112 protein-coding genes and 2 tRNA genes (1 of these 114 running past the window's edge) are annotated in these 115343 nt (G+C 31.2%); 73 read left to right on the top strand and 41 right to left on the bottom strand.

Translation table 11 applies throughout. From position 1 onward, the window contains the following. Positions 1–196: 196 nt before the first annotated feature. The gene (locus Q0049_RS10910) at positions 197–778 is read right to left on the bottom strand and encodes a tRNA-(ms[2]io[6]A)-hydroxylase (protein WP_298119633.1); all 582 of its coding nucleotides are present in this window, start codon (positions 776–778) and stop codon (positions 197–199) included. 61 nt (positions 779–839) lie between these two features. On the opposite strand from Q0049_RS10910, the gene Q0049_RS10915 reads away from it, so the two are divergent. Next, complete coding sequence (locus Q0049_RS10915) at positions 840–2075, top strand: glycosyltransferase family 4 protein (RefSeq protein ID WP_298119635.1); 1236 nt, start codon at positions 840–842, stop codon at positions 2073–2075. Positions 2076–2243: 168 nt separating this feature from the next. Here the strand turns inward: Q0049_RS10915 and Q0049_RS10920 are convergent, their stop codons facing one another. The 5 genes from Q0049_RS10920 to porU form a co-directional block, all read right to left on the bottom strand. Then, positions 2244–3851, bottom strand: a complete 1608-nt coding sequence (locus tag Q0049_RS10920; RefSeq protein WP_298119637.1) for a pyruvate dehydrogenase complex dihydrolipoamide acetyltransferase — start codon at positions 3849–3851, stop codon at positions 2244–2246. A gap of 2 nt (positions 3852–3853) precedes the next feature. Then, positions 3854–4852 carry a pyruvate dehydrogenase (acetyl-transferring) E1 component subunit alpha gene (gene pdhA / locus Q0049_RS10925; protein WP_298119638.1) on the bottom strand — a complete coding sequence of 333 codons (999 nt, stop codon included), beginning with the start codon at positions 4850–4852 and terminating at the stop codon, positions 3854–3856. Positions 4853–5036: 184 nt separating this feature from the next. Further along, the gene (gene cdd, locus Q0049_RS10930) at positions 5037–5519 is read right to left on the bottom strand and encodes a cytidine deaminase (RefSeq protein ID WP_298119640.1); all 483 of its coding nucleotides are present in this window, start codon (positions 5517–5519) and stop codon (positions 5037–5039) included. A 67-nt stretch (positions 5520–5586) separates the two neighbouring features. Continuing rightward, entirely contained in the window at positions 5587–6756 is a 1170-nt protein-coding gene (gene porV / locus Q0049_RS10935; protein ID WP_298119642.1) for a type IX secretion system outer membrane channel protein PorV, read from the bottom strand. Positions 6757–6800: 44 nt separating this feature from the next. Next, positions 6801–10631: a type IX secretion system sortase PorU gene (gene porU, locus Q0049_RS10940; RefSeq protein WP_298119643.1), complete on the bottom strand. Its 3831-nt coding sequence runs from the start codon at positions 10629–10631 to the stop codon at positions 6801–6803. A 210-nt stretch (positions 10632–10841) separates the two neighbouring features. Here porU and gldJ point away from each other — a divergent pair, with 210 nt between their 5' ends. Together gldJ and murF are read left to right on the top strand one after the other, a co-directional pair. Continuing rightward, positions 10842–12563, top strand: a complete 1722-nt coding sequence (gene gldJ, locus Q0049_RS10945) for a gliding motility lipoprotein GldJ (protein WP_298119645.1) — start codon at positions 10842–10844, stop codon at positions 12561–12563. Positions 12564–12629: 66 nt separating this feature from the next. After that, entirely contained in the window at positions 12630–13913 is a 1284-nt protein-coding gene (gene murF, locus Q0049_RS10950; protein ID WP_298119647.1) for a UDP-N-acetylmuramoyl-tripeptide--D-alanyl-D-alanine ligase, read from the top strand. Positions 13914–13948: 35 nt separating this feature from the next. On the opposite strand, the gene Q0049_RS10955 is transcribed toward murF, so the two are convergent. The 3 genes from Q0049_RS10955 to Q0049_RS10965 all read right to left on the bottom strand — a co-directional run bounded on the left by Q0049_RS10955 (position 13949) and on the right by Q0049_RS10965 (position 15431). Then, positions 13949–14023 (bottom strand) — tRNA-Val (locus Q0049_RS10955). A 37-nt stretch (positions 14024–14060) separates the two neighbouring features. After that, positions 14061–14138: transfer RNA gene (locus Q0049_RS10960), tRNA-Val, on the bottom strand. 72 nt (positions 14139–14210) lie between these two features. Further along, positions 14211–15431: a folylpolyglutamate synthase/dihydrofolate synthase family protein gene (locus Q0049_RS10965; RefSeq protein WP_298119649.1), complete on the bottom strand. Its 1221-nt coding sequence runs from the start codon at positions 15429–15431 to the stop codon at positions 14211–14213. 130 nt (positions 15432–15561) lie between these two features. On the opposite strand from Q0049_RS10965, the gene Q0049_RS10970 reads away from it, so the two are divergent. Both Q0049_RS10970 and Q0049_RS10975 read left to right on the top strand, forming a co-directional pair. Then, complete coding sequence (locus tag Q0049_RS10970) at positions 15562–16269, top strand: MotA/TolQ/ExbB proton channel family protein (protein WP_298120285.1); 708 nt, start codon at positions 15562–15564, stop codon at positions 16267–16269. Next, on the top strand, positions 16253–16648 hold the full coding sequence (locus Q0049_RS10975; protein ID WP_298119651.1) for a biopolymer transporter ExbD: 396 nt from the start codon (positions 16253–16255) through the stop codon (positions 16646–16648). Before Q0049_RS10970 ends, Q0049_RS10975 begins: the two co-directional genes overlap by 17 nt. A 153-nt stretch (positions 16649–16801) precedes the next feature. Here Q0049_RS10975 and Q0049_RS10980 read toward each other — a convergent pair whose 3' ends face one another. From Q0049_RS10980 to Q0049_RS10995, 4 genes are all read right to left on the bottom strand, one after another. Next, positions 16802–17722, bottom strand: a complete 921-nt coding sequence (locus Q0049_RS10980; RefSeq protein WP_298119653.1) for an energy transducer TonB — start codon at positions 17720–17722, stop codon at positions 16802–16804. Between the two features lie 51 nt (positions 17723–17773). Then, a complete protein-coding gene (gene nhaA / locus Q0049_RS10985) occupies positions 17774–18922 on the bottom strand; it encodes a Na+/H+ antiporter NhaA (RefSeq protein ID WP_298119655.1) in 1149 nt (382 codons plus the stop codon). Between the two features lies 1 nt (position 18923). Next, positions 18924–20150, bottom strand: coding sequence for a Glu/Leu/Phe/Val dehydrogenase dimerization domain-containing protein (locus Q0049_RS10990; RefSeq protein ID WP_298119658.1), 1227 nt, complete (start codon positions 20148–20150; stop codon positions 18924–18926). A 107-nt stretch (positions 20151–20257) separates the two neighbouring features. Then, positions 20258–21319, bottom strand: coding sequence for an anhydro-N-acetylmuramic acid kinase (locus Q0049_RS10995; protein ID WP_298119659.1), 1062 nt, complete (start codon positions 21317–21319; stop codon positions 20258–20260). Between the two features lie 95 nt (positions 21320–21414). Here Q0049_RS10995 and Q0049_RS11000 point away from each other — a divergent pair, with 95 nt between their 5' ends. The 9 genes from Q0049_RS11000 to Q0049_RS11040 all read left to right on the top strand — a co-directional run bounded on the left by Q0049_RS11000 (position 21415) and on the right by Q0049_RS11040 (position 27947). After that, positions 21415–22551 (top strand): acyl-CoA dehydrogenase family protein, encoded by a 1137-nt coding sequence (locus Q0049_RS11000; protein WP_298119661.1) that lies wholly within the window; start codon positions 21415–21417, stop codon positions 22549–22551. Positions 22552–22680: 129 nt separating this feature from the next. Beyond that, the gene (locus tag Q0049_RS11005; RefSeq protein ID WP_298119663.1) at positions 22681–23298 is read left to right on the top strand and encodes a Crp/Fnr family transcriptional regulator; all 618 of its coding nucleotides are present in this window, start codon (positions 22681–22683) and stop codon (positions 23296–23298) included. Between the two features lie 86 nt (positions 23299–23384). Then, positions 23385–23846, top strand: coding sequence for a YHS domain-containing (seleno)protein (locus tag Q0049_RS11010; protein ID WP_298119665.1), 462 nt, complete (start codon positions 23385–23387; stop codon positions 23844–23846). Between the two features lie 6 nt (positions 23847–23852). After that, a complete protein-coding gene (locus tag Q0049_RS11015; protein ID WP_298119667.1) occupies positions 23853–24242 on the top strand; it encodes a DoxX family protein in 390 nt (129 codons plus the stop codon). 60 nt (positions 24243–24302) lie between these two features. Further along, positions 24303–24791 (top strand): DinB family protein, encoded by a 489-nt coding sequence (locus Q0049_RS11020; protein ID WP_298119669.1) that lies wholly within the window; start codon positions 24303–24305, stop codon positions 24789–24791. Beyond that, positions 24779–25486 (top strand): NRDE family protein, encoded by a 708-nt coding sequence (locus Q0049_RS11025; protein WP_298119671.1) that lies wholly within the window; start codon positions 24779–24781, stop codon positions 25484–25486. Before Q0049_RS11020 ends, Q0049_RS11025 begins: the two co-directional genes overlap by 13 nt. A 157-nt stretch (positions 25487–25643) precedes the next feature. Then, on the top strand, positions 25644–26522 hold the full coding sequence (locus Q0049_RS11030; protein WP_367178983.1) for a D-alanine--D-alanine ligase: 879 nt from the start codon (positions 25644–25646) through the stop codon (positions 26520–26522). Continuing rightward, positions 26522–27160, top strand: a complete 639-nt coding sequence (locus tag Q0049_RS11035; RefSeq protein WP_298119674.1) for a hypothetical protein — start codon at positions 26522–26524, stop codon at positions 27158–27160. Before Q0049_RS11030 ends, Q0049_RS11035 begins: the two co-directional genes overlap by 1 nt. Positions 27161–27263: 103 nt before the next feature. Beyond that, positions 27264–27947, top strand: coding sequence for an SDR family oxidoreductase (locus tag Q0049_RS11040; protein ID WP_298120288.1), 684 nt, complete (start codon positions 27264–27266; stop codon positions 27945–27947). Here Q0049_RS11040 and Q0049_RS11045 read toward each other — a convergent pair. Both Q0049_RS11045 and Q0049_RS11050 read right to left on the bottom strand, forming a co-directional pair. Then, positions 27931–28635 carry a VanW family protein gene (locus Q0049_RS11045; RefSeq protein ID WP_298119676.1) on the bottom strand — a complete coding sequence of 235 codons (705 nt, stop codon included), beginning with the start codon at positions 28633–28635 and terminating at the stop codon, positions 27931–27933. The two genes, Q0049_RS11040 and Q0049_RS11045, sit on opposite strands and share 17 nt — an antisense overlap. Then, complete coding sequence (locus tag Q0049_RS11050; protein ID WP_298119678.1) at positions 28626–29324, bottom strand: class I SAM-dependent methyltransferase; 699 nt, start codon at positions 29322–29324, stop codon at positions 28626–28628. The genes Q0049_RS11045 and Q0049_RS11050 overlap by 10 nt, the downstream gene beginning before the upstream one ends. A 29-nt stretch (positions 29325–29353) precedes the next feature. On the opposite strand from Q0049_RS11050, the gene Q0049_RS11055 reads away from it, so the two are divergent. From Q0049_RS11055 to Q0049_RS11065, 3 genes are all read left to right on the top strand, one after another. Further along, the gene (locus Q0049_RS11055) at positions 29354–29956 is read left to right on the top strand and encodes a SprT-like domain-containing protein (RefSeq protein WP_298119679.1); all 603 of its coding nucleotides are present in this window, start codon (positions 29354–29356) and stop codon (positions 29954–29956) included. 450 nt (positions 29957–30406) lie between these two features. After that, on the top strand, positions 30407–31498 hold the full coding sequence (locus Q0049_RS11060; RefSeq protein WP_298119681.1) for a mannose-1-phosphate guanylyltransferase: 1092 nt from the start codon (positions 30407–30409) through the stop codon (positions 31496–31498). A 65-nt stretch (positions 31499–31563) separates the two neighbouring features. Continuing rightward, complete coding sequence (locus Q0049_RS11065; protein WP_298119683.1) at positions 31564–35070, top strand: gliding motility-associated C-terminal domain-containing protein; 3507 nt, start codon at positions 31564–31566, stop codon at positions 35068–35070. Position 35071: 1 nt separating this feature from the next. Here the strand turns inward: Q0049_RS11065 and Q0049_RS11070 are convergent, their stop codons facing one another. The 6 genes from Q0049_RS11070 to Q0049_RS11095 form a co-directional block, all read right to left on the bottom strand. Next, a complete protein-coding gene (locus Q0049_RS11070) occupies positions 35072–35836 on the bottom strand; it encodes an ABC transporter ATP-binding protein (RefSeq protein ID WP_298119684.1) in 765 nt (254 codons plus the stop codon). Continuing rightward, positions 35833–36582 carry an ABC transporter permease gene (locus Q0049_RS11075; RefSeq protein ID WP_298119686.1) on the bottom strand — a complete coding sequence of 250 codons (750 nt, stop codon included), beginning with the start codon at positions 36580–36582 and terminating at the stop codon, positions 35833–35835. The genes Q0049_RS11070 and Q0049_RS11075 overlap by 4 nt, the downstream gene beginning before the upstream one ends. Before the next feature lie 112 nt (positions 36583–36694). Next, positions 36695–37543, bottom strand: coding sequence for a glycosyltransferase family 2 protein (locus Q0049_RS11080; RefSeq protein ID WP_298119687.1), 849 nt, complete (start codon positions 37541–37543; stop codon positions 36695–36697). Between the two features lie 30 nt (positions 37544–37573). Further along, positions 37574–38095: a methyltransferase gene (locus Q0049_RS11085; RefSeq protein ID WP_298119689.1), complete on the bottom strand. Its 522-nt coding sequence runs from the start codon at positions 38093–38095 to the stop codon at positions 37574–37576. A 30-nt stretch (positions 38096–38125) separates the two neighbouring features. Next, a complete protein-coding gene (locus Q0049_RS11090) occupies positions 38126–39946 on the bottom strand; it encodes a sensor histidine kinase (RefSeq protein WP_298119691.1) in 1821 nt (606 codons plus the stop codon). A gap of 30 nt (positions 39947–39976) precedes the next feature. Continuing rightward, a complete protein-coding gene (locus Q0049_RS11095; RefSeq protein ID WP_298119693.1) occupies positions 39977–40723 on the bottom strand; it encodes a LytTR family DNA-binding domain-containing protein in 747 nt (248 codons plus the stop codon). 245 nt (positions 40724–40968) lie between these two features. On the opposite strand from Q0049_RS11095, the gene Q0049_RS11100 reads away from it, so the two are divergent. Further along, entirely contained in the window at positions 40969–43752 is a 2784-nt protein-coding gene (locus tag Q0049_RS11100) for a LamG-like jellyroll fold domain-containing protein (protein WP_298119695.1), read from the top strand. Between the two features lie 132 nt (positions 43753–43884). Here the strand turns inward: Q0049_RS11100 and Q0049_RS11105 are convergent, their stop codons facing one another. From Q0049_RS11105 to gcvP, 3 genes are all read right to left on the bottom strand, one after another. Continuing rightward, entirely contained in the window at positions 43885–44946 is a 1062-nt protein-coding gene (locus Q0049_RS11105) for a 3-oxoacyl-ACP synthase III family protein (RefSeq protein ID WP_298119697.1), read from the bottom strand. 121 nt (positions 44947–45067) lie between these two features. Further along, positions 45068–45448 (bottom strand): group III truncated hemoglobin, encoded by a 381-nt coding sequence (locus Q0049_RS11110; RefSeq protein ID WP_298119698.1) that lies wholly within the window; start codon positions 45446–45448, stop codon positions 45068–45070. A 144-nt stretch (positions 45449–45592) separates the two neighbouring features. Beyond that, positions 45593–48436, bottom strand: coding sequence for an aminomethyl-transferring glycine dehydrogenase (gcvP, locus tag Q0049_RS11115; protein ID WP_298119700.1), 2844 nt, complete (start codon positions 48434–48436; stop codon positions 45593–45595). Positions 48437–48587: 151 nt separating this feature from the next. Between gcvP and Q0049_RS11120 the strand changes: the two genes are divergently transcribed. Further along, a complete protein-coding gene (locus tag Q0049_RS11120; RefSeq protein WP_298119702.1) occupies positions 48588–49421 on the top strand; it encodes a hypothetical protein in 834 nt (277 codons plus the stop codon). Between the two features lie 286 nt (positions 49422–49707). Here the strand turns inward: Q0049_RS11120 and Q0049_RS11125 are convergent, their stop codons facing one another. From Q0049_RS11125 to Q0049_RS11175, 11 genes are all read right to left on the bottom strand, one after another. Continuing rightward, on the bottom strand, positions 49708–50175 hold the full coding sequence (locus Q0049_RS11125; protein WP_298119704.1) for an SRPBCC family protein: 468 nt from the start codon (positions 50173–50175) through the stop codon (positions 49708–49710). 388 nt (positions 50176–50563) lie between these two features. Continuing rightward, positions 50564–51346: a fatty acid desaturase gene (locus Q0049_RS11130; RefSeq protein ID WP_298119706.1), complete on the bottom strand. Its 783-nt coding sequence runs from the start codon at positions 51344–51346 to the stop codon at positions 50564–50566. 12 nt (positions 51347–51358) lie between these two features. Next, positions 51359–51799, bottom strand: a complete 441-nt coding sequence (locus Q0049_RS11135; protein ID WP_298119707.1) for a hypothetical protein — start codon at positions 51797–51799, stop codon at positions 51359–51361. Continuing rightward, a complete protein-coding gene (locus Q0049_RS11140) occupies positions 51796–52158 on the bottom strand; it encodes a hypothetical protein (protein ID WP_298119709.1) in 363 nt (120 codons plus the stop codon). The genes Q0049_RS11135 and Q0049_RS11140 overlap by 4 nt, the downstream gene beginning before the upstream one ends. Continuing rightward, positions 52155–52865 carry a DUF2071 domain-containing protein gene (locus tag Q0049_RS11145; protein WP_298119711.1) on the bottom strand — a complete coding sequence of 237 codons (711 nt, stop codon included), beginning with the start codon at positions 52863–52865 and terminating at the stop codon, positions 52155–52157. Before Q0049_RS11145 ends, Q0049_RS11140 begins: the two co-directional genes overlap by 4 nt. Positions 52866–53262: 397 nt before the next feature. Further along, positions 53263–53766, bottom strand: a complete 504-nt coding sequence (locus tag Q0049_RS11150; protein WP_298119712.1) for a MarR family transcriptional regulator — start codon at positions 53764–53766, stop codon at positions 53263–53265. 108 nt (positions 53767–53874) lie between these two features. Further along, positions 53875–54546: an ElyC/SanA/YdcF family protein gene (locus tag Q0049_RS11155; protein ID WP_298119714.1), complete on the bottom strand. Its 672-nt coding sequence runs from the start codon at positions 54544–54546 to the stop codon at positions 53875–53877. Between the two features lie 11 nt (positions 54547–54557). Beyond that, complete coding sequence (locus Q0049_RS11160; protein ID WP_298119716.1) at positions 54558–56582, bottom strand: M3 family metallopeptidase; 2025 nt, start codon at positions 56580–56582, stop codon at positions 54558–54560. A 63-nt stretch (positions 56583–56645) separates the two neighbouring features. Then, positions 56646–57131 carry a 5-(carboxyamino)imidazole ribonucleotide mutase gene (gene purE / locus Q0049_RS11165; protein WP_298119717.1) on the bottom strand — a complete coding sequence of 162 codons (486 nt, stop codon included), beginning with the start codon at positions 57129–57131 and terminating at the stop codon, positions 56646–56648. 73 nt (positions 57132–57204) lie between these two features. Beyond that, positions 57205–58365, bottom strand: coding sequence for a 5-(carboxyamino)imidazole ribonucleotide synthase (locus Q0049_RS11170; RefSeq protein WP_298119719.1), 1161 nt, complete (start codon positions 58363–58365; stop codon positions 57205–57207). A 90-nt stretch (positions 58366–58455) separates the two neighbouring features. Beyond that, a complete protein-coding gene (locus Q0049_RS11175; RefSeq protein WP_298119721.1) occupies positions 58456–58989 on the bottom strand; it encodes a hypothetical protein in 534 nt (177 codons plus the stop codon). Positions 58990–59162: 173 nt separating this feature from the next. On the opposite strand from Q0049_RS11175, the gene hpt reads away from it, so the two are divergent. The 5 genes from hpt to Q0049_RS11200 all read left to right on the top strand — a co-directional run bounded on the left by hpt (position 59163) and on the right by Q0049_RS11200 (position 65339). Further along, positions 59163–59693 (top strand): hypoxanthine phosphoribosyltransferase, encoded by a 531-nt coding sequence (gene hpt / locus Q0049_RS11180; protein ID WP_298119722.1) that lies wholly within the window; start codon positions 59163–59165, stop codon positions 59691–59693. A 62-nt stretch (positions 59694–59755) separates the two neighbouring features. After that, positions 59756–60328, top strand: a complete 573-nt coding sequence (locus Q0049_RS11185) for an adenylate kinase (protein WP_298119723.1) — start codon at positions 59756–59758, stop codon at positions 60326–60328. Between the two features lie 120 nt (positions 60329–60448). Next, positions 60449–61729 (top strand): hemolysin family protein, encoded by a 1281-nt coding sequence (locus Q0049_RS11190; RefSeq protein ID WP_298119724.1) that lies wholly within the window; start codon positions 60449–60451, stop codon positions 61727–61729. Positions 61730–61913: 184 nt separating this feature from the next. After that, positions 61914–62948, top strand: a complete 1035-nt coding sequence (gene obgE, locus Q0049_RS11195) for a GTPase ObgE (protein WP_298119726.1) — start codon at positions 61914–61916, stop codon at positions 62946–62948. Positions 62949–63188: 240 nt separating this feature from the next. Beyond that, the gene (locus tag Q0049_RS11200; RefSeq protein WP_298119728.1) at positions 63189–65339 is read left to right on the top strand and encodes a S46 family peptidase; all 2151 of its coding nucleotides are present in this window, start codon (positions 63189–63191) and stop codon (positions 65337–65339) included. A gap of 259 nt (positions 65340–65598) precedes the next feature. On the opposite strand, the gene Q0049_RS11205 is transcribed toward Q0049_RS11200, so the two are convergent. Beyond that, positions 65599–72111 carry an MG2 domain-containing protein gene (locus Q0049_RS11205; protein WP_298119730.1) on the bottom strand — a complete coding sequence of 2171 codons (6513 nt, stop codon included), beginning with the start codon at positions 72109–72111 and terminating at the stop codon, positions 65599–65601. A 133-nt stretch (positions 72112–72244) separates the two neighbouring features. On the opposite strand from Q0049_RS11205, the gene Q0049_RS11210 reads away from it, so the two are divergent. The 3 genes from Q0049_RS11210 to Q0049_RS11220 all read left to right on the top strand — a co-directional run bounded on the left by Q0049_RS11210 (position 72245) and on the right by Q0049_RS11220 (position 74797). Continuing rightward, on the top strand, positions 72245–72934 hold the full coding sequence (locus tag Q0049_RS11210; protein WP_298119731.1) for a tetratricopeptide repeat protein: 690 nt from the start codon (positions 72245–72247) through the stop codon (positions 72932–72934). 95 nt (positions 72935–73029) lie between these two features. Next, entirely contained in the window at positions 73030–74385 is a 1356-nt protein-coding gene (murC, locus tag Q0049_RS11215) for a Mur ligase family protein (protein WP_298119733.1), read from the top strand. 100 nt (positions 74386–74485) lie between these two features. Continuing rightward, positions 74486–74797, top strand: a complete 312-nt coding sequence (locus tag Q0049_RS11220) for a GIY-YIG nuclease family protein (RefSeq protein WP_298119735.1) — start codon at positions 74486–74488, stop codon at positions 74795–74797. 96 nt (positions 74798–74893) lie between these two features. Here the strand turns inward: Q0049_RS11220 and Q0049_RS11225 are convergent, their stop codons facing one another. After that, complete coding sequence (locus Q0049_RS11225) at positions 74894–75523, bottom strand: DUF1287 domain-containing protein (protein WP_298119736.1); 630 nt, start codon at positions 75521–75523, stop codon at positions 74894–74896. A gap of 95 nt (positions 75524–75618) precedes the next feature. Here Q0049_RS11225 and radC point away from each other — a divergent pair, with 95 nt between their 5' ends. Genes radC through Q0049_RS11255 form a run of 6 tightly spaced genes read left to right on the top strand, consistent with a single transcriptional unit; the run spans position 75619 to position 80162 of the window. Continuing rightward, positions 75619–76302 (top strand): DNA repair protein RadC, encoded by a 684-nt coding sequence (gene radC, locus Q0049_RS11230; protein ID WP_298119738.1) that lies wholly within the window; start codon positions 75619–75621, stop codon positions 76300–76302. Between the two features lie 56 nt (positions 76303–76358). Then, the gene (locus Q0049_RS11235; RefSeq protein ID WP_298119740.1) at positions 76359–76991 is read left to right on the top strand and encodes an ABC transporter ATP-binding protein; all 633 of its coding nucleotides are present in this window, start codon (positions 76359–76361) and stop codon (positions 76989–76991) included. Between the two features lies 1 nt (position 76992). Next, a complete protein-coding gene (locus Q0049_RS11240) occupies positions 76993–78252 on the top strand; it encodes an FtsX-like permease family protein (RefSeq protein WP_298119741.1) in 1260 nt (419 codons plus the stop codon). After that, positions 78245–78727, top strand: a complete 483-nt coding sequence (locus Q0049_RS11245; RefSeq protein ID WP_298119743.1) for a hypothetical protein — start codon at positions 78245–78247, stop codon at positions 78725–78727. The genes Q0049_RS11240 and Q0049_RS11245 overlap by 8 nt, the downstream gene beginning before the upstream one ends. Continuing rightward, the gene (locus tag Q0049_RS11250) at positions 78728–79417 is read left to right on the top strand and encodes a YjjG family noncanonical pyrimidine nucleotidase (protein ID WP_298119745.1); all 690 of its coding nucleotides are present in this window, start codon (positions 78728–78730) and stop codon (positions 79415–79417) included. 1 nt (position 79418) lies between these two features. Beyond that, positions 79419–80162: a hypothetical protein gene (locus Q0049_RS11255; protein ID WP_298119747.1), complete on the top strand. Its 744-nt coding sequence runs from the start codon at positions 79419–79421 to the stop codon at positions 80160–80162. A 15-nt stretch (positions 80163–80177) separates the two neighbouring features. On the opposite strand, the gene Q0049_RS11260 is transcribed toward Q0049_RS11255, so the two are convergent. Next, complete coding sequence (locus Q0049_RS11260) at positions 80178–81455, bottom strand: replication-associated recombination protein A (protein ID WP_298119748.1); 1278 nt, start codon at positions 81453–81455, stop codon at positions 80178–80180. A gap of 273 nt (positions 81456–81728) precedes the next feature. Here Q0049_RS11260 and Q0049_RS11265 point away from each other — a divergent pair, with 273 nt between their 5' ends. Then, positions 81729–82514, top strand: coding sequence for a rhomboid family intramembrane serine protease (locus tag Q0049_RS11265; RefSeq protein WP_298119750.1), 786 nt, complete (start codon positions 81729–81731; stop codon positions 82512–82514). Positions 82515–82651: 137 nt separating this feature from the next. On the opposite strand, the gene rlmB is transcribed toward Q0049_RS11265, so the two are convergent. Next, the gene (rlmB, locus tag Q0049_RS11270) at positions 82652–83386 is read right to left on the bottom strand and encodes a 23S rRNA (guanosine(2251)-2'-O)-methyltransferase RlmB (RefSeq protein ID WP_298119752.1); all 735 of its coding nucleotides are present in this window, start codon (positions 83384–83386) and stop codon (positions 82652–82654) included. A gap of 88 nt (positions 83387–83474) precedes the next feature. Then, positions 83475–85079 (bottom strand): hypothetical protein, encoded by a 1605-nt coding sequence (locus Q0049_RS11275; protein WP_298119754.1) that lies wholly within the window; start codon positions 85077–85079, stop codon positions 83475–83477. Between the two features lie 378 nt (positions 85080–85457). Here Q0049_RS11275 and rpsL point away from each other — a divergent pair, with 378 nt between their 5' ends. The 33 genes from rpsL to carA all read left to right on the top strand — a co-directional run bounded on the left by rpsL (position 85458) and on the right by carA (position 104095). Then, positions 85458–85841, top strand: coding sequence for a 30S ribosomal protein S12 (rpsL, locus tag Q0049_RS11280; RefSeq protein ID WP_007136570.1), 384 nt, complete (start codon positions 85458–85460; stop codon positions 85839–85841). Between the two features lie 29 nt (positions 85842–85870). After that, entirely contained in the window at positions 85871–86347 is a 477-nt protein-coding gene (gene rpsG / locus Q0049_RS11285; RefSeq protein WP_298119756.1) for a 30S ribosomal protein S7, read from the top strand. A 10-nt stretch (positions 86348–86357) separates the two neighbouring features. After that, positions 86358–88514 (top strand): elongation factor G, encoded by a 2157-nt coding sequence (fusA, locus tag Q0049_RS11290; RefSeq protein WP_298119758.1) that lies wholly within the window; start codon positions 86358–86360, stop codon positions 88512–88514. A gap of 11 nt (positions 88515–88525) precedes the next feature. Continuing rightward, positions 88526–88831 carry a 30S ribosomal protein S10 gene (gene rpsJ / locus Q0049_RS11295; protein WP_274782155.1) on the top strand — a complete coding sequence of 102 codons (306 nt, stop codon included), beginning with the start codon at positions 88526–88528 and terminating at the stop codon, positions 88829–88831. Between the two features lie 166 nt (positions 88832–88997). Beyond that, positions 88998–89615 (top strand): 50S ribosomal protein L3, encoded by a 618-nt coding sequence (gene rplC, locus Q0049_RS11300; RefSeq protein ID WP_298119762.1) that lies wholly within the window; start codon positions 88998–89000, stop codon positions 89613–89615. Beyond that, a complete protein-coding gene (gene rplD / locus Q0049_RS11305) occupies positions 89615–90244 on the top strand; it encodes a 50S ribosomal protein L4 (protein WP_298119763.1) in 630 nt (209 codons plus the stop codon). The genes rplC and rplD overlap by 1 nt, the downstream gene beginning before the upstream one ends. Before the next feature lie 6 nt (positions 90245–90250). Further along, positions 90251–90541 carry a 50S ribosomal protein L23 gene (gene rplW, locus Q0049_RS11310; RefSeq protein ID WP_298119765.1) on the top strand — a complete coding sequence of 97 codons (291 nt, stop codon included), beginning with the start codon at positions 90251–90253 and terminating at the stop codon, positions 90539–90541. Positions 90542–90550: 9 nt separating this feature from the next. Further along, a complete protein-coding gene (gene rplB, locus Q0049_RS11315; RefSeq protein WP_298119767.1) occupies positions 90551–91375 on the top strand; it encodes a 50S ribosomal protein L2 in 825 nt (274 codons plus the stop codon). A 10-nt stretch (positions 91376–91385) separates the two neighbouring features. Further along, positions 91386–91664, top strand: a complete 279-nt coding sequence (rpsS, locus tag Q0049_RS11320; RefSeq protein ID WP_007136562.1) for a 30S ribosomal protein S19 — start codon at positions 91386–91388, stop codon at positions 91662–91664. A gap of 6 nt (positions 91665–91670) precedes the next feature. Continuing rightward, complete coding sequence (gene rplV, locus Q0049_RS11325; RefSeq protein ID WP_298119769.1) at positions 91671–92081, top strand: 50S ribosomal protein L22; 411 nt, start codon at positions 91671–91673, stop codon at positions 92079–92081. Between the two features lie 5 nt (positions 92082–92086). After that, positions 92087–92842, top strand: a complete 756-nt coding sequence (gene rpsC, locus Q0049_RS11330; RefSeq protein WP_298119771.1) for a 30S ribosomal protein S3 — start codon at positions 92087–92089, stop codon at positions 92840–92842. Between the two features lie 19 nt (positions 92843–92861). Further along, positions 92862–93287, top strand: a complete 426-nt coding sequence (rplP, locus tag Q0049_RS11335; protein WP_298119772.1) for a 50S ribosomal protein L16 — start codon at positions 92862–92864, stop codon at positions 93285–93287. A gap of 12 nt (positions 93288–93299) precedes the next feature. Beyond that, positions 93300–93488, top strand: coding sequence for a 50S ribosomal protein L29 (gene rpmC, locus Q0049_RS11340; RefSeq protein ID WP_298119774.1), 189 nt, complete (start codon positions 93300–93302; stop codon positions 93486–93488). An 11-nt stretch (positions 93489–93499) separates the two neighbouring features. Then, positions 93500–93760 (top strand): 30S ribosomal protein S17, encoded by a 261-nt coding sequence (gene rpsQ, locus Q0049_RS11345; protein WP_298119776.1) that lies wholly within the window; start codon positions 93500–93502, stop codon positions 93758–93760. A 2-nt stretch (positions 93761–93762) separates the two neighbouring features. Next, positions 93763–94131, top strand: coding sequence for a 50S ribosomal protein L14 (gene rplN, locus Q0049_RS11350; RefSeq protein ID WP_007803649.1), 369 nt, complete (start codon positions 93763–93765; stop codon positions 94129–94131). Positions 94132–94142: 11 nt separating this feature from the next. After that, a complete protein-coding gene (gene rplX / locus Q0049_RS11355; protein WP_298119778.1) occupies positions 94143–94457 on the top strand; it encodes a 50S ribosomal protein L24 in 315 nt (104 codons plus the stop codon). Positions 94458–94459: 2 nt separating this feature from the next. Next, positions 94460–95011 (top strand): 50S ribosomal protein L5, encoded by a 552-nt coding sequence (gene rplE, locus Q0049_RS11360; protein ID WP_298119780.1) that lies wholly within the window; start codon positions 94460–94462, stop codon positions 95009–95011. A 3-nt stretch (positions 95012–95014) separates the two neighbouring features. Continuing rightward, entirely contained in the window at positions 95015–95284 is a 270-nt protein-coding gene (gene rpsN / locus Q0049_RS11365; RefSeq protein WP_014085011.1) for a 30S ribosomal protein S14, read from the top strand. A 140-nt stretch (positions 95285–95424) separates the two neighbouring features. Further along, positions 95425–95823, top strand: a complete 399-nt coding sequence (rpsH, locus tag Q0049_RS11370; protein WP_298119783.1) for a 30S ribosomal protein S8 — start codon at positions 95425–95427, stop codon at positions 95821–95823. 17 nt (positions 95824–95840) lie between these two features. Beyond that, entirely contained in the window at positions 95841–96383 is a 543-nt protein-coding gene (gene rplF, locus Q0049_RS11375; RefSeq protein ID WP_298119785.1) for a 50S ribosomal protein L6, read from the top strand. 11 nt (positions 96384–96394) lie between these two features. Beyond that, on the top strand, positions 96395–96748 hold the full coding sequence (gene rplR / locus Q0049_RS11380; RefSeq protein ID WP_298119786.1) for a 50S ribosomal protein L18: 354 nt from the start codon (positions 96395–96397) through the stop codon (positions 96746–96748). A gap of 6 nt (positions 96749–96754) precedes the next feature. After that, complete coding sequence (gene rpsE, locus Q0049_RS11385) at positions 96755–97279, top strand: 30S ribosomal protein S5 (RefSeq protein ID WP_298119788.1); 525 nt, start codon at positions 96755–96757, stop codon at positions 97277–97279. A 12-nt stretch (positions 97280–97291) separates the two neighbouring features. Then, on the top strand, positions 97292–97474 hold the full coding sequence (rpmD, locus tag Q0049_RS11390) for a 50S ribosomal protein L30 (protein WP_298119790.1): 183 nt from the start codon (positions 97292–97294) through the stop codon (positions 97472–97474). A gap of 11 nt (positions 97475–97485) precedes the next feature. Beyond that, a complete protein-coding gene (rplO, locus tag Q0049_RS11395; protein ID WP_298119792.1) occupies positions 97486–97938 on the top strand; it encodes a 50S ribosomal protein L15 in 453 nt (150 codons plus the stop codon). Positions 97939–97948: 10 nt separating this feature from the next. Beyond that, complete coding sequence (gene secY, locus Q0049_RS11400) at positions 97949–99292, top strand: preprotein translocase subunit SecY (protein ID WP_298119793.1); 1344 nt, start codon at positions 97949–97951, stop codon at positions 99290–99292. A 5-nt stretch (positions 99293–99297) separates the two neighbouring features. Beyond that, positions 99298–99513, top strand: a complete 216-nt coding sequence (gene infA / locus Q0049_RS11405; RefSeq protein ID WP_007136545.1) for a translation initiation factor IF-1 — start codon at positions 99298–99300, stop codon at positions 99511–99513. An 11-nt stretch (positions 99514–99524) separates the two neighbouring features. Beyond that, on the top strand, positions 99525–99641 hold the full coding sequence (ykgO, locus tag Q0049_RS11410; RefSeq protein ID WP_081932050.1) for a type B 50S ribosomal protein L36: 117 nt from the start codon (positions 99525–99527) through the stop codon (positions 99639–99641). 2 nt (positions 99642–99643) lie between these two features. Continuing rightward, a complete protein-coding gene (gene rpsM / locus Q0049_RS11415) occupies positions 99644–100018 on the top strand; it encodes a 30S ribosomal protein S13 (protein WP_298119798.1) in 375 nt (124 codons plus the stop codon). Positions 100019–100026: 8 nt separating this feature from the next. After that, positions 100027–100410 (top strand): 30S ribosomal protein S11, encoded by a 384-nt coding sequence (rpsK, locus tag Q0049_RS11420; RefSeq protein WP_035125668.1) that lies wholly within the window; start codon positions 100027–100029, stop codon positions 100408–100410. Between the two features lie 111 nt (positions 100411–100521). Then, a complete protein-coding gene (gene rpsD, locus Q0049_RS11425) occupies positions 100522–101127 on the top strand; it encodes a 30S ribosomal protein S4 (protein WP_298119799.1) in 606 nt (201 codons plus the stop codon). Positions 101128–101150: 23 nt separating this feature from the next. Next, the gene (locus tag Q0049_RS11430) at positions 101151–102143 is read left to right on the top strand and encodes a DNA-directed RNA polymerase subunit alpha (RefSeq protein ID WP_298119801.1); all 993 of its coding nucleotides are present in this window, start codon (positions 101151–101153) and stop codon (positions 102141–102143) included. A gap of 30 nt (positions 102144–102173) precedes the next feature. Continuing rightward, complete coding sequence (gene rplQ / locus Q0049_RS11435; RefSeq protein WP_298119803.1) at positions 102174–102680, top strand: 50S ribosomal protein L17; 507 nt, start codon at positions 102174–102176, stop codon at positions 102678–102680. A gap of 293 nt (positions 102681–102973) precedes the next feature. Continuing rightward, positions 102974–104095, top strand: coding sequence for a glutamine-hydrolyzing carbamoyl-phosphate synthase small subunit (gene carA / locus Q0049_RS11440; RefSeq protein ID WP_298119804.1), 1122 nt, complete (start codon positions 102974–102976; stop codon positions 104093–104095). A 34-nt stretch (positions 104096–104129) separates the two neighbouring features. Here the strand turns inward: carA and Q0049_RS11445 are convergent, their stop codons facing one another. Beyond that, on the bottom strand, positions 104130–105173 hold the full coding sequence (locus Q0049_RS11445) for a hypothetical protein (protein WP_298119806.1): 1044 nt from the start codon (positions 105171–105173) through the stop codon (positions 104130–104132). 299 nt (positions 105174–105472) lie between these two features. Between Q0049_RS11445 and eno the strand changes: the two genes are divergently transcribed. The 6 genes from eno to Q0049_RS11475 form a co-directional block, all read left to right on the top strand. After that, on the top strand, positions 105473–106765 hold the full coding sequence (eno, locus tag Q0049_RS11450; RefSeq protein WP_298119808.1) for a phosphopyruvate hydratase: 1293 nt from the start codon (positions 105473–105475) through the stop codon (positions 106763–106765). Between the two features lie 145 nt (positions 106766–106910). Beyond that, positions 106911–108857: a tetratricopeptide repeat protein gene (locus tag Q0049_RS11455; protein WP_298119810.1), complete on the top strand. Its 1947-nt coding sequence runs from the start codon at positions 106911–106913 to the stop codon at positions 108855–108857. Positions 108858–108916: 59 nt separating this feature from the next. After that, complete coding sequence (locus Q0049_RS11460; protein WP_298119811.1) at positions 108917–109687, top strand: LytTR family DNA-binding domain-containing protein; 771 nt, start codon at positions 108917–108919, stop codon at positions 109685–109687. Between the two features lie 12 nt (positions 109688–109699). Continuing rightward, the gene (locus Q0049_RS11465) at positions 109700–112045 is read left to right on the top strand and encodes a T9SS type A sorting domain-containing protein (protein WP_298119813.1); all 2346 of its coding nucleotides are present in this window, start codon (positions 109700–109702) and stop codon (positions 112043–112045) included. 230 nt (positions 112046–112275) lie between these two features. Beyond that, positions 112276–113559, top strand: a complete 1284-nt coding sequence (locus Q0049_RS11470) for a citrate synthase (protein WP_298119816.1) — start codon at positions 112276–112278, stop codon at positions 113557–113559. A 152-nt stretch (positions 113560–113711) separates the two neighbouring features. After that, a protein-coding gene (locus Q0049_RS11475; RefSeq protein ID WP_298119818.1) for a hypothetical protein crosses the window boundary here: on the top strand, positions 113712–115343 show its 5' portion. It continues 30 nt past the right edge of the window; only the first 1632 of its 1662 coding nucleotides appear in the window; its start codon is at positions 113712–113714; its stop codon lies beyond the right edge, outside the window.

The following is a 115343-nucleotide window of genomic DNA, read 5'->3' on the forward strand; positions in this document are numbered from 1 at the left end:
CCCATTCCGAACAGAGAAGTTAAGCCCGATTGCGCAGATGGTACTGCATAACTGTGGGAGAGTATGTCGCCGCCTTCTTTTTTAAAAACCCTATCCAATATGGATAGGGTTTTTTGTTTGTTGTAGAAAATATATCAAAAAAGAATATCTCTAAATGTTGATATTGCTTCTGTATAATTTTTGAAATGCTAATAACCTATCCATGAACGGTTTCAGATTTTCCGTAATTAGAGATTAACTCTCCTTCGAATTCCAACCATTCAGCCCAGCGTTTATCTACATCTACCTTTTCAGAATATTTTCTAGCAAACTTTAAAAAGGTTGTGTAATGACCTGCTTCACTAATCATTAATTCTCTGTAGAATTCAGCTAATTTTTTATCTTCAATATTTTGAGATAATACTTTAAATCTCTCACAGCTTCTTGCTTCAATCATTGCCGAAAACAATAATCTATCAATAAAAGAGTCATTTCGGCTACCATCTTTTTTCATGAACTTGAAAAGTTCATTCACATAATGGTCTTTTCTTTCTCTGCCTAATTTTAATCCGCGCTCCTTAATTATGTTGTGAACCATTTGGAAGTGTTCTATTTCTTCTTTGGCTATTTCTAATAAATCAGTTACTAATTCTTCATGCTCTGAATTATAGGTTATTATTGTTATAATGTTGGTGGCTGCTTTTTGCTCACACCAAGCATGATCTGTTAGAATTTCTTCAATGTTTGATTCAACTATTGTTACCCATCTTGGGTCGGTTTTTAATTTTAGACCTAACATTTTTGTATAATTTTAATTTCTTGTAAAATTAAATCTTTTCTTTGTAATTGTATTTGATATTATGCTAAAATCTAAAATTTTATTAATTATTGGCTTTGTTTTGCCTGAACCTAAATCTTCAGCAGCAGGTAGTAGAATGATGCAATTAATTCATCTATTCAAGAAAAATGGTTATGCAATAACTTTTGCCACTACGGCACAAAATTTTGAATTTTCAGAAGATATTTTATCTTTAGGAGTTTTGGTAAGAACTATTGAATTGAATTCTTCAAGTTTTGATGAATTTGTAAAAGAATTAAATCCAGATATTGTTTTATTTGATCGTTTTATGGTGGAAGAGCAGTTTGGATGGAGAGTTTCTGAAAGTTGTCCTGACGCAATGAAAATACTTGATACTGAGGATTTGCATTGTTTAAGACAAGCAAGACAATTAGCTGTTAAAGAAAATAGGGAATTCACTTTAGATGATTTATTTGCTGATGTTGCTAAAAGAGAAATTGCTAGTATTTTACGTTGTGATTTATCGTTGATGGTTTCGGAATTTGAAATGGAATTACTTCAAAATCAGTTTAAGGTTTCAAAAGATTTATTGTTTTATATGCCAATTTTTGTAGAGCGGTTATATGAAATTCCACCTTTTACAGAAAGAAATGATTTTGTTTTTATTGGAAATTTTCTTCACGAACCGAATTGGGATTGTGTGAAGTACTTGTCGGAAATCATTTGGCCTTTACTAAACAAGAGATTACCTGAAGTTAAAATGTTAATTTATGGTGCTTATCCTTCACAAAAAGTTTTGGAGTTAAATAGACCAAAACAAAATTTCTATATTAATGGTAGAGCTGATAATGCTTTAGAAGTGATAAAAAATGCTAAAGTAGTTTTGTCTCCAATTCGTTTTGGAGCAGGAATAAAAGGTAAATTACTCGAAGCAATGCAATGTGGAACTCCAAGTATAACTTCATCTATTGGTGCTGAGGCTATGGCTGGAAATTTTGATTGGAATGGTTTTGTGAAAGATAATCCGGTTGATTTTGTAGATGCGGCTGTTCAACTTTATGAAAATGAAAAATTGTGGCAACAATTTCAAGAAAATGGATTTGAAATAATAGAAAAACGTTTTAAAAAAGAATATTTTGAAAAAGATTTTGTCATTAAAATTAATTTGATTTCTGGAAATTTAAAACTACATAGAAATAATAATTTTATTGGTTCTATTTTACAACATCATTTGCTTTCTAGTACTAAATATATGAGTAAATGGATTGAAGAAAAGAATAAGAAAGGTAGTTCTTAGTAGTCTTATATTTATTCAATATAAATCCTATCTAGCCCTGATTGCAGTGGAAATCCTCGAAGAGATTGTAACGAAAAGCAGGAATTACCATCCCTAAAATGCCCAAACCTTTCGCTCAAAAAAAAACCTGCTCATTTCTGAACAGGTTTGTTAATATAGTTTTTGTTATTATGCTAACATTGTAACTGGATTTTCTAAGTAAGTTCTTAACGTTTGTAAGAATTGCGCACCTGTTGCTCCATCAACTGTTCTGTGATCGCAAGCAAGGGTAACTTTCATAGTGTTTCCTACTACAATTTGTCCGTTTCTTACTACAGGTTTTTCAACAATTGCTCCTACAGAAAGTATAGCTGAATTTGGTTGATTTATAATTGATGTAAATTCAGTTATTCCAAACATTCCTAAATTAGAAACTGTAAAAGTACTTCCTTCCATTTCTGCAGGTTGTAGTTTTTTGTTTTTTGCTCTTCCAGCAACATCTTTTACAGTAGAACCGATTTGAGATAAACTCATTTGATCTGCAAATTTTAAAACAGGAACTACCAAACCATCTTCAACAGCAACAGCAACTCCAATATTTACATGGTGATGAATCGTTATTGCGTCATCAGCCCATTGTGAATTTACTTTTGGATGTTTTTTTAATGCCATAGCACAAGCTTTGATAACCATATCATTGAATGAAACTTTGGTATCTGGAACTGTATTTATAGTAGCACGAGATTTCATAGCTTCGTCCATTGCTACTTCAATTGTTAAGTAGAAATGTGGTGCTGTGAAAATCGATTCCGAAAGACGTTTTGCGATAACTTTTCGCATAGTAGAATTCGGTATTTTTTCTGAATAATTTTCTCCTGCTGGAACAAATGGTTTTACTGGAGTTGTAGTTGAAACTTCTGGTTGTGAAGTCGATTGTGAAGTAACTGATGCCGAAGCTGTAAAGTTCTCTACATCGCTTTTTATAATTCTACCATTTTCTCCCGAACCTTTTACTTGAGAAAGATTAATTCCTTTATCTTTTGCAATTTGCTTTGCTAATGGAGAAGCAAAAACTCTTCCATTATCTGAACTCGTTGCTTCTTGAGTTGGTTGAGATGGAGCAACTGGAGCAGTAGTTTCAGTTTTTGGAACAACTGTTTCACCACCTTTTGAATAGTTTTCAGCTATTCCTGTAATATCAGTTCCTTCTGGACCAATAATTGCTAAAACGCTATCAACTGGTGCAGATTCACCTTCTTGAATTCCGATAAATAATAAAGTTCCTGCATTGAATGATTCAAATTCCATAGTTGCTTTATCAGTTTCGATTTCAGCAAGCATATCTCCTTCTTTTACTGAATCACCTACTTTTTTCAACCAAGTTGCAACTGTTCCAGTAGTCATTGTGTCACTTAAACGTGGCATTGTGATAACTTTTACACCTGCAGGAATTGCTACTGCTACTTGAGGAGCAGAAGCTATTGGAGTTTCATTAACAGGAGTAGTTTCAGCTTTTGGAGTAGAAGAACCACCTGATAACAAAGCAGAAATATCTTCGCCTTCTTTTCCAATGATGGCTAATAATGAATCTACAGGTGCTGTTTGACCAGCTTCAATTCCAATATGTAATAAAACACCAGAATTGAATGATTCAAATTCCATTGTAGCTTTATCCGTTTCGATTTCAGCTAAAATATCACCTTCTTTAATTGTATCACCTACTTTTTTAAGCCATGTTGCAACAGTTCCTTCTGTCATAGTATCGCTCAAACGAGGCATTGTTATTATTGTTGCCATAATTATAATCTATGAGGAATGAAAGGATAATTTTCTTGTTCGTAAACCACATCGTATAATTGTGGTGCTTCTGGGAAAGGAGATTCTTCAGCAAATTTTTCGCATTCATCTACTAAGTTTTTAACTCTTTCGTCCATTGCTTCAATTTCTGCATCAGTTGCATATCCTTTTTCTTTGATAATATCAAGTACTTGAGTAATTGGGTCGATTTTTTTGTATTCTTCAACTTCTTCTTTAGTTCTGTATAGTTGAGCATCTGACATAGAGTGACCTCTATAACGGTACGTTTTCATTTCTAAAAAAGTTGGTCCGTCACCACGACGAGCTCTGTCAATTGCTTCTTGCATAGCTTCAGCAACTTTTACAGGATTCATTCCGTCAACTGGTCCACAAGGCATTTCGTATCCTAAACCAAGTTTCCAAATATCAGTATGATTTGCTGTTCTTTCAACTGAAGTTCCCATTGCATATCCATTATTTTCACAAATGAATACCACCGGAAGTTTCCAATTCATAGCCATGTTAAAAGCTTCGTGAAGTGAACCTTGACGTGCAGCACCATCACCAAAATAAGTTAAGGTAACTCCACCAGTTTCAAAATATTTATCAGCAAATGCCATTCCAGCACCTACTGGAATTTGAGCGCCCACAATACCATGACCACCATAAAATCCATGCTCTTTTGAGAAGATATGCATAGAACCACCCATTCCTTTTGAAGTTCCTGTTACTTTACCGTAAAGCTCTGCCATTACTTTTTTAGGATCAACTCCCATTGCTATTGGCTGAACGTGATTACGATAAGCTGTAATCATTTTGTCTTTAGATAAGTCCATGGCATGAATTGCTCCAGCTAGAACTGCTTCTTGACCATTATATAAATGTAAAAATCCTCTAACTTTTTGTTGAATATATACAGCGGCTAATTTGTCTTCAAATTTTCTCCAAAACTGCATTTCTTCATACCATTGAAGGTAAGTTTCTTTTGTAATTGGTTTCATTTTTTAATGAATTACGTTGATTAAATATATTGTAATCGTATCACAATTGCTAATTATCAAATTAGTGTTCCGACACTTCGGAAGCAAAAGTAAGATATTGATAGTAGATGTAAAAATAATTCAGAATTAAAATAGCATTTTTTAATAACTGTTTATTCTTAAATGTCAACTATATCGTTATAGCTTACAAGGATGTTTTGTCAAATGAAAGTGGCAATAAATTATTTATTGAATTTGACTTATATACTTCGCCTGATTCACCCATAAAATAGATTTCAATAGGTGTGTCTTGTTTAAATTCATACTCAGCAATGGATTGTCGGCATGCGCCACAAGGTGGAATAGGTGATAAGGTTGGGTTTGTGTCCGATGCTGCTGTGATTGCTAATTTGATAATTTTGGCATTTGGATAAATTGCTCCTGCTTGAAAAATAGCAACTCGCTCAGCACATAAGCCAGATGGATATGCTGCATTTTCTTGATTGGAACCTAAAACAATTTTACCATTATCTAACAATATTGCTGCTCCAACTCTAAATTTTGAATAAGGTGCGTATGCATTTTTTCTAGTTTCAATGGCTTGATTCATTAAAGATTGAATTTCACTCGGTAATTCATTAATCCCATTGAAAACTGAAATTGTAGTGTTAATGTTTATTTCTTTCATTATATATAGAGGAAAAAAAATCCAAATTCCTTTAAGAAATTTGGATTGTTATTTAATTTATAAAATTCTAATATTCGTCATACTTATCACCAAAATTAAATGTAAGTGAAAAACGTAATGTGTTTTCTAATGGGTTTTTAACTTTTGAAGCTGAAAATAAATAAGAAACATCAACTTTAACCACATTGTATTTAAAACCTGCTCCAAGTGAGAAAAATTTTCTTGCTCCTTTTAAAGGACTTTCGTTGAAATAACCTAAACGCATTGCAAACGAATCTTGATATGAATATTCAGCTCCAACAGAGTAAGTAAATTCTTTTAACTCTTCTGAAAAACCATCTGGCGCATCTCCAAATGATTTGAAAATTCCTGAAACCCAACTAATTTTTCTGTAGTTTTCATTATTTTCATTTCTTTCTTCTGTTGTAATTGTACCATCTCCATCTAAATCTGGATCTTGTGGCGTTGGTACCAATAATTTAGTAAATTCAACGCTTGTTGATACTTTATTATATTCATCTAAAATAAAATCAAAACCTCCACCTAAACGCATATTTGCTGGTAGGAAGTTTGTACTAAATTCATCGTTGTCATAACTAATTTTAGGTCCTAAATTTTGAAAATTAAATCCTAAACGGTATTTACCATTAAATTCATTGAAAGCAATTTCTTCAGATTGAAAGAAACCTGCAATATCCACAGCAAAAGTACTTCCTGGTTTTGCATCAGTACTTGCATCAGCAATTTTTAAATTGGAACGAACATATCTTCCTGCAACAGCCATAGCAAATCGCTCACTTAATTGAAGTGAGTACGAACCATCTAAAGCTAATTCATTTGGTTTTACAATATTTGGTACATCGTCAAAATTTTCTCTAAGTTCAATTTCTCCCAAACCAAAATAACGTAAACTAACACCAAAAGCACTTCTTCCTTCAGCACCAAATCTGTTATAATAATTTACTTGACCTAATGAAATGTCATTTACAAGTTGAGTTAAATATGGAGTATAACTTACTGAAAACCCTTGTTTGTCTAATGCAAATGCATATTTTGCAGGATTCCATTGTTGCGAATAATTATCAGCTGATGTTGCTACACCTTGATCTGCTAAACCTGCAGCTCGTGCATCAGCAGCTACAAGAAGAAACGGAACACCTGTAGTTATTACTCTATCTTGGGCTTTTACAATTTGAGTTGTTACTAATAAAAGTAACGCTATTGAAATCTTTTTCATTCTTAATTTTTTTCAAAAAATAATTAAACAAATATAGTATTTTATTAGAGGATTACAAGTTTTTCAATTTTTTCTGATTTTTTATTTGTCAGAGTTGATTTTACTGTAAGCTTATAAATATATACACCTTTACCAATTTTATCACCAAAATCGTCTTTTCCATCCCAAGTAATTTCTCTAGAAAGAAATCCTTCTGTAATAACAGATTGGTTTATTGTTTTTACAATTTTACCGGTAATAGTCAATATTTGCACTTGAACGTCTAAGGGTTCAAATGGACGATTATGAGTAAACCAAAATTGGGTATAACTTACAAACGGATTAGGATAATTTAAAACATTTTTCAATGTCAATGACTCGTCACCAACAACCATAAATTTAATTTCTGCTGAGATGAAGTTGTTATAAACATCCCAACATTTGAACGTAATTGTATGCAAACCAACTGATAAATTTCTAAATGGGAATCTAATTTTTCCTTTTGTGAAATCATCTAATTCTGTTTCGTAATAATCATTTAAGATGTAGGGATTACTTTCGTCACCATCTAAAATGGCTACAATATCGTGACCAATTCCACTTGCAGTATTAATTCCGTGTTCATCTTCAACAAATGCTAGGAAAAAAGGAGATTGATTTGTAATTCCTCCATCAATAAATGTTTCGTCATTCATGTATAAACGAACTTTTGGTGGAGTGTTATCTGCTACTGCTGAAGTATTTATTCCGCCAATTTTTATATCAGTGTTGTAACCAGTTTTGTCTAGTAAAATTTCATTTCGTTTTGCATAAAAGCTAATTCTACCATTTCCAACAGGAATTTTTATGTCTTTTGGAACTACAAATCCAAATTCAAATTTTCCATTATTTACGGAAGCGTTACCTCTAAAAATAGTTTCTCCAAGATTTGTAAAGTTCATAGAGGGACTATTTCCATCATTATTGAAAGTTGATTTAGAATAGTTTTTGTCAAAAATGTTAACAGCTAATTCGCCATTGTATGTTGGTATTAAATTCCCTAGTTCATCACGAACTTCGCCCGATAGTTTTACATAAGCAAGTGCTTGAAAATCTACTATTGGATCAGAAATAGCAACATCATTTACTTTTGTTAAAACTACTCTTGGTCTTGGGATAGCAAGCATTAAAGCTGGATCGCCTAAAAGTAAAACTACTCTTGAGGATGAATTATTAAAACTTGCATTTTTTGATAATCGTAATGCCTCTCCAATTGATGGATAAACATCTGATCCGTAAGAAAATAATTCTTGGGCTATTTTGTCGTTTAAAATTTCTGCGGAACCTTGACCTATAGAGCGTATAGTTGTTAACATGGCAATTGCTCCACCTGTTGGATTCCAAAAAGTATATTCTCCTGCTGTAGGTCGTAAAGGGTTGTCAAATCTTGAAAACTCACAAGTTATGGTAATAAATAATGGATATTTATATTGATTGTTAAAGTTTGAACCATCAAATTTATCCCAAATACGTTCTCCAGTTAGTCCGTCCTCACCACCATGACCAAGATAATTAAAAACTAAAGCTCCTTTTTCAAAGGCGTTTTTGATATCTTCTTTTGCTTCAGGATATCTACTTCCACCAGCAGTGGTCATTTGTTGATAAGAGTCTAAAAATATTTTTTTGTAATTAATAAATGGTTTTTGTGTATGAATTACATTAGTAAGATTATCCTGTTTAGATTGTAATGTAACATCAGAAGATTTATCAGAATCATCGGAAATAGAAACATAATTGTTTCTCCAGTTTCCATAAGATTTCAAATCATGATATTCAATTACTTTATTAACCATTTCTTCAGCTTGCTGAGTCGACGAAACAATCATTCTTCCTACAGCAATATCGACATCGCCATTTGTCAGTTCAACATCACCTTCGTTGTCATTCATTAAACCAAAAAAATCATCAGATGCAAATGACGCTTCACCCGATGTATAACTGTTAGTTGCATGATAGATAGGAACATTGTTTGTGTTTCCTGATATTCTGTCTTTAAAGTCGTAAGAAGCATCTCCAAACAGATTCAAATATTTTACTCTTTTGCTTGGTTGAGACGCATTTTGATAAACATATTTAACAAAATTTCTGATGGCTCCAATGTCTTGTTTTCCTGAAGAAAATTCTTGATAAATATTTTCAAGATTAACAACTTTTACATTTAATTGAGAATAATTTCTGTGGAAAGTAGCAAGTTTTTCTGCTTGTGAGTTAAATTCTGTTGGAGTAATAATTAAGTAATCAATATCTTTAAAACTAGAAGAACCATCATTAAAAATTGTTCCTTTTAAATTTTGATTTGCTACAGATGATTTGGATTCCTTTAAAGGTGTATAAAAATCACTAGGGTCAACTGCTATAAATTTGCGAATTTCACCTAAGGTTGTTTTAAATGAGAAATTGCTTGCGCCAGAATTTGTATATTTTCCAACATTATAAATATCAGTAATATCCCAAATTTGACTGATACTTGCAGCATTTGAAATAGAATATTCACCAATGCCGGTCAATGAACTTGCATCATTATATTGAAATCTAAATTGTTTGTTATATCCTGTTAGATTTCTTTTAGCTCTAATAATTATGTAGTCTAAATATGCTTTTGATGCTGGAACGCCATTATTGTCGTATGTAATTTTAACATTATAATCTTCGGATGCATTAATATTTGAAAATAAATAATTGTGATTTGCTTCAATTCCAGAGTTTTCAGCAATTCCAGTTATTGAAATTGGACTTAGAGATTGTCCGTTTATATTAACTGCAAAATTTGTATCGACAAAGGAAATTCCGCCTACATGAATTTCAACACTTGCTTGAGAAGATGTTATAGCATTTTCAAAAGTAAATTCAAACTCTTGTTCGTTTTCTGAACTGAAAGATTCGCCAAACCAAACTCTACCAAGTTTCCCCATATTGTTTAGGTCTTTTTCGTGGAATTGCAAATCATCAAAACTAGTTATCGTTGTAGATGAAGTTCCTGTAGGTTGTGAGATTTCAGAAATTCTTTTACCATCAAGTCCATCTACATTAATGTAATAATAGGATTTGTTACTGTATAGGTTTAAGTTAGTTTTGTTTTCTGGACTCCAATTATCAACTCCTTCGCCATAAAATAAAATATAGTCAGAAGAGTCAAATTTTGCATCATCTTCACCAACAACAACAATGGCATTTTCAGTTAAATCAATAGGGTAATCTGCACTATTACTCAACGGAACCATTCTTCCTCCATTTCCATAAACCTTAATTTTTTTTGGATCTAATGAAGAAGTTTTAATTCCTAAATTTTCAAGAAAAGATTTTGATATCTTGTAAACGCCTGATTTTTCAATATAAAAACGATACCATTTTCCTGTACTTAAAACAGAATTTTCTATGGCGGCTATACTACTTGTAGAATCAAAACTCCTCAAGTTATTTGTCAAAGAATAACTGTAGCTAAAGGATTTAATTTTTTTGTAATTATTTCCGTCTTTAATTATTGGAGATAAAGTTAAAAGAATAGAAATTTTATCTCTTGCAATTTGATTTTTTAATGTAGCTCTTACAGAAGTTGGTATTGAAGTTCGTGAAATTGAACCCAAACTATATTCGTCAATGGATTCGTAAATAACATCACTTATAACTAGTGATTTTTCATCTATTAACGATGGTGATGTTTTTTTTAATTTAAAAAAAAGTTCTTTATTGTAGTTGTCAAAAAATATATTAGCCGCATTAAACTGTGGAATATTAACAGAGTATGATCCAAAAGAATATTCTCTCTTTTCATTCCAGTCAACAACAATGCGTTCCTTTTCTTGTCCATAAGAAAGGAAATTAACTAACAATATAATTAAAATAGCAATTTTTTTCATTAATAGTGTATAACGTAATATTTTAATAAATATTACAAAGTTTGTAAAATTAATTATTATTACACAATTGTACAATAAATAAAACAATGATACGTTATTATGACTTAATAAACCTGTTAAATGGTTTTTTGGAAAAAATTAATAAAAGATGTTGCAAATTAATAGTTAATTGCTATATTGCGCCTCGAAAATTTATTACCTACTAAGAGTATGAAAGTAAACAAATTTATGACAATCAGAGTGTTACTAGTGTTAGTAATTATGGTTGGTTTTGCAAGTTGTAGCAAAAAGTCAAGTTCGAAAGGCGGTTCTCAAGCTACAGGATGGAAAATTAATGACAAAAAAGGCGGTTTTCAGTATGCTTCTAAGTTCAAAAAGCAAGAAACTGGTCCTGGATTAGTATTAGTTGAAGGTGGAACTTTTACAATGGGAAAAGTTCAAGATGATCCAATGCATGATTGGAATAACACGCCAAATCAACAACACGTTCAATCTTTTTACATGGATGAAACTGAAGTAACTAATATGATGTACATGGAGTACTTGGATTGGTTGAAAAGAGTTTTTCCTCCAGAAGAAGAAAATTATAGAAACATTTATGAAGGAGCGTCTCCAGATACTTTAGTGTGGAGAAATCGTTTAGGATATAATGAAACAATGACTAACAACTATTTAAGACATCCAGCTTATTCTGAATATCCTGTAGTTGGAGTTAATTGGATTCAAGCTACGGAATTCTCAAAATGGAGAACTGACCGTGTAAATGAGTCTGTACTTGAAAGAGAAGGTTATTTGAAAAAAGATGCAAAAGTTACTGATGTAAAAGCTGATGCTACTTTTAGTACTGAAACATATGTTGCTGCTCCATCAAAAACTTATGGTGGTAGTGAAGAAATTGTTTTAAAAGGACAAAGAAATTCTAAAGGAAAAGGAAAAGGTGGTGTAAAAAATGCCAAAGGAGAAACTCAAGAGCCAAAAAATCTTTATGCTCAAAGATCTTCTGGACTTATCTTACCTGAATACAGATTACCAACTGAAGCAGAATGGGAATATGCTGCTGCGGCAGACGTTGGTCAAAGAGAATATAATATTTACAAAGGACAAAAGAAATATCCTTGGTCAGGAAGTTACACTCGTGCTGGTAAAAGACAAATCAAAGGCGATCAGTTAGCTAACTTCAAGCAAGGTAAAGGTGATTACGGTGGAATTGCTGGTTGGTCAGATGATGGCGCAGATATTACTAATAAAGTAAAATCTTATGCTCCAAATGATTTTGGTTTGTATGATATGGCAGGAAACGTTGCAGAATGGGTAGCGGATGTTTACAGACCTATTGTTGATGATGAAGCTAATGATTTCAACTATTTTAGAGGAAATGTTTACATGAAAAATAAAATTGGTGAAGATGGAAAAGTTGAGCTGGTAACAGCAGAAACTCAACTTTTTGATACTTTACCAAATGGAAAAGTTGTTGCAAGAAACTTCCCAGGTCAAATTTCTCAAGTTCCTGTTGATGATAATGAAACTTATTTGAGACAAAATTTTGATAAGAGTGACCATAGAAATTACAGAGATGGTGATAAACAATCTACAAGATATTTTGATTTTGGTTCTTCAGAAGAAGGTGACGGAAAATTAAAAGATGAGCAAAGAATGTATGATTCTCCAAAGCATAATGTTTCAACAGATAGTATTGGAAACATGGTTCGTGCTTATGATAAATCTAGTAAGAGAACAACTTTAGTTAATGATGATGTTAGAGTATATAAAGGTGGATCTTGGAGAGATAGAGCATATTGGTTAGATCCAGCTCAAAGAAGATATTTTCCACAAGATATGGCTACTGATTATATCGGATTCAGATGCGCAATGTCAAGAGTTGGTCCTAAATCTGATTTCAAAAAATCTGCAAGAAATAAAGTTAGAAAGTAATTAATACATAAAACTTCAATAAAAGCCCTTTAGTTAGGGCTTTTATTGTTTTATAATTAGAGTAAAATGACAATTCAAGACATTCACAAACTTTTCATCAAGTGTAATTCTGTTTCTATTGATACAAGAAATATTCAAGAAAATTCTTTTTTTGTTGCGATAAAAGGAGAACGATTTGATGCTAATACATTTGCTCAAGAAGCAATTAACAAAGGAGCTTCTTATGTAATTATTGACAATAAAGATTATTTTATTGATGAAAGAACTATCTTAGTTGAGAATAGTTTAGTTGTATTACAAGAATTAGCTACATTTCATAGGAATTTTTTAAAGTTGCCTATTATTGGATTAACAGGAAGTAATGGTAAGACAACTACTAAGGAATTGATAAATGTTGTGTTGTCAAAAAAATATAATGTTAAGGCAACTATTGGTAATCTAAATAACCATATTGGAGTTCCTTTAACAATACTTTCTTTTAATGAAAATACTGAAATTGGTATTGTTGAAATGGGAGCAAATCATCAAAAAGAGATTGAGTTTTTGTGTAAAATAGCTCAACCTGATTTTGGATATATCACAAATTTTGGTAAAGCTCATTTGGAGGGTTTTGGCGGAGTTGAAGGAGTTATAAAAGGTAAAAGCGAAATGTATTCTTATTTAAGACTTAACAATAAAAAAGTATTTATTAATTTAGATGATAATATTCAAGTTGAAAAGTCAACAGAGATTGAAAAAATAACATTTAGTAATACAGATGCTAATGCAACAATTTTTATTAAAAATCTTGAAGCTAATCCTTTTGTGTCTGTTGCGTTCAATAATGTGATTGTTAATTCTCATTTAATAGGTTTGTATAATGCAAATAATATAAATGCTGCTATCGTTATTGGAAACTATTTTGGTGTTTCAGATTTGAACATTAAAGAGGCTATTGAGGCTTACATTCCAGAAAATAATCGTTCGCAATTAATTAAAAAAGGTTCAAATGAAATTATATTAGATGCTTATAATGCAAATCCAAGTAGTATGAAAGTTGCTTTAGAAAACTTCATCCAACTTCACAAGGATAATAAAGTTATTATAATTGGTGATATGTTTGAGCTTGGTGATGAGAGTATGATAGAGCATGAAAATATTGTTAAGATGTTAATTTCTCAAAATAGTATAACAATATTTTTTGTTGGGGACTATTTTTTTAGGAATAAGATTGTGAAATCTAATTTTAATTTTTATAAAAATTTTGAAGATTTTTCAAACGATTTTAAAGTTATAAAATTTGAAAATTCAATTTTATTAATAAAGGGTTCTAGAGGAATGGCATTAGAAAGAACTTTAGAATTATTATAAAAAAAACTCCTTAGATTATCTAAGGAGTTTTTTTGTGGGCGATGAGGGGTTCGAACCCCCGACCCCCTCGGTGTAAACGAGGTGCTCTGAACCAGCTGAGCTAATCGCCCGATAATGCTGTTGTATTATCAGTAAAATTGATAAAAGTGGTGGGCGATGAGGGGTTCGAACCCCCGACCCCCTCGGTGTAAACGAGGTGCTCTGAACCAGCTGAGCTAATCGCCCTTTTATCATGATTATGATTTCTCTTAATCAGGGTGCAAATATAAAGCTTATTTTTAATTCTGCAAACATTTTTTATAAAACTTCTGCTACTACAAACGTACTTCCGCCTATGTAAATAAAGTCTTTTTCCATGGATGATTTCAAAGCATCTTGATAAGCATTTGAAACAGAATTATATACTTTTCCTTCTAATTGAAAATTCAGTCCTTTTTTTTGTAAAATTTCAGCATTTAATCCTCTAGGAATATTTGGTTTGCAGAAATAATATTTCGCGTTTTTAGGAAATAAAGGCAAAATTTCATTCAAATCTTTGTCGTTTACTACTCCTAATACAATATGTAGTTGTTCAAATTTTTCATTTTTGATTTGATTTAGAACTATTTTTAGACCATGCGAATTATGAGCTGTATCGCAAATTACTTTCGGGCTTTGTTTTAACTGTTGCCATCTTCCTTTTAACCCAGTATTTCTAATTACTTTTTGTAATCCATTTGTAATGTGTAATTCTGTTACATTAAATTGTTTTTGACTTTGTATAACTTTAATAGTTTGAATAACGGTTTTTTTATTATGGATTTGGTAGTCACCCAATAATTCTGATGGATATACTTCTTCAATTAAATCTGATGCGAAAAAAATTTCTGTATTTGTTTCTTTTGCTTTATTCAAAAATACAGTTTTTGTCTCTTTTGTATATTCTCCTACTACAACAGGTATCTCTTTTTTAATTATTCCTGCTTTTTCTGATGCAATTGCTTCTAGTGTATTTCCTAGAAATTGTGTGTGATCAAATCCAATGTTTGTGATTACAGAAACTAATGGTTTTATGATATTGGTTGAATCTAATCTTCCACCCATACCAACTTCAATTATATTAATATCGGTTTTCTCTTTTCTAAAATATTCAAAGGCTAATCCAACCGTCATTTCGAAGAAACTTAATTGATTATCTTCGAAAAAGCTTTTATTGGAATTTATAAATTCACATACAAATTCTTCTGATATTTCTTCACCATTAATTTTAATTCGCTCTCTATAATCTTTAAGATGTGGAGATGTGTAAAGCCCAACTTTATAGCCTGCTTCTTGTAACACTGATGCTATTAAGTGCGAAGTCGAACCTTTTCCATTTGTTCCTGCTACATGAATACATTTTAAATCTTTTTCAGGATGATTAAGATGCTTAGAAAGCAATAGAGTATTAGTTAAATCTTTTTTATAAGCAGAAGCACCTTGCGTTTGATACATAGGTAGTTGGCTAAACATCCAGTCTATAGTTTCTTGATAGTTCATTTCTTTTTAATAAAATAATCTTAAAACAAAATATTTTCCCAATTTTGTAGTTTAATATTGTATTAGAATTTATCTTTAGTGCAAATTTGAGATTATTTTTAACAACTAAATCAAAAATCTAATTTATATGATTAATTTTTTTCTTCAAGTCCAAAATGATACCATCGCTCAAGCTACAGGAGCAGTAATTGAAGGCACCGTAAAAACTACAGAAATTTCCGTTTTAGGATTTATTTTAAAAGGAGGTTTTTTTCTTATTCCAATCGCTCTTTTGCTTTTTTATACTTTTTATATAATTATTGAACGTTATTTATATATTCATAAACGTGCCGTGATTGATCCAAATTTAATTCGTGATATTCGCGATAATTTGAATGCTGGAAATATTGATATGGCAGTTTCTGTTGCCGATAGAAGTAATACGGCATCAGGTTACGTACTTAGAGAAGGAATTCTAACAATTGGAAGACCAATTTCTGAGATTGAATCAAATATGGAACGTGCTGCTAATATTGAAGTTGGCGAAATGGAAAAGAAACTTGGTCAATTAGGACTTATAGCAGGTATTGCACCAACATTTGGATTTATTGGAACCATTTCTGGAGTTATTAAAATTTTCTATAGTATTTCTCAAACGGAAGATATCAGCATCGGAAACATTTCTGGAGGTTTGTATGAAAAAATGATTAGTTCAGGAGCAGGATTAGTTGTCGGTATTATTGCTTATTCAGCTTACCACTTATATAATGGTAGAATTGATAGTTTCACACTTGCAATTCAAAAACAAGTATTAGATTTTGTTAACATAATTCAACGTCCAAATGGTAAAACGAAATAAACGATTTCATGCAGAAGTCGCTACATCATCTTTGAGCGACATCATGTTTTTCTTGTTATTGTTTTTCTTAATCATTTCCACATTAGCAAATCCTAATGTGATAAAAATGACGTTGCCAAAATCAAAAACAAGCGAAAAGACAAACAAGCAACTTATAAGTTTATCAGTAACCGAAGACAAACGTTTTTATCTTGATAAGCAAGAAGTAGCTTTCGATCAACTTGAAGCTTCTTTGTTAGCTCAAATGGGCGATGCTAAAGACCAAACAGTTGTAGTTAGAATTCCATTCAATCTTCAAGTGCAAGATTTGGTAGATGTATTACAAATAGGCGTAAAGAACAAATTGAAGTTTGTTATAGCAACTAATAATTCTAAGTAAGTCATATTAGCACAGTCAAAATGAGGAGCGAATGGTTCGGGATTTATCAGTAATCCATTTTCCTGCTTTCGTTACAATCTCGTCCCAAAAAGACGAGATTTTCTCTACAATCAGGGCTAGATTGAAATTGTATTGATTGTTTGTTAAACAATATTATTCATAGCTAAAATTATAAGTTATAGTTCCTACTTGTTTTTCTGCACCTGTAGGACTTGGAGACCATTTCGTATTCAATGCAGCTCTTTTTGCCTCAGCCATTAAACAGCTACTTACACTTGCTCCCGATACACCTCTTTTTCTTTCTGCACTAATTACTTTTCCATTCTTATCAACCGTTACTTCCACTACAATTTTACCAGCTTCATTACAATTATTTGATGGATCTGGTTTTTCTAATGCTTTTCTACCATTTAAAGCATATCCAGAACCATTCCCTAAACCATTACCACTTCCGTTTCCGCCACCACTTCCAGAACCGCTTCCTGGTCCAGTTCCTGTGCCATTGCCACTTCCGTTTCCTCCACCACTTCCTCCTCCAGAACCACCAGTTCCTGAGTAACCGCTAGAGTTGATGTCGCCATTAGAACGTCCTTGATTTCCTGACGTACCACTATTTCCATCACCACCTTTTTTATTTCCTTTTAAGATATTAGCTAAAGCATCATCAACTTTTTTAACAGGTTTTTTTACTTCAACAGGTTTCTTAATTTCAGGTTTTACAATTGGTTTTGGGTTTTTTACAGGTTTTGTTTTCGGAATTACCGCATCCGTTTTATCGGCATCCGAATCCTCAGAAATGATATCCTCATCAGGAGTTGGTTGTACTTCATTGTTTTTTGAAATTTCTTTAACATCTAACTCTTTACTTTGATAGTCTGCACCAGAACCAAAGTCAGTATCTCCAAAGTTAACAGTGACGCCACCGCCACCACCGCCACCAGCCATTGTTAACAATTCAGCATCTGATGGAGGCCAAAAACGTATGAAAAACATAATCAATAGCAATACAGCATAGATAAGTGTCGCAATTATTAGCGATTTTCTTTTGTCAGCAGGTGTAGAATCTAAACTCATTAGTACTGTTTTATATGTTTTAACGTCGAAATATACTAAAAATTGTTATTCTTATTGTAAGGAATTAACATTTGATAAACTTTTCTTTAGCCAAATAAAACCAATTAAGCCAGAAATTAAAGAACCAATCAATATCATAAACTTCGAATTTGTAATTATTTGATGGTCTTCAAAAGCTAAAAGCGTAACAAAAATAGACATTGTAAATCCTATTCCGCCAAGAAACCCGACTCCAATAATTTTCTTCCAACTCAAGTCTTCGGGTAAATGGGTAAATTTTAGTTTTACTGATAAATAAGTAAAAAGAAAAATTCCAATTGGTTTTCCAAGAACTAATCCAAAAATAATGCCTAATGAATACGATTCAGAAAAATTGTGAATCCAATCCTTACTAATTACAATGGCTGTATTGCTCAAGGCAAATATTGGAATAATGATAAAAGCAACAGGATGATGCAACCAATGTTGTAATTGAGACGAAATAGTTTTTGAACTTCCATTTCCAAAAGGTAAAGCGAAGGCTAATAAAACTCCGGTAATGGTAGCATGAACTCCAGAATTCAACATGAAATACCACATAAAAATTCCTCCAACAAGATATAAAATCAAGTTAGTTACTTTCAATAGATTCATTATCAGAAGCACTCCAAAAATAGAAAGAGAAATAATTAGATTGGTAAAATAAATCGTTTTGGTATAAAAAAGTGCGATTAAAATTATAGCACCTAAATCGTCGATAACAGCAAGTGCGGTAAGAAAAACCTTCAGAGAAACTGGAACTCTATCTCCTAATAAGGATAAAATTCCAATGGCAAAAGCAATATCTGTAGCCATAGGAATTCCAATCCCATGTTCTGTAGATGTTCCAATATTGAAAGCAAAATAAATTAAGGCCGGAATCAACATTCCACCTAAAGCACCTGAAATAGGTAAAATAGCATCTTTTATTTTGGATAATTCACCTTTATAAACTTCTCGTTCTAATTCTAATCCAATTAATAAAAAGAAAATAGTCATTAAACCATCATTTATCCAATGCTCGGCACTATGACTACCAATTTGGTAATGCCACATGGAGATATAATCTTCTGAGATGGAAGAATTAGCCAAGACCAGCGAAATAACCGTACAGATTATTAAAACCAATCCACCAGCTTTTTCACTTTCAAAAAATGATTGGAATAATCCTTTTGGTTTCATTTTATACCAATTGTTTTAAAGCAATTTCAAATGCTGTTGCGCTAATATTTACTTTTGAATTATTTAAATTGTGTGTTTTTTCGATTGCTTTTTTGATAATTTCAGAGATGTCATAAAAAACAGCTTCGTCAGTCATTTGAACTTTTTTCTCCATGAAGTAAGCAAAAACTCTTGCCATTCCACAGTTGGAAATAAAATCAGGAATCAAACTCACTTTGCTGTCAGTTTCTTCCATAATAGGTCCAAAGAAAATTTCCTTATCGGCAAACGGAACATTTGCACCACAAGAAATCACTTCTAATCCTGAGCTAATTAAATTATCCAATTGGTCTTTAGTAACTAATCTTGAAGCTGCACATGGAGCAAAAATGTCTGCGCCAATCGTCCATATTTTTTGATTGATTTCTTCAAACGGAATCATGTTTTCGGCAACTAATTTATTTCCATCTTTATTCAAGAATAATCGTCTGATTTCTTCAAATGAAAATCCATTTTCGTTTATAATTCCGCCATCGCGATCGATAATTCCTATAACTTTCACACCCATTTCTGCAAGATAAAATGCCGTAGCCGAACCTACATTTCCAAACCCTTGAACGATTGCCTTTTTATCTTTAAAATCTCCACCATAAGTGTTGTAATAATGACGAACTGCTTCAGCCACGCCATAACCTGTAATCATATCTGCAACAGTATATTTTCTTAAAACGTCGGGTGAGAATTTCGGGTTTTCAATTACTTTGATAACGCCTTGACGCAATTGCCCAATTCTATTGATTTTATCAGCTTCTGTTGGTTTGAAATGTCCGTTAAAAACACCTTCTTGCGGATGCCAAACACCACATTCTTCTGTGTAGGGAATTACTTCGTGAATTTCGTCAACATTCAAATCGCCACCAGTTCCGTAATAACTTTTTAATAGAGGAGAAACTGCTTTGTACCAACGTTGTAAAACACCTTTTTTACGAGGATCGTTAGGGTCAAAATTAATTCCCGATTTTGCACCACCAATTGCTGGACCAGAAACCGAAAATTTCACTTCCATTGTTTTTGCCAATGATAAAACTTCGTTCATGTCTAATCCTTTTCTCATACGAGTTCCACCACCAGCTGCGCCACCACGAAGTGAGTTTATTACGGTCCAACCTTCGGCTTCGGTTTCGCTATCTTTCCAGTTGAATACTATTTCGGGTTGTTTGTTTTCAAATTTTTTAAGTAAATCTTTCATTGTATTTAATCTGAATTTGTTTCAGATGTTGCTTTTAGTTAGTTAATTTGTTTGTGTTGCAAATATAGTTTTTTTAAAATTGTTAGATTTTTAAAAAATGATACTATTTAGTAAATAATTCCACTACTATGATCCATCTTCGCACCAGTGACACTGCTCAAGACATTGATTTCATTTCGTAATTTTAAAACGCCTAAAAGTGCAAAAATTAACGCTTCTTTAAATTCCAGTGTCTTGTTATCAGGAATTATGATTTGGATATTTGGTAAGTGAAATTGCATACGTTCAATTAAAAAATCATTGTATGCTCCGCCACCAGTTATTAGGATTTTTCCGGTTTTGTTTGGTAAAGCAATTGAAGTTTGCAAAGCAATGTGTTCTGTAAACGTGTGCATTTTATCTTCAATTGAAATCGTGTATCTTTCAATTAATGGTAACACAATTTCTTTAACAAATTCAAATCCGAGCGATTTTGGAAACGATTTTTTGTAATAATCTAAAGCATTTAATTCATTTAATAAATCATGATTTACTTTTCCCGAACGAGCAATTTTTCCTTTGTCATCATAGTCAAATCCTAATTTATTGGCATAAAAATTTAGAACCGTATTTACTGGCGAAATATCAAAAGCAATTCGTTTTGAATTTTCTTCAAATGAGATATTTGAAAATCCACCAAGATTTAAACAATAATCATATTCTGAAAATAAAATTCTATCGCCAATCGGCACCAATGGTGCACCTTGACCACCAAGCTGAACGTCTTGCACACGAAAATCACAAACAACTTTTTCCTGAATTATTTTAGCAATTTTTGGAAGATTTCCTATTTGAAGTGTAAAACCATTTTGAGGTTGGTGTAAAATAGTGTGTCCGTGAGAACAAACGGCATCGATATTTTTTAATTGATGTTTGTCAATAAATGATTTAATGATAGTTCCTATAAGTTCGGTATACTCTTCATTTAATTCAATCAATTTTTCTTCTGAAAAACTTACAGCAACCTTCAATTTGTTTAACCAATCTTGAGAATATGAAATGGTTTCAGATTCCAAAATTTGGTAACTCCATTTGTTGTCTTTTATGGTAAAATTGATATATGCTAAATCGATTCCGTCAAGCGAAGTGCCTGACATTACTCCTATAATTTTGTAAGTTTCTTTAAACATTGGCTAAAATTACGAAAACGTTTTAGAAATTGATGAAAATGTGCTATTTTTGGACACTAAAATTATCGATTTACTAAATAAACTAATACAAAAATATGGATTTTAATCTTACCGAAGAGCATTTGATGATTCAGCAAGCTGCGAGAGATTTTGCTCAAGCCGAACTATTACCTGGAGTAATTGAAAGAGACGAACATTCTAAATTTCCAACTGAGCAAGTCAAAATGATGGCTGAGCTAGGTTTTATGGGAATGATGGTTGATCCTAAATATGGTGGTGCCGGTTTAGATAGCGTTTCGTACGTTTTGGCAATGACCGAAATTGCAAAAGTAGATGCTTCTGCAGCAGTAATTATGTCGGTAAACAATTCATTAGTTTGTGCCGGAATGGAAAAATATTGTTCGGAAGAGCAAAAAATGAAATATTTGGTTCCACTTGCAAAAGGTGAAGTTATCGGTGCTTTTTGTTTGTCAGAACCTGAAGCAGGAAGTGATGCAACTTCTCAAAAAACTACAGCTATTGATAAAGGTGATTATTATTTGCTAAACGGTACAAAAAACTGGATTACAAATGGTTCGACTGCTTCAACTTATTTAGTAATTGCCCAAACTGACGTTGAAAAAGGTCATAAAGGAATCAACGCTTTTATTGTAGAAAAAGGTTGGGAAGGTTTTGATATTGGTCCGAAAGAGAAAAAAATGGGAATTCGCGGAAGTGATACACATTCGTTATTATTTAATGATGTGAAAGTACCAAAAGAAAATAGAATCGGTGCAGACGGTTTCGGATTTGCTTTTGCAATGAATGTTTTAAACGGAGGAAGAATCGGAATTGCATCGCAAGCATTAGGAATTGCAACTGGAGCTTATGAAATTGCTTTAAAATATTCGAAAGAAAGAAAAGCATTCGGAAAAGAAATTTTTAATCACCAAGCTATTGCGTTTAAATTGGCTGATATGTATGTGAAAGTTACAGCAGCTAAATTATTAGTAATGAAAGCAGCATGCGAAAAAGATGAAGGAAAAGATATTGCACATTCTGGAGCAATGGCAAAATTATACGCTTCTGAAATTGCTTTAGAAGTTGCTAATGAAGCTGTTCAAATTCACGGTGGAAACGGTTATGTTGCTGAATATCATGTTGAAAGAATGATGCGTGATTCTAAGATTACTCAAATTTATGAAGGTACTTCTGAAATTCAACGTATTGTAATTTCTAGAGGATTAGTTTAATTATCAATTTACCATATTTTTAAACCCTTTAAGTATTATTCTTAAAGGGTTTTTTCATATTTTTACATTATGTATGAGGAATTAAAATACTGGTATTTGCGAGATCACAAGCTGTTTTGGACATTGAATATGTCACAAATAAAGCAATTGTGTATCATTACAGGTTTTAAAAAAGCAAAAAAAGGAGATATTATTTATTTTTCTTCTACAGACGTTCCTAGAATTTTTCTTCTCAAAAAAGGAAATATAAAAATTGTTTCAATTGATGATGAAGGAAATGAAACTATAAAAGAGATTCTTCAGAAAGGAGATTTATTTGGAGAACTTTCACTAGAGCAAGATTCTGATGTAAACGAATATGCAAAAGCTTTGACCGATGAGGTTTCAATTTGTAGTTTTTTATTGTCAGATTTTGAAGATTTATTAGTTCGGAATCCTTCATTGGCTCTGTCTTATACAAAATTTGTAGGATTGAAAATGAAACGGTTTAAGAATAATTATTCTAACTTAGTTACTAAAGATGCAAAAACGCGACTGGCTTCTTTTTTGAAAGATTGGGCAGAAAAAGAAGGTAAGCAAGAAGGCAATAAATATATAATTGAAAATTATTTAACTCAAAATGATATTGCCCAAATCATTTGTACTTCAAGACAAACAGCTACTTTATTACTAAATGAACTGGAAGAAAAAAACCTTATTTACTACAATAGAAAAGAAATTATAATAGACGATATAAATAAACTTTAAGTTTTTTTCACTCAAATGTAAACTAGCCGACAAATAGATTTTTTATGGCAATGTATTTTTGCTTCAGAAATTTAAAATCTTTAAAAATGAAAAAAACATCAATTATTTTAGTTGTCTTATTGTTATCAATAACAACATTCGCTCAAAACTCAGCCAAAAGAGTAAAAGAATTCAATTTAGAAAATAAAGTAGCCATTCAAGGTTATGATCCAGTTGCTTATTTTACTCAGAAAAAAGCCGTTAAAGGAAAATCAACATTTACTTCAACTTATGAAGGTGTAACCTATAATTTTTCATCGCAAGCAAACAAGGATTTGTTTTTGAAAAAACCAGCAAGTTATGAACCACAATATGGCGGTTGGTGCGCCTATGCAATGGGACAGAATAATGAAAAAGTCGAAGTCAATCCCGAAACGTTCAAAATTATTGAAGGAAAATTATATCTTTTTTATAATGCCTATTTCAATAACACGCTAAAAAGTTGGAACAAAGATGAAACCAATTTGAAGAAAAAAGCAGATAGTAACTGGAAAAAAATCTTTAATTAATTCAAAATGAAAGACACAACTTTTATTTGGATTGTTAAACTTGTAGCAGTTGCAATCCTTGTCCAAACATTATATTTCAAGTTTACTGGAGCAGAAGAATCAGTTTATATTTTCACAACTTTAGGTGTTGAACCTTTGGGGCGAATTGGCTCAGGAATTGTCGAACTTATTGCTTCAATTTTAATCTTAATTCCCAGAACAACGTTAATTGGTGCATTATTAGGATTAGGAACAATGGCAGGTGCAATTTTTTCACATTTATTTATTTTAGGAATAGAAGTAAAAAACGATGGAGGAACACTTTTTATTTTGGCAATAATTACGTTTCTTTGTTGCTTAGTATTAATATACAATCAAAAAGATAAAATTTCAAGTTTGTTGAAATTTAGAATTTGATTAATGTTAAAAACTATTTTTGTAATAACATCGTAAATCTCAAGAAAATAATTTGCTCCTATGCTAATTCCATCTATTCAAAAAACACTAACTGAATTATCAGATTTACTATCTCAGTTGACTACTGATGATTATACTTGTCAATGTCATGGTTTGAGTAATGCCACAATTGGTGAGCATACACGTCATATTATTGAACTTTTTCAATGTTTAGAAAATCAATATGAAAGTGGCGTAGTAAATTATGATAGTAGAAAAAGAGATTATGCTATTCAAACCTGCACAGAAACTGCAAAAGCTGCTATTGAAGCAATAAAAGGTAATCTTGAAAAACCAAATAAAAATTTGATTTTGCACCAAGTTATTGATGGGGAAACTTTAGAAATTGAAAGTAATTATAATCGTGAAATGCTTTATAATTTAGAACATTGCATTCATCATCAAGCCTTGATAAAAGTAGCTGTTTTGCAAAATGATGCCATTACTATTGATGAAAATTTTGGTGTGGCTCGCTCTACAATTGAATATAGAAATCAATGTGCACAGTAAGTTTTGTTTTTTCTAACGGAAAAGCAATTTTAACACACAATCGTGATGAAAAAGTAGCTCGTCCAAGTGCCATTGAACCTCAAAAATATACAGTAAATAATAAAAATATCTATTTTCCAAAAGATCAAAAAGCTGGTGGAACATGGTATGCAGTTGCTGAAAACGGAGCTGTTTTAGTGTTGCTGAATGGTGCTGATGAAAAACACCAACTTAAACCTTCTTACAGAAAAAGTCGCGGATTAATAGTTCTTGATTTGATAAGTTCAAACTCACCAATTGAAGCATGGAATTCAATCGATTTGACAGATATTGAACCTTTTACAATTGTGTTATTTCAGGACAAAAAATTGTATCAACTGCGTTGGAATGAAGTTAAAAAAACTACTTTAGATTTAGATGTAAACCAACCTCATATTTGGTCTTCATCAACTTTATATCCCAAAGAAATTCGCGATCATAGAGCTGAAATATTTCAAAATTTTATTATTTCGAATGATGTTTCTGCTGAAAAACTATTTCATTTTCATAGATATGCAAAAGAAGATGATCAAGAAAACGGATTGATTATCAATAGAAATAACGAAATGAAAACGTTGAGTATTACACAAACTATTATTCAAGAAAATAAAATTGTACTTTCGTACCACGATTTACAAAATCAGGAGGAATTTACTAATTCAATTACAATACAATAAGTTGAAACTTTTTTTTCATAAACTTTTTCGTTGGGAATATTGGCCATTTCAAATCGTCTATATTCCTATTTATTTTTTGTGGGCTTTTTATGCCTTAAAAGCTCGATCGATTTTCTTTTTTAACGCAAGTAATCCGAAGATAAAAAATGGCGGATTTATGGCTGAAAGCAAAAAAGAAATTTATGATTTGATTCCGCAGCAATATTACCCAAAAACCGAACTTATTCAAGAAAATAACGATTTTGAAAAAGTAGTTTCCGTTTTTCAAAAATCCTCAATTCAATTTCCATTTATTGCAAAACCTGATATTGGTTTACGCGGTTCGGCAGTGAAAAAAATTCATGATTTGGAAGAATTGAAAGTTTATAATTCTAATGCAAATTTTGACTATTTAATTCAAGATTTAATTCCATATCAAAATGAAGTTGGAATTTTCTATGTTCGTTTTCCTAATAAGAAGAAAGGGAAAGTAACCGGAATTGTAGCTAAAGAATATGTGATTATTGAAGGCGATGGAAATGCAACAATGGAGCAATTGATTAGAGCAAATCCGAGATATGAATTACAAATTGAAAATATTAAGAAAGAATTTGGTGCTCAATTTAATGAAGTTTTAGAAAAAGGCAAAAAAATAAATCTTGTGCCTTATGGTAATCATGCTCGTGGTGCAAAATTTATTGATGCAAGTAATTTAATAACAGATAAATTAAATGAAACTATCGATGCAATGTGTCAAGAAATTTCTGAATTTTATTTTGGAAGATTAGACATTATGTATGATTCTTGGACCGATTTAGAACAAGGAAAAAACTTTGCTATTGTCGAAATAAATGGCGCAGGAAGTGAACCAACACATATTTACGATCCAAAACATTCGCTCTTTTTTGCATGGAAAGAATTAGCGAGACACATTACTTATATGTATAAAATAAGTGTTCAAAATCATGAAAGAGGATTTCCTTACTTGGAGCATAAAGAGGGAATGCGTCAATATAAATTACATTTAGAACAAAGTAATAAGATTGTGAATTTTTAATGCAAATTCTAAAAAATATATTCGTCGGATTTTTAGTCAGTTTTATTGGCTCAATTCCGCTTGGTTATCTTAATATTGTTGGTTATGAAGTTTATAAAAGTTTCGGATTAAACGAAACTGTTTTCTATTTATTGGGAGTGATTTCAATTGAGTTTTTCGTAATTTATTTCACATTATTGTTTGCAAATAAGTTAATTGAAAATAAAAAATTAATAAAATTTATTGAAGGTTTCTCCATTGTTTTTATGTTTCTTCTGGCTTATATCTTTTATTCGAGTGCTTCAAAAGAGGCTTCTTCACAAACAGTTTTAGAAAAATATGTCGATTATTCTCCATTTGTTGTTGGAATAATTCTGAGTTGTTTGAACTTTATTCAAATTCCGTTTTGGACAAGTTGGAATTTGTACCTTCTAAATGGAAATTATATTAAAGTGTCCAAATCACTCAACTATTTCTACGTTTTCGGAACTATTTTCGGAACCTTTTCGGGAATGTTGGTTTTAATTTTATCTTTAGATTATGTAACCAATCAAACCGATTTTTTAGCAAAATATTTAATGAAAGTAATCATTCCATTAGTATTTATAATTTTGGGATTGGTACAAGGATTTAAGTTTTATAAAAAGTATTCTAAATAGTTTTTTTATCTTTACCATCAAGTAAAGAAACAAATGAAATCGAAGATTATTTCATCTGTTCGCTTTTCAAGCTCGAGTCACGAACACCAAAAAACAATTTTAAATTGTGAGTAAAAATATTATTATTACAGGAACTTCACGAGGCATTGGTTACGAATTGGCATTACAATTTGCAAATGAAGGCCATCAAGTCTTAGCCATTTCAAGGAAAACACCTCAAGAATTAATTGACAATCAAAATATCACTTGTCTTTCTATTGATATTGCTGTAGAAGATGATATGCAGGAAGTTGATAAATTTATTTCTTCTACTTGGAAAAAAGTAGATGTTTTAATCAATAATGCAGGATGTTTAGTCAATAAACCGTTTTCACAATTAACGCAATCCGATTTTGAAAGAGTTTACAAAGTAAATGTTTTTGGCGTTGCTAATTTAATCAAGACTTGCTTACCATATATGCAAAAAGGAAGTCATGTGGTTTCCATAAGTTCAATGGGTGGAATTCAAGGAAGTATGAAATTCCCCGGATTGGCGGCTTATTCTTCAAGTAAAGGCGCAGTAATTACTCTATCAGAATTATTGGCTGAAGAATTTAAAGAACAAGGAATTGCTTTTAATGTTTTGGCACTTGGAGCAGTCAATACCGAAATGTTGCAAGAAGCATTTCCGGGTTATGAAGCACCAATTTCACCAAAAGAAATGGCTGATTATATTTTCAATTTTGCTTTGACAGGAAATAAATTTTATAACGGTAAAGTGTTACAAGTTTCTAGTTCAACTCCATAACTTTGTAAGTTGAAACGCAATGTTGTTTTGAATTAATTGTTGTAACAACTTCAATATGATTTTCTTTATAATTTCTTGAGAAATCTATAGAGGATTCTTCAATTTTTTCCTCACTTTTTAGTTTGCAAATGATTTTGTTTTCTTCAAATGAAAGTAAAAATTGGATAGGAAAGTTATAGTTGTTTTTGATTCTCAAATCTTTGTATCCATATACCACAGTGGCATCTGAACCTATTGGTGTAAAACGTTCATTTTCTCTATAAATATCTACCGAATGATTGTAACGTTCTACTATTTCTAAATTTCCTTTCAAACTGGTAAAATAAATGATACTTGAAAGCTGACATAATCCTCCACCAATTTCTTCTGAAACTTTACCTTTTATAATATTTCTTCCAGTTTTAAATCCATTTTTTTCTGATGGTGTACCAATAACTTTCCAAAAAGAAAAAATTTCATTCGGATTGATAATTATTGTTTCTACTTTGCGTGAAGCAATTTTTAAGTTGTGAACTTTATTTTCATAAAATGCTCCTTGTTTAATTTCTTGAATGGTAGAAATCGAATTTAAAAGAGATGTTTTTTCGTTATTAGCTTTAGCAAAATCAACATTGATATCAGATAAAAAACGTTTTATCAAACGAAATTTCAGCTTTAAATGATTCGGAATTATAGATTTTAAATACATTTTTTTTCTAATTCAACGATTATATAAGAAGCATATTCTTTTAAAAATGAATTGCAAAGAAAATTGTCAATCTTACCAAAAAAGGGTCTTATCCAAGTTGGAAATCTATGAATCGGAAAGAAAAGGATTCCTTTGTAGTTTTTCAATTTCCAATTGTTTTCCGTCATTTTTTGAATTTCTGCTAAAGAAAAATCATTAGCTGCATGCCAATTTGTTGATTTATAGTTAATCAATTTTCGTCTTTTTTTAGATGGAAAATCAAAAATTAGTTTGCCGTTTAAATTTAGTTTTTTGTGTGATTCAACTAAAAATTCTTCTGTTATTTTAATGTCTAAATGCATGATTACATGAAGAGAATAAATCAAATCAAAATAATTTTCGGGATAAGGAATATTAGAAACAGAACCCTCTTTAATTACTACGTCTGGAAATTTAGATTGTGCAATTTCAATCATTTTCGGACTGATATCTACTCCGTGATTTGCAAATTCTAAGAATCTTCCTGTTCCACAACCTAAATCTAATTTTTTTTTGAATGAGTTTTTCTCCAGAATTGCCCTTAAAAAAATACGTTCTTGTTGGTCAATATATTTTCCATACGAATTTTCAAATCGATTGCTATCGTATGTTGGAGCTAAATTGTCATAATATTTTTTAATTGCATCAATCATCTCATAAATGTATGGCATTTCTAACAAAAATAAATAAATTTGTAACAATGAGCGAAGTCCTATCAAAATACCTTCCAGAACATGCAGTTGAATTGTGTTTTGAATTAATCAAAACGAATTCTGTACACTTAAAAATCGTTAATGAGCGACAAACACGCCATGGTGATTATCGAAAAGGACTTTCTGGCAAACATGAAATTACAGTAAATGCTAATTTGAATAAATACCGATTTTTAATCACCTTAGTCCATGAAATTGCTCATTTAGTAGCTTTTGAAAAATACGGAAGAAAAATTTTACCTCATGGAGTAGAGTGGAAGATGACATTTCAAAGATTAATGGTTCCGTTTATTCGACCTGAAATTTTTCCACATTCGGTTTTACCTTTAGTTGCTAATCATTTTAGAAATCCAACTGCTAGTAGTGATACCGATGCTAAATTAGCTTTTGCTTTGAAACAATTTGACGAAAGAAAACCCGATGTTCATTACATTCATGAAGTACCAAGTGGCAGTTTGTTCAGAATAAAAAACGGAAGAATTTTTCAAAAAAAAGGACTTCGAGTAAAACGATATGAATGTATAGAAGTAAACACAGGAAGAACTTTTTTGTTTAACGCCAACGCTGAGGTTGAGATAATTCCCGGATAAAATGATGAAATTTAAAACTTATTATTTGTTGTTGATTGCATCATTGATTTTGTTGCTATTGAGTTTGTTTGAAAATGAATACATTTATGACTATAACATTCATGATACATATTTTGTAATTGCAAGTAATCATTTATATTGGTTTGTTTCAGTATTGTTAATTTGCTTTTTTATAATTTATTTATTTTTTGATTTTGGTAAAGTTAGTTTAATAGAAATTCTTTCAAAGCTTCACGTTTTTGGTTCAATTTTTTTTCTTTTAATTATTATTTTTCCTTATTCAAGAGTTTTTAATCAATCAGAGTTTGAACTTTACGATGAATTTATTTGGATTAATATTTCCATTATAATAAGTTTTTTAATCTTATTATTTCTTCAACTCCTATTAATTATAAATATATTTGTATCTCTAATTAAAAAATTGAAGTCGATTCGTACTTCTAAATAAATATGAACAGTAATTATTACGCAATATTGATGGCTGGTGGTGTTGGTTCACGATTTTGGCCAGTTTCTACCACAGAATTTCCTAAACAATTTCACGACATGTTGGGTTCTGGACATACTTTGATTCAGAAAACCTTCAGTCGTTTGTCAAAATTAATTCCTGCAGAAAATATTTTTATTTTGACGAATGAATTATACAATGATTTGGTTTTAGAACAATTGCCAATGGTTAAACAAGAGCAAGTTTTGTTAGAACCAGCCATGCGAAACACCGCACCATGTATTTTGTATGCTTCTTTAAAAATTCAAAAGTTGAATCCCGATGCCTTAATGGTTGTCGCACCAAGCGATCACTGGATTGAAGATGAAGATGAGTTTGCAAAGAATTTAAAACAATGTTTTGATTTTTGTGAAAATGAAGATGCTTTAATGACTTTAGGAATTCAACCAACATTCCCAAATACTGGTTTTGGTTATATTGAATTTGAAACTCGAGGCGAAGCCGAACTGAGCGTAGCTAAATCTGATGAAAATCCAATAAAAAAAGTAAATCAGTTTAGAGAAAAACCCGATTATGAAACGGCTAAATCGTTTCTTGAAGCAGGAAATTTCCTTTGGAATGGCGGAATCTTTATTTGGAGTGCTAAATCAATAACTTCAGCTTTTGAAAAATTTCAACCTCAAATGAATAGTTTGTTTAGACAAGGCATAGAAAGTTATAATACAACATCTGAAAAAGATTTTATTTTAAAAAACTATGCATCTTCAGAAAATGTCTCCATTGATTATGCCATAATGGAGAATGCCACAAATGTATATGTTTTGCCAGCTACTTTCGATTGGAACGATTTAGGAACTTGGGGACAATTGCATGAAAAAATTGAAAAAGATGAAAATAATAATGGAGTAATCAATGCTAAAGTTATTTTAGAAAATGCATCCAATAATATCATTCGTTCTGATGCGGATAAGATTATAGTTATTGATGGTTTGCATGATTATATTATTGTAGATAAGGAAGGTGTTTTAATGATTTATCCAAAATCTAAAGAACAAGATATAAAGCGAATAACTGGTTTAGCAAATAAATTGTAAGATTTTTATTTTATAAACGCAACCATTTGCAAAAAAAATCATCTTACTTTATAAAACCTCACATTATGAAATGTTCAAAAAATAATAAATCTCTTTTTTTAAATTTTTTCATATTATTTTTTGTTCAGTTTTCATTTGGGCAATTATCATCATTTACACTAAATGTGGTGCCAACACATGAAACTTGTACTGGAAATGGAGCATTAAATTTTAATGTTTCAGGAACGGTTTCAGGATCAACAATGGATTTTGCGGTTTATTTATTACCTAATTTAACAACTCCTTTAGCAACGGTAACAGCAACTAGTTTAACAGGTTTAAATTCTGGAAATTATAGAGTTGTAGCAACGCAATCTCTTGGTGGAAGTTCAGCTTCAAAGCAACAAGACGTAACAATTAATAACGCTGTTTTACCTCTAAGTTATACGTTGTCAGGTATTAAAGTCAAATGTGGAAATGATGGTCTAATTCAAGTAAATGTTTCTGCTGGTAGCCCAGTTTCCTATCAGATTTTATCTGGACCAGTTACAACTTCTCAGCAAAGTTCTAATGTTTTTAATGGTTTACCTGCCGGTATTTATCAAATTAGAGTTTTTGATTCTTGTGGAGAAGCGGTTGTTCAAACTTATACATTGTTGCAAGAATCTGTTTCTTTGATTATTGATCCTGTTGTTATTCAAAATAATTTTTTACTTACATGTAATACAATTTCAGTAACTAATTATTTTGGAGTTCTTTCGGGTTCTGTTATTGCATTTCCATTAACTTTTAACTATGTCGTTTATCCACCAACTGGAAGTCCAATTTCGTATTCGCAAACTATAAACTCAGGTTCGATAGCTTCACTGGAAATTCCTTTTTTTAACAATCAATCTTATTACTACAATTTACAAGTTATTGATGCCTGCGGAAATGTTTATAATAGAAATAACAATATAATTAATAGAAAATTCGATTTTACTACAAATATTGATAAGTTAAATTGTACAGATATTTCTTTACTAATAACTCCTGAATTTTTTATAGCTCCATATACTATTAACTTCCTAACTTTTCCAGCTGGATTTAATCCTGCAACATTTAATTCTGTTCATCCTGGACCATTTTCAAGTACTTCTGTAATTTATGGTGGAATCGGAAACAGTTTTCCTCTAGGTAATTACACAATTCAAGTAACCGATAGTTGTGGTAGAACATTAACAAAAAATGTTACAGTAACCTCACAAAATCCAACACCAACAATTGTAGGATCAAATAATGGTTGTGGTCAAATATCAATTTTACTTGAAGGAAACTTTATGGTTTCTGTTGTGATGACAAATGCGCCAAGTACATACACACAACCTTTGCCTCAAAACGTTTCTACTTTGTTGAATACAAATGGTTCGCAGTTGTTTATTTCTAATTTACCTGTAGGAACTTATACTTTTCAAGTAACTGATAACTGTGGAATTGTAACTACACTCAACGGAACAGTTTCGCCTTATTTACCAACACCGCTAAGTATTATAAAAAGACCAGGATGCGAAGTTGGATTTGGTTCAATTGTTGTCAATGATACAAACTCTATTTCTTCTGCAGTTTTAATTGCTGCACCTTCATCTTTTACAGGAACTTTGCCATTAAATTTATCTACAAATATTGTTTTTGGGACTTTCTATTTTGGATCTGTTCCAGAAGGTAGTTATACTTTTCAATTTACAAGTTCTTGTGGCGGAATAAGAACGAGTACAATAGTTGTTGAAGGCTATCAGGTTACAACTAATACTGTAAACATTACTGAAAATTGTGGTTCTTTTAATTTATATCTTCAGCATTTGAGTAATGGTATTTTTTCTCAAACCTATTGGCTACAAAAATTTAATCCTGTAACTGGTCAATGGACACATCCTGGAACGGGTTCTGTTTATGTTGATGGAACAGATTTAACTTCAATAAATGCAAGACTTTTAACAAACAATATCAATAATATTAATTTAGCTTATACAGGACAATTTAGAGTTGTAAAAATGTATAGAACACTTGTAAACACTACTTATATCAGTTGTATTTCAGTAATAAATGAGTTTGAATTTACTGGCGGACCTAAAATTACTAATGTTTATGCTTTTTTATGTTCTGCAAATAATAACGAGGTAGTTGTTGAAGCCACAGGACTTCCTCCATTGCAATATAGTATAACTACTAAAAATGGAGTTCCTTTTGTAGTAAACAATGGTAGTAATAATTCATTTACGAATCTTGAATCAGCTATTTATAATTTCCAAGTGCAAGATGTTTGTGGGAATATTGTAAACAGTGTTTTTGACGTAACTACATTAGTACCTTTTGTAGTGGAAGCAACTCCTTTTTGTAATGGTCAGGTTGGTTCGCTTTCGGTTCCATTATTTTCTTTTTTAACTTATGAATGGTGGAAAGGAACTGCAACGACTACAATTTTAAGTACATCAAATAGTTTAACTTTTTCACCATTTAATGCTGCGACTGATTTTGGGACATATCATGTTAGAATTACTAATACAAACAATTCATCATCATGTGTTGACACAGTTTTAGATTATGTAATTCCAAATAATACAAGCACACCAAATGCAGGAATTGATGGAACAATTTCCTATTGTGGTAATCAAGGTTCTATCGATTTGTTTTCTGTTTTATCTGGAACTTTTGACAATACAGGAACATGGAGTGAAATTACAGGCTCTGGAACTTTAGTAAATAATATATGGAATTCGAGTGCTGTTGTACCTGGAAATTATCAGTTTAAATACAGAGTTGATGGTTTGTGTGATGCTTTTGATGAATCTTTTGTGAATATAACAATTAATGAAATTCCGCAATCGCCAATTCCTACTGTTGATGCAGTCATTTGTGACGGATCAAATTTACAGCTTTATGCTACAACAATTCCTGGTGTCACTTATGAATGGGTTGGACCAAATGGTTTTGCCTCAAATGTTCAAAACCCAATAATTAATAACGTTTCAACACTGTATAATGGAACTTATTTTGTGAAAGCGCTTACTGCAAATTGCGAATCTACAGTTTCATCTGTTGAGGTTTTAATTTCAACCTTGCCACAATTTTCTTTAGATTTTGATTGTATTGAAAATATCGCAACTTTATCGGCTACAACCCTTAATAATTCTTTTGATGCGTTAACTTCAGTCTATAATTGGACTAATGCAGATGGTTTTTCAAGTTCTGAAAATCCAATAAATATAACAGGTAAAGAAAAAGGAATTTATACTTTAACAGTTACTAATGCGTTAGGATGTTCTGCAACTGAAACGATTGAAGTTAAAACCACTTTGTGCAAAATACCAAAAGGAATTTCTCCTAATACTGATGGTGATAATGATGAATTTGATTTATCAGGTTTTGATGGTGTTCAAAAAGTGAAAATTTTTAACCGATATGGAATGACTGTTTTTGAGCAAGATAATTACGTCAATCAATGGAAAGGACAAGATAAAAATGGAAACCTTTTGCCTTCAGGAACTTACTATTATCTTGTGTCTTTTGCTAATGGAGAACCAAAAACGGGTTGGGTTTATTTATCTAAAGATTAATTTATTCTTCTTTATTTTGGGCCTTTCTAATTTTTTTGAACAAATTTGAAGAATAAACAAAATCTACAATAGCTTCATTATCTGTTTTAAAAATGTCTTTTTTAGTTCCTTCCCATGCTAAAATACCATTTTTTAAAAAGATAATTTTTTCTCCAATTTCCATTACAGAATTCATGTCGTGTGTATTTATAACCGTTGTAATATTGTATTCTACTGTAATTTCATGAATCAAATTATCGATTACAATAGCAGTTTTTGGATCTAATCCAGAATTTGGTTCATCACAAAAAAGATATTTTGGATTGTTTACAATTGCTCTTGCTATTGCAACTCGCTTTTGCATTCCTCCTGAAATTTCTGATGGTTTTTTTTGATTGGCATTGATTAAATTAACACGGTCAATTACTGTATTTACACGTTCTCTTATTTCTTCAGGAGATTTAGTGGTAAACATTTTCAAAGGAAAACCAATATTTTCCTCAACGGTCATACTGTCAAATAATGCACTTCCTTGAAAAACCATTCCAATTTCTGTTCGTAATGCACGTTTTTCATCTGCGGAAAGTTCAGAATAAATTCTTCCATCAAAAGAAATTGTTCCAATTTCAGGTGTAAAAATTCCTAATAATGATTTAAGTAAAACCGTTTTACCCGAACCACTTTGACCAATGATTAAGTTAGTTTTTCCTGTTTCAAAAACAGTGGAAACACCTTTTAATACTTTTGAATCGCCAAACGATTTTTCAACATTTTTAACTTCTATCATTTTGTCAAAAGTAATTGTGTTAATATATAATTTACCAAAATAATAACTACAGAAGTCCAAACAAATGCTACTGTACTCGCTTTACCCACTTCAAGTGCGCCACCTTTCATATAATAACCATGAAATGAAGGAATTGTAGCTAAAATCAGAGCAAAAACCGTAGTTTTTATAAATGCGTAAGTAATATGAAATGGTATAAAATCGGTTTGTAAACCAGTTATGAATTCACTACTAGCAGTAAATCCGCCATAAACTCCTGCCATCCATCCACCAAGAATTCCTAAAAACATCGCTATTCCAATTACGAATGGATAGAGTAGAAGTGCAATTATTTTTGGAAAAACTAAATAGTTCAAAGAGTTTACACCCATAACTTCTAATGCATCAATTTGTTCAGTAACACGCATTGTTCCAATACTTGATGTGATAAACGAACCCATTTTTCCCGCCATAATAATGGAAATGAAAGTAGGTGCAAATTCTAATATAATAGATTGTCTGGTTGCAAAACCAATAAGCTCTTTCGGAATTAAAGGATTAGTTAAATTCAATGCTGTTTGTATGGAAACAACTCCTCCAACGAAAAAAGAAATAAACGCAACAATTCCAAGAGAATCAATGATTAAGTCATCAATTTCTTTGAAAATTAGTCCTCGCATCACCGACCACTTTGTAGGTTTATTGAAGATTTCTTTTAACATCAAGAAATACCTACCAATTTGCGTTAAATAACGAATTAACATCATAGTTTTAAAATATGGTCAAAAATAGTGAGAAGTTATGACCCGAGAAAAAATAAACCCTTTTATTTTTTGAATTGGTAAAGCAGTTTTGAGTTATCAATTATAAGATTTTAACTTAAAATAGTTTCTCTTTCATCTTTTGAAGACGGTAATTGCGGATAAATTTTGCTTGCTCTTCTGTAACCAAAAGTGGTTTTTTTGAAGATTTTGCTTTCCAAAAACCTTTTATATAATCTAAAAAAAGTAATGGTTTTTTCTTCATCATTGCTAATTTCAAGGAAGCAATAGCAGTTATCAAAAATCCATAACCTAAAGAATAGAACGCTTCGCCTTGTTTATAACGAGCCGTTTTGTTGTAGTTGGCTCCAGTTGGTTTTAAGTGTTTTACATGTAAACTTTTATCAGTAACGACTTTCCAATTGTAGAATTTACATAGTAATTCATCAACGGTATCCCAACCCATTTCTGGTTTTAATCCGCCAATTTGCTTGAAAGTTTCTTTTCGATATGCTTTTAAAGCTCCGCGAATATGATCTTTATCCGTTAGATTTTCTAAAACCCATTCGCCATTTTTTTCGATATAACAAAATCCACCAGCCATTCCAATTCGCTCATCTGATTCGAAATGTTTGATTATGGTTTCAAAATAATTGTTTGGAAAAATCAAATCGGCATCAGCTTTTACAATAAAATCATAGTTTTCATCCAAAGTTTCTAAACCTTTTTGAAACGCTTGAATAACTTTACTTCCTGGTAAATGAATAGCATCCGAAGTTTTATTTACTAGAGAAATAAAAGAATATTTTGAAACAAATGAATTGACTACATCTTCTGTTTTATCCGTAGAATTATCATTCACCACTACAATTTTAGTTGGTAAGACACTTTGCTCAACCAAAGATTGAAGTGTCAAAGAAATCAAAGATTCTTCGTTGTGCGATGGAATGACGATGTAATATTTCATAGACTGAAAACTGAAAACTGTGACTGAAAACTATTTTCTCTCTGCAAAAACAATATAATATCTGGGAGTAAAATACCTTAACAATGGTCTGAAACCAAGTTTTTTAACTGGATGTGTAAATTTTTTGCGAGCAGTGATTTTCCAACCTGTTTTTTCAAGAAGCCAATCCAATTGCCAATCTTCAAATTCGTGATAATGTCTGTCCCACATATCCGTTTTACTACGGTAAGCAGGCGAAAACCATAAACGTAGTGGAATTGAAATCAACAATTTATCACATTTTACATTTTGTAAAACAGTATACGGATTCAATAAATGTTCAAATATTTCAAAAGCTGTAAAAACAGTATAATTTTCGTTTTGTAAAGCCGTTTGGTCGTTGTCTAAATCTTCACCTTTGGTGTTTTTTACGGTATAACCATTCTCTTCCATAATTTTAGAAAATGGATTCGGAACACCTAAATCAAAGATGGTTTCTGAAGTAGCAACGTGCTTTTGTAAAAATTCTAATGTGTGCTTAAAGCGTTTATTGGGAAATGTTTTTTCGTACATTTAAGATAAAATCAAGTTTAGAGTCCAAATTTACAAATAAATTTTAACTATGACTCGCGTACCAATACCATTTCCATTTTCATCCTTTAAATCTTCATAAATAACATTATCATCATTGTTATTTAGTAATTGTAATCTTTGTGCAATTGATTCGGTCGAAAATGAATTATGTTTATTATTAGTTTTTATTTCTTGCGATTTTTTTCTTCCTATTCCGTTATCTTCTACAGTACAAATAATATAATCTTCCTTATCACTCAATTTAAAATCAATACTTACCTTTTTCAAACCATTTTTGTGCAATAAACCGTGTTTAATACTATTTTCTACAAAAGGTTGAATAAGCATTGGAGGAATTTCATGGTAATCTTCGTCTATAGTAGTACCAATAGTTATTATATAATCAAAGTCGGTTTTAAAGCGCATTTTTTCTAGCTCAAGGTATTTCGATAAAATATCAATTTCTGTTGAAAGTAGAATTTGTTTTTTGCCTGATACATTTAATATTTGTCTTGTTAATTGAGTAAAGTTACCCATTTGTTCATTAGCTATTACTTTATCACCATACATAAATTGGTCTTGAATACTTGATAAGGCATTAAAAATAAAATGTGGATTCATCTGACTTTTAAGTGCTTTTAGTTCACTTTCAGTTGCTTTTTTCTCTGCTTCAATAGTTTTTTCAGCTTCTATTAGTTGAGCTTTTAAAAGTTCGTTTTGTTTTTTGATTTTATAGCGATTGAATACAAAATAAGTTGTTATTAGTAATGAAATTATAGCAATCGTTAAAATTATAGCAATCGTTTTTTGGCGTTGTGATTCTAAGTTTGCAATTTTTTTTTGTTGAGATAATGCCTTTATTTGAGCTTCTTTTTTTTCAGTTTCGTATTTGAATTCGGCTTTTAAGAGTTCGTTTTTGTTTTGATCTTTATTTAATTTTTTTTCTGCATTTAACGATTCTTCTAAGAATTTTAATGCAAGCTTATATTGACTTTTATCATTGTATACGTTATATAATTTCAAAGAGGATTCTTTAATAATTTCTAGGTTCTTAGATTCATTACCTAATTTGTTGGATAATAATAGATAATCAAGTGCTTTTATGCTTTCTTTTTTTAAAAGATATAAATTCCCCAGGTTTAAATAATTATCAGATAATTGCTTTGTATCATTTGCTTTTAAACTAAATTTCTCTGCTCCTTTAAAATTTTTTTCAGCATCAGATAATTGATTCATAGCTAAATAATTCTCTCCAATGTTATTTAAAGTGTAACCAATTTTACTGATATCGTTCAATTTTCTTCTAATTTCTAAACTTTTGAAATTATACTTTAAACTATTATTATAGTTTTTATTTTTATAATTAATAGTTCCAATATGAGCATAGATATAACCTAAAGCAGCTTTTTCTTTATTGTATTTTGCCAATATTTCAGATTCTTTGTAATATTTCAGAGCTTTATCATATTCCTCTAAACATAAAAAATTAAAAGCAATAGCCATTTTAGCAAAACACGCAAAGGAATTATTTTTTATTTTATTAGATTCTTTTAATGCATATAGATTTATCGAAATTGATTTTTTATAGTTTGCTTTAACTTGTTCAAAGTAGGCTTGACTTAAAGAGGCACTTATCAATGCTAGTTGATAATATTTTTTTGCTTTTGGATTTACAGTTTTTAAGTTTATTCTAGCTTTTATTGTTGATAAAAGATATTCATTAAGTTTTTCGCTTTTTTGCAAATTAGTTTCTTCATAGATACTCTTTCCAAAATTATTTACAGAAAGTGTATCATTTACATCACTTGATATTTTATTCTGAGAATAGTTGTATATCGAGTTGAATAACATAAAAATAATTAAAAACAGATTCTTCATGCCCTAAACACTAATATCACCAATATATCCATCAAACTCATTTTTCTTTTCTCGTGCGACAGGAATTACTTTGTTATTTTCAAAGACTAAAGTTGCACCATCTTTTTTACTGTATTTTTTTATTTGTTGAATGTTAATCAAGAAGGAGCGATGCACTCTAAAGAAGCGAGAATCATTGGTAAGCAGCTCATGAAATTCTTTTATTTTTTTACAAACCAAGTATTTTTCTTTAGTTGTTATTACGTGAGTGTATGAGCCATCGGCTTCAAAGTAAAGAATATCATCAATTTTAATGAATAATAATCCGTCTGAAAGTGGTAGCGCAATTTTTTGTAATTGCTTGACCGATAAATTATCTCTTAGTGTGGATACGCTTTGTAAAATCTGATTTTGTCCTTTTATTTTTATCGCTTTTTCAATCGCTTCTTGCAGTTTACTTATAGTTACTGGTTTTAATAAATAATCTACTGCAGAAACTTCAAATGCTTGTAATGCATATTCAGAATAAGCGGTGCAAAAAATGGTTACAAAATTTGGTTTGTCAAAATATTCAAAAAGAGCAAAACCATTTTCGTTCGGCATCTCTATATCTAAAAAAACCAAGTCAATATTATTTTTATTGATTATTTTCACTGCTTCTTTTACGTTTTCCGCTTCGGCAATAATTTCAATACCTTTAAGATGTTCGTTAATTGTGTTCGACAATAAAGAACGGGCGTGAGATTCGTCATCAACAATCAAAGCTTTCATAGAATTGTATTTAGTGTTTTTCAAAAATAACATTTATTTTTTGAATTAATTCTATAATAAAGTACAGTTTATGAAGCAAGAATGACTGTTCATGAAATATTTTTTTCTAATTGTATTCATAAACTGATAAAGTCTTAATAGAAATTGATTTCATTTCATGAAGTCAAACCCACAGATTGTGAAGTAATTTATTAGTTAGTTAGAGATGGAAACTACTTTTGAATCGAAATTTAAAATTTATCATTATGAAAAAACTATTACTTTTTATATTGTTTTCAATGCAGTGTGCATTTGGACAAACAATAACCTCGAGTAGCAGCCAAAACACTACCTACAATTCTACAGGTTTACCTTTTTTTGTTGATCCTCAAGGTCAGCCTTCAAATGCTAGACTTTATTATGCAGTAGCTCCAGCAAATGCTACAACAGGAACTTTAGTAAACTATTCTGCTAATCCTGTACAGTCAACTCAAAATCCAACTTCTGCTTTGTCTTTTACTCTTTCAGGATTAACACAAACCACAACTTACAATTATGCAATTCAATTGACTAATCCAACTAGTGGTGCCGTTTTGAGTACTTCTACTGGTTCATTTACTACTTTAACACTTCCTGTTTTGAGCGGTGTTACATCGAGTAATATAACTTCTAATAGTGCCACAATAAATTACACTATTGATCCAAACGGAAGTTCAACTACTGCAATTTTGAATTATGGTTTAACAACAAATTTAGGTCAAACTGTAAATAATGCTGCTGTTTCAGGTACAAATCCAATAGCGGGAACATTTAGTTTAACAGGTTTGGTTCCTGGAGCAACTTACTTTTATACAGTTACGGGAAGTAGTCAAGCTGGTACTACAAGTGCTTCTGCTGTTCAATCTTTTGTAGCAACACCGCCAACTCCCGCACTTATTTATCATTGGGAGTTTAATAATAATTTAGCTGCAACTGTAGGAAGCGTGCCTTTTACTACAACAAGTCCGTCAGTAAATTTTGCCTCAAATGGCACCAGTGTAAATAGCGCTTATGCTGTTGAAGTTACAGCTCCAAATTATGGATTTGCTGCAAATGCTAATCTACCGCTTTTACCACAAGCAAATGCACCACGAACTATTATTTTAAGAATCAATCAACTAACCAATAGTTCATCAATTAAATATTTATATGCCTATGGTACTGGTTCAAATACACAAATAAATGGACAATCTTTTGCTTTAGAATCAACCGATACATCAATGACAGTTAGTGGTTGGGGTTCACAAGCTGCCGGCTATTCAAGAACTTTTAATTATTCAAATCCTAGTAACACATGGAATACTTATGCAATTGTTTATGATGGATTAAATGCTTTGATATATGTAAATGGAACTCTATTGTCATCCGCTTCAAGTATTCAAAATCTAAATACTACTGGTACACTTTTTAGATTAGGAACTACAATGAATAATGTTTTCGGAACAGGAATTTTCAATATCGATGATTTAAAAATTTATAATTATGCCTTGACTGCTTCACAAATTTCAGCTTTAGGAACACCGGTTCCTTTGATTAGTGCTGTATCATCAAGTAATATAAATTCAAATGCTGCTACAATTAATTACAGTATTAACTCAAATGGTATTGTAGCAACACCTGTTATAAAATATGGATTAAGTGCCAGTAATCTAAATTTAACTCAAAATTGTCCGACGGTGACAAGTTCAACTGCAACAGTACAAAGTCAAGTTCTTTCTGGTCTTACATCAAATACAAACTATTTTTACAGAGTGGAAGCATCGAGTGCATCAGGAAATGCTACTCCGAGTACAACCCTTTCATTTACAACACCAGGCACAGCAACAGTTCCTGCAATTTCAGGTGTAGGTGTTAGTTCAGGTACAATTACTAATACAGGAGTAACTATTAGTTATACATTGAATCCTGGTGGCGCAACTACCACTCCAATTATTGAATATGGAACTAGTGCAAGTAATTTAAATTTATCTCAAACAGGAAATACGTATAGTGGAACTTTAAATTATGCACCATTACAAACTTTGTCAGGTCTTACACCTGGAACACAATATTTTTATAGAGTTACCGCAAGTAACAGTGTAGGAAATGCTATTCCATCTTCAATTTTAAATTTTACAACAACTGGAACTGCGCCTTTGACTTCTCAATTATTATATCACTTCCCTTTTAATGGAAACACAAGTTCAGTAACAGTCAATCCTGGTACTTTTATTAATGGTTCTGGAACAATAACTTATGCTAATGATGATTTAGGAAATACTTCAGGTGCTTTACAAGTTGCAGTCAGTAATGATGATACTTCAAGAAATTTAAATTCTTTAGTTGCTAATTTACCATTACTTCCACAAGGAAATTCCTCTAGATCTGTGGCGTTTAGAATTAAATATTTAAATACATCAATAACTAACTTTGTGGTTAGTTGGGGCGCAGGTACAACATATCAATCTTATGGATTTGAAAAAGCACCAACAACAGCATCTAGTGCAATTTGGGGAAATAATATAAACTTTGCAAATACTATTGCTGCAAATGTTTGGAGAAATATTGTAATAACTTACAATGCAAATACGGGTCTTGCAGAATTCTATGATGGCGGTTCTCTTACCGGTAGTAATACCCATGCTAGTTTTTTAAATAACAATACTAATGGAACAAATATAGTTATGGGAAGATCTATGTTACCTACTTTTGGACAAGGTAACTTTATAATTGATGACTTAAAAATATACAACTATGTTTTAACGCCAAGTGAAGTGTCTGCTCTATCAACTCAAGATTTTCAGGAAAATAAGTTATTGTTTACGATGTTTCCTAATCCTGCTAATGATGTGGTTTTAGTTTCTATGGAAAATGAATTGAAATCTGTTGAGGTTTATTCTCTTCAAGGACAAAAAGTTTTAAATTCATCTCAAAAGGAATTCAATATTTCTCAATTAAATACAGGAATATATTTAGTAAAAATTGAAGATATAAATGGAAATGTTGCTAGCCAAAAATTGATCAAAAAATAATGAATATTTTCATCAAATATCGTTTAGAACTTACATTAACAATTTTGTATTCTCTGATAATACTAGTAATAATAAGTTTAGTTTAGTAAGTAGTTTTTAAACCCAATCTTGTTTAATAATAGATTGGGTTTTTTACATCTTATACACAATTGCGTTAATGTTCATTCCTGCACCAACAGATGCGAACAGAATCACATCGCCTTTATGGATTTCTTGATTTTCGATTTTACCTTTAATTAATGAATCGTATAATGTTGGTACTGTGGCAACGCTAGAGTTTCCTAGTTTATGAATGCTCATTGGCATAATTCCTTCAGGTGGCGTTTGTCCGTATAATTTATAAAAACGTTGAATAATAGCTTCATCCATTTTTTCGTTGGCTTGATGAATCAATACTTTTTTCACTTGATTGATTTCAATTCCGCTATTGTCTAGACATTCTTTCATGGCTTTTGGAACATTGCTCAAGGCAAATTCATAAATTTTTCTACCATGCATTTTGATATATCGAACGTCTGGATCGTGGTCTTTATTGAAAGAATTCCCAAAGAATAAATAATTGGCTTCATCATAAGCATAAGTAGCCGATTCATGAGCTAGAATTCCTTCGTTTTCACCGTCAACTGATTCAATAATTGTTGCGCCAGCACCATCAGAGTAAATCATGGAATCTCTATCGTGCGGATCAGTAACTCTTGATAAGGTTTCAGCACCAATAACCAAACATTTTTTTGCCATTCCGGCTTTGATAAACGCAGTGGCTTGAATAACGCCTTCCACCCAACCTGGGCAACCAAAAAGCATGTCGTAAGCCACACATTTTGGATTTTTTATACGTAAATCGTGTTTTACACGAGTGGCCAAACTTGGAAGTAAATCGGCTTGAATAGCTCCTTTTTTCTGATTTCCAAAATTGTGGGCAAAAATGATATAATCTAAAGTTTCAGGATCAATTTTTGAGTCTTCAATGGCTTTTTTCGCCGCAATAAATGCTATGTCAGAAGTTAGTAAATCATCAGAAGCGTAACGACGCTCTTCAATTCCTGTAATACCGTAGAATTTCTCTGTAATAACTTCATTCGGAAGCGGAAAAGGAGTTCCATCTTCGTTTAAGAAAACATGATTTGAAAAGTCTTTATTGGTTACTATTTCTGTTGGAATATAACTTCCAGAACCGGTTATTTTTATGTTCATTTTTTACAAATTATAGAACTAAATTATTAATAAAAACCTTTGCTTGTATAGAAACGATTGTTAATGTGGAATAAATTATGAATTAAACAAAGAATGATACGGAAAATTATTGATGTCGTAATTATTCTGCGCTCTGTTGTGCGATTTTTATTTGCATAATCGATGAAAGATTGTGTGCCATATTCTTCATGCGTTCGCAATTAAAGCCTTCAAAATTTTCGTTGATGGCAGCTTCGAAGTGTGCTAACCAAATTTCAAACAATTCTTTTGATAAATACGATTTCATATTTACATCCAAATGAATTTGAGTCAAATTATTGAAATAACCACCCGTTCCAAAAATAGCTTGCGACCAAAAAGTCACTAAAATAGGCAAGTGTTCTTCCAATTTTATTTTGACAACATCAGTAAAAATATAACTGATTTTAGCATCAGCTAATAATCTTTTGTAAAAATCTTCTACAATGATATATAAGTCGTCTTGATTTTGAACGTCATTCATTTCTAAAAAAATTAAAGTACAAAGTTACATGATTCAAATTTCAATAGAATGACTTATGTCATTTTTATAAAAGAAAAAGGTTTCAAAAATTAATTTGAAACCTTTAAACTTCGTATTTCTAACTTCGTACTTCGTACTTAAAGATTACATATACGCCTCAATAGGAGCACAGCTGCATACTAAATTTCTATCGCCATAAGCATCATCAACACGACGAACGCTTGGCCAAAATTTATTTTCAGCAATGTAATCTAATGGGTAAGCTGCTTGTTCTCTGGTGTATGGGAAAACCCAAGTATCTGCAGTTAACATATTTAATGTATGCGGAGCATTGTGCAACACATTGTTAGTTTCCTCTTTAGTTGCTGCTTCAATTTCTTTTCTGATAGAAATCATCGCATCACAAAAACGATCCAATTCAGCTAAATCTTCTGATTCTGTTGGTTCAATCATCAACGTTCCTGCCACTGGGAAAGAAACAGTTGGTGCATGGAAACCATAATCCATCAAACGTTTAGCAATATCGGTAACTTCAATTCCTTTTTCTTTGAACGCTCTACAATCTAAAATCATTTCGTGTGCCGCTCTTCCCATTTCACCAGAATATAAAACTGGATAGTGATCTTCTAAGCGTGCCTTCATATAATTAGCATTCAAAATAGCATATTTTGTAGCATTAGTAACACCTTCTGAACCTAACATAGATATATATCCATAAGAAATTAAGCAAACTAATGCCGAACCATAAGGCGCAGCAGAAATAGCTGTAATGGCTTGATCGCCACCAGTAGGAACGATTGGGTTAGTTGGTAAAAACGGTACTAATTTTTCGTTTACACAAATTGGTCCAACACCTGGTCCACCGCCACCATGAGGAATTGCGAATGTTTTGTGTAAGTTTAAGTGACAAACATCGGCACCAATAGTAGCAGGATTTGTCAATCCTACTTGTGCATTCATGTTGGCACCATCCATATAAACCAAACCTCCATTTTCGTGGATAAGTTCTGTTATTTCGCAAATAGCGCTTTCAAAAACACCATGCGTTGAAGGATAAGTTACCATTAATGCTGATAAATTATCTCTATGTTCGATGGCTTTTGCTCTTAAATCTTCAACATCAATATTACCGTTTTCCATAGTTTTGGTTACGATAATAGTCATTCCTGCCATCGCTGCTGAAGCCGGATTAGTTCCGTGTGCCGATGATGGAATCAAACATACATTTCTATGATGATCACCACGAGATAAATGATAGGCACGAATTGCCATCAAACCAGCATATTCTCCTTGCGCACCAGAATTAGGTTGCAAAGTAGTTCCTGCAAAACCAGTTACTACATTCAATTGATGCTCTAATTTTTTAAGCATAATTTGGTAGCCTTCTGCTTGCTCTACTGGAGCAAATGGGTGAATACTGTTCCAATTTGCCATTGATAACGGAAGCATTTCGGCAGCAGCATTTAATTTCATGGTACAAGAACCTAACGAAATCATCGAATGATTTAACGATAAATCTTTACGTTCTAATTTTTTGATATAACGCATCAACTGACTTTCAGAATGATGGCTGTTGAAAACATCATGCGTCAAGAACGTAGAAGTTCTTTCTAATGATGATGGGATGTTATTAGTTGTAGATAATTCAGAAACTTTAAAACTTTCTTTACCTGTAGCTTCTGCAAAAATGGTAATGATTTGATTCAAATCTGCTACTGAAGTTGTTTCGTTCAATGAAATTGAGATAGTTTCGCCATCAACATAAAAGAAATTTACTTCGTGTTTTTCGGCAACAGCTTTCACTTTAGAAGCATCTGCTTTTACAGCAATAGTATCAAAGAAAGACGTGTTTATATTATAAACGCCCAATTTATTCAAAGCATCCGATAAAGTTACTGCTGAAGCATGTACTTTATTAGCAATATATTTCAAACCTTTTGGTCCGTGAAAAACAGCGTACATTCCAGCCATAACAGCCAATAAAACTTGGGCTGTACAAATATTAGAAGTTGCTTTTTCACGTTTGATGTGTTGCTCACGAGTTCCTAAAGCCATTCTCAAAGCACGATTTCCGTTAGCATCAATTGTTACACCGATGATTCTTCCTGGCATCGAACGTTTGTGTTCTTCTTTAGTGGCAAAGAACGCTGCATGTGGTCCACCATAACCCATTGGGATTCCAAAACGTTGTGTTGTTCCAACTACTACATCGGCACCAAATTCTCCAGGAGGAGTTAATTTTACTAAAGATAAAATATCAGAAGCAACGGCTACTTTTATTTCGTTTTCGTGTGCTTTTGCAATAAAACCTGCATAGTCGTTTACTTGACCAAATTTTCCAGGATATTGTAAAATTGCTCCGAAGAAATCAGTAGAAAAATCAAAAGTTTCATGATTTCCAACTACTAATTCAATTCCTTTTGGAGTAGAACGTGTTTGTAAAACTGATAACGTTTGAGGTAAAATTTCTTCAGAAACGAAGAATTTATTAGCATTGTTTTTCTTTTGATCACGTGTACGAACGTCAAATAATAACGCCATAGCTTCAGCAGCTGACGTTCCTTCGTCAAGAAGTGAGGCATTCGCAATTTCCATTCCTGTAAGTTCGATGATGGTAGTTTGAAAATTCAAAATAGCTTCTAAACGACCTTGTGCAATTTCAGCTTGGTAAGGTGTGTAAGCTGTGTACCAACCTGGATTTTCAAAAATATTTCTTTGAATTACCGCAGGAACAATTGCAGGATGATATCCTAAACCGATGTACGATTTGTAAACTTTGTTTTTATTACCTAATTCTTGAATGTGTGTTAGGTATTCATATTCTGTCATTGGAGCGTCAAGATCTAAGTCTTTTTTTAGACGGATATTGTCGGGCACAGTTTCATAAATTAACTGGTCAAGGCTTTCAACTCCAATGGTTTTAAACATATGTTGTAGGTCGTTCTCACGTGGACCTATGTGGCGTAATGCAAAAGCGTCTGTTCTCATTTTGTGAAAATAAATATAAAGTTTGTGTGTGTTGTTTTAAGAGAACAAAAGTAATTATTAAACTTTTATTTTTAAGTTAAACAAAGGGTAATATTTTGAGAAATTGTTAACTAAAAACGAGGTTTATTAACATAATGATTAGTTTTGTAGCATGCGTTTTTTTAGAAAACTTTTCGGTTTTTACATCAATTCAAGCATTCATGTGGCTTTGTCTGTTTATGCTTTGGTGCAATTGACGCAAATTTTGTTTAGCATTTCTAATGATTTTGCTACTTCATACTTCGCTTTTTTTGGAACAATTGTGGGTTATAATTTTGTAAAATATGATGCTTTAGCAAGAACAAAAAAGGTACAAATGTCATTTCAATTAAAAGGAATTGCCTTTTTGAGTTTTCTTTCTTTGATAGCTACAGGATATTATTTTTTGCAATTAGAAAAAACTACACAAATCATTGGTTTTGTATTTCTCGCCATAACCTTATTGTATACGTTACCGTTCTTTCCCAACAAAAAAAATGCCCGAAATTGGGCTGGATTTAAAATTTATATTGTGGCTTTGTGTTGGGTAGGCGTGACGCTTTTTTTACCCATAATTAATAATCATTTGCCTTTTACAAGTTATGTGTTCTTGGTTGCAGCACAACGTTTTATATTGATTTTTGTATTGATATTAATTTTTGAAATCATCGATTTAAGATTAGATGATCCGCATTTAAAAACCGTTCCGCAGCAAATTGGAGTTTCAAAAACCAAACGAGTAGGAGTTGCATTGATGGTTTTATTCGTGTTATTAGAATTTTTATCTGCTGATTTTAGAATAGCGTTTTTTGCTTTGAAATCGGCTTTGGCAATAACAACGATTTTGTTTTTGTTGTTTTCAAATGAAAAGCGGTCACGATACTATGCTTCTTTTTGGGTGGAGAGTATTCCTGTTTTTTGGTGGATTTTAATTTTGTTTCTCAATTGTGTGTATGATATATGTTAGATAGAAACACAATAGTACAGGTAAAATCCAAAAAGGATAATTGAAAACATCATCAAGTCTAAAATCTCTAAAAAGAAAAAAGATTATGAAAAATGCTATTGAGAATAAAAAATAAAATGGGATTAATAGATTTTTTTTAAATTTCAACCATAAAATTAGTGCTAATAAAGTTTGTACTGCACCAGTAAAAATCATTGATATTGGTGCGTATAGAAAAAATTCACCATCTAAAAGCCCTATAAAAAGCAGTAAAAATGGAGTTGCTATTGCAATACTATTTGCTATTTTAATTGATTTCATACGGTTTGCTTTCTGCTAAATTTTTAATAAAATAATTTCTTTCGATTATAAAATTAGTCAAATAATTTCTTAAAATTAATTTATCAAATAGTTTTCCAAAAATACCAAAAGGTGTTTGATACTGAATTTTGTCAATCATCATTACAAATCCGTTTTCTTCGATAAAAGAATGCTCGTGTTTAAAGGATTTGAATTTCCCTTCGACCATTTCATCCACAAAATAACTTGGAATTTCCATTGCAGAAATTATACTCTTATGAGTTAAATAGAATCCAAAATGTTTGCCACGCCAAGTAACGGTTTCACCTTTATTGATTAAGCCAGAAGTAACACCGTCAATAGCGGTTTCGTTTGATTTTGCTGTGGATAATTTATGTATATCAATATTTCTTGATAAGTCAAAAATGATTTGTTTAGATGCTTTAATTTTAGTTGTAAGGTTTATTGTGGTCATTTTTGAAATTTAATTTGAATATTATTCCTAACATTATAGAAGTAATTATATATGCAAAACTTGTGTATAATTCTCTAGCATTAAAAACGATGTGAAAAGTAATCAAAATAGATAAAGAAGTGAATAATATTAAAATTGTTTTCGAATATTTTATTGCGATTTCTTTTTTGGATAAGTAAAAATATATAATTCCATAAAGTATATATGTTGGGGCGGAAAAAATTAAACTAAAAATAAATGTAATCGGATATACTTCTATTAATCCTACAACACTATTTGATTTTTCACTTATAATACAAAATAACTCAAATACGAATGGTGCAAATAATAATGTTCCGATCCAATGTTTAAATAAATAACTCCAACTCATAATTTGTTTAAATAATTTTTAGAAAGTATTTTTCTTTTCTATCTCGGGTAATACATTATCAATTCTCATTGCTAATTCTGGCAGTTTGATTGTTGGAACAGCAGGAAATAAATGATGTTCTAAATGATAAAACATACTAAAGGTTATTCTGTTTTTCCATTTGCCTCTTTGTGTTCTAGCTATTTCAGGATTTTCTTCGGTATCGTGATGTACTGTCCACACTGCAAAAAAAGCCATTAGAAATTCGGCAATAATCATGATACTAATGTGATAAATTAAAAAGTTAATTTTAAAATAGAATGCTATAAATACAAATATTGTAATGGAACTTAACTCTAAAATCATGTTTTTTATGTAATTTTTGTTTCCAAGTTTGAAAGTAACTTTATGAATTAAAAACATATGAATTGGTCCATAAAGAATAGCTTCATACCAAGTCATTTTTGCTGATTTACCTTCATAATCTTCATCAGATAAACAATATTTATGATGTCTAATATGATTGAATTTCACAGCATGTATGGAAACCATCAAAAGAATGCTATTTGAATAAAGAGTAAACCAAGTTAAAAATTTATTGGTTCCTAGTGAGTTGTGAAAACCATTATGAACTTGTCTCAAACCTGTTAAAAAGAAAAAGGCAGAAAACGGTAACGCTAAAAGATAATATTCAAAATAGGCTAATGTTATTGAAATAACAAACCAAGGAATAGTTAGATTATTTTCAATTAATATTTCTTTGAATGTCAGATTTTTTAAATCTTTCCACTCCACTTTTTTTAGAATTTCTTGATGTGTCATTCTTTTAATATTTTACAATTTATAATATCCAATTAAATTATGAATAAAAAGTAGTGTATTCACAACAGCAAAAAGAACAAAAAGTGTATTCATAAAATAACTTCCAATTTTAAATAATTTCCTTTTCGGAATGTCATACATTGGATAATAGGCAATTTGTGTAGCAACTTTTCCAACCCAATATGCAGCAATTAATCCAGTTAGTGCAACTGCTAATGCTGATTGTTCTTTTAATTCATTTGTAAATAGAATGGCTATCAATCCAAAAGAAAAGTTCAATCCTTGAATATATCTTCCGTAAGTTTTAGCAATTTCTTGATTTAAAGGTTTGAGTTGTTTTACATCATTATACCAATCAAAAACTTGATGACGGATGTAAGGATAAATCAAAGCAGTAAATATTTGACCAATACCACTTGTGATGATTAGCCAATTTGGGATAATGAAGTTCATAAGTTTATTTTTTTAAGTTCGTATTCGCTTGTGATTTTTCTCATAATTATAAAAAAATATATTGCAATTGCCATTGGAAAGAATACCATTAAAGTAAATTCAATATAGTCGTTACTTGATTGATAATGATAGTGTTCTAAATAGAATGAATAGAGTTCTGTTAGCGTAAGAATCCAATATATTGTAAGGTGTTTTTTTGCATAATTTGATTTCAGATAAACATTATAACTGAGAATAATTGCAGATATCACTTGAATAATCCCAAGCGGAATTTGTGCTAACATCCCAAGATATACTGTTGTAAATAAAATTAATGTAGTATAAAATGCAATATTGTTTATTCTTCTTAAAGTTTTCATCGTATCGTTTTTTTACCTTCAATCGTGATTTTTGAACCTATTGCTAGAAATTCAGATGTTGGTTTTAATTCTTGTAAAAACTTAAAATTCTTGCCGTAAATGCTTTCAAAATCAACATCAATCTTTGATTCAATTACTTTTAGTTGTTCCCACCTTGGATGCGAAACAGCATATTCAATGGATTTATTTTTATTGTAATTGGTATAACCAAAATAATGTTCAGTGATGAATTCGGCTTCTGAATTTATTTCAATTGGAATAGCATTTTTTTCTGTTGTCATTGCAATCGAATTCCATTTAGCATCTTTAAACCATTCGTATTTAAAAGATTTTGATGTTTCGTTTTCAGTTCTTGAATGTCGCATTTTCATGGTTTGATAATGCTCATTATATAAGGTATTGGCGACAATTGAAATAGCATGTTTTGGAACAATTTCTTTCACGAAAACAACGCCTCGTTTCCAAATTCCGTTTTCAAATCTTTTTACATAGAATCGTAAATTAACTTCCTCAAAATTTATATGAAACGGAACTTTGATACCTAAAACTTTTACGTTTTCAAACATAAATCCAATTAAACTGATGTAACATTTACCGTTCCATAAGTCGAGTTCGGTACCTTTCGGAACATGATTTTCTAAGATTTTCGGATCGATTTTGTAGTTGAACATTGCTAAATCGTTCCATTCTGCGGTTAAGAAGCTCATACTTTTATAATATTAAATTTAGAATTAGAAAAGCTACAATAGTTTACATATAAATTGTAAAATGCTATGAGAAGACACATATAAAAAATGTCTTTTATGAAAAACTTAAAAAATAAGACTACAATAAACCAATAAATTATTAGAAGAATAAGCAGTAGTCTATTATTTGCAAGAGCATAAAATGTTAAAATAAAAGATGTGAAAACCTGAAAAAATCCAAGGAGAACTAAAAATCCAACACTATCAATATCATAGTTAATTACATTATCAATGAATACTCCTATCAAAGCTACAATTGTAAGAATTAAGTTGAGGTAAAATGCAAACTGTTTCATGGTTATCTATTATTTTAAACTTTCAGAAAAAAATGAAAGTTTTGATTAAATTTTTTTTACTCTTATTTCATAATTTTAACAACTAGTTTTGCTAACCAATTGTCTTTGTATTCGGTCATTTTGTCTAGCATATTATCAGCTTTTAGAACAAAGTCATACAATTTAGATGTTTGATCAACAAAATGTTTTTCTTCAGCTGTATTGTCTGATGTTATTGAGGAAACTTCTTTTAAAACTTTCAGTGCAGGTTTGATTTCTCTTTTGCTTCGTTCTCTTGAAATTTTTACGGCTAGTTCATCTAAATCTTTTTCAGCTGTGAAAAACTCACGTCGTTCACCAGCTTTGTATTCTTTGTAAACTATTCCCCAATCCATTAATGCTCTTAAATTCATAGAAGCATTTCCACGAGAAATTTGTAGTTCTTCCATAATGTCTTCCATCGAAACTGCTTCGTGAGAAACCATCAATAGCGCATGAATTTGTGCCATGGTTTTGTTAATTCCCCATTGACTACCCAGTGCACCCCAAGTTTGAACGAATTTATTTTTTGCTTCTTTGAATTCCATTTTGATGGTTATTTCATTTTGATAGGACAAAGATATATAAAAGTTTTTAAAGTTTCAAAAAAAAATGAAAGTTTGTTTTGAAAAAGAAACCGAAGTGCTAAACTTCGGTTATCTTTTATCGTCTTTTGAATAATTTGAACTTCCATTAATATTGATTTCTGTTCCTAAAAAGCGAGGTTTTCGATTTCTAATTATGTCACTTACAGATTTACAAATTGAAAAATATTCTCTCAAACACACATAATTATAATTTCTGTATTCACCTTCATTTGCAGAAAATCCAATAGATTCTATACCAAGATTATTTCCAATATATATAGCTCTATTCAAATGATATTCTTGAGTAATTAATATTGCCTTATCAATTTTAAAGATATTTTTTGCACGATACATTGTTGAATACGTATCAAATCCTGCATAATCAATGTAGATTTTTGTAGTATCAATTCCTTTTTCAAAACAGTAAGTTTTCATAACGGTTAATTCGTCATGTGCATCGTTTCCGTTATCTCCTGAAAGTAAAATTTTATTAATTTTTTTAGATTCGAATAACTTTATTCCTGCGTCTAATCGGTCTTTTAGATACTTACTGGGTTTATTTCCATTGATGCCTGCGCCAAATATAATTCCAACATTTGTTGTAGGAATATCATTTTCGGAAGAAAAAATTAGTGAGTTAGTTTTAGATTTTACATAAAAGTTAATTCCAAAAATTAGGATTAGTCCAATAATTGAAATATGAAGTAGTTTCTTAAAATGTTTTTTAATGAAATTTTTCAAATTAAATAATTTTATATCAAACCAGCACGTTTCAGCAATGCATCTGCTTTCGGTTCTTGACCTCTAAAACGTTTATACAATTCCATAGGTAATTCTGTTCCACCTTTTGAAAGTACGTTATCTTTAAATTTAGTAGCCACTTCTTTATTGAAAATACCTTTTTCTTGAAAATAAGCAAACGCATCAGCATCTAAAACTTCGGCCCATTTGTAACTGTAATATCCAGATGAATAACCGCCTTGAAAAATATGTGAGAACGATGTACTCATACAATTTTCTTCCACATCAGGATATAAACTTGTGCCTTCCATAGCTTGTTTTTCAAAAGCTTTTACATCAGCAATAGTTTGTGATTTTCCATGATACGTCATGTCTAATATTCCAAAACTCAATTGGCGTAAAGTTGCCATTCCTTCTAAAAAGCTTGCACTTTCTTTGATTTTTTCTACATATTCTTGCGGAATGATTTCTCCAGTTTCATAATGTTTTGCAAACAAAGCCAAAGCTTCTGGCTCGTAACACCAGTTTTCCATCACTTGACTTGGCAATTCCACAAAATCCCAATAAACCGAAGTTCCAGATAAACTTGGATAAGTCGTGTTGGCTAACATTCCGTGTAACGCGTGACCAAATTCATGAAACAAAGTTGTTACTTCATTGAAGGTTAGGAGTGAAGGTTTCGTTTCTGTTGGTGGTGTGAAATTGCAAACGATAGAAACGTGAGGTCTTTCATTGATTCCATTTTTAACCGCTTGCGATTTATAAGATGTCATCCAAGCGCCGTTTCGTTTTCCTTTTCTTGGGAAAAAATCGGAGTAGAAAATCGCAACTAAATTGTTGTTTTCATCCAAAACTTCAAAGGTTTGCACATCTTCGTGGTATTTATCAATATCAAATACTTCTTTGAATGTGATTCCGTATAATTTTTCAGCAATAGTAAATGCTCCATTTTGCACATTTTCCAATTTGAAATATGGTTTTAAAATCTCATCATCAAAGTTGAATAATTTTTGTTTCAATTTTTCAGAATAATAAGCGCCATCCCATTTTTCTAGTTGGTCAATTCCGTCTAATTCTTTTGCGAAAGCAGTTAGTTGAGCAAATTCTTTTTTGGAAGCTGGTTTTGCTTTTTCTAATAAATCATTCAAAAAAGAAAGTACTTTTTCAGGATTTTGAGCCATTCGTTCTTCCAAAACAAAATCAGAATGCGATTTATATCCTAATAAATTAGCACGTTTATGACGTAATTCTACAATGCGTTTTACGTTTTCTTTGTTGTCAAATTCGTTATCTTGAAATGATTTTTTTCCAGCAGCAATGGCGATTTCTTTACGTAACTCACGATTTTCAACATAAGTAACAAAAGGTAAATAACTTGGAAAATCTAAAGTGAAAACCCAACCTTCTAAATTTTTAGATTTTGCCAAACTTGCAGCCATTTCTTTAGCACCATCGGGCAAACCTTTTAAGTCAGCTTCGTTTGTAATATGTAATTGATAGTTGTTGGTTTCAGCCAAAACATTTTCGCCATAAGTCAGTTTAAGTTTGGCTAATTCGGTATCAATTTCACGTAATTTTAATTTGTCTTCTTCATTCAATAAAGCTCCATTTCTTGAAAATCCTTTGAATTTTTTATCTAGTAAAGTGGCTTGTTCTGTAGTTAAAGTCAAATTGTCTTTTTGATCGTAAACGGCTTTAACTCGTTTAAATAAATCTTCATTTAAAGCAATATCATTACTAAATTCAGTCAATAAAGGAGAAACTTCTTGAGCTATTTTTTGCATTTCGTCACAAGTTTCTGCCGAATTCAAATTGAAGAAAATCGATGACAATCTATCTAAATTTTCACCAGAAAAATCTAAAGCAACAATAGTATTTTCAAATGTTGGAGCTTCAGAATTTTTAATTATGGCATCAATTTCGGCTTTTGCTTGCGCGATATTTTCGATAAAAGCAGGTTTGTAATCCTCAAGTTTTATTTGCGAAAAAGGTGCGGTGTTGTGTTTGGTGTTGAATGTTGAGGTAAGTGTTTTCATTTTTATATTACGATTAACCCTGTCAGAGTTTTGAACTCTGTCAGGGTTTAAATTAGTATAGTTTTATTTTTTCAATTCAGATGCGGCTTTATTCACAGCTTCTTTCAAACTTTCTTTGTAGAAAATGATTTTGTCTAATACACATTTATCATGACTTCCGATGATTTGTGCAGCAAGAATTCCGGCATTTTTTGCACCGTTTAGTGCTACAGTTGCAACAGGAACGCCACCAGGCATTTGCAAAATAGACAAAACAGAATCCCAACCATCGATAGAATTACTCGATTTTACTGGAACACCAATTACAGGCAATGGCGACATGGATGCAACCATTCCAGGTAAATGAGCCGCACCACCAGCACCAGCAATAATTACTGAAATTCCGCGAGTATGAGCATTTTTACTAAAATCAAATAATTTTTCAGGTGTTCTGTGTGCCGAAACGATATCAACCTCAGTTTCGATGTCAAATCCTTTTAAGATGTCGATGGCTTCTTGCATTACCGGCATATCCGAAATGCTTCCCATTATGATGGCTACTTTGCTCATGATTTATTTTTTTTGACCACAGATTTCACAAATTAACACAGATTTAATTTGTGCTAATTCGTGAAATTTGTGTTTAGTTAATTTGACTAATCACTCTAATTGAATTCTTAACTTCTTCCGCAATTTTTCGCGCTTCAACCATATTTTCATTTACGATCGTAACGTGTCCCATTTTTCGGAAAGGTCTTGTTTCTCTTTTACCGTAAATGTGAGGAGTAACACCATCAATCGCCATGATTTTTTCAATATTTTCATAAACTACTTGACCTGAAAATCCTTCTTCACCGACCAAATTTACCATAATTCCGGCAACTTTACTATCTGTAGTTCCTAAAGGTAAATCTAAAATGGCACGTAAATGATTTTCAAATTGCGAAGTATAACTCGCTTCTATCGAGTAATGTCCAGAATTGTGTGGTCTTGGCGCGACTTCGTTTACGAAAATTTCATCGTTCTCTGTTTGAAACATTTCGACCGCTAATAATCCAACATGATCAAAAGCTTCTGAAACTTTTAATGCAATTTCAGTAGCTTTTTTAGCCACTTTTTCGTCAATTCGTGCAGGACAAATTACATATTCTACTTGATTGGCTTCTGGATGGAATTCCATTTCCACCACAGGATAGGTTTTGACTTCGCCAGAAACAGAGCGCGCCACAATAACTGCCAACTCATTTTTAAACGGAACCATTTGCTCTGCAATGCATTCCACTTCGGGCAAATTGATTAAATCTATTGTAGAACGAACTATTTTTACACCATTCCCATCATAACCAAATTGGGCACATTTCCAAACAAAAGGAAATTCTAATTCGTCTTTTTCTAACGATTTTCTCAAATCATTCAAATCTACAAAGCGTTGATGAGGTGAAGTTGGAATATTATTTTCAACATAAAAATCTTTTTGACGACCTTTATTTTGAATCAAACGCAATGTTTTTGGTGATGGAAATATAGGTAATCCTTCTGATTCTAATGTATCTAAAGCATCAAGGTTTACGTTTTCGATTTCGATGGTTAACAAATTCACCATTTTTCCAAATTGATAAACGGTGTCATAATCCATCAAACTTCCTTTGTAAAAAGCATTGCAACTGTATCTTGCTGGCGCTTCTTCGCTTGGTTCTAAAACCAAAGTTTGTATATCGAATTTTCTAGTTTCGGTCAAAAGCATTTTGCCTAATTGTCCGCCACCGAGAATTCCTAATTTAAAATCGGATGAGAAATAATTCATTACGTCGTAGTTATTGTTTTTAATGGTCTCATGCAGTCGCTTCGCTCGAGTCATTTTAGTTGTGTTTGCGCAAAGATAAACATTTGAAAATTATTTTAATCGTTTCAAAATATCTTTCACCGCCGATTTATAAGCAGGAGTTTGGTGACTACAATCTCTTTGAAGTAACACTTTTAATTCCTCATTTACCCAAGTGTGTTTTTTGCCAAGGTTGTATAATGTTCGCATGGTATATGCTGCATTTGCTGCTTTGTTGGATTCAATCAACCAATCCAAACAAGTTTCAATTATCTTTTCTTCTTGATTTTCTGTCAGAGTATATTTTTTTGAATTGTACAGAAATAAACAAATTTTAGAAATCGAACGAATAGCCGAATCATTTTTATAATGAGGTAACGTTTCGCAAAAATCTTCTAAAAAAGGTAAAAATAAATCCATTTTTTCTTCACATATCAATTCTAAAATCCAACACGCTTTATGATGATTTTTATCCTTAATATTAAATGCAATTTCTAATAAACACTTTAAATAATCTGGATAGGCAAAGATGAAATCTTTATTATCATCTCTGCTTTTTCGATGGGCAGTGCTTTTAGCGATTTGATTGTAATATTCTGAATTCATTTTGTAAATGAAGTTGTTTGAACTTTTTTGATTGAAGCGAAAATACAATTTTGTAGCGAATTGAAAAAGCTCAAACGACTTCACTATATTAAATTAGCAAAAAAGTCAAAATACTTGTTATTAAATAGTTATTAGTTCGTAAATTTGCTCCTTTATTTTTTAAAACAACACAAATGATACATCTTCACGATAAAACTTTCGAGCCATTTATTTCTTCAGAAGAAATTGATTTTGCAATTGCAAATATGGCCAAACAAATGGACGACGATTTTTTTGAAGAAGTTCCAGTTTTTGTTGGGATTTTGAATGGGTCATTTATGGTAATGTCCGATTTGATGAAGCATTATAGAGGAATGTGTGAAGTGAGTTTTATGAAAATGGCTTCGTATGAAGGAACACAATCTACAAACGACGTTAAACAACTAATCGGAATCAATGAAAACCTTGAAGGAAGAACTGTTGTAATTGTTGAAGATATTGTTGATACAGGAAATACAATTGAAGAATTGAAAGCAATTTTTAAAGAAAAAGGAGTAAAGCATTTAAAAATTGCAACTTTATTTTTCAAACCAGAAGCATATAAAAAAGATATTAAAATCGATTATGTAGGTATTAGAATTCCAAATAAATTCATCGTTGGATATGGTTTAGACTACGACGGATTAGGAAGAAACCTAGCAGACGTATACCAACTAGCACAATAGTTTTAGGTCAAAAACTTTAAACTTTTAAACAACATTAAACAATTTTAAACTAAAAATTAAAAATGATCAACATCGTTCTTTTCGGAAAACCAGGTGCAGGAAAAGGCACACAAGCTGAATTTTTAAAAGAAAAATACAATTTAACGCATCTTTCAACAGGAGATATTTTTAGATTCAACATCAAAAATGATACTGATTTAGGAAAATTAGCCAAAACATTTATGGATAAAGGCGATTTAGTTCCAGATGAAGTAACTATCAAAATGTTGCAAAGCGAAGTAGATAAAAACCCACATTCTGCAGGATTTTTATTTGATGGTTTCCCAAGAACTTTAGCGCAAGCAGAAGCTTTAGATAACTTTTTGGAGTCTAAAGAACAAAGCATTACAGCAACGGTTGCACTTGAAGCAGATGATAATATTCTTGTAGCTCGTTTGTTAGAAAGAGGAAAAACATCAGGACGACCAGACGATCAAGACGAAGAGAAAATCAGAAATCGTTACGACGAATACAATCAAAAAACAGCACCTTTGATGGATTATTACAAATCTCAAGGAAAATTTCATGCTGTAAATGGTATCGGAACCATCTTAGAAGTTAACGAACGATTGAATCAAATTTTCGATAAATTATAGTCTAAAGAATTGGCTTGGAGATAAATTTCGGGCATTCAATTTTTTTTCAGATATTTGCACTCACAAAAGGAGCTATTTCCGATAATAGGGATTTATGCTCTTTTTTTGTAATTTTAAACTATGGAAATTTTAATAATACTTTTTCTAATCATTTTAAATGGTGTTTTTTCAATGTCAGAAATCGCATTAATTTCGGCACGTAAAAACAGATTAGAAACCGCTGCAAAAAAAGGAAATGCCAATGCTAAAGCGGCTTTAGATTTGGCAAATTCACCAAACGAATTTTTATCAACAGTTCAAATTGGAATCACATTAATCGGAATTCTTACCGGTATTTATTCAGGTGATAAAATTACAACTGATGTTCAAAATTTTGTAGCATCATTTGAAACATTAAAACCTTATGCCAATTCAATTGCTGTTGGAATTGTAGTAGTAACTTTAACTTTTTTCTCATTAGTTTTAGGAGAATTATTACCAAAGCGAATCGGATTAAATTATCCAGAATCAATTGCAAAAGCCGTTGCCGTTCCAATGAAAATTGTTTCTAAAGTTACTATGCCTTTTATTTGGTTACTGACAACGTCAACAGATTTTTTACTGAAAGTATTGCAAATAAAACCAACTGCCGACGGAAAAGTGACCGAAGAAGAAATTAAAGCAATTATAAAAGAAGGTACTGAAGGCGGAGAAATTCAAGAAATCGAACACGATATTGTGGAACGAGTTTTTCACATTGGCGATAGAAAAGTAAATTCGTTGATGACACATAGAAATTCTATTGTTTATTTGTCTTACGAAGATTCTGTTCAAGAAATAAAAGACAAAGTTCTTGATGAATTGCACTCATTCTATCCAGTTTGCGAAGACAATCTTGACGATGTTGAAGGAATTGTTCTTCTAAAAGATTTATTTGTAAGTTTTGAAAAAGGAGGCGATTTCGACTTGAAGAAAATCACTAAAGAACCAGTTTACTTTATCGAACATACATCGGCATACAAAGCCTTGGAAAATTTTAAAATATCTAAAGTTCATTATGCATTAGTAACTGATGAACACGGAGTTTTCCAAGGAATTATTACCTTAAATGATATTCTAGAAGCACTAGTTGGTGATGCTGCCGATTTCTATGAAGATGAATTTAAGATCGTTGCTCGCGAAGACGGAAGTTGGTTAGTTGACGGACATTATTCGTTGCACGATTTCCTAACTTATTTCGATATGGACGATCTAATTGGCGATTACGATGTAACAACCGTAAGCGGATTAATTGTAACCGAATTAGGAATCATTCCAAAACAAGGACAAAAACTAATTTGGAACAAACTAGAATTTGAAGTGTTAGATATGGATGGCGTTAAAATTGACAAAGTTCTTGTAACAAATATTAAAGATAATTAGGAGCGAATGGCTCGGGCATTTTAGCAAACCATAATCCTGCTTTTCGTTACAATCTTTTTTTACAAAAAAGATTTTCTCTACAATCAGGGCTAGATTGCAAACCATTTACATAAATAATAGTTTTAGTTAGAAGTTTAGTTAAACAACTTTAAACTTTTAAACCTTAAACTTTAAACAAAAAACAATGACAGAAGGAAATTTTGTAGACTACGTAAAAATATATGTTACTTCCGGAAAAGGAGGAAAAGGTTCTACGCATTTACATAGAGAAAAATTTATTGAAAAAGGCGGTCCAGATGGTGGTGATGGTGGTCGTGGTGGACACGTTTATATAAAAGGAAACAAAAATCTTTGGACATTATTCCATTTGAAATTTGTAAAACACATGCGAGCTGGTCATGGTGGCGATGGAGGAAGTTCAAGAAGTACAGGTCACGATGGAGAGGATAAATACGTTGAAGTGCCACTTGGAACTGTTGTAAAAGATATTGAAACAGGAGAAATACTTTTTGAAATTACAGAACACGGCGAAGAACGAATTCTAGCTCAAGGAGGAAAAGGAGGTTTAGGAAATTGGCATTTTAGAAGTTCAACTAATCAAACACCAAGATATTCGCAACCCGGAATGCCATCAACTGAATTGGATGTTATTCTTGAATTAAAAGTTCTTGCCGATGTTGGTTTAGTAGGTTTTCCAAATGCAGGAAAATCAACATTACTTTCAGTTTTAACTTCTGCTAAACCTAAAATTGCAGATTATCCGTTTACAACATTAAAACCTAATTTAGGAATTGTTGCTTATAGAGAATTTCAATCGTTTGTAATTGCAGATATTCCTGGAATTATTGAAGGTGCAGCCGAAGGAAAAGGATTAGGGCATTATTTCTTGCGTCATATTGAAAGAAATTCAACACTATTGTTTTTAGTTCCAGCTGATGCTGACGATATCAAAAAAGAATATGAAATTCTATTAGACGAGTTACGTCGTTATAATCCAGAAATGTTAGATAAAGATAGACTTTTAGTAATCTCAAAATGCGATATGCTCGATGATGAATTAAAAGCTGAAATGAAGCAACATTTGGATAAATCTAAACTCGGAATTCCTTACATGTTTATTTCATCAGTTGCACAACAAGGTTTGACAGAATTAAAAGACAAACTTTGGGAAATGCTAAATGTAGAAGACGATAAACCAGAAAACAGTCATGGTTTGTAAGATAATTTAAAATAAAGTAAAGCTTCGATATTTTCGAGGCTTTTTTTGTGTTTTAATTTCCTAAAGTAAAGTTAAAATTAACTTATTAATTAAGGTTTTCAACCATAAAATTTAAATAATCCTCAAAAAATCGTAATTTCGCAACACTAAAATTTTGCAATATTCAATTTAAAGTGTAACAAATTACATTTTAAATAGACTATTAGCTAACAAACAATTAACCTTTTTATATTTTCAATTATGAAGAAAATTTTATTATCCTTAATTGCTGCCATTATGCTTGTTCCAACAAGTGTTAAAGCTGACGAAGGAATGTGGTTTTTAATGTTCATCGAACGTTTAAATCACCGCGATATGCAAAAAATGGGCTTGCAATTGACAGCCGAAGAAATTTACAGCATCAACAATCATAGTTTGAAAGATGCTATCGTACAATTCAATGGAGGTTGTACTGCTGAAATCATCTCTAAAGATGGTTTAGTATTAACAAATCACCACTGCGGTTATGATGCTATTGCAGAATTATCGACAGCTGAAAAAAATTATTTAAAAGATGGTTATTGGGCTGCAGATAGAAAAGCAGAAATTAAACCATCTAGTTTGTATGTTCGTTTCTTTGTTAGAATGGATGATTGTACAAAAAGAATTTTAGCAGTTGTAAATCCTTCTATGAGTGAAGCTGATAGAGAAAAAGCGATTAATGCTGAAATTGCTAAAATTGAAAAAGAAAACAACGAAGGCGGAAAATATACAGTTTCTGTTCGTCCATTTTTTCAAGGGAATGAATACTACTATTTTGTTTACCAAGATTATAAAGACGTTCGTTTAGTTGGAACTCCTCCAGAAAGTTTAGGAAAATTTGGTGGTGATACAGACAACTGGGAATGGCCACGTCACACAGCAGATTTCTCAATGTTTAGAGTTTATGCAAACGCTGATGGTTCTCCAGCAGAATATTCTGAAAATAATGTTCCATTAAAACCAAAACATTACTTACCTGTTAATTTAGGTGGAGTTAAAGAAAATGACTTTGCTATGATTCTTGGATATCCTGGAAGAACGAACCGTTGGATGCCAGCAGCTGGAATTGAGCAAAATGTAAAATTTGCTTATCCGGCATGGGTTGAAGGAGCAAAAACTGGAATGGATGGAATGAAAAAATACATGAATCAAAGTGATGCTTTGAATCTTGTATATGCTTCAAAATATGCTTCAACAGCTAATTATTGGAAAAACCGTCAAGGAATGATTGATGCTTTGTCTAAATTTGGAACAGCAAAATCTAAAGCAGCACAAGAAGCTAAGTTTGATAAATGGGCTAATAAACCAGCCAATAAAGCGAAATACGGAAATGTAGTTTCAACTATTAATAAGTATTATGCTATGACGAATGAAAAATCACGTCATGATAACTACTTACAACAATTATTCAGAACATCCTCTTTTGGAACAATCGGAAGAAGTTTAGGAAGACAATTAGACGGTTATGTAAAAGCTGATGCTGCTAAACGAGCAACAATGGCACCTCAAATTATTGAGATGGCAACAGAAATGTTCAAAGAATTACACATTCCTGCAGAGAAAGATATTCTTGCTGCTCAATTGAGAACATACGCAACTAAATCAACAGGTTATGAAATTGCGCCGATGGTAAAACAAATAGGTGATGCTAACAACAATGATTTTGCTAAATATGTAAATGCGGCTTTCGATTTAAGTATTCTTACTTCTGTTGATAGAATTAAAGCTTTCTTAGATTTGCCAAGTGAAGCTATGCTTACAAACGATCCTTTATATGCTTTATCAAATGATATGGTTACTCATTTCGGAAAAAGAACAGATGAATTAGCTAAAGCTCAAAACGATTATGCTGCTTCATTCCGTTTATTGGTAGAAGGTTTAAGAGAATCTAAAATTGGAGCAATTAAATATCCAGATGCTAACTCTACTCTACGTTTAACATATGGAAAAGTTCGTTCACTTCCTGCTGACAAAAGAAATGATGCTGTTGTAAACAACTATACAACACTTGCAGGACAAGTTAAAAAATACAAAAAAGGAGATCAAGAATTTGATTTACCAGCACGTGTTTTAGAAATGAATAAAAACAAAGATTTCGGTCGTTATGCTGATAAAGACGGTTCGCTTCACGTGAATTTCTTAACAGACAATGATATTACAGGAGGAAACTCAGGTTCACCAGTTCTTAACGGAAAAGGAGAATTAATCGGTCTTGCATTCGACGGAAACATCGAAGCAATGGCAGGTGACGTAATTTTTGACAACAAATTACAAAGAACAATTAACGTAGATATTCGTTATGTTCTTTGGGTTATCGAAAATTTCTCAGGTGCAAAACACATTGTTGACGAAATGACTTTGGTAAAATAAAAACATTTTGTCATCCCGAGCGCAGTCGAAGGAAAATCAATAAAATTTCAACTCCGAATTAAGTAATTAGTTCGGAGTTTTTTTATGCATCATTTTGTCATTCCGTAGGAATTTCATCCTGTTATTTGTGAGCGAATGGCACGGGAATACTAGGTGTCCATATTCCTGCTTTACGTTACAATAAAAATGCCTTGAAACTATCAAGGCATTTTTATTTTCTCTGCAATCAGGGCTAAATAGTAATTGTATTGAATAAATGTTATTCTTTTACATTAACTCTTATTCCTTTAGAATGACTTTTGAATTCTGGAGCGTACATGCTTTCAATAGTAGTAATTCCGTTTGAAAAATTACCCATATTGTTAACTCTAATGTCATATTCCAAAATATAAGTTCCTTTGTTTATTTTGTCAAAAAAGAAATGAGTGGAAGCATCTTTGGTACACATATAGAACCCTAAGCCATCTTTCCATTTGTATTCAGATATCACATTTGTTGGTTCAAAGCAAGAAGCTCTCATGTCTTTTAAATGAATATATTCCATATCTTCTTTAGTAACTATTATCAATCGAACTGTTACCAAATCTCCTATTTTCAGAGGATTATTTGAATTTATTTTTTGTAATTCCTCGCCTTTGTTGGTAGTTTTCTTTAAATACAATTCTTTAGAAGTAGACAAATTTCCACCAACATTAGTTTTAATCTTATCTAAATCTTCAAAATATTGCCAATACACACCACCAAAACTAGGAACTTTAGATTTGTTTTCAATTGAAATAGATGCCATTTCTGGTTTTATTTCCTCTGCTTTCCAAGTTGTTTTTATGTAACCAGTTTCGGCTTCTTTTTCCTTTTCAGAAAGTTTTTTAGTCATTATTTTTTCATCACCTATTTTGATAATTGTATTATCTTTCACACTCAACCAATCGGTTCCTTTCATCATTAATGCATAAATAGCTTCGGTTGTAGATTTTGTAGTGGGCCAATTTTTAGTTTGTTTGTTTTTCAAAAGCCAAACTTTCATAGCATCAACCGATTTGTTGTCGTTGTCAATTTCAGAAAAGGCTTCAATCAATAAGGCTTGTGTTTCAATTGGCGCTTGATACCAATACCAACCCGATTTGTTTTCTATCCAATACATTCCCCAATCTTCATTGTTAGAAGAAGTTTCTTTTAAACTTTCTAAAATCATTTTGGCAGTTGCTTTTTCTCCAAATCTATTTAAGGTTAAAGCAGCCAAACCTTTCTCGTATAGCGAATAATTCAACCAATTTTCTATTGTGGCATCCAAATATTTTTTTGTTGCAGTTTTTAAAGTGTCTGAAAGTGGATAATCTTCTAAATAAAAACTTCTAGTATACAAATAGTGTAAATTAGAATAAGGATTTGTCCAATTAAATTTCGTTTTTTTCTTTTGATTATCAACAACTTTTTTATGGCTCTCTAAAAATTTGGTATCAATAAATGAAACTCCTTTTTTAACAACTTCATTTATTTTTTCATCAATTTTAATGTTATTAGCTTTTAACTTTTTCAAGTGTCCTAAACCTGCTAAAATATGACGAGTGATATATTCATTTTCTGTTCCTCCATCAAACCAAACAAAACCACCAGATGGATTTTGTTTGTTTTTAAGTTTTTCAAAAGTGGCATCTTGAGTGTTTTTCATATTTTCTAAATCGAACAATAAAGCCAACTTGTTTTTCTTTTCTTCCTCACTTTCCGCATCTTTTAACCAAGGTGTTTCTGCTAAAATCATCGATTTTAATTCTTCATTTTGTTCTAAATTGGAGGTTAATTTGCCTTTGGCTTTCCAATCTTCAAATAGTTTTGCAATTTTTGGATTACTATTAATTATTTCAGTAGCTAAGGAGTTTGCATAAAATTTTGCAAAAGTTTGTTCCGCACATTCATGTTCATATTCCATCAAATATGGCAACGATTGAATAGCAATCCAAGTTGGATTTGAAGTGTATTCCAAAGTAAATTGATGATTGCGAAGTGAAGAGGAAGTGTTATTTTTTAAATTCTCAAACAGATATTCTTTTTTGGAATTTTCTCTAACCCAAATTGGAATACTTTCTGTGACTAATAAATTGTTAGTTAATACAGGTAATATATTTTCTTCGCCATCTGAGTAATTTCCAGCTTTGGCAACAATCTTGTATTGGATGCCTTGCAATCCCTCAGGTATGAAGATTTTCCAATTAATATTTGTACTACCAAAAGCGTTGATTGTGTAATTTTTTATTAAATTTTTATTGAGTAAACTTACATCAATTGATTTCATTGTGGTAGCGTCAAAAAACTGTAAACTAGTAATGCCTGTTTTTGTGCTTTTTGTCATATTACTAATTTTTGCTGAAATTATTATAGTATCTTTTTCTCTAAAAAACCTAGGCATGTTTGGGACTACCATAATTTCTTTTTGAGTTATTACCGTTTTTTGTAAATAATTTGAATTACCTTTTTTTGTGTGTGCAAATAATCTAAATTTCCATTGAGTCAGTGCTTCAGGTGAAGAAAAATTAACACTTACAGTTCCATTGTCATTAGTTTTTAAATGTGGGAAAAAGAATGCAGTTTCAGATAAGTTTGTTCTAGTTTCAACTTGCATCAACTGTTGAAGTCCTTTTTTTGTTGTTATAATTAGTGCGCCATTTTTTCCTTGACTTCCATATAATTGAACAGCATTACTACCTTTTAAGACTTTTACATCTATGATTTCATCAGCGTTTAAAGTATTTAAAAAGTTTGATTCTTTTATTATTCCATCAATAACTAACAGAACATTATTTTCTTCACTTATTGATTTATAACCTCTTAATACAATACTCGTTGAAGGATTAGTACCGTTATTTTTTGTGATAATATTTAAACCTGAAACTTTACCAGCTAAAGCAGTAACAGCGCTTGTTGGAGCAGCAACTTCTAGTTCTTCTTTTTCAACTTTCTGAGAAGAGTAAGCTAATTTTTTTGTTTGAATTTTTCTTCCGAATGATCCAACTACTACTTCATCAATCTTCTTAATATTTTCAATTAACTGAATACTGATTTCATTATTTATATTTTTAGTAATTGGAAATGTTGTTGATTCATATCCAGAAAATGAGATTATCATAGTTTCTCCCTCTTTAGCTTCAATTTCAAAATATCCATCAACATCAGAATTTACGTGTCTAATTGTGTTCTTTATAACAATATTTGCACCCGGTAATGGTCCAGAATCATCAGAAATAATTCCGGATATAAGTTTTGAATTTTTTGGTTTTTTAGCTTTTTTAGTTATTTGTTTATTATATTCCTCTTTTGTAATTGAGTTTTCCGAGTTATTAAAATCAAATCCAAACCAAATTAAACTTGTTTTATTGTTTTTAGGATAATATATTGGAGAAATCAATGTATTATTGATGTAGAATGTTATGTCTACTTTTTCGAATCCAAGTGCATTTTTACCATAATAGTTGTTATTTGAATATAATTTTGAATTTAAACTATTCCAATTTTTTATTGCAAATTTATCTAATGAACTATCATACATGGATGCTAAAACTTCTAAAGGAATATTTTTACCATCTTCTTTGATTGAAAATAACCAATTTTCTTTTGAGTTTGGCTCAATTTTATTTCTGAATGTTTCTGTTTCAATTGAAATTTCTGGTAACACATCCACAAGTTCAATGCTTCGTTCAAATTTAAAATATTGGTTTTCAAAAATGGTTTCAAACGCAATTAAAATCTCATTTTTAAATTTTTTTTCAAGTGGAATTTTGATTTCATATTCAAAGTCTTTTAATGAAATTGTTTCCTCAAAAATTAAAGAATTTGAATAAATTCCAACACAATTTAAATACAAATCAGGTACAGCTGAATTAATTTTAATTTTTATAAATCCATCTTTTAATGGGTTTTCGTTTAATTGTTTTAAAGTAATTAATTCATTTCCTGTTGCTTTTCTGTCATTTGATTGCAAAATTTCAAATATTTTTTCGGATTCTATTAGATTGTTAAATCTGTCTTTTGTAGATAAAATTATTTTGTAATAGCCTGATTTATATTTTGATATAAAATCTAATCCGATCTCGTTATTTATTTGAGTATTTATTTTTTTTGAAAATGTCAAAGTTCCTAACTCATTAGTTAATGATTTTTCTGTATTTTCAAAAGGAAACAATCTGTTGAATTCTTCACTAGATATTGTTTGAATTTCAGGAATTCCAAAAACATTTTTTTTAAATTTATTTGAGTATTCTTTTAAATAATAAATTTTTAAGTCTGCATTGGTCGCGATAAATTGATTATTTAAATTTTTACTGCTAATAACTACTTTATTTTTCTCTGAAGTTATTACCTTATCAGGAACTATAATTTCTAAAATTAATGATTTTTGACCAACATTTATTTTGGTATTGTTTGATTGAGTTTCGCCGTTAATATCTGTAATAGTAGCTTTAACAAGATAAGAAAAAATTACATCATTATCGTTATTATATGATACATCGGGTTTTGCTATAAAATTTATTTTAAAGTTTCCATCATTATCAGTTTTTGTTTCTGATTCATAAATTATTTGATTTGAATATCCATAATAATCATTCCAATTTTCATAAACTTTTCGTTCGATGGTATATTTTACATTTGAATTAGCTATTGAGCTACCTGAAAAGGATTTTGCGTTTCCATTTAATTGTATCTCTTGATTTATTATATAGGTTTCTTTTACATCATCAAATATAATTTCAAATTTAGGTCTCTTATATTCTTCTACTTTAAAAGAAATTGATGAATTAAGTAATTCAGAATTATCCCAAATTGGATGTTCCTCTTTTATTTTATCATATAAAAGATCATCCTCATAATCATCAGGTTCTGATGCATTTATTCTAAAATTACCGGTTAGAATATTTTTAGGTAAAACAAATTCTCCTGAAAATGAACCAAACTCATTTGTAGTAACCTCAAAAGTCTTTATTACCTCAGAGTTAACATCTTTAATTTCAATTTTTAGTAATAAATTTGCTAAAACAGATTTTTCAGTTTCTGATTTTTGTATTATAATTCCCTTAAAAAACACATTTTGACCGGGACGATAAATGGCTCTATCCAAATAAAAATTTACTTCGAATTGTTGTTTTTTATCACTATTAGCATATTTGTCTAAATCATATAAATAGTGTTTATCTATTTGCAATGTATCATTATTGTTGGTAATAGTTATGTCCTTATAATAATTGTAATATTTTTTTTCATCTCTTAAATCATTGTATTCAGCTATTCCATTCTTATTTGTTTTAATATTGAAATCGTCGTTTTTAATAATGCAATTTTCTATTGGTTTCCCTGTTTTTCGATTAAGGACTTGATAGATAATTGTTTTATTTTTTCTATGAGCAATAACACTACTATTTGAAACATGTAATTTTTGGAAATTCCTGTGCATTATTAAAATTTCATTTCCAGTTGTTTCAGCAATTACAATGTAGGTTCCTAATTCTAGTTGAGGTAATAAAACTTCAGTTGTGTAATAAAAATAGTCTTTGTTATTATTCAACGAATAGTCAACAGATTTGTATATTTTATTTTTTAATTTAAAATTGTCATAAACACTGTCTTTTAATAAGTTTGAGTCTTCAAAATTAGAATTTACCTTATAAAATATAAGTTTGTAGTTATCAATATTTTTATAATTAATTTGAGCACGAATATTTTCTTTCTCATAGCAATTTTTTAAAAGAGTCATATTCAAATAACTCTTTGTAATTTCCTTTTTTATTTGTTCAGCTTGATTAATTAATCCCGTTCTATTTTTAAAATTTATTATAGAGTCCAAGATTGAAACAACCTTTTTATTATAATCAGGATGAAGTTCTTTTGATGCAAGACTTTTGTAATAATCACTTTTTTTAAGTAGTATTTCTTGTTGAATTTTCTCGTCTTTACTGCTTTTTTGATAGGTATTAAGTATTTTTAAATATTCAACATCTGTTGAATTCAAATTATTATGAAATAATTTTATTCTTTTAAGTTGATTTTCTTCAGAAATTGAATTTTGAAAAAGTAGTAATAGATATTTTAAATCAATATTACTAATTGTATCGAAATTTGCAGCTTTAAATTTTTCATCTGATTCAATATAAATATTAGAAAATCCTTTAAAATTATACATGTTAATTTTGGTAGATAAATAATCAATATTTTGTTCATTTAGGTAATCATATAATGATAATGAATTGAATTTTTCTTCTGAGATATAGTCGAAAATTGCATCGTATTTTTTGAGCGGAGTGTTTTTTAGAACGGCTTCATTTGTGATGGAATTGTTATAAGATTCTTTTATTTCATTTTCAAAATCATAAAATGTCCAAGTCAAAAAATCTCCCCTTGAAGTACTATTAATTTTTGTCCTATCATATAATTTATATGTATGTTTTTTAACATATTTATCCAAGCATTTAGCATAAATATAATTTAAAATGGCCTTTGAAGGTATTGATGAAGATTTAATTTCTTCATTTAAATTATACAAAATTTTTAGTTGAGCATTTTCGTCAAGGATTTGTGAGTACTTAGATTTATAAAAAAAACATTTTATAATTTGAGCTTCGTTATTAATTAGCTTTGCTTTTTTATAAATTGCCTCAACATCTTTGTTTGCAGATTTTATTTTGCCAAGATTTTCATATTTAACAACTTTTTCCCAGTCGTTGTAATAATTTTGACTCAAAGCGGATAAAGAATAAAGCAAGAATAGAAGTAGTAATTTTTGTTTCATAAAAGATAGTTTCTTTATATAGAGTATTATTTTATCAAAAAGGTTGGAATTGTTTTTTTATTTTATTAAAATTAGTTTAAAAAAATAACTTACTCAAACCATTTTCTTATTTTTGAACATCCAATAACAACCCATGAAATTTCTACCTTTTTTAATTCTACTAATTTCCTTCAATATGATGGCAGAAACTGATTTTGAAAAAGCAGAGAAACTCTACAAACAAGAAAAGTACGAACAAGCTAAAACTCTTTTTGAAAGCTATTTAAAGTCAAATCCTAATCATTACAAAACCGTTGAATATCTTGGAGATATTGCTGGACATCAAAAAAAGTGGGACGAAGCCATCAAGCAATATAAAGTTTTAAAAACTCAGTTTCCTAAGACAGCAAATTATTGGTATAAATATGGTGGAGCTTTAGGAATGAAAGCTAAATCAGTCAATAAATTTAAAGCTTTAGGAATGATTGATGATATTGAAAACGCCTTTCTTACAGCAGCAAAATTAGATGTAAAACATATTGATTCTCGTTGGGCTTTAGTAATGCTTTACATAGAATTACCCGGAATTGTTGGAGGAAGCGAATCTAAAGCCATAAAATATTCTAATGAGTTGATGGAACTTTCAAAAGTAGATGGTTATCTTTCTAAAGGTTATATCGATGAATATTTCAACCGTTATAAAAAAGCCGAAGCTAATTATATAAAAGCACACGAAATTGGCAATTCAAAAACCACTTTTCAAAAATTATATAATTTATATTTGAATAAAATTAAAGACAAAGCGAAAGCAACAAAATTAAAAGAACAATTTGAAAATAAATAATAGTTTAAGATAGTTTAATGACGGTTTGAAATTGTTTAATTTTATAAAAAAAACAACTTTAAACTCTTAAACTCTTAAACCTTTAAACTAGTTTAATGAGAACACATTTCATAGCAATTGGCGGTGCAGCCATGCACAATTTAGCATTAGCATTACACAATAAAGGATATCAAGTTACAGGAAGCGACGACGCTATTTTTGAACCATCAAAATCACGTTTAGAAAAAAAAGGTTTATTACCTGTAGAAATGGGTTGGTTTCCAGAAAAAATCACTCAAGATATTGAAGCAATAATTCTAGGAATGCACGCCAAAGCTGACAATCCTGAATTGTTGAAAGCAAAAGAATTAGGGTTGAAAATCTATTCTTATCCCGAATTTTTATACGAGCAATCTAAAAATAAAACTCGAGTTGTAATTGGTGGTTCGCACGGAAAAACGACCATAACTTCAATGATTTTACACGTAATGCATTATCATAATATTGAAGTTGATTATATGGTTGGAGCGCAATTAGAAGGATTTGACACCATGGTTCACTTAACAGAAAACAACGATTTTATTGTACTTGAAGGCGACGAATATTTATCATCTCCAATTGATAGACGACCAAAATTTCATTTGTATCAACCTAATATTGCATTACTTTCAGGAATTGCTTGGGATCATATTAATGTGTTTCCAACCTTCGAAAATTATGTAGAGCAATTTGAAATTTTTGTAAACCAAATCACGAAAGGTGGAATTCTTGTTTACAATGAAGAAGATCAAACTGTAAAGAAAGTAGCCGAAAATTCTGAAAATCCAATTAGAAAATTGGCTTACAAAACACCAAATTATACGGTCGAAAACGGAACAACAATGTTAGAAACTCCAGAAGGTCCAATGCCAATTGAAGTTTTTGGAGCACACAATTTGAATAATCTTGCTGGAGCAAAATGGATTTGTCAAAATATGGGCGTTGATGAAGCTGATTTCTATGAAGCTATAGCCAGTTTTAAAGGAGCAAGCAAACGTCTTGAAAAAATTGCTGAAGGGAAAGGAAAAGTAGCTTATAAAGATTTTGCACATTCACCAAGTAAGGTTTCAGCAACTACAAAAGCAGTAAAAAATCAATATCCAGATAGAACTTTGATTGCCTGTTTAGAATTGCATACTTACAGTAGTTTAAATGCCGAATTCTTAAAAGAATATCAAGGTGCACTAGACGCAGCTGATGTTGCAGTGGTTTTCTATTCACCAGATGCTGTGAAAATTAAACAATTAGAAGAAGTTACTTATGAACAAATTGCACAATCATTCCAAAGAGAGGATTTAATAATTTACACCAATCCAGCTGATTTTAAGAATTTCCTTTTCAGTCAAAATTTTGATAATTCAGCTTTGTTATTAATGAGTTCTGGTAATTACGGCGGGTTGAATTTTGATGAGGTAAAAGGATTGTTGAAGTAATTTGATTTTGTTATTAAATAATAATCTGAAAAAGAATTTTGAAAAAAAAATACACATACAGTTTGTCATTCCGTAGGAATCTCATTTTAAGTACGTAATTATGATTGAATACACAGAAGGAATTTATTCATTTTATGTTTATATTTTAACAAATAAAAATAGAACTGTTTTATACACAGGCGTAACTAATAATTTAAAATTGCGTTTGAATCAGCACGAAAGTAAATTAAATATAAATAGTTTTACATCGCGATACAATGCACATTTTTTAATTTATTATGAAAAGTTTGGTTGGATTCAAATGGCTATTGAAAGAGAAAAAGAGATTAAGAACCTTTCAAGAGATAAAAAACTAAATTTGATAAAAGAATTAAATCCAAATTTAGAATTTTGTAATGAACATTTTAAATAAAAGATTCCTACGGAATGACAACTTTGCGCTCAGTTTGTCATTCCATAGGAAATCTCACTTACATTTTATCATTCCATAGGAATCTAAAAAAAAACATTACTTTCCATACTTAAAATGTCCAACAATTTTCCAACTAAACAAACAATCTTCTGCGACTTGCCCGCCACCAACATTGTGAACAATCATCGGGTTTCCGTCTATTGATTTTTTGTGAGTTATAATTCCAATATGAGGTAATTTTCCATTAATCATCCAAGCTATAATTTCGCCAGTTTTATAATCATTTGGATTATCTGAAACTTCTAGTTTTTTGCCTTTTCGTTCAAAAAATACTTCAAGATTTGGAACTCTTCTGTGATCAATATTAGTATCTGTTTTTTTCAAACCCCATTTGGTTGGATATTTCGAAAAGTTAGCTTTCATATCTTCGTGAACTTCTTTTTGTAAATCAATTCCAAGTTTTCGGTAAGAACGAATTACCACATCACTACAAACTCCAGTTTTTGCAGGAACGTCACCATTTGGATATTTTAAAGAAACATAATCAGGAGTATAAACTACATTTTCATCAATAATTGAAATGGCAGCATTTGAAAGTTTCTCTTCAAAAGTAGATGGATATTGAATAGTAGTAACTGCAATGTTTTCAACTTTCAAATTATTTTTTTCAGTTTTTTTGCATCCAAAAGAAAAGCAAATTGCAATAAGAATTATAAATAGTTTCATGAAATGTTTTTTAATAAAACGAAATTTATAATCGTTTTATTTTGAACTCATTAAAAAAATATAGTTATTTGTACTTTATAAACGCCAAAATAATTATGTACACACCTATCAATCAATGGGCTGAAGACGATCGCCCAAGAGAAAAATTTCTTCTAAAAGGAAAATCTTCCTTATCCGATTCCGAATTACTTGCTATTTTAATTGGTTCTGGTTCACGAAACGAGAGTGCAGTTCAACTTTGTCAACGCATTTTATTTTCTACTAATAACAATTTAAACCAACTCGGAAAATTATCAATTCAAAAACTCACTGAATTTAAAGGAATTGGTGAAGCTAAAGCTATAACCATTGCAGCAGCATTAGAGTTGGGAAGAAGAAGACGTTCAGAAGATGTTGAGGAACTAAAAAAGATAACTTCTAGCAAAGCAGTTTTTGAGATTATGCAACCTATAATTGGTGAGTTGCCTCATGAAGAGTTTTGGATTTTATATTTGAATAATTCTAATAAAGTCATTCACAAAGCACAACTTTCAAAAGGAGGAATAGTTGGAACGGTTGTAGATGTTAGGATAGTTTTCAAAGTTGCTTTCGAGCAAAATGCTACTTCGATCATTCTTACTCACAATCATCCATCAGGAAAATTAATGGCAAGTCAATCGGATATTGATATTACGAAAAAACTTAAACTTGCTGGAGAACAACTAGAAATTTTGATTTTAGATCATATCATAATCACAGAAAATGGTTATTATAGTTTTCAAGATGAAGGAATATTTTAAGAAAATAGTAAGAAAATAAATGATTTTGTTTGAGTAACTTGCAACATAATTTTTTGATGATGCTACAAACAAAAAACCTCACTTTTTTCTACAATAAAGATACGCAATTTGCCTTTCCAGAATTGAGTTGTGATGCTTCAAATACACTTCTTATTACAGGAAATTCAGGCAAAGGGAAAACAACATTATTACATCTTTTAGCTGGATTGCTCCGACCAAAAAAAGGTGAAATTGTAATAGAAAATACGGATATTAGTTCGCTTTCTGAAAAGCAATTAGATCAATTTAGAGGTTCAAATATTGGTTTAATTTTACAACAATCACATTTTATTGCATCGATGACGGTTATTGAAAATGTGGTTTTAGCATCATGGTTAGCTACTGGTAAACAAGCGGTTAAAAAAGCAGAAAAGTTATTATCCGAATTGGATTTAGAAAATCAAAAGCACAAATTACCTTCTCAATTGAGTATAGGTCAGCAACAAAGAGTTTCCATTGCAAGAGCTTTGATAAATGAACCAAAATTGCTTTTAGCAGACGAACCAACATCGAGTTTAGATGATGAAAATGCCTTTAAAGTTGCTGATTTACTTGAAAAATTATCTAAGGAATACAAAGCTGCATTGGTAATTGTAACTCACGATTCTCGATTAAAAAACAAGTTTTCTAACCAAATAAATCTCAATTAATATGATAGCAAAATTAGCTTGGAGAAACATTTGGTTTAAACCATTAAACACACTTTTAAGTATCATATTATTAGCTTCAAGTGTAGCAATAATTACGGTTTTGATTTTATTGCAAAAACAATTTGAAGAGAAATTTTCAAGTAATATTGATGGTGTAGATTTAGTACTTGGTGCGCAAGGAAGTCCAATGCAATTGATTCTTTCCTCTGTGTATCATATCGATAATCCAACGGGAAATATTAGTTATGATTCGGCTAAAGTATGGATGAATCATCCTTTTATTGAAAAAGCAATTCCGTTAGCATTTGGAGATAATTACCGTGGTTTTAAAATCGTTGGAACCAACTCAGATTATTTAGAAAAATACAAAGCCAAAATTGCTAAAGGAAAATTATTTGATAAAAATTTTGAGGTTGTAGTAGGAAGCGAAGTAGCACAAAAATTGAATTTAAAAGTAGGTGATAAATTTCACGGATCGCATGGTGATGCGGCTGAAGGTGAAGTTCACGAAGATATTGATTATGTAATTACAGGAATTGCTTCTTCAACAGGAAGTGTAATTGATAATTTGATTTTGTGTAATATTCCCAGCGTTTGGCAAATGCATGGAACACATGAAGAAGAAGGACACGTTCATGAAGATGGAGAACATGTTCATACAGAAGCTTGTAATCACGAACATCATGAAACCGATATGACTTTAGATGAGCCAAATATGGAAATTACCGCAGTTTTATTGAAATTTAGAAATAAGATGGGCATTGTAATGTGGCCAAGAATTATTGCTCAGAACACTAAAATGCAAGCAGCTTCACCTGCAATTGAAATTAATAGATTGTTTAGTTTGTTTGGAATTGGTTTAAAAGCGTTAGAATATTTAGCTTATGCTATTATGTTAATTTCAGGAATATCAATATTTATTTCGCTGTATAATCGATTGAAAGAACGAAAATATGAATTTGCTCTAATGCGAATCAATGGAGCAAGTAGATTGCAATTATTAACTTTAATTATGATAGAAAGCTTGATTTTATGTTTCGTTGGATTTATCTTTGGAACAATTTTTGGTAGATTCGCATTAGGATTTATATCAAATTCAGCTGAAGATGATTTCAAAATGGCTTTCAATCCAATGGAAATTGTTTGGCAAAAAGAAACAATGCTGTTAGTAGCAACACTAACAGTAGGGATAATAGCCGCATTAATTCCAGCTGTAAAAGCATATCAATTAAATATTTCAAAAACATTAGCAAATGCATAATTCATTAAAAATAACTTTAGGTTTAGTAGTAGCATTTTTCTTTTTGAGTTTTTCAAGTTCAGATAAAAGTCAATTGGATAAAAATTTTCTTCCATTAAAAGGAGATACTTTAACTTGGAAACAATTAGGCGAAATAAAATACACCATGAAGAAGCATCCAAAATATGGTGAAGTTCAGTTTCCAATTGTAAATGATAAAGTAAAATTAAAAGGAAAGAAAAAAATTTATATTTCAGGATTCATTGTGCCAATTGATAACAAAAGTTATGCATTAAGCAAAAATGTTTTTGCGGCCTGTTTTTTTTGTGGTAAATCCGGACCAGAATCTATTGTTGGTTTAAATTTTAAAGGAGGAACGCCAAAGTTGAAAACCGATCAATACGTTACCATTGAAGGAACTTTTAGATATAATGAAGACGATGCTGACGATTGGATTTATAATTTAGATAATGCTGTAATTGTGAAAGGAAATTAAATGTTTCAAGATAAAATTACGGATATTTTTTTTGATTTAGATCATACACTTTGGGATTTTGACAAAAATTCTGAATTAGCATTTGAAAAAATATTTAAAGAAAATCATCCTGCCATAAATACCAAATTATTTGTTGACATTTATGCACCAATAAATCAAGCTTGTTGGAAATTATACCAAGTTGACAAATTAACTCACGATGAACTTCGTTACAAACGATTGAAAGATTCTTTTGATTTTTTGAGTTATTCTATTTCTGATGAAGAAATCAATCAAATGTCGATTGATTACATTACTTATTTACCTGAAAATAATATTCTTTTCGATGGAGCAAAAGAAGTTCTAGACTACTTAAATTCTAAATACAGACTTCATATTATAACTAATGGTTTTGCAGAAGTTCAATATAAAAAGTTAAAAAATTCAGGTATTTCAGATTATTTTATTTCTGTAACCAATTCAGAAAAAGCTGGAGTTAAAAAACCACATCCAAAAATATTTGAATTTGCATTATCTTTGGCAAATACTCAAAAGGAAAGAAGTATAATGATTGGAGATTGTATCGATGCTGATGTGAAAGGAGCATTGAATTTTGGTATGGAAGCAATTTATTTTAATGATAAGAATGTTCAAATTTCAAATGATATAATCCAAGTAAATCAATTAATAGAATTAAAAAAATATTTTTAAAATGAAAAAGTTAGTAGCGCTTTTAGTATTGGTTTCCACCTTTGGATTTGGTCAAAATTTGAATGATTATAAATATGCACTTGTTCCTGCGAAATTTAGTTTTTTCAAAGAAGCAGATCAGTTTAGATTGAATACTTTAACTAAAATGTTCATGGAAAAATACGGTTTTGAAACCTATTTAGATTCGGAAATTCTTCCGCCAAATTTTGCAAATGAGAATTGTAATAAAGTTTTCGTAGATGTTGAAGAACGAAATACTATTATGGTGACTAAACTTGTAGTTGTTCTGAAAGATTGTAAAAACAATGTTTTATTTATCTCTGAAGAAGGTAAAAGTCGTGAAAAAGAATATAAAGTTGCCTACACACAAGCACTTCGTGAAGCTTTTAATTCATTTAATGCACTACAACACAAATATGTTGAAAAAAAGAAAGTTGAGTCAGAAGTAGTTGCAATAAATAATAAATCTGTTGAAGTTCCAATTGATAAAGAAATGCTTGTTGAGAGTCAAGCTAATACTACTACTTCAAATGCTTTGTTTCCTCAACCTATTGCAAATGGTTTTCAATTAATCAATACTGAACCAAAAGTGATTTATAAAATCTTCAAAACTTCAACTAAAGATTTTTATATCGCCTCAAAAGGAACAAATCAAGGTATTTTCTTTTTAAGAAATAACGAATGGTTTTTTGAATATTATCAAAACGACAAATTAGTTTCAGAAAAAGTAGAGGTGAAGTTTTAAATTGTTTACTAAGGACTAATACCCATACTTATCTTTCCAGCGATTTTTTAAAAATTCTCTCGTTCCATTTTCTCTGGAGTTACTTCCGGGATCATAGAATTTCGTTTCTTTAATTGCATCAGGTAAATATTCTTGTTCACTAAAATTATTGGCATAATTGTGCGAATATTGGTATTCATCACCATAACCCAATTCCTTCATTAATTTTGTTGGAGCATTTCGCAAATGAATTGGAACAGGCAAATCACCAGTTTGTTTTACAACGGCTTGCGCTTCACCAATTGCCATGTAACTGGCATTACTTTTTGGAGAAGTCGCTAAATAAACCGCACACTGACTCAAAATAATTCTACTTTCAGGATAACCAATGGTTGAAACAGCTTGAAATGTATTATTTGCCATAATAAAAGCTGTCGGATTCGCATTTCCAATATCTTCACTCGATAAGATCAACATTCGTCGGGCAATAAATTTCACATCTTCGCCACCTTCAATCATTCTGGCAAGCCAATAAACCGCACCATTTGGATCACTTCCGCGAATAGATTTTATAAACGCAGAAACAATATCATAATGTTGCTCGCCAGTTTTGTCATAAAGAACGGTGTTTTGTTGTACCAATTCTAAAACTTTTTCATTGGTAATTGTAATTTGACCTTCAGGGCTTGCGTTTACAACAAGTTCAAAAATATTTAATAGTTTACGTCCATCGCCACCAGAAAGTCGCAACAACGCTTCCGATTCTTTGATTTTTATTTTTTTGGAAGAAATTATGGTGTCTAATTTCATCGCGCGTTCCAAAAGTGCCAATAAATCTTCCTTAGAAAAAGGATTTAAGACATAAACCTGACAACGTGACAATAACGCCGGAATAACCTCAAAACTCGGATTTTCAGTTGTGGCACCAATTAATGTTACCCAACCTTTTTCGACTGCTGCCAAAAGTGAATCTTGCTGCGATTTGCTAAAACGATGAATCTCATCGATAAATAAAATTGGGTTTTTCGCTGTGAATAATCCGCCACTTTGTTTCGCTTTTTCAATAACATCGCGAATGTCTTTCACACCACTATTTATCGCACTCAATTCATAAAACGGACGATTACTTTGCTTTGCAATAATCTGCGCCAAAGTCGTTTTCCCAGTTCCAGGCGAACCCCAAAAAATCATCGACGGAATAACGCCACGAGCAATCTGTTGCGTCAGCGAACCATTCGGTCCAACCAAGTGCAACTGACTAATATAATCTTCTAATTTCTGCGGACGAATGCGTTCGGCTAAAGGTGCTTCCATGTGGTAAAATTACGGATTTAATTTTTTTGGAGCGAATGGTTTGTTCTTTTTTTGCAATCCGTTTTCCTGCTTTCCGTTCTATCTCGTCTCGTTCCAAAAAACGAGACGGGATGCCACTGCAATCAGGGCTAGAAAGTTTTCCTATTTTGTGAAAAGCAATTTTCAAAACAGCATTTCTTAAAATAGAAACTCTGACAAAATAGCATTAAATGATTATTGGTTGTATTTTTGATAAACATATGTCACACTGAGCTTGTCGAAGTGCTTTTTTCCATGAGACACAATAACGAAATAAACCATTTTAAATTTTCACCATCAACTTGGATTGTACCAACGTTTTTGTTGGTTTTGATTTGGTTTGTATTTTACATAGACAATTCCTTCAACCTAGATTTAAACAATCACGGAATTCTTCCAAGAACGTTCTCAGGATTGCAAGGTGTAATTTTCAGTCCGTTTTTGCACGGCGATTTGAGTCATATTGCTAATAATTCGTTACCACTTTTTATTTTAACAACCGCATTGATTTATTTCTACCGAGAAGTTTCATTGAAAGTTTTAGTTTATGGAATACTTTTTTCAGGAATTATCACTTGGATTATTGGTCGCGAATCTTTTCATATTGGCGCAAGTGGATTAATTTATGTTTTGGTTTCCTTCATTTTTTTTAAAGGAATGATGACACAATATTATCGATTGATGGCGTTATCACTTGCTGTTGTAGTTTTATATGGCGGAATGATTTGGTATGTTTTTCCTGATGTAGACCACAAAATTTCTTGGGAAGGACATTTAGCAGGATTACTCACAGGATTTGTTTTTGCAGTAAAATTCAAAACTCCTGATTATGTAAAAGACATACAATACGAATGGGAGAAACCTGATTTCAATCCGCAAGAAGATGCTTTCATGAAACGATTTGATGAAAATGGAAATTTTGTGAATCCACCAAAACCCGAAGAATTATTGGAATTGGAAGATTTACAGGAAGAAGTTGTTTCACAACCGATTCAGTATGTTTATATTTTTAAAGAAGCGACAGACGATAACAAACAATAAAATGATTGGCTAATTAGCCCTGATAGAAATGAAAATCTCGTCTCGTTTTTTTGAACGAGACTAGATTGTAATGTATAGCAGGAATATGGATTGCTGATAAAGCCCAAGCCATTCGCTCCTCAATAACCCGAAACTTTTTAACCTCTTTGTCTTACAGTTTCATATAAAAAAGCTCCGCAAGCCACAGAAACATTTAGCGAACCTATAGTTCCAAACATTGGTAACTTTCCTTTTGCATCTACAATTTTCAAAACAGATGGATTGATTCCGCGGTCTTCACTTCCCATGATGATGGCAACAGGTTCGTTAAGAGAAATGTCATAAATGCTATCTTCGGTTTTTTCTGTTGCAGCAACAGTTTTAATTCCGCTACCTTGAAGGTAAAAAATGGCGTCTTTTATGTGGTCAACTTTACAAATTGGCACATTAAAAACCGCACCAGCAGATGTTTTTACAGTATCGCCATTCACAGGTGCCGAACCTGTTTTTTGAACTATAATTCCGTCAACGCCAGTACATTCGGCAGTTCTAATTATGGCACCAAAATTTCGAGCATCGCTCAATTGATCAAGGATTAAAAACAGAGGCATTTTTCCGCTCTCAACAACACTGTCAACAAGAGTTTCTAGTTTTACAAACGAGATAGGAGCAATGGTTGCCACCGCACCTTGATGATTATTTGGAGTTAATCGGTTTAATTTTTCTACAGGAACATAAGAGAAATTGATGCTATTTTTTTTCATCGCTTTCATCAATTCCTGCATCAATTCGCTTTGAGCATCACTTTGAACAAAGACTTTATCGATTTCTTTTCCTGCATTTATAGCTTCTATAATTGCTCTAATTCCGAAGATTTGGTTTTCTTTTTCCATGGCGCAAAGGTAGTTATTAGGAATTAAAAATTAAGAATTAAAAATTGATAAAAAACAACTTAATTCATAATTCATAATTTTTAATTACTTAAAAGGTTGCTTTCAGACTAATATGAACAATTGAATTAGAAAGTTTTATGGCTTGTTCGTTAGTACTTCCGTTGGCGTAAATCAAATTGAAAAGTCCGTTTTTTGTCAATAATCCAAATCCGAAACCAAGTCCAAGAAGATTGCCTTTTGTATCGGTAGTTTTATCTTGAAAATAACCATAATCAATGATAGAATGCACATAAATATTTGACGAGAGTACGTAGCGGTATTCGGTTAAAATAGAAGAAAAGATGTTGCCTTGCAAACTATTCTCATTAAAACCACGAATCGAATTGATTCCGCCAAAACGATGCAACTCATTAATAATATAATCATCACTTTGCAAATAGAAATTCTGAGTTTTTAAATTGACGACATTCTTATCATTAAGGTACAAATTGTGTTTTAGATTCAAACTTCCAAAAAACTGTGAATTACTTTGAAATTTAGATTCGCGTTTTCCTGTTCCAATTTTCACACTATAATTACTTTTTTCAGAAAACAGAAAATCATCTTGTTTAAAATCGACAAACTCGAAAGTTGATGTAATAAATTGGTTTTCAAAGTCACTTAAAGTCGAAGTGTTTACATTATTAATATCACTAGATTCAGCCGATTGATAACCTAAATACAATCTGGTATTGTAATTAAAATAATATCCCAAATCAATTGATGTTTGTGTGTTTTGAAAGGTGCTGTCTTGCTTGAAAATATTTAATTGCGCTTTCAAACCAATCGGACTTTTAAAAATATAAGGAAGTTCCAAACCTAGATTAAACGTTTTTTGATCTTCGCCATTACTTTTCCAATACAAAGCTATTTTCTCACCTGAATTTAGAATATTGTTCAAAGTCAAATCCAGATAACCATTAAAAATAACTTTAGAATTTTCATCGTTAGAAAAACCAATAAAACCATCAAAGTTATTCGCTTTAGCTTTTTCTAAATAAACATAAACTTCCGTAGAATCTTTAGTAAACAAAATCTCAGGATATTTAGTCTGCTTCACAAATCGATATTGTTCAATGTCTTTGTACAGTTTTTCCAAATTCTGCTGATTGAAAACTCTTTTTTTATAAAGTCTTTTCAGATTTTTCTTGTGACCTTCAGGAAATTTGTCATATCCATTAATTACAATATCATTCAGTTGACGCTTCTGTTCAGTTTTTACATTCAAGTCTGCAGTAACAAAACCGTTTTTGTTTTTAATGTTTTGTAACTTCACTTTTGCCATCGAAAAACCATTTGTTTCTAATTGCTTCAATGTAGTATTCAAAAAAGCTTCACTTTCAACAAAAGGCAATTTCAAAGTATCATTTTTAACTTCATAAATTCCCCAATTTTTTAAGGCATAATCTTTACCTATATATATATGTATAAAATTAGTTTTTTCACCTATATTATATAAGTAAAAAAAAGTACTATCATTTTCCTTTTTACTTTCTATAATTTCTTGTTCTAAAAAACCAATCTTCAACAACTTTTCCGAAAACAATTTAGTTTCATCAACAACACCTTTGGTATTGCTAAAAGATTTAGTATGACCTACAGAATCGATAACTTTAGTTTGCTTATCATTTTTACCAACAATCTTCAAATGCATATTTTGCCCAAAGTTATTTAGGGAAAAAAAGAAAATAAAAAGTAATGTTAGTTTCTTCATTATAAGGAGCGAATGGCTCGGGTTATATAAGTAATCCATATTCCTGCTGCCTTTCCAAATCTTTTTTGTAATCTCGAGCGCAGTCGAGAGACAAAAAAGGATTTTCCCTTGCATCAGGGCTACAGAGCTATTCATTCTAATTTTTGTTACCGATGTAAAAATAACGTAAAAATTCAGAGTTTAATATATTTTTTCAGCTCTTAAGAAATGTTGTTGAAAATTAATGAATTATGATTTTTTTTATTGAAAATAATTACTACATTTGCAACCCCGTAAAAAGCGGGAATTTTATAAACAAGTAATTTTTAGTATTTAATTATGCCAACTATTCAACAATTAGTAAGAACAGGAAGAACTCAGATCACTAAGAAGAGTAAATCGGTTGCTTTAGATTCTTGTCCTCAAAGAAGAGGTGTTTGTACGCGTGTTTACACTACAACTCCAAAAAAACCAAACTCTGCAATGCGTAAAGTAGCGCGTGTACGTTTGACAAATGGAAACGAAGTGAATGCTTACATCCCAGGAGAAGGACACAATTTACAAGAGCACTCGATAGTATTAGTGAGAGGCGGAAGAGTAAAAGATTTACCAGGAGTTAGATACCACATCGTTCGTGGTGCACTTGATACCTCAGGTGTAGCAGGAAGAACGCAACGTAGATCTAAGTATGGTGCAAAACGTCCAAAAGAGGCGAAAAAGTAATTTTTAAAACTTTTATTTAAAGAAAAGACATGAGAAAAAGAGCAGCAAAGAAAAGACCTCTTTTACCAGATCCAAGGTTTAATGACCAATTGGTAACACGTTTTGTAAACAACTTAATGTGGGATGGTAAAAAATCTACAGCTTTTAAAGTATTTTATGATGCATTAGACATCGTAGAAGCAAAAAAGAATAATGATGAGAAATCAACATTAGAAGTATGGAAAGATGCTTTAACTAACGTTATGCCTCACGTAGAAGTACGTAGTCGTAGAGTAGGTGGAGCTACATTTCAAATTCCAATGCAAATTCGTCCAGACCGTAAAATTTCTATGGCAATGAAATGGATGATTCTTTATGCAAGAAGAAGAAACGAAAAATCAATGGCTTCTAAACTAGCAGGTGAAATTTTAGCAGCAGCTAAAGAAGAAGGTGCAGCAGTTAAGAAAAGAATGGATACTCACAAAATGGCAGATGCTAATAAAGCATTCTCTCACTTCAGATTTTAATTCATAAGAAATGGCTAGAGATTTAAAATTCACAAGAAATATTGGTATTGCAGCTCACATTGATGCTGGAAAAACTACCACTACTGAACGTATATTATTCTACACAGGAAAATCACACAAAATTGGTGAAGTACATGATGGTGCTGCAACAATGGACTGGATGGCACAAGAGCAAGAAAGAGGTATTACAATTACTTCTGCTGCTACAACTTGTGAGTGGAGTTTCCCAACAGAACAAGGTAAACCATTACCAGGTTCTCAGGATTACCACTTCAATATTATTGATACTCCAGGACACGTTGACTTTACTGTAGAGGTAAACCGTTCTTTACGTGTACTTGATGGTTTAGTTTTCTTATTTTCTGCTGTTGATGGTGTTGAGCCTCAATCAGAAACTAACTGGAGACTTGCTGATCAATATAGAGTTCCACGTATGGGATTCGTAAATAAAATGGACCGTCAAGGTTCTAATTTCTTAATGGTTTGTCAACAAGTTAGAGACATGTTAAAATCTAACGCAGTTGCAATTACTTTACCAATCGGTGAAGAAAATGACTTTAAAGGAGTTGTAGATTTAGTAAAAAATCAAGCTATTGTTTGGCATGATGCTACACAAGGAGCTACTTTTGATATTGTGCCTATCCCAGAGGATATGCTTGCAGAAGTTAAAGAATACAGATCTATATTAATTGAAGCTGTTGCTGATTATGATGAAAATCTTCTTGATAAATACATGGAAGACGAAAACTCTATTACAGAGGAAGAAATCAACAACGCTTTAAGAGCAGCTACAATTGACATGGCTATCATTCCTATGATTGCTGGTTCTTCTTTCAAAAACAAAGGAGTTCAATTTATGTTAGATGCAGTTTGTAAATATTTACCGTCTCCTTTAGATAAAGAAGGTATTGAAGGAATTCATCCTGATGATGCTGATTTATTAGAAGAAGATCAAACAAAAATCTTACGTCGTCCTGATGTAAAAGAGCCGTTCGCAGCTTTAGCATTTAAAATTGCTACTGATCCTTATGTTGGTCGTTTAGCTTTCTTCCGTGCTTATTCAGGTCGTTTAGATGCAGGTTCATATATCTTGAATACTCGTTCTGGAAATAAAGAAAGAATTTCTCGTATCTACCAAATGCACGCTAACAAACAAAACCCAATCGAGTATATCGAGGCAGGAGATATTGGCGCAGCAGTTGGATTTAAAGATATTAAGACTGGAGATACAATGTGTGATGAAAAACACCCAATTATTCTTGAGTCAATGAAATTCCCTGATCCAGTAATTGGTATCGCGATTGAGCCAAAAACTAAAGCTGACGTTGATAAAATGGGTATGGCTTTAGCAAAATTAGCTGAAGAAGATCCAACATTTACTGTAAGAACAGACGAAGCTTCTGGACAAACGATTATCTCAGGTATGGGTGAGTTACACTTAGACATTCTTGTAGATCGTATGAAAAGAGAATTCAAAGTTGAGGTTAACCAAGGTGAACCACAAGTTGAGTACAAAGAAGCTTTTACAAAATCAGCACAACACAGAGAAGTTTACAAAAAACAATCTGGAGGTCGTGGTAAATTCGGGGATATTGTTTTCCGTTTAGAGCCAGCTGACTTAGTTGATGGAAAAGCACCTGTTGGATTACAGTTCGTAAATGAAGTTAAAGGAGGAAACGTTCCTAAAGAATATATTCCTGCTGTTGAAAAAGGTTTCAAAGAAGCTATGAAAGCAGGTCCATTAGCTGGATATACTGTAGATAGTTTAAAAGTTACTTTATTAGACGGTTCATACCATCCAGTGGATTCTGATGCTCTTTCTTTTGAATTAGCAGCAAAAATGGGATACAAAGAAGTAGCTAAGGCTGCTGGAGCTGTTGTCCTTGAGCCAATTATGAAAATTGAAGTTATTACTCCAGAAGAAAATATGGGTGATATCGTAGGAGATTTAAATAGAAGAAGAGGTCAAGTTAATGATATGGGTGACAGAAATGGAGCTAAAACTATCAAAGCTAATGTGCCACTTTCCGAAATGTTTGGATATGTTACTACTTTAAGAACTTTGTCTTCTGGTAGAGCGACTTCTACAATGGAATTTTCACATTACGAACAAACTCCTTCTAATATTTCAGAAGAAGTTATCAAAAAAGCAAAAGGTAACGCTTAATTTTTAACAAGATGAGTCAAAAAATTAGAATAAAATTAAAATCTTACGATCACATGTTGGTTGATAAATCAGCTGAGAAAATCGTAAAAACTGTGAAAAGCACAGGTGCTGTTGTAACAGGTCCAATTCCGTTACCAACTCACAAAAAAATATTTACTGTATTACGTTCTCCACACGTTAACAAAAAATCTAGAGAACAGTTTGAAGTAATGTCTTATAAAAGATTATTAGATATTTACTCTTCTTCTTCAAAAACTATTGATGCTTTAATGAAATTAGAGTTGCCGAGTGGTGTAGAAGTTGAGATTAAAGTTTAATTTCAAAATTACATTAAGTTTGAAAACCGCTAAAAACAATAACTTTAGCGGTTTTTTTAAACTTTAAAATAATATTTGGTGGTTGCAATATTAGTTGTATATTTGCACCCTCAAAAGAGGCGATATGTATCGTTCTCAAAATTAATTAATTAATAAATTGTTTAATATGTCTGGGTTAATTGGAAGAAAAATCGGCATGACTAGCATTTTCGATGAAAACGGGAAAAACATTCCTTGTACAGTAATCGAAGCTGGGCCTTGTGTCGTTACCCAAGTCAGAACCAATGAGGTTGACGGGTATGAAGCTCTTCAACTTGGTTTCGATGACAAAACAGAAAAACACGCTACCAAAGCTGACTTAGGTCACTTTAAAAAAGCTGGTACTTCTGCTAAAAAGAAAGTCGTTGAATTCCAAGGGTTTGAAGGTGAGTTTAAGTTAGGTGATAATATCACTGTTGAGGTATTCAATGAAGGAGAATTTGTTGATGTACAAGGTGTTTCTAAAGGAAAAGGTTTTCAAGGTGTTGTAAAACGTCACGGTTTTGGTGGTGTTGGACAAGCTACACATGGTCAACACAATCGTTTAAGAGCGCCAGGTTCTGTAGGAGCATCATCTTATCCGTCACGTGTATTCAAAGGAATGCGTATGGCTGGAAGAATGGGTGGTGATAATGTAAAAGTACAAAATCTTAGAGTTTTGAAAGTAGTTGCAGAAAAAAATCTACTTGTTGTTAAAGGAGCTATTCCTGGATGCAAAAACTCTTATGTAATCATTCAGAAGTAATGGAAGTAAAAGTATTAGACATCAACGGAAAAGAAACTGGAAGAAAAGTTCAACTTTCTGATTCAGTTTTCGCAATTGAGCCAAATAATCACGCAGTATATCTTGATGTGAAGCAATATCTTGCTAATCAAAGACAAGGAACTCACAAAGCTAAAGAAAGAGCTGAAGTTGCAGGTTCTACTCGTAAGATTAAAAAACAAAAAGGTACTGGTACAGCTCGTGCAGGTAGTAAAAAATCTCCGGTTTTTAAAGGAGGTGGAACTATCTTCGGACCTAGACCAAGAAGTTATTCTTTTAAATTGAATAAAAGTTTAAAAAGATTGGCGAGAAAATCTGCCTTCTCTTTGAAAGCTAAAGAATCTAATTTAATCGTAGTTGAAGATTTTAATTTTGAAACTCCAAACACTAAAAAATTCATTAGTGTTTTGAAAGCCTTAGGGTTAGAAAATAAAAAATCTTTATTTGTATTGGGTGATTCAAATAAAAATGTATATTTGTCGTCACGTAATTTAAAAGCATCTAGCGTTGTAACTAATTCTGAATTAAGTACTTACGCTATTTTAAATGCTAATAATTTAGTTCTTTTAGAGGGTTCTTTAGAAGGAATTGAAGAAAATTTAAGTAAATAAAAAGCCATGAGTATCATAGTTAAACCTATTATCACAGAAAAAATCACTAAAGATGGTGAGATTTTCAATCGTTTTGGTTTCGTTGTAGATAAAAAAGCTAATAAAGTACAAATTAAGAAAGCTGTTGAGGCTACTTATGGTGTTTCTGTTGTTAGTGTTAATACAATGAATGTTAGACCAGATAGAACTACTAAATACACTAAAAGTGGTTTAATAAGTGGAAAGTCAAATGCTTATAAAAAAGCAGTTGTTCAAGTACAAGAAGGAGAAACAATAGATTTTTACAACAATATCTAATAAAACAAGATGTCAGTAAGAAAATTAAAACCTATTACCCCGGGTCAGCGTTTTAGAGTTGTTAATGGTTTTGACGCTATTACAACTGATAAGCCGGAGAGATCATTGATCGCACCGATAAAAAACTCAGGAGGTAGAAATAGTCAAGGAAAAATGACCATGCGTTATACAGGCGGTGGTCACAAACAAAGATATCGTATCATTGATTTTAAAAGAACTAAAGTTGGAATTCCAGCAACAGTTAAATCAATTGAGTATGATCCAAACAGAACTGCTTTTATCGCATTATTATGGTATGCTGATGGAGAGAAAACGTATATCGTTGCTCAAAACGGTTTACAAGTAGGACAAACTGTTGTGTCTGGTGAAGATGCAGCTCCAGAAATTGGAAATACTTTACCATTAAGTAAAATTCCTCTAGGAACAGTAATTTCATGTATTGAATTACGTCCTGGACAAGGTGCTACAATTGCTAGAAGTGCAGGTACTTTTGCTCAATTAATGGCAAGAGATGGTAAATACGCAACAATTAAAATGCCGTCAGGTGAAACAAGATTAATCTTGCTTACTTGTTCAGCTACAATTGGAGCAGTATCTAATTCTGATCATCAATTAATTGTATCTGGTAAAGCAGGTAGGACAAGATGGTTAGGAAGAAGACCAAGAACTAGACCAGTTGCTATGAACCCAGTTGATCACCCAATGGGTGGTGGTGAAGGACGTTCATCAGGAGGTCATCCACGTTCTAGAAAAGGTCTTCCTGCTAAAGGTTATAGAACTCGTTCTAAAGTTAACCCGAGTAATAAGTATATTGTTGAACGCAGAAAGAAATAATTAGATAGACATGGCACGTTCATTAAAAAAAGGACCTTTTGTACACTACAAATTAGATAAAAAAGTTCAAGAAAATATTGCTGGAGGAAACAAAGGAGTTGTTAAGACTTGGTCTAGAGCTTCAATGATTACACCAGATTTCGTAGGACAGACTATCGCAGTACACAATGGTCGTCAATTTGTTCCAGTTTATGTAACTGAGAACATGGTAGGTCACAAATTAGGAGAGTTTTCACCAACAAGATCATTTAGAGGTCATGCTGGAGCAAAAAATAAAGGTAAAAAATAAGAAGCAATGGGAGTTCGTAAAAGAGAATCAGCAGACGCAAGAAAAGAGGCTAATAAGTCTATAGCTTTTGCTAAATTAAATAACTGCCCTACTTCACCTAGAAAAATGCGCTTAGTAGCAGACTTGGTAAGAGGTCAGAAAGTGGAAAGAGCTTTAAATGTATTAAGATTTAGCTCAAAAGAAGCTTCAAGAAAGTTAGAAAAACTATTATTATCTGCAATCAATAACTGGGAGCAAAAAAATAGTGAAGGGAATGTAGCTGAAGCAGGCTTATTTGTAAAAGAAATCCGTGTAGATGGTGGAATGATGTTGAAAAGACTTCGCCCAGCTCCACAAGGAAGAGCACACAGAATTAGAAAACGTTCTAATCACGTTACAATCGTATTAGGACAATTAGATAACACACAAAGCAATTAATTAAGATGGGACAAAAGACAAATCCAATAGGAAACAGACTTGGTATCATCAGAGGATGGGATTCAAACTGGTATGGTGGAAATGATTACGGTGATAAAATCGCTGAAGATTATAAAATCAGAAAGTATATCCATGCTCGTTTATCAAAAGCTAGTGTATCAAAAGTAATCATCGAGAGAACTTTAAAACTTGTAACCGTTACTATCACTACTGCTAGACCTGGTATTATTATCGGAAAAGGTGGTCAAGAGGTAGACAAGTTGAAAGAAGAACTTAAGAAAATTACAGATAAAGAGGTTCAAATCAACATCTTTGAAATTAAAAGACCTGAGTTAGATGCTTATTTAGTTGCAACAAGTATCGCTCGTCAAATTGAAAGCCGTATTTCATACAGAAGAGCTATTAAAATGGCAATTGCAGCAGCAATGCGTATGAATGCAGAAGGTATTAAAGTTTTGATTTCAGGTCGTTTGAATGGTGCAGAAATGGCACGTTCAGAAGGTTTTAAAGAAGGAAGAATTCCTTTGTCAACTTTCAGAGCTGATATTGATTACGCACTTGGTGAAGCTCACACTACTTATGGTAGAATGGGAATTAAAGTGTGGATCATGAAAGGTGAGGTTTACGGAAAACGTGATTTATCTCCACTAGTTGGAATGGATAAAAAACAAGCTTCTGGTGGAAAAGGTGGTGACTCTCCAAGAGGAGATAGAAAGCCTTTCAACAAAGGTGGTAAACCAGATGCGCGTAAAAGAAAGTAATTTTTTAAATTAAAGAAAAATGTTACAGCCTAAAAGAACAAAATACCGTAAGGTACAAAAAGGTAGAATGAAAGGTGTTTCTCAAAGAGGACATATGCTTTCAAGTGGAATGTTTGGAATTAAATCTGTACATGAAAATGGTGTATTTTTAACTTCACGTCAAATTGAAGCTGCTCGTATTGCAGCAACTCGTTTTATGAAGAGAGAAGGACAACTTTGGATTAATGTGTTTCCAGACAAACCTATAACAAAGAAACCTCTTGAGGTACGTATGGGTAAAGGTAAAGGTGCCGTTGAATATTGGGCTGCCGTTGTTAAACCCGGAAAAATTATGTTTGAAGTTGGAGGAGTTCCTTTAGCAGTTGCAAAAGAGGCGTTACGCCTTGCAGCTCAAAAGCTTCCAGTTAAAACTAAGTTTGTTGTTGCTAGAGATTTCGAAGCATAATATATATAAATTATGAAACAATCAGAAATTATTAGTCTGTCTACAGCTGAGTTACAAGTTAAACTTAGTGAAGTAAAAAAAACATACGCTGAATTAAAAACCGCTCACGCTATTTCACCAATTCAAAACCCACTTCAAATTAGAACAATGAGAAGAGCGGTAGCAAGATTGGCGACTGAATTAAGCAAAAGAGAATTGTAATCTGCTGAAAGATGGAAGATAAAAGAAATTTAAGAAAAGAAAGAATTGGTGTGGTTACTAGCAACAAGATGGAGAAATCTATTGTTGTTTCTGAAACAAGAAGAGTAAAGCATCCAATGTATGGTAAGTTCGTGTTGAAAACAAAAAAATATGTTGCACACGACGAAAAAAATGACTGTAACATTGGTGATACAGTAAAGATCATGGAAACAAGACCTTTATCTAAATTAAAATGTTGGAGATTAGTTGAAATCATTGAAAGAGCGAAATAGTTATGGTACAACAGGAATCTAGATTAAAAGTAGCAGATAACACAGGAGCAAAAGAAGTTTTGACTATCCGTGTTTTAGGAGGAACGAAACGTCGTTATGCCTCTGTTGGAGATAAAATTGTAGTATCTATTAAGGATGCAACACCAAACGGAAACGTTAAAAAAGGTGCTGTTTCTACTGCAGTTGTTGTACGTACCAAAAAAGAAGTGAGAAGAGCTGATGGATCTTATATCAGATTTGACGATAACGCGTGCGTTTTGTTAAATGCTGCTGGTGAAATGAGAGGAACTCGTGTTTTTGGTCCGGTAGCCAGAGAACTTCGTGAAAAACAATTCATGAAAATTGTATCATTAGCACCAGAAGTGCTTTAATTCGATTAATGATGACAAAGTTAAAAATAAAATCAGGTGACGTAGTTAGAGTTATTGCTGGAGACCATAAAGGTACTGAAGGTAGAGTTCTTAAAGTTGACCGTGAAAAAAATAAAGCGATTGTTGAAGGTGCTAACATGGTTTCAAAACACACGAAACCAAGTGCTAAAAACCCTCAAGGTGGAATCGTTAAGAAAGAAGCTCCTATTCATATTTCTAATTTGTCTTTAATAGATCCAAAATCTAAAGAAGCTACAAAAACTGGAGTTAGAGTAGAAGGAGATAAGAAAGTGAGATTTTCTAAAAAATCTAATCAAGTATTATAGTTATGGCATATATCCCTAGACTAAAAGAAGAATATAAGAGTAGAGTTATTCCTACTCTTAAAGAAGAGTTCGGTTATAAAAACGTAATGCAAGTTCCTAAACTTGAAAAAATCGTTATTAGCCGTGGAGTTGGTGCAGCTGTATCAGATAAAAAACTAGTTGACTACGCAGTAGATGAATTAACTAAAATTACTGGTCAAAAAGCTTTAGCTACAATTTCCAAAAAAGATGTGGCGTCATTCAAATTAAGAAAAGGAATGCCTATTGGTGCTAAAGTAACTTTACGTGGAGAAAAAATGTACGAGTTTTTAGATAGACTTATTACTTCTGCTTTGCCACGTGTAAGAGATTTTAGTGGAATTAAAGCTACTGGATTTGATGGAAGAGGTAATTACAACTTAGGAGTTTTGGAACAAATCATTTTCCCAGAAATTGATATTGATAAAGTTAACAAAATTTCTGGTATGGATATTACTTTTGTAACTTCTGCACAAACAGATAAAGAAGCGAAATCATTATTAGCAGAATTAGGTTTACCTTTTAAAAAGAATTAAGACATGGCTAAAGAATCAATGAAAGCCCGCGAGGTTAAGAGAGAAAAAACGGTAGCAAAGTATGCTGAGAAGAGAAAAGCTTTATTAGAAGCTGGAGACTATGAAGGTTTACAAAAATTACCAAAAAATGCTTCTCCAGTTCGTTTACATAATCGTTGTAAATTAACAGGTAGACCAAGAGGTTATATGCGTCAATTCGGTATTTCACGTGTAACATTTCGTGAAATGGCTAATCAAGGATTAATTCCAGGAGTAAAAAAAGCTAGCTGGTAGTTAGTTTATTTCAGTAGATAATTGTACATTTGCCAGCTTTTTGCAGGTAACGTACAATTGTCTGCTTTAAAAATTGAGTTTAATGGCTTCAGGTTCAGCGGAATAGTTCTTCTGAAAACCGTAGCCAAAATTTTATAAATATGTATACAGATCCAATTGCAGATTATCTTACGAGAGTTAGAAATGCGGTGAGAGCTAACCACAAGGTGGTTGAAATTCCTGCTTCTAATCTTAAAAAAGAAATCACAAAGATTTTATTCGATCAAGGATATATCTTAAGTTACAAGTTTGAAGATTCTACCGTACAAGGTACTATCAAAATTGCTTTGAAGTATGATAAAGATACAAAAGAGCCAGTAATTAAAGATATTCAAAGAATTAGTAAACCAGGTTTACGTAAGTACGCAGGTGCTTCAAAATTACCAAGAATTCTTAATGGATTAGGTATTGCTATTGTTTCAACATCTAAAGGTTTGATGACTGGGAAACAAGCTAAGCAATTGAATGTTGGTGGAGAGGTAATTTGTTACGTATACTAATTAAAAGCTAAACGACGATGTCAAGAATAGGTAAAAATCCAATTGTAGTTCCGTCTGGAGTAACTGTAGAAGTTGCTGAAGGATTGGTTACAGTAAAAGGAAAATTAGGACAACTAACTCAGGAGTTTTCGGACGTTACTGTTAAGTTAGAAGAAGGTCAAGTAATTGTGGAAAGATCATCTGACCACAAGGATCATAGAGCTAAACATGGTTTATACAGATCATTAATCAATAATATGATTGTTGGAGTATCTACTGGTTTCACTAATGAATTAGAGCTTGTGGGTGTGGGATACAGAGCTTCAAATCAAGGTCAAAAACTTGATTTAGCTTTAGGTTTTTCTCACAATATCATTTTGGAAGTAGCTAAAGAAGTAACTTTAGAAACAATCTCTGAAAAAGGTAAAAACCCTATCGTAAAGCTTACATCTTATGATAAACAACTTTTAGGTGCAGTTACAGCGAAAATTAGAAATTTCCGTAGACCAGAACCATACAAAGGAAAAGGTATCAAGTTTGTAGGTGAAGTATTAAGAAGAAAAGCAGGTAAATCAGCTTAAAAATAAAGATTATGTCATTATCAAAATCTGAAAGAAGACAGAGAATCCAGTATAGAATAAGAAAGATTGTAAGTGGTACTGCTACTAGACCAAGACTTTCTGTATTCAGAAGTAATAAAGAAATCTATGCTCAACTCATAGACGATGTGAATGGTGTTACTTTATTAGCTACTTCGTCGAGAGATAAAGGAGTGGATATTAAAGGTACTAATGTGGAGGTTGCAAACATGGTTGGAAAACTTGTTGCAGAAAAAGCATTAAAGGCTGGAATTGATTCAGTAACTTTCGATAGAGGAGGTTATTTATATCATGGTCGTATTAAATCATTAGCAGAAGGCGCAAGAGAAGCTGGACTTAAATTCTAATATATTATGTCTAATAAATACAAGAATATAGAATTAGTAAAACCAAGTGGTCTTGAATTAAAAGATCGTTTGGTAAGTGTAAATCGTGTTACTAAAGTTACAAAAGGTGGTAGAGCATTTGGTTTTTCTGCTATTGTAGTTGTAGGTGATGAAAATGGAGTAGTGGGTCACGGACTTGGAAAATCAAAAGATGTTTCTGAAGCAATTGCTAAAGCAGTTGAAGATGCAAAGAAAAATTTAGTAAGAATTCCTTTAAGTGGTCAATCTGTTCCTCACGAACAAAAAGGTAAATTTGGTGGTGCACGTGTATTTTTAATGCCTGCATCTCATGGTACAGGAGTTATTGCTGGTGGAGCTGTTCGTTCAGTTCTAGAGTCAGTTGGAATTCACGATGTATTATCAAAATCTCAAGGTTCTTCTAACCCACATAATGTGGTTAAAGCTACTTTTGATGCATTACTACAAATGAGAAGTGCTTACACTGTTGCAAAACAAAGAGGCGTTTCTTTAGAGAAAGTTTTTAAAGGTTAATTCAAGGAAATTATGGCTAAATTATTAGTAAAACAAGTTAGAAGCAAAATCAATTGTCCACTTACTCAAAAAAGAGGATTAGAGGCTTTAGGTCTACGTAAAATGGGACAAGTTGTGGAGCATGATTCAAATCCAACTATCCTTGGAATGATAAATAAAGTTAAACACTTAGTTTCCGTTGAGGAAGTTAAATAACAATTATAGTTATGAATTTAAGTAACTTACAACCTGCTGAAGGTTCTACACATAATCAAAATAAAAGAGTTGGTAGAGGAGAAGGTTCTGGTAAAGGTGGTACTTCTGCAAGAGGTCACAAAGGAGCAAAATCTCGTTCTGGTTATTCTAAAAAGATTGGATTTGAAGGTGGACAAATGCCACTTCAAAGACGTGTACCTAAGTTTGGTTTCAAGAACATTAACAGAATTGAGCATCAAGGTGTAAATCTTGATACTCTTCAAGCTTTAGTTGATAACGGAATCGTTACTGATACTGTAGATTTTACAGTATTAGTTGAAAACCGTTTAGCTACCAAAACTGAATTAGTGAAAATTTTAGGTAGAGGAGAATTAAAAGCAAAATTAAAAGTATCTGCTCACAAATTTACTGCTACTGCTAAAGCTGCTATCGAAGCTGCTGGTGGTGAAGTAATAACTTTGTAATACTGACTTTATGAAGAATTTTATAGAATCTTTTTTAAGTGTTTGGAAAATCGAAGAGTTGAAGAATAGAATTCTTTGGACTTTAGGTTTACTTGTAGTTTACCGTTTTGGAGCTCACGTAACTTTGCCTGGAATTGATGCAACTCAGCTAGCTGGACTTGAAGGTCAAACAAAAGAAGGAATAGGTTCTATTCTTGATATGTTTACTGGAGGTTCATTTTCAAAAGCATCTGTCTTTGCATTAGGGATTATGCCATATATTTCTGCTTCGATTGTGGTGCAGTTAATGGGTATTGCAATTCCTTATTTGCAAAAATTACAAAAAGATGGTGAAAGTGGTAGAAAAAAGATGAACCAAATAACTAGATGGTTAACAATTGGTATAACTTTACTTCAAGGTCCAGGTTATATTTATAACTTATATAAAACTGTTCCTCAAAGTGCATTTTTATTACCATCTGATTCTTTTGCATTCTTATTTTCATCTGTTTTAATTTTAACTACAGGTACTATTTTTGCGATGTGGTTAGGTGAAAAAATAACTGATAAAGGTATTGGTAACGGTATTTCACTTTTAATTATGGTTGGAATATTAGCTAGACTTCCTGAAGCATTTATACAAGAAGTAACTTCAAGACTAACAGGAGCAAATGGCGGTTTAATGGTTATTGTTATTGAAATCATTTTCTGGATGTTAATTATTATAGCTTGTGTCCTTTTAGTAATGGCTATAAGAAAGATACCGGTTCAGTATGCTCGTAGAACAACTGTTGGTGATTACGAACAAGATATAACAGGAGGTAATAGACAATGGATCCCATTGAAGTTAAATGCTGCTGGAGTAATGCCAATTATATTTGCTCAAGCAATTATGTTTATTCCTGCTGCATTAGCTGGTTTGTCTGAATCTGAAACATCACAATCAATCGCTGGTGCTTTCAGTAATATGTTTGGATTTTGGTATAATTTAGTTTTTGCTTTATTAATCTTAATCTTTACATTTTTTTATACTGCAATTACAGTTCCTACAAATAAAATGGCAGATGATCTAAAAAGAAGCGGTGGATTTATTCCAGGTATAAAACCTGGAGTTGAAACTTCAGATTTTTTAGATAGAATTATGTCATTAATTACTTTCCCTGGTGCTTTATTCCTTGCTTTAATTGCTGTGTTCCCAGCTATTGTATACAGCTTGGGTGTTCAGCAGTCATGGGCAATGTTTTATGGTGGAACTTCTTTGATAATTATGGTAGGAGTTGCAATTGATACTATTCAACAAATAAATACTTATTTATTGAATAAACATTATGATGGTTTAATGAAAAGTGGTAAAAATAGAAAAGCAGTAGCTTAATTTTTATGGCAAAACAATCAGCAATAGAGCAAGACGGATCAATTATAGAAGCATTATCAAATGCCATGTTCCGCGTAGAATTAGAAAATGGACATATTGTAATAGCCCACATTTCTGGAAAAATGCGTATGCATTATATCAAGTTGTTACCTGGTGACAAAGTGAAATTAGAAATGAGTCCTTATGATTTGTCAAAAGCAAGAATTACTTATAGATACTAAAGATTTTCAAAATGAAAGTAAGAACATCAGTTAAAAAAAGAAGCGCAGAGTGTAAAATTGTGCGTAGAAAAGGAAGATTATACGTTATTAACAAAAAGAATCCTAGATTTAAACAAAGACAAGGATAATTATGGCAAGAATAGCAGGGGTAGATATACCTAAAAATAAAAGAGGTGTTATAGCACTTACCTATATCTTCGGAATAGGAAAAAGTAGAGCAATTGAGATTTTAGAAAAAGCTCAAGTTAGCCAAGATACAAAAGTTCAAGATTGGAATGATGACCAAATCGGAGCAATTCGTGATGCAGTATCATATTACAAAATTGAAGGTGAACTTCGTTCAGAAACTTCATTAAACATTAAACGTTTAATGGATATCGGATGTTACAGAGGAATTCGTCATAGATCAGGACTTCCATTAAGAGGTCAAAGAACTAAAAACAATTCTAGAACAAGAAAAGGTAAGAGAAAAACTGTTGCTAACAAGAAAAAAGCAACTAAATAGTAAATAGTATGGCTAAAGCAAGTACAAAAAAACGTAAGGTTATTATTGAATCTTCAGGCGAAGCTCATATTAGTGCAACCTTTAATAACATCATTATTTCTTTAACAAACAAGAAAGGTGAAGTTATATCTTGGTCTTCAGCTGGTAAAATGGGCTTTAGAGGTTCTAAAAAGAACACTCCATATGCAGCTCAAATGGCAGCAGAAGATTGTGGAAAAGTAGCATTAGAAGCTGGACTTAAGAAAGTTAAAGTATATGTAAAAGGACCAGGTAACGGAAGAGAATCTGCTATCAGATCTTTACATAATAGCGGAATTGAAGTAACCGAAATTATTGACGTTACTCCAATGCCTCACAATGGATGTCGTCCTCCTAAAAGACGTAGAGTATAATTTTTACTGATTTTTCAGTATTTATATAACAATAAGTATAACAAAGATAGAATTAAGATTATCGAAGGATTTAGACCTGAATTCATAATCTCTATCTAAAAACAATTTAAAATGGCAAGATATACTGGTCCAAGTACAAGAATAGCTCGTAAATTTGGCGAAGCTATTTTCGGAGATGACAAAGCCTTCGAAAAAAGAAATTATCCTCCAGGCCAACATGGTATGGCGAAAAAAAGAGGTAAAAAATCAGAATATGCAGTACAGTTAATGGAAAAGCAAAAAGCTAAGTACACTTACGGTATTCTTGAAAAACAATTTAGAAACTTATTCGAAAAAGCAGCTGCTTCTAAAGGTGTAACAGGTGAAATCCTTTTACAGTTATGTGAAGCTCGTTTAGATAACGTTGTATACAGAATGGGAATTGCTTCTTCTAGAAGAGCAGCTAGACAAATTGTTTCTCACCGTCACATTACTGTTAATGGAGAATTAGTTAATATTCCATCTTATCATTTAAAACCAGGTGATAAAGTTGCAGTTCGTGAAAAATCTAAATCATTAGAATCAATTGAGCGTTCATTATCAAATTCAAATCATGTTTATGAGTGGATTACATGGAATAATGACACTAAAGAAGGTACTTTCGTTTCAGTTCCTGCTAGATTGCAGATTACTGAAAATATTAAAGAGCAATTAATCGTAGAGTTGTACAACAAATAATAATTGACACCAGTCTAATAATTATGGCAATATTTAATTTTCAGAAACCAGATAAGGTTATCATGATCGATTCAACCGATTTTGAAGGTAAATTTGAATTCAGACCTTTAGAACCAGGATACGGATTGACAGTTGGTAATGCACTAAGAAGAGTTTTACTATCAGCTTTAGAAGGTTACGCAATTACATCTATAAGAATAGAAGGTGTTGAACATGAGTTTTCAACTATTTCTGGTGTTGTTGAAGATGTTACAGAAATTATTTTAAGTCTTAAACAAGTACGTTTTAAACGTCAAATTGAAGATATAGATAATGAGTCTGTTACTATTTCTTTGACAGGAAAAGAGCAAATTACAGCAGGTGATTTCCAAAAATTTATTTCTGGTTTTCAAGTTTTAAATCCTGATTTAGTAATTTGTAATCTTGACCCTAAAGTTAATTTCAATATGGAATTAACCATTGAAAAGGGAAGAGGATATGTTCCTGCTGAAGAAAATAAAAAACAAAATGCTGTTATTGGTACTATCTTTACTGATTCTATCTTTACACCAGTAAAAAACGTGAAATATGCAATTGAAAATTTCCGTGTAGAGCAAAAAACAGATTACGAAAAATTAGTTTTTGAAATTAAAACTGATGGTTCTATTAATCCAAAAGATGCACTAACAGAAGCTGCAAAAGTATTAATTCACCACTTCATGTTATTTTCAGATGAAAGAATCACGCTTGAAGCAGATGAAATTGCGCAAACGGATTCATATGATGAAGAATCATTACACATGAGACAATTGCTTAAAACTAAGCTTGTTGATATGGATTTATCTGTAAGAGCATTGAATTGCTTAAAAGCAGCTGAAGTTGACACATTAGGAGACCTTGTCTCTTTTAACAAACATGATTTAATGAAGTTCCGTAACTTCGGTAAAAAATCTTTAACAGAATTAGATGAACTAGTTGCAGTTAAAAATTTAACTTTCGGAATGGATTTGTCAAAATATAAATTAGATAAAGACTAGTTTCTTTATTCAAATTAAATAGCATTTAAAATGAGACACGGAAAAAAAGTAAATCACTTAAGCAGACAAACTGGGCATAGAAAATCTATGTTAGCTAATATGGCTTGTTCTTTAATTGAACACAAACGTATTAACACAACAGTTGCTAAAGCAAAAGCACTTAAACAATTTGTTGAGCCGCTTATTACAAAATCAAAAGAAGATACTACTCACAATCGTCGTGTGGTTTTCGCTTACCTACGTAACAAATATGGAGTTACTGAACTTTTTAGAGAAGTTGCTGCTAAAGTTGGTGATCGTCCAGGAGGATACACACGTATTATCAAAGTTGGAAACCGTCTAGGTGATAACGCTGATATGGCAATGATTGAGCTAGTTGATTTCAATGAAATTTACAACGGTGGTAAAAAAGAAGAGAAAAAAGCTAAAAGCCGTCGTGGTGGAAAAGCAAAAAAATCTGAAACTCCAGCAGCTGAAACAAAAGCTCCTGAAGCTCCAGAAACTTCTTCTGAAGAAACTACTGAATCAGCAGAATAATGAATTCAATTTCATAAATATAAAGGATAAGCTTTTTAGTTTATCCTTTTTTTTATGTTTAAAATCTAATATGTCATTCTGTATGAATCTGGAGCGAATGGTTTAGGAATTATCTGCAATACATTTTCCCGCTTTTCATTCCAATCTTTTCTTTTTTAAAGAAAAAAAGAAAAGGATTTCCATTACAATCAGGTCTAATTAGTAAACTATTGGAATGTTTATAAACTTTAATAATTCCATTTTAGTATTATAAAAGATTAACTTAAATTTGCAAAACACAACTAACTACTACAATGAAATACACAACAAGACCACAAGCCATTTTACTACTAGCTGACGGAACCATTTTTTACGGAAAATCAATTGGAATTTCAGGAACAACATTTGGTGAAGTTTGTTTCAATACCGGAATGACAGGTTATCAAGAAATTTTTACCGATCCTTCTTATTTTGGACAAATAATGGTGGCAACAAATCCCCATATCGGAAATTACGGTGTTAATTCAAATGAAACTGAATCAGATAAAATAATGATATCAGGTTTAGTTTGTAAAAATTTTAGTTTTAATCACTCTCGTCCTGATTCAGAAAGTAATCTTTATGATTATTTCGAAAAACAAAATCTAATCTGCATTTCAGATGTGGATACAAGAGCTTTAGTAAGTTATATTCGTGACAATGGAGCTCAAAATTCAGTTATTTCAACTGATGGCACTTCTATCGAGTACTTGAAACAACAATTAGCTAATGTTCCTGATATGAAAGGATTAGAATTAGCTTCAAAAGTTTCTACCAAAGAACCCTATTTTTTTGGTAGTGAAAATGCTACGTTTAAAATATCAGCTTTAGATTTAGGGATTAAAAGAAATATCTTGAGAAACTTAGCTAAAAGAGATTGTTACATAAAAGTATTTCCATATGATTCTTCTTTTGAAGATTTAAAATCATTTAATCCGCATGGTTATTTTTTATCAAATGGTCCTGGTGATCCTGAACCACTTTTACAAGTTCAAGAAACAGCTAAACAAATGATTTCTTCAGAAAAACCAGTTTTCGGAATTTGTCTCGGTCATCAAATACTTGGTTTAGCAAATGGTGTTTCGACTTACAAAATGTTTAATGGGCATAGAGGTATTAATCATCCTGTTATGAATGTAATAACAGGAAAAGGTGAAATTACTTCTCAAAATCATGGCTTTGCTGTAAATAGAGAAGAACTTGAAAATCATTCAGATTTAGAAATTACGCACTATCATATTAACGATAATACAGTAGCGGGAATGCGAATGAAATCTAAAAATTGTTTTTCAGTTCAATATCATCCTGAAGCAAGTCCTGGTCCGCATGATTCATCTTACTTGTTTGATCAATTTATTGAGAATATTAAAAATGTAAAAACCTTACAATTAACTTAATTGTAAGGTTTTTTTAATTTAACGAAATCAATTATTAATCTACGTCAGTATATCTAGCATAGTTATTTTCAAACTGAACATTATTCTTTAGGAAAGTACTATTTGTAACATAGAATTTGTTAACCATTTGCTGTTTTTTGAATTGAACAGCTTTGTATTCTGCAAAGTATATATTTTTAACAGCATTATAGTTTCTTACTTTTTCATTGTACTCTTCGTCAGATATACTAGGGTTATTTTTTGCACTTTGAATATCTTGATATAATTTGTCATACTGAACAAAATACATATGTAAAATTGAATTATTGTTTTTCATGAATTCAATAAAACTTTTGTTTATTTTATTTAAACTTGAATCAGTTACATCATCATTATATTCTTCTATTGCTTTTAATGCATTGTCACATTCTAATTTTAGATAATTTAAGCATAGAGTAGCTTCTTCTGCTTTATTTTCATTTATAAGTCTAATGTATTTTTCATCAATTACACTAATTTTATAAAAAACAAAGTTTTCCATTGCATTATACTCAAGTATGTTTTTCTTTAAAAATGAGCGGATTTTAATGTCATATTTTAAACCAAACTCTCTTTTAGTTTTTTCAAAATTCGAAACTTCATTATAATAACTCATTATATCATTCTCTTTTTTCTTTAATATGGCATCAATTTCATCTAAACTTTTTTCACTCATTGCCACATAATCATTAAGCATCAAGGTTTTATTTTTGAATAATTCTAAAGTTCTGCTATTCAAATTAATGAATGCATCTCTAAGAGTTAAATCACCTTTCAATCCTTTGTCAGTTTTTAATAGAACTGTATTAATGTTTTCTAATTTGTTATAAATTGTAGTCACTGTTCTGTCTGTTCTTTCAACGGAAATTGAATTAACTACTGATTTTGTATACTCTGCTAAAGATTCTTTAACATACAATTCATTTTTTCCAAAATCTTCAATGTAAGATTTCTCATTTCTATAATTCTGTGAAAAAATAGAATTTACTCCTAATAAAAGTAGAGTAAGTAGTGTCATTTTGGAATTTCTTCTAATTGATTTTAGGTTAATTGTATTCATGATAATTAATTTGGGGATAATTATGAGATAAAATTAACAAAACTAATTCATTAAACATCGATAAAAAGCATTTAAAATCGTTAAAATACACTTTTTTAAAAATATTTAAATAAAAGATTACAAAATTTTGTCATTATTGATTTGTATTATTTTTAAAATATTAATTTTTTTGTTTTCTTTTTTACTAAATCGATTGAGTTTATAAGTTTTTAAAAAATATGTGAATAGATTTTTAAGTTTCATTAAATTTGTAGTATTAATAAAAACAACAACAATAAATTAACAAATAATCATAAACAATGAGTATTATTATCAAAATTCACGCTAGACAAATTCTGGACTCAAGAGGAAATCCAACAATTGAAGTAGATGTTGTAACTGAAAATGGTGTTTTAGGTCGTGCTGCAGTTCCAAGTGGAGCTTCAACGGGCGAACACGAAGCTGTTGAACTTCGAGATGGTGGAAAAAATTATATGGGTAAAGGTGTTCTAAAAGCGGTTGAAAATGTAAATACCAAAATAGCAGCAGAATTATTAGGAACTTCAGTTTTTGAGCAAAATCTAATCGATAAAACAATGATTGAATTAGATGGAACTCCTAATAAATCTAACCTTGGTGCAAACGCAATTCTTGGTGTTTCTCTTGCAGTTGCAAAAGCTGCAGCAAATGAACTTGGTTTACCTTTATACAGATATGTTGGTGGCGTTTCAGCAAATACATTGCCTGTACCAATGATGAATATCATTAATGGTGGCTCACATTCAGATGCACCTATCGCATTCCAAGAGTTTATGATTATGCCAGTAAAAGCAACTTCGTTTACACACGCAATGCAAATGGGAACAGAAATTTTCCATAATTTGAAAAAAGTATTACACGATAGAGATTTATCAACAGCAGTAGGTGATGAAGGTGGATTTGCTCCAAATCTTGCTGGTGGAACTGAAGATGCTTTAGATACCATCAAAAAAGCAGTTGAAAATGCAGGATATAAATTTGGTGATGAAGTTATGATTGCTCTTGATTGTGCAGCTTCAGAATTTTATGTAGATGGAAAATACGACTATACTAAATTTGAAGGTCCAACAGGAAAAATTAGAACTTCTAAAGAACAAGCAGAATATTTAGCTTCGTTAGCAACAAATTACCCAATTATTTCTATTGAAGATGGAATGTATGAAGATGATTGGGAAGGATGGAAATATTTAACAGAATTAATTGGAGATAAAACTCAATTAGTAGGTGATGATTTATTTGTTACAAACGTAGAACGTTTAGCAACTGGAATTGAAAAAGGAATTGCTAATTCAATTTTAGTAAAAGTTAACCAAATTGGAACTTTAACAGAAACTATTGCTGCCGTAAATATGGCACATAATGCTGGCTACACTTCTGTTATGTCGCATCGTTCTGGTGAAACAGAAGATAATACGATTGCAGATTTAGCAGTAGCTTTAAACTGTGGTCAAATTAAAACAGGTTCAGCTTCTCGTTCTGATAGAATGGCAAAATACAATCAATTATTAAGAATTGAAGAAGAACTAGCTAACACAGCATACTTTCCTGGTGTAAAAGCATTCAAACAAAAATAATTTTTTTATTAAATTACTTAAACCTGACTTGTGTAAAAACTTGTCAGGTTTTTTTGTATCGAATTCTAACTGTAAATCTTCAAATTCTAATTTGATATTTTTTCTCAAATTGTAAATAGTATCTTTGACTATCAATTTCAGAAAAATGAAATCAAAACTATTTATATTTATTTTCTTCATTACTTTGTTTGCTAATGCGCAAAATAAAGAAATTGATAGTTTAAAAAATGTTTTAAACCAATCAAAAAATGATATTGATAAGGCGAATGTATATAATTTGATTTCAGACAATTATAAAACATCAAATCCAAAATTGATGTTGGATTATGCAAATAAAGCATTGCAATTGTCTAAAAAAATAAATCACAAAGAAGCAGAAGGAACAAGCTACTTAAATATCGGGAATGCAAATATTATTTTAGGAAATTATTCAAAAGCACTTGAAAATTTCTCTCAAGCACAAAATATTTTTGAAAATCAAAATAAAACTATTGAAGTTAGAAAAGGTCTTGCTAAAGCTTATGGAAGTATAGGAATTATTTTTTCAGAACAAAGTAATTATGCTAATGCGTTAAAGTTTTATCTAAAATCCGTCAAAATTTATGAAGATTTGAAGGATGATGCAAAATCGGCAAAACTTTATAATAATATTGGAATCGTTTATAAATCGCAAGGAGAAGATTTCAAGGCATTAGAATATTTTGTTAAAGCACAAAAAATACAAGAAAAATTAAATGATACAAATATTGGGATTACACTAACTAATATTGCTAATTGTTATTTAAATCAGAAGAGTTTTGATAAAGCTTTCGATTATTATAGTCAAGCAAAATCAAGTTTAGATAACTACCCAAATCAAAGAGCGTTAGGTGAATGGTATAATAATTTTGGATTGTTTTTTAAGGCTACCAATAAAACTTCAAAAGCAATCGAGAATTGGAATCAAGCAATAAAAACATTTCAATCTATTGATGATAAATTCGGAATTGCAGATACTTATATTTATCTAAGTCAATTATATTTCGACAAAGGAAATTATCAAGAAGCATTGCAGTTTGCCAATAAATCCTTGAATTTATCTAAAGAAATCAACGTTTTAGAACAAATTGTTTTGTCAGAGAAATTGTTAAGTGACATTTATTCAAAAATTGGAAATGCTAATTTAGCATTGGAACATTACAAATTGTATAGCAAAGCAAATGACAGTTTGATAAATGAAACAAACATCAGAAAAAGCGTTCAAGAAGAAATGACTTATGAGTTCGAAAAACGTGAGGTTATACAAAAGGAAGAACTTGAAAAAAGAGAATTATTGCTTCAAGAGCAATCTAAAAGAAATAAAATGCAATTGTTCTTTGCAGTTTTATCAGCTTTGTTATTATCAGGAATTGGATTTTTAATTTATAACAGAACACAACTCAAAAAAACATTAACGCTTCAAAAAGAACTCGCCGAGTATGAACAAAAAGCATTGCATTTACAAATGAATCCACATTTTGTATTCAACTGTTTAGGTTCGATTTCGAGTTTTATTGTTCAAAACGGAACTGATACTGCAGTAAAATATCTAGCAAAATTTTCTAAACTAATGCGACTAACTTTAGAATATTCTAAGGAATCTTTAATTCCAATTGATAAAGAAATTGAAAGTTTACAAAATTATTTAGAGTTAGAGCAATTGCGATTCAATCAAAAATTTGACTTTACAATTTCAAAATCTTCTGATATTGAAGATGATACAGCTTTGCCGCCATTATTATTACAACCATTTGTAGAAAATGCTATCATACATGGATTGATTCCCAAGAAAGAAAAAGGTTTGATTTCAATTAAATTTTCATTGGAAAATGAAAGTTTAATTTGCACTATTGAAGACAACGGAATTGGTTTTAACAAATCAAAAGAAATTAAAGAATCATTGGTTTCCGTTCACAAGTCAATGGCATTAGACATCACAAAGAAACGATTAGAAATGATGGAAGTTTCAACATCACAAAAAGCTCATGTGGAAATCGAAGAAAATAAAAACAATCAAGGAGAAATTCTAGGTACAAAAGTAGTTCTGAATTTACCGTTACAATATATAAAATAGTTAGTAGTATTCAGTTTGCAGTTTTGCAGATTGAGCACTAAACACTGAACATTGAATTTATGATTACAGCAATTCTAATTGACGACGACGAAAATTTAAGAAACGGAATGAAGCAACTTCTTTCGCGTTACACAAGTCAAATTCAAATTATTGGTGAAGCGGATAGCGTTGAAAGTGGCGTTGAAGCTATTGAAAAATTGCATCCGCAAGTAGTTTTTCTAGATATTCAATTAAATGACGGAACAGGTTTTGATATTTTAGAAAAAATTGCATCACGAAATGGAAAGTCAACGTCGCACATTGTTTTCATTACAGCTCACGAGCAATACGCCATTAAAGCGTTCCGATTTAGTGCTTTAGATTTTCTCTTAAAACCTGTTGATCCTGACGAATTAGAAATTGTAATTGGAAAAATTAAGAACATCCTAGAAAAAAATGATAATCATGCACACATCGATTTGTTACTAGAAAATATCCGAAAGAAAGTAGATAATTTCAAGCGAATTGCACTTTCAAACTCAGATGGTATTCATCTTTTTGAAGTAAGTGATATCATTAGATGTGAAAGCGAAGACAATTATACCAAGTTTTTTATCAAGAATAACAAACCTATTTTGATATCAAAAACTTTAAAAGAATATGAAGAACTTTTAACCGAACATGGATTTGTGCGAGTGCATCAAAGTCATTTGATAAATCTTGCTTATTTGAAGTCTTACATAAAAAAAGATGGCGGATATGTTATCATGGCTGATAATAGCAACGTTCCTATTTCGCAACGAAAAAAAGAAAGTTTACAAGAAATTTTGACAAAACAATTGAACAATTAAAAAGCAAACAATATGAAAAAGTTATTATATCTTTTACTATTAATCACAGGATTTAGTAATGCGCAAATCGTCAATATTCCTGATGCAAATTTTAAAGCAAGATTATTGAGTTCAAATTTAGTTAATAATGTTGCAAAAGATCTAAATGGTGATAATATGATTATTGATCAAAATGGTGATGGAGAAATTCAATTATCTGAAGCTGCTTTAGTTTATCAACTTAATAATTTGAGTTATTCAAGTCTGTTTCCAATTTATGATTTGACTGGTATTCAAAGTTTTTCAAATTTGACTTCATTATTTTGTGGTTACAGTGAAATTTCAAGTCTTGATGTATCAAACATGACAAATTTGTCTATTTTATTTTGTAATAATTCAAATTTAACCTCAATAAATATTTCTGGGTGTGTAAATCTATACCAATTAGTTTGTGAGAATAATCAACTGACTTCATTAGATGTATCGGGATTTACATCACTAACTAGTGTATATGCGGACAATAATCAACTGCAAAATATTAATTTGAATGGAGCTACTAATTTATCAACTCTTAGTGTTGGAAATAATCTTTTAACTTCAATTGACGCTACTCCATGTCCAAATCTTTATTCATTGTATGCATCAGTAAACTCTCTCAATTCAATAAATATATCAGGATTAGTAAATTTAAATGGTCTTTATTTGAATTATAATCAATTAACTAGTATTGATTTAAGTTCGTTAACCAATTTGGAATATTTGCAATGTTCATATAATTTATTAACCACAATTGACATTTCTAATAATCACAATTTTACTTCATTGGCATGTACTGATAACCCAAATTTAGTTGCAGCATATTTAAAATTTGGAAGACCAAGTTTATCAATAAGTGGTTATCCAATGACAAACAATCCTAATTTACAGTATGTTTGTGCTGATGACTATAGAGTATCAACATTTTTGAATTATTTTATTTTAAATAGTATGTCTTCTGTAGTGGTTAATAGTTACTGTTCCTTCACTCCAGGTGGAAATTACAACACAATTACTGGAAGTGTAACTTTTGATGGAGATAACAATGGTTGCGATGCTACTGATTTGCCTCATCCAAATATCAGAATAGATATCAATGACGGAATTAATCAAGGCGGAACATTTACAAATAATTTAGGAAACTATAATTTTTATACACAAGCAGGTAGTTTTTCTTTAACGCCAAATTTAGAAAACCCTTCTTGGTTCAATGTTTCACCAACAACGACAACGATTCCTTTTGCAAATAATAACAATAATATTGTAACTCAAAACTTCTGTATTGCTGCAAATGGAGTACATCCTGATTTAGAAATTGTAATTGCGCCATTTGTTCCTGCTCGTCCAGGTTTTGATGCAGTGTATCAAATTGTATATAAAAACAAAGGAAATCAAACCCTTTCTCAATTATATGGTGTTAATTTCTTTTTCAATCAAAACTTAATGGATTTTGTTTCAGCTTCAATTTTGCCTTCAACAGTTGGCTCAGGTGCGTTGAGTTGGAGTTATACTAATTTACTTCCATTTGAAAGTAGAAGTATTTACGTAACTTTAAATATCAATACACCAACAGATACAAATCCTGTAAATATTGGAGATATTTTACAATTTACAACTTCAATTTTACCAATGGCTGGCGATGAGTCAACTTCTGATAATACATTTTTATTCAATCAAACGGTCGTTGGTTCTTTTGATCCAAATGATATAACTTGTATGGAAGGAAATGTAGTTTCGCCGTCAGAAATAGGTGAATATTTACACTACGTAGTTAACTTCGAAAACACAGGAACAGCAGAAGCAGAAAATATTGTAGTTAAAACTGAAATCAATACAGTAGATTTTGATATAAACTCGCTTCAATTGCTAGACACATCTCACAATTGCTACACAAGAGTATCAGGAAATATTGTTGAGTTTATTTTCCAAAATATAATGCTTGATACTGGTGGACATGGAAATGTATTATTGAAAATTCGTTCAAAATCAAATCTTGTAACTGGAGACACAGTTTCAAAACAAGCTAATATTTTCTTTGATTATAATGCACCAATATTAACCAATATGGAAAACACAACGTTCCAAGCTTTAAATAATGATGAGTTTGAAAAAGATAATTTAATTGCAATTTATCCAAATCCAACACAAGGAAATATCAATATCAATAGTAATTTTAATATAAAGTCAATTGAATTATACGATGTTCAGGGTAGATTGTTACAAACAAAATTGATAAATGAAACAATATCAACAATCAATATTTCAGATAAATCAAACGGAATTTATTTCTTAAAAATTACATCTGATAAAGGCATTAAAGTTGAAAAAATCATGAAAAAGTAATTGGAGTTAATAAGTTAATTATTTTTAAAATCTCATTTTCTGTAACAAGATTATGAGATTTTTTTGTTGAAGTTAATTTTTTTTTAAGCTAATATTTTCTTCGTATATATTAATCTTGCATTTTTTATAAAAATATTAACGAAAACGTTATTATATTTCTTTTTTAATTCAGTTATAATTCCATAATTTTGTTAAATTATAAATTATCAAGATTAATTTCCGTAAATATTATGTCAAAAACAGCAATATTAGAATATGATGGCAATAAATATGAGTTTCCTGTAATTATAGGAAGCGAAAATGAACCAGCTATCGATATCGAAAAACTACGTGCCTTGACTGGCGCAATCACCTTAGATCCAGGTTATAAAAACTCAGGTTCGTGTAAAAGTGATATCACTTTCCTTGATGGAGAAGAAGGAATTTTACGTTACAGAGGTTATGCAATTGAAGATTTAGCTGAAAAAGCTGATTTTCTTGAAGTATCTTACTTAGTGATTTTTGGAGAGTTACCTACAAAAGCACAATTAGCACAATTTGAAACTGACATTCGTAAATATACTTTGGTAAACGAAGAGATGAAAAATATCATCGATGGTTTTCCAAAAACAGCTCACCCAATGGGAGTTTTGTCTTCGTTGACTTCTGCTTTAACAGCTTTTAATCCAAAAGTAGTTAACGTAGAAAACGAATCTGAAATGTATGAAGCAGTTTGTAAAACAATGGGTAAATTCCTTGTAATTGCAACTTGGACATACAGAAAAATGATGGGTTATCCTTTAAATTATTATGATAATACTCAAGGATACGTTGAAAATTTCATGCAATTAATGTTCAAATTACCAACTGGACCATATTCTGCAAATAAATCGGTAGTTGATGCATTAGATAAATTATTTATTCTTCATGCTGATCATGAACAAAACTGTTCTACATCTACAGTAAGAATTGTTGGTTCTTCACACGCAGGTTTATTTGCTTCAATTTCTGCTGGAGTTTCAGCACTTTGGGGTCCATTACATGGTGGTGCAAATCAAGCAGTTTTAGAAATGTTAGAAGATATTCAAAAAGATGGTGGTGATGCAGATAAATATTTAGCAAAAGCAAAAGACAAAGACGATCCGTTCCGTTTAATGGGATTTGGACATAGAGTTTATAAAAACTTTGATCCAAGAGCAAAAATCATTAAAAAAGCTGCTGACGAAGTTTTAGCAACGTTAGGTGTTGATGATCCAATTTTACAAATTGCAAAGAAATTAGAGGAATCAGCGCTTGTTGATGACTATTTTGTATCAAGAAAATTATATCCAAATGTTGACTTCTATTCAGGTATTATTTACCGAGCTTTAGGAATTCCAACCGATATGTTTACAGTACTTTTTGCAATTGGTCGTTTGCCAGGTTGGATTGCACAATGGAAAGAAATGCGTGTTAACAAAGAACCAATTGGAAGACCAAGACAAGTTTATACTGGTCATCCTTTGAGAGATTTCGTTCCAATGGATAAAAGATAAATTCTTTATAAAATCATACCAAAAGCTTCGCTAATCAGCGGAGCTTTTTTGTTCTTACGATATTTTTCTTATCTTGTTAAAAATTAATATAAAAATCGTCAAAGGTTTAATTTAAATTAATAATTTTATTAATAATTTTAAACTTTTAATATATGAAGACAAGGAATCATTTTTTTATTACAGTTGTAATTTTAATTATTATGAATGTAAATGTCAATGGACAAAGTAATAATACTTTCACAGGAGTTGGTGCAGGAACTAATAATTCAGGTTCAAGTAATAGTGGTTATGGAGTAAATTCATTACAAAATAATACTAGTAATAGTAATAGTGCTTTTGGACTTGGTACTCTTTCTAATTCATCAGGAGGTTTTAATTGTGCATTTGGAAATTCTGCACTAACTAATAATACTTTAGGTGATTTTAATTGTTCATTTGGTACCAGAAGTCTTGAAAATAATACTTCTGGGAGATATAATATTGCCATTGGGCATAGATCTTTGGGGGATTTAAATACTACTGGTTCTCAAAATATTGCAATCGGTTATGCTAGTTTATTGAGAAATAATGGTAATAGTAATATTGCTATTGGTCATTATATTGCAAATAATAATTTGAATGGCTCAAATAATGTATTTATAGGAGGTTCGGGCACTACCGATCCTGGAAGTAATAAACTTTTTATACATAATAACAATCATCCATCTCCTTTAATTTATGGCGAATTTGATAATAGAAATTTAAAATTTAATGTTATTGGTAGTTCAAGTTCTCGAGTTGAAATTACTAGTGGTGTTAATAATAATTATTTAAATGGGACATCAGGTTTAAGATTTACAAATCTTACTAGTGCTACAAATGTTGTTGCAAATCCATCTAACCCGCCAAAAGTTTTATCTGTTAATGCTAATGGTGATGTAATTCTCGTTAATGATACTGTTGGAACAGGTTCAGGAGGTTCAACAACAATTATAGCAGGAACTAATATTGCAGTTTCAGGGACAAGTACATCTGGGTATACAATTTCAAGTCCATATCAAACACTCTCACAGGATGGAAATACCATAACTTTGTCAAATGGAGGGCAATTTACATTACCTACATTTACAGATACTGATGCCCAAACTTTATCTTTTAATTCTAATATTTTGAATCACACTAATGATATATCTATTTCAAATGGGAATACTATACAAGTTCCTATGACATATATATCACCAGGAAGTAATACAAGTATAACTGGTAATGGGAGTCAGTTAAATCCTTACATTATAAGTTCTACATCGGGTTCTTCAGGTACAGATCTAAGTATTTATAATGATAATGGAATAATAAATCAATCAACAACAACGGGTTTAAATAGAATTGTAGATTTGAATGACAGAAATATTTGGTTTAATTCAGCAACTAGTAATAATAATGGTAGAGTTTACATTGGCAATACAGCGGTTTATCCAACAATAAATTCAAATTATAGATTATATGTAGAAGGAGGAATTCTAACAGAAAGAGTTAAAGTAGCTTTAAGAAGTACAGCTAATTGGGCAGATTATGTTTTTGCAAATGATTATAAGTTAATGCCATTAAAAGATGTAGAAACTTACATTACCAGAAATAAACATTTACCAGGTATAGAATCTGCAGAGACATTATCAAAAAATGGATTAGATCTTGCTGATATGCAAACCAAACAAATGGCTAAAATTGAGGAGTTAACTCTGTATGTTATTCAACAAAATAATCAAATAGAAAAACAGAATAAGGAGATAGAAGAATTAAAAGCA

The sequence above is a fragment of the Flavobacterium sp. genome (assembly GCF_027484205.1).
GTDB lineage: Bacteria > Bacteroidota > Bacteroidia > Flavobacteriales > Flavobacteriaceae > Flavobacterium.

Coding starts and splice junctions, on each gene's coding strand:
- Q0049_RS11020 (WP_298119669.1), top strand. CDS start 24,303: ATGCTAATTCCATCTATTCAAAAAACACTAACTGAATTATCAGATTTA.
- Q0049_RS10980 (WP_298119653.1), bottom strand. CDS start 17,722: ATGAGTTTAGATTCTACACCTGCTGACAAAAGAAAATCGCTAATAATT.
- Q0049_RS11250 (WP_298119745.1), top strand. CDS start 78,728: ATGTTTCAAGATAAAATTACGGATATTTTTTTTGATTTAGATCATACA.
- hpt (WP_298119722.1), top strand. CDS start 59,163: ATGATACATCTTCACGATAAAACTTTCGAGCCATTTATTTCTTCAGAA.
- Q0049_RS11025 (WP_298119671.1), top strand. CDS start 24,779: ATGTGCACAGTAAGTTTTGTTTTTTCTAACGGAAAAGCAATTTTAACA.
- Q0049_RS11445 (WP_298119806.1), bottom strand. CDS start 105,173: ATGAATACAATTAACCTAAAATCAATTAGAAGAAATTCCAAAATGACA.
- rplF (WP_298119785.1), top strand. CDS start 95,841: ATGTCAAGAATAGGTAAAAATCCAATTGTAGTTCCGTCTGGAGTAACT.
- Q0049_RS11220 (WP_298119735.1), top strand. CDS start 74,486: ATGATTGAATACACAGAAGGAATTTATTCATTTTATGTTTATATTTTA.
- Q0049_RS11235 (WP_298119740.1), top strand. CDS start 76,359: ATGATGCTACAAACAAAAAACCTCACTTTTTTCTACAATAAAGATACG.
- murF (WP_298119647.1), top strand. CDS start 12,630: ATGACAATTCAAGACATTCACAAACTTTTCATCAAGTGTAATTCTGTT.
- Q0049_RS11110 (WP_298119698.1), bottom strand. CDS start 45,448: ATGAATGACGTTCAAAATCAAGACGACTTATATATCATTGTAGAAGAT.
- Q0049_RS11190 (WP_298119724.1), top strand. CDS start 60,449: ATGGAAATTTTAATAATACTTTTTCTAATCATTTTAAATGGTGTTTTT.
- rplR (WP_298119786.1), top strand. CDS start 96,395: ATGTCATTATCAAAATCTGAAAGAAGACAGAGAATCCAGTATAGAATA.
- nhaA (WP_298119655.1), bottom strand. CDS start 18,922: ATGAAACCAAAAGGATTATTCCAATCATTTTTTGAAAGTGAAAAAGCT.
- rplO (WP_298119792.1), top strand. CDS start 97,486: ATGAATTTAAGTAACTTACAACCTGCTGAAGGTTCTACACATAATCAA.
- murC (WP_298119733.1), top strand. CDS start 73,030: ATGAGAACACATTTCATAGCAATTGGCGGTGCAGCCATGCACAATTTA.
- Q0049_RS11085 (WP_298119689.1), bottom strand. CDS start 38,095: ATGTACGAAAAAACATTTCCCAATAAACGCTTTAAGCACACATTAGAA.
- Q0049_RS11150 (WP_298119712.1), bottom strand. CDS start 53,766: ATGGAATTCAAAGAAGCAAAAAATAAATTCGTTCAAACTTGGGGTGCA.
- rpsN (WP_014085011.1), top strand. CDS start 95,015: ATGGCTAAAGAATCAATGAAAGCCCGCGAGGTTAAGAGAGAAAAAACG.
- Q0049_RS11140 (WP_298119709.1), bottom strand. CDS start 52,158: ATGAAAACTTTAAGAAGAATAAACAATATTGCATTTTATACTACATTA.
- Q0049_RS11460 (WP_298119811.1), top strand. CDS start 108,917: ATGATTACAGCAATTCTAATTGACGACGACGAAAATTTAAGAAACGGA.
- Q0049_RS11055 (WP_298119679.1), top strand. CDS start 29,354: ATGAGCGAAGTCCTATCAAAATACCTTCCAGAACATGCAGTTGAATTG.
- Q0049_RS11060 (WP_298119681.1), top strand. CDS start 30,407: ATGAACAGTAATTATTACGCAATATTGATGGCTGGTGGTGTTGGTTCA.
- rplW (WP_298119765.1), top strand. CDS start 90,251: ATGAGTATCATAGTTAAACCTATTATCACAGAAAAAATCACTAAAGAT.
- rpsG (WP_298119756.1), top strand. CDS start 85,871: ATGAGAAAAAGAGCAGCAAAGAAAAGACCTCTTTTACCAGATCCAAGG.
- Q0049_RS11170 (WP_298119719.1), bottom strand. CDS start 58,365: ATGAATTATTTCTCATCCGATTTTAAATTAGGAATTCTCGGTGGCGGA.
- rpsJ (WP_274782155.1), top strand. CDS start 88,526: ATGAGTCAAAAAATTAGAATAAAATTAAAATCTTACGATCACATGTTG.
- rplX (WP_298119778.1), top strand. CDS start 94,143: ATGACAAAGTTAAAAATAAAATCAGGTGACGTAGTTAGAGTTATTGCT.
- Q0049_RS11210 (WP_298119731.1), top strand. CDS start 72,245: ATGAAATTTCTACCTTTTTTAATTCTACTAATTTCCTTCAATATGATG.
- Q0049_RS11255 (WP_298119747.1), top strand. CDS start 79,419: ATGAAAAAGTTAGTAGCGCTTTTAGTATTGGTTTCCACCTTTGGATTT.
- Q0049_RS10910 (WP_298119633.1), bottom strand. CDS start 778: ATGTTAGGTCTAAAATTAAAAACCGACCCAAGATGGGTAACAATAGTT.
- purE (WP_298119717.1), bottom strand. CDS start 57,131: ATGAGCAAAGTAGCCATCATAATGGGAAGCATTTCGGATATGCCGGTA.
- Q0049_RS11090 (WP_298119691.1), bottom strand. CDS start 39,946: ATGTTATTCAACTCGATATACAACTATTCTCAGAATAAAATATCAAGT.
- Q0049_RS11010 (WP_298119665.1), top strand. CDS start 23,385: ATGAAAAAAACATCAATTATTTTAGTTGTCTTATTGTTATCAATAACA.
- obgE (WP_298119726.1), top strand. CDS start 61,914: ATGACAGAAGGAAATTTTGTAGACTACGTAAAAATATATGTTACTTCC.
- Q0049_RS11005 (WP_298119663.1), top strand. CDS start 22,681: ATGTCACAAATAAAGCAATTGTGTATCATTACAGGTTTTAAAAAAGCA.
- rpsS (WP_007136562.1), top strand. CDS start 91,386: ATGGCACGTTCATTAAAAAAAGGACCTTTTGTACACTACAAATTAGAT.
- Q0049_RS11260 (WP_298119748.1), bottom strand. CDS start 81,455: ATGGAAGCACCTTTAGCCGAACGCATTCGTCCGCAGAAATTAGAAGAT.
- rplQ (WP_298119803.1), top strand. CDS start 102,174: ATGAGACACGGAAAAAAAGTAAATCACTTAAGCAGACAAACTGGGCAT.
- cdd (WP_298119640.1), bottom strand. CDS start 5,519: ATGAAAGAAATAAACATTAACACTACAATTTCAGTTTTCAATGGGATT.
- Q0049_RS11015 (WP_298119667.1), top strand. CDS start 23,853: ATGAAAGACACAACTTTTATTTGGATTGTTAAACTTGTAGCAGTTGCA.
- Q0049_RS11045 (WP_298119676.1), bottom strand. CDS start 28,635: ATGTATTTAAAATCTATAATTCCGAATCATTTAAAGCTGAAATTTCGT.
- Q0049_RS11455 (WP_298119810.1), top strand. CDS start 106,911: ATGAAATCAAAACTATTTATATTTATTTTCTTCATTACTTTGTTTGCT.
- Q0049_RS10995 (WP_298119659.1), bottom strand. CDS start 21,319: ATGTTTAAAGAAACTTACAAAATTATAGGAGTAATGTCAGGCACTTCG.
- Q0049_RS11200 (WP_298119728.1), top strand. CDS start 63,189: ATGAAGAAAATTTTATTATCCTTAATTGCTGCCATTATGCTTGTTCCA.
- Q0049_RS11075 (WP_298119686.1), bottom strand. CDS start 36,582: ATGATGTTAATTCGTTATTTAACGCAAATTGGTAGGTATTTCTTGATG.
- Q0049_RS11470 (WP_298119816.1), top strand. CDS start 112,276: ATGTCAAAAACAGCAATATTAGAATATGATGGCAATAAATATGAGTTT.
- Q0049_RS11070 (WP_298119684.1), bottom strand. CDS start 35,836: ATGATAGAAGTTAAAAATGTTGAAAAATCGTTTGGCGATTCAAAAGTA.
- Q0049_RS11035 (WP_298119674.1), top strand. CDS start 26,522: ATGCAAATTCTAAAAAATATATTCGTCGGATTTTTAGTCAGTTTTATT.
- rplE (WP_298119780.1), top strand. CDS start 94,460: ATGGCATATATCCCTAGACTAAAAGAAGAATATAAGAGTAGAGTTATT.
- Q0049_RS11225 (WP_298119736.1), bottom strand. CDS start 75,523: ATGAAACTATTTATAATTCTTATTGCAATTTGCTTTTCTTTTGGATGC.
- rpsM (WP_298119798.1), top strand. CDS start 99,644: ATGGCAAGAATAGCAGGGGTAGATATACCTAAAAATAAAAGAGGTGTT.
- Q0049_RS11160 (WP_298119716.1), bottom strand. CDS start 56,582: ATGAAAACACTTACCTCAACATTCAACACCAAACACAACACCGCACCT.
- rplP (WP_298119772.1), top strand. CDS start 92,862: ATGTTACAGCCTAAAAGAACAAAATACCGTAAGGTACAAAAAGGTAGA.
- Q0049_RS11100 (WP_298119695.1), top strand. CDS start 40,969: ATGAAAAAACTATTACTTTTTATATTGTTTTCAATGCAGTGTGCATTT.
- rplD (WP_298119763.1), top strand. CDS start 89,615: ATGGAAGTAAAAGTATTAGACATCAACGGAAAAGAAACTGGAAGAAAA.
- rpsQ (WP_298119776.1), top strand. CDS start 93,500: ATGGAAGATAAAAGAAATTTAAGAAAAGAAAGAATTGGTGTGGTTACT.
- ykgO (WP_081932050.1), top strand. CDS start 99,525: ATGAAAGTAAGAACATCAGTTAAAAAAAGAAGCGCAGAGTGTAAAATT.
- rplB (WP_298119767.1), top strand. CDS start 90,551: ATGTCAGTAAGAAAATTAAAACCTATTACCCCGGGTCAGCGTTTTAGA.
- Q0049_RS11245 (WP_298119743.1), top strand. CDS start 78,245: ATGCATAATTCATTAAAAATAACTTTAGGTTTAGTAGTAGCATTTTTC.
- rplC (WP_298119762.1), top strand. CDS start 88,998: ATGTCTGGGTTAATTGGAAGAAAAATCGGCATGACTAGCATTTTCGAT.
- Q0049_RS11105 (WP_298119697.1), bottom strand. CDS start 44,946: ATGAACATAAAAATAACCGGTTCTGGAAGTTATATTCCAACAGAAATA.
- Q0049_RS11000 (WP_298119661.1), top strand. CDS start 21,415: ATGGATTTTAATCTTACCGAAGAGCATTTGATGATTCAGCAAGCTGCG.
- fusA (WP_298119758.1), top strand. CDS start 86,358: ATGGCTAGAGATTTAAAATTCACAAGAAATATTGGTATTGCAGCTCAC.
- rpsL (WP_007136570.1), top strand. CDS start 85,458: ATGCCAACTATTCAACAATTAGTAAGAACAGGAAGAACTCAGATCACT.
- Q0049_RS11240 (WP_298119741.1), top strand. CDS start 76,993: ATGATAGCAAAATTAGCTTGGAGAAACATTTGGTTTAAACCATTAAAC.
- rpsD (WP_298119799.1), top strand. CDS start 100,522: ATGGCAAGATATACTGGTCCAAGTACAAGAATAGCTCGTAAATTTGGC.
- rpsC (WP_298119771.1), top strand. CDS start 92,087: ATGGGACAAAAGACAAATCCAATAGGAAACAGACTTGGTATCATCAGA.
- secY (WP_298119793.1), top strand. CDS start 97,949: ATGAAGAATTTTATAGAATCTTTTTTAAGTGTTTGGAAAATCGAAGAG.
- rplV (WP_298119769.1), top strand. CDS start 91,671: ATGGGAGTTCGTAAAAGAGAATCAGCAGACGCAAGAAAAGAGGCTAAT.
- Q0049_RS11050 (WP_298119678.1), bottom strand. CDS start 29,324: ATGCCATACATTTATGAGATGATTGATGCAATTAAAAAATATTATGAC.
- Q0049_RS11175 (WP_298119721.1), bottom strand. CDS start 58,989: ATGAATTCAGAATATTACAATCAAATCGCTAAAAGCACTGCCCATCGA.
- eno (WP_298119808.1), top strand. CDS start 105,473: ATGAGTATTATTATCAAAATTCACGCTAGACAAATTCTGGACTCAAGA.
- rpmD (WP_298119790.1), top strand. CDS start 97,292: ATGGCTAAATTATTAGTAAAACAAGTTAGAAGCAAAATCAATTGTCCA.
- infA (WP_007136545.1), top strand. CDS start 99,298: ATGGCAAAACAATCAGCAATAGAGCAAGACGGATCAATTATAGAAGCA.
- Q0049_RS11465 (WP_298119813.1), top strand. CDS start 109,700: ATGAAAAAGTTATTATATCTTTTACTATTAATCACAGGATTTAGTAAT.
- Q0049_RS11130 (WP_298119706.1), bottom strand. CDS start 51,346: ATGACACATCAAGAAATTCTAAAAAAAGTGGAGTGGAAAGATTTAAAA.
- gldJ (WP_298119645.1), top strand. CDS start 10,842: ATGAAAGTAAACAAATTTATGACAATCAGAGTGTTACTAGTGTTAGTA.
- Q0049_RS11275 (WP_298119754.1), bottom strand. CDS start 85,079: ATGCATTTGAAGATTGTTGGTAAAAATGATAAGCAAACTAAAGTTATC.
- Q0049_RS11135 (WP_298119707.1), bottom strand. CDS start 51,799: ATGAACTTCATTATCCCAAATTGGCTAATCATCACAAGTGGTATTGGT.
- pdhA (WP_298119638.1), bottom strand. CDS start 4,852: ATGAAACCAATTACAAAAGAAACTTACCTTCAATGGTATGAAGAAATG.
- Q0049_RS11205 (WP_298119730.1), bottom strand. CDS start 72,111: ATGAAACAAAAATTACTACTTCTATTCTTGCTTTATTCTTTATCCGCT.
- porV (WP_298119642.1), bottom strand. CDS start 6,756: ATGAAAAAGATTTCAATAGCGTTACTTTTATTAGTAACAACTCAAATT.
- Q0049_RS11120 (WP_298119702.1), top strand. CDS start 48,588: ATGCGTTTTTTTAGAAAACTTTTCGGTTTTTACATCAATTCAAGCATT.
- rplN (WP_007803649.1), top strand. CDS start 93,763: ATGGTACAACAGGAATCTAGATTAAAAGTAGCAGATAACACAGGAGCA.
- rpmC (WP_298119774.1), top strand. CDS start 93,300: ATGAAACAATCAGAAATTATTAGTCTGTCTACAGCTGAGTTACAAGTT.
- Q0049_RS11080 (WP_298119687.1), bottom strand. CDS start 37,543: ATGAAATATTACATCGTCATTCCATCGCACAACGAAGAATCTTTGATT.
- rpsH (WP_298119783.1), top strand. CDS start 95,425: ATGTATACAGATCCAATTGCAGATTATCTTACGAGAGTTAGAAATGCG.
- Q0049_RS10915 (WP_298119635.1), top strand. CDS start 840: ATGCTAAAATCTAAAATTTTATTAATTATTGGCTTTGTTTTGCCTGAA.
- carA (WP_298119804.1), top strand. CDS start 102,974: ATGAAATACACAACAAGACCACAAGCCATTTTACTACTAGCTGACGGA.
- Q0049_RS11030 (WP_367178983.1), top strand. CDS start 25,644: ATGGCTGAAAGCAAAAAAGAAATTTATGATTTGATTCCGCAGCAATAT.
- Q0049_RS11125 (WP_298119704.1), bottom strand. CDS start 50,175: ATGACCACAATAAACCTTACAACTAAAATTAAAGCATCTAAACAAATC.
- porU (WP_298119643.1), bottom strand. CDS start 10,631: ATGAAAAAAATTGCTATTTTAATTATATTGTTAGTTAATTTCCTTTCT.
- Q0049_RS10965 (WP_298119649.1), bottom strand. CDS start 15,431: ATGAACTATCAAGAAACTATAGACTGGATGTTTAGCCAACTACCTATG.
- Q0049_RS11265 (WP_298119750.1), top strand. CDS start 81,729: ATGAGACACAATAACGAAATAAACCATTTTAAATTTTCACCATCAACT.
- rlmB (WP_298119752.1), bottom strand. CDS start 83,386: ATGGAAAAAGAAAACCAAATCTTCGGAATTAGAGCAATTATAGAAGCT.
- Q0049_RS11065 (WP_298119683.1), top strand. CDS start 31,564: ATGAAATGTTCAAAAAATAATAAATCTCTTTTTTTAAATTTTTTCATA.
- Q0049_RS10990 (WP_298119658.1), bottom strand. CDS start 20,150: ATGAAAGATTTACTTAAAAAATTTGAAAACAAACAACCCGAAATAGTA.
- Q0049_RS11095 (WP_298119693.1), bottom strand. CDS start 40,723: ATGAAAGCTTTGATTGTTGATGACGAATCTCACGCCCGTTCTTTATTG.
- rpsE (WP_298119788.1), top strand. CDS start 96,755: ATGTCTAATAAATACAAGAATATAGAATTAGTAAAACCAAGTGGTCTT.
- Q0049_RS11145 (WP_298119711.1), bottom strand. CDS start 52,865: ATGAGCTTCTTAACCGCAGAATGGAACGATTTAGCAATGTTCAACTAC.
- gcvP (WP_298119700.1), bottom strand. CDS start 48,436: ATGAGAACAGACGCTTTTGCATTACGCCACATAGGTCCACGTGAGAAC.
- radC (WP_298119738.1), top strand. CDS start 75,619: ATGTACACACCTATCAATCAATGGGCTGAAGACGATCGCCCAAGAGAA.
- Q0049_RS11430 (WP_298119801.1), top strand. CDS start 101,151: ATGGCAATATTTAATTTTCAGAAACCAGATAAGGTTATCATGATCGAT.
- rpsK (WP_035125668.1), top strand. CDS start 100,027: ATGGCTAAAGCAAGTACAAAAAAACGTAAGGTTATTATTGAATCTTCA.
- Q0049_RS10975 (WP_298119651.1), top strand. CDS start 16,253: ATGGTAAAACGAAATAAACGATTTCATGCAGAAGTCGCTACATCATCT.
- Q0049_RS11185 (WP_298119723.1), top strand. CDS start 59,756: ATGATCAACATCGTTCTTTTCGGAAAACCAGGTGCAGGAAAAGGCACA.
- Q0049_RS10920 (WP_298119637.1), bottom strand. CDS start 3,851: ATGGCAACAATAATAACAATGCCTCGTTTGAGCGATACTATGACAGAA.